Origin of the sequence: Halomicrobium urmianum, from assembly GCF_020217425.1 — an archaeon.
Taxonomy (GTDB): domain Archaea; phylum Halobacteriota; class Halobacteria; order Halobacteriales; family Haloarculaceae; genus Halomicrobium; species Halomicrobium urmianum.
Genome location: NZ_CP084090.1, coordinates 1452646 through 1564558 on the forward strand (window position 1 = coordinate 1452646; position 111913 = coordinate 1564558).

The window sequence follows — 111913 nt, forward strand, 5'->3', positions numbered from 1 at the left end:
GACGAGCAGACGGCGTGACCGGTTGTCGGCGACGGTGGCCCGTCACGAACGTTCGCCGCTGCGACGACCGCTGCCGCGGCAATTTTCGGGCGATAGTGGTAGGTTTTTACGGCTCGGGCCAGTTCGCTAGCGCGATGAGTCTCAGGATCGCCCTGCTGAACGCGGCCCACGACGGGTCGGACAACCGCCGGAACTTCCGGCGGGAACTGGACGCCGACCTCGTCGAGTACGACGTCACCGAACGCGAACTGCCCGAGGCCTTCGCGTTCGACGCCTGCGTCGTCACCGGGTCGCGCGCCTCCGTCTACTGGGAGGAGCCGTGGATCGCGGACCTCGAGGCGTGGGTCCGCGACGCAGTCGAGCGCGACGTGGCGTTCCTGGGCGTCTGTTTCGGACACCAGCTCCTCGCGCACGCGCTGGGCGGGACCGTCGAGCCGATGGACGACTACGAGATCGGTTACCGAACCGTCGAGCACGACGGCGACTCGCCGCTGCTCGCGGGCGTCGACGAGGAGTTCACCGTCTTCACGACGCACTCGGACCGCGTCGCAGAACTGCCGCCGGGCGCCGAGCGGTTCGCGGAGAACGACTACGGCGTCCACGGGTTCCGTGCGGGCGACGTCTTCGCGGTCCAGTTCCACCCCGAGTACGACACCCGGACGGCCCGCGACGTCACGAAGAGCAAGGACGACCAGCTCCCGGAGGAGCGCATCGACGACGTACTCGCGGGCGTCACCGAGGAGAACTACCGGGCGGCCTGCGAGGCCAAGCGGCTGTTCGAGAACTTCACCGAGTACGTCAGGGACCGTTCTGTCGAACCCGGCGTCGGCGACGCCCCCGCGGTCGACGAGACGGCGGCCGGCGAGGGCGCCGCTGCCGACGACTGACCGGCGTTCCGGCAGTCGAGAATCGATTCTGTTCCGTCGCTGATCGCGCACCGACGGGGAACGGCGGGCGGTGCAGGCGCCATCGAGCGACTGCTCCGGGAGAAGTCGACCGTCCTCCGAGAGGGCGGATCGGCGGGCGGCGGCGCGCCCTCAGGTGAAGCGGCCGGTCTCGGCCCCGCAGTCCTCGCAGACCGTGACGAGCGCGTCGCGCTCGTCGGTCATCTCCACGCGGTTCTCGGTCCGGCCGCCGCAGTCGGGACACGACCGGAGCATCTCCGTCTCGCCCATGTCGGCGGGGGCCCCGATCGCCAGCGCGACCACGCGCTCGTCGCCGTCGTTGCGCCCCAGTTGCCACTCGCCGGGCGCGAAGCGGACGGCCTCGTCCGGACCGACGGTCACCTCGCCGCCCTCCGTCTCGAAGGTGGCGGTGCCGGACTGGACGTAGAACACCTCCTCCTGGCGCTCGTGGCGGTGGTAGCCGAACCCGAACGTCTCGCCGGGTTCGAGTTCGTAGTAGTTCAGCGCGACGTTCTCGGCGCCGAGCGCCCCGGAGAGCAGACGCCTGTCGGTCGCCGGCCCCATGCGCGAGTCGACGTCGTCGAGGCTGACGCGTTCCATGTGAGACGATACCGCAGGGAGCGAGAAAAGCCTCAGGTCCGGCGTCGGGGCGGGCGGGAGGGGCGGCCGAGGGCGTCGGGCAAGCCGTCGCCCGTCAGCTCCGAACGCCACCGGCCCGACGCGTGCGGCGGCCGGGACGCAGCGACGGCGGTCGGATCACTCGGTTCGGTCGATGTCGAGTTCGTCCTGGAGCCCGTCGAGCCACTCGGTCTCCTCGAGCTCCTCCAGCTGCTCCCGGAAGTGGGTCTTGCAGACGCCGACCGTGACGCCGTCCTTCTCGACGCCGATGTCGGCCTCGCTGTCGCAGTAGTGACACTGCATATTCCAGGTGAGGGGCCGAGCGGGCTTGAACCCTCCGTTCCGTCGGACGACCGTCATACGGGAAGGCGGTCGCGCACCCGCTCCCACTCGGTCTCGTCGAGGCCGGCCAGCCCGAGTTCCTCGCCGTGAGCGTCGCTGCCGCCCGTGGGAAGGAGGCCGTATGCCTCGATGGCCTCGTCGACGGGTGCCGGGTCGACCGTTCCCTCGTAGGGATAGGACCGCTCGACGGCGTCGAGGGAGTCACACAGCGACAGGGCCGCCTCGGGGTCGGGGTAGCGCAGCGGATGCGCGAGACCCGCGAGGGCACAGGCCTCCATTAGCAGCTCTCGCCCCCGCTCGAAGGAGGGGACGTCGCGGGCCACGTAGCAGGGCCCGTCGTCGCCGATGAACTCGTCGAAGACGTCCTGCACCGTGTACTCGGTGACCTCGGCGACGGCGCGGGCGACGTGCGGGCGACCGACGCCGGGTCCCGGCTCTATCGGCACGGAGACGCCCAGTCGCTCCTCCAGGCACTCGACGATGGCGCGGGCTCGCTCCGTCCGGTCCCGCTGGAGGCTGGCGCACTCCTCGGCCAGCGCGTCCGTCTCGCGGACGCCGTAGCCCAGCAGGTCGACGCGCTGCTCGCCGGCGTCGACACGGAGTTCGATCCCGTGGACCAGCGTCACGTCGCCGCGGCGGGAGATCGGTTCGTCGACCGCGGGGTGGAGGCGGTCGTGGTCGGTCACCGCCACGGCCGCGAGGCCGGCCTCGCGCGCGGCGTCGATCAGTCCGGAGAGCGTCACCGTCCCGTCCGAGTTCGTCGTGTGCGCGTGGAGGTCCGCGACGACCATGTCCGCCACCAGCGTCGCCGCCGAGAAGTCCCTTCCGGTCGCGGTCCTTATACGCACTAAGGGATATATGCATTATTAATAGTGAAGGTTTATTATAAACCATGAGCTTCTCTGGGACGCATGCGACTGCTCGACGACGCGACCGACCTGTACGACGCGCACAGCTATCCGGCGACCACGGCCGACCTGATCGAAGCCTACGGCGACACCGAACTCCGGCTCCCCAACGGGACGGAGACGCTGGCCTCCGTCCTCGGACGGCTCGACGACGAGACGTTCCGGACCTCCGACGAGGCCCGGATGGCGACCTACAGCGCCGTCAGCGACAGCGCCGTCGGCCGCGTCGGCTACTCCGACCGGGACCCCACCTGTCCCGGCGAGGACGGACACACGCACCTCTCACTCTGAGACCACCTTTTACTTCGTCGGGTGTCCTCGCGAGCCTTTAGCTCGCTGCGGGCACCACTCTTTGGAAAAACGTGGTCCTCGCGAGCGAAGCGAACGAGGGCTCGAAAGACGAGCGAAGCGAGTCTTTCGGTGGCGAAAAACTGCCGGCCCTCGCTCCGCTCGGGCCGGTGAACCGCGGCCTTCGGCCGCGGATGCTCACGCCTCCGCAAACGCCACCGCTCACTTCTCCAGGAAGTCCGGCAGGTCCAGCGATCCGGTGCTGTCGACGTCCTGGCGGTCGAGCAGCTCGGTCGGGTCGAGCGCCTCGGGGAGGCCGTCGCGGCCGCCGGTGGGAGCGTCGCCGGGGTCGACGACGATCGTCTCGCCCTCGACGAGGTCGGCCCAGACGGCCGCACCGTCGTCGACCTCCTCGGCGACCGCCGTGGCCTCCCGGCGGCCCTCGCGGTAGGCCAGTTCGACCATGCTCCTGTCGTAGGACGTCTCCACCGCCTCGTAGACGGCCTCCAGTTCCTCGCGGTTGTACTCGCCGAGCTTCTCGGCGACGCCGATGGCGTAGGCCCGCTCGGTCGCCTCGTCGCGGTCGAGGTCGTCCCACGGGCCGTACTCCCGCTCGTAGCGGCTCATGTGTCCACTGTCTCGCCGCTGTGAACCTGCAGTCCCTGGTCGGAGAAGCTGATGCGACGGATGTCGCAGTCGATGGCGGTGCCGCGCATCTTGATGACCTGCAGGCCCCGGGTCATGCTGCCGCCGTCGAGGAAGTTGTGGAAGAAGACGACGCCGTGGGCGAGGTAGTGCTCGTCGCTGTAGGAGGAGGGATCGGTCATCTCCGAGATCAGGATGACGGTGGCGTCGGTCTGTTTCAGCGCCGAGAGAAAGCCAGTGATCTCCTCCGAGGCGTCAGTGAGGAAGTGTTGGAGGAGCATCGTCGAGTCGACGACCACCCGCTCCATGTCGTTTTGCTCGATGAAGGCCACGAGCCGGTTCGTCAGACCGCCTTCCGTCCCGAACTGGGTGATGGTCCGCTTGCCGCTCTCGGTGACGAGGTTGAGAAACTGGATCGCGTCGGACTGCATCGCCCGGTCGAAGCCGAAGTCAAACCCGGACATGTCCTGCATCAGTTCCGCCTTGGTCTCGTGCATCGTCACGTAGAGGCAGTTCTCCCCTTGCTTGGCGCCCTGGGTGATGAACTGCGCGGAGAAGGTCGTCTTGCCGCTCCCCGGGGGTCCGCTGATCGCGTAGAGCCGGTTTTCGAGCAGCCCACCCTCTACGAGCTCGTCGAACCCCGGGACGCCGCTCGAAAGTCGCATACAGGGAGAAGGCCGAACCCGCCTATAGGTGTTTTCGCTCCGTTCTCAGGCCTGATAACCGTCGAGAGCGGTCCGTTCGCGCGGTACCGGGATCGTCCGCGAGCGCGCTACAGCGGGCTCACGCATTCCCGGCAGTAGGCGTAGGTCGCCGCGGTCTCGTTGTAGGCCCCGCAGTTGTCGCAGTAGACGCCGTCGGCCGCCGTCTCCTCGCCGCCCTCGACCGGGGCCGCCCGGGACCGATCCATCCGAGGAGTCGCGTCGGGCGAGGGGTCCTCCCGCTGGAAGTACCGGTACAGCAGGAGCTGTAGCAGGCCGAAGCCGACGACATAGGCGATCAGCCAGCCCAGAGCGTCCATGCCGTGCTATACGTTCCCATAGTACTTGGACGTTCCGACTGGTTCACGAACGTGACAGAGAGCGGCTGGAGCGGCCGATCGCGAGTCGGCGACCGGTTCGGACTGACTGCTGTCGGTCAGCACCGGTACGACTGGTCGTCGTCGGGTGGCCGAGCCGGAAAACAGTGACGACAGTCCGTATCAGGCGTCCGGCGGCGAGCGGTCGCGGCCGAACTCGTCGAACGGCTCGAGGTCCTCGGGGAGGTCGTACTCGATGCGACGCTCCTCCCGGCGGTCGACGTTGGCGTCCTCGGTTGACTCGGCGACGGGCTCCCAGCCGGGCTTGACGGTGATGGACTTCGCCGGCTGGCCGGCGGCGACGTGGTGGGCTGGGACGTCCCGCTGCGCGATGGACTTCGCCGCGAGGATGGAGTTCTCGCCCAGGCGGACGCCCGCTCGCACCATCGAGTCGTAGGTGACGCGGACGTCGTCCTCGACGACGGTGTGATAGAGGTCCACTTCGGTCTGGTCGGCGGCGTCGTGGTCGTGGCTGTACACGTGGGCGTCGTCGGAGATGGAGACGCGGTCGCCGACGGTCAGCTTCCCGCGGTCGTCGAGGTGGACGTCGTCGTGGATGACGACGTTGTCGCCGACGGTGATGTTGTGGCCGTACGTGAAGGTGATTCCCTTGAAGAAGCGGCAATCGTCGCCGCAGTCCTCGAAGAGGTGGCCGGCGAGCATCCGCCGGAAGCGCAGGGCGAACTCAATGTTGTCGGCCATCGGAGTGGCGTCGAACTGGCGCCACAGCCACTGGAGGTGCTTCGAGCGCTCGAAGGCGTCCTCGTCCTTCTCGGCGTAGTACTCGCTCTCCAGGGTCGTGTTACAGGGGTCGTACCCCTGAAGGCGAACCCGCTCGGCCGGCGTGACGTCCCCGCCCGACTGCCACCGCTCGTAGGCCTCACGGTCCCCGTGGAGGTCGACGAGCACGTCTTCGACGACGTCGCAGGTGTCCTCGTCGCTCGAGAGCCGCTCGTCCACCTCCTCGATGAACGCCTGCAGTCCCTCTTCCGCCAGCGGCGGCAGGGAGACGTGGCGCTTGGTCATATCCCCCGCAAAGCGTGCCGTGCGGATATGGGTTTCCGTTATCCGTTCGGCGTGTCGGCGGCCGCGAACGTCGCTCTCGCTGTCGGGTCTCGGGGGACGAACTGACCGACCTATAGTAGCAATTGAAACTATTTACACGTCGAGGGGCACCCGGGGTGTCCCTCGAGTGTGTCACTGCGTTCAATCGCTACTATATAAGACTCCGGCCGCCGACCCGGCCGACATGGTCAGATCGGACTTCCTGACGGAGGCGCGCCGGTGGTTCGTCAACCCGCGCGAGCGGCGACTCCGGGCGGGGTGGCGGCTGGTGCTCGCCGTCGTCTTCCTCGTGCTCGCCAGCGCCGTCGGCGCGGTCGGACGGAACGGGCTCGTCACGACCGCCCGGGCCGGAATCACCGGTGCCGCCGTCGTGCTGGCGGGCTGGTGGCTCTACTACGCCGTCCAGACGGGAGCGGCCGTCGGCCTCGCCTGGTTCCTCGACGACCGCACGCTGCCGGACCTCGGCCTGGGCGGCGACGGGTTCTACCGGAACCTCGCCGTCGGGCTGGCGCTGGGCGTGCTCATGACGACAGTCGTCTTCCTGGTCGAACTCGCGGCCGGGCTGATCGCCGTCAGGGGCGTCCTCGTCGCCCGGACTGGCCTGGGCTTCCCGGGCGGCGTCCCCGCCTGGCTGATGGTGGCGATCATGCTCGTCTACTTCGTCGCCGTCGGCGTCGGCGAGGAGGTGCTGATCCGGGGCTACCTCATGACGAACCTCGCCGAAGGGCTGACCGGTTTCCCCGCCGTCGGCAAGCGGACGGCGATCGCCGCGGCCGCCGTCGCCACCTCCGCCCTGTTCGGGCTGATCCACCTCGGGAACCCGAACGCCTCGCTGCTCTCGGCGCTCAACATCTCCGTCGTCGGCCTCTTTCTCGCCGCCGCCTACGTCGTCACGGAGGACCTCGGAATCCCCATCGGCATCCACGTCACTTGGAACTTCTCGCTGTCGTCCATCTACGGGTTCCCTGTCAGCGGCATCACCGTGCCGGCGACGCTCGTGGACGTCCGCGAAATCGGCCCCGACCTGATCACCGGCGGTCAGTTCGGCCCCGAGGCGGGTCTGGTGGTGTACCTCGCGCTCGCCACCGCCGTCGCAGTCACCTGGTGGTGGGTGGCCCGCGAGGACGGTGCCGTCCGGTTCCGCGAGGGCGTCGCCGTTCCCGACCTGCGTCGCGGCCGAGACGTCAACCACGAGGACTGAGGAGGCGCACCAGCCGACCGGTTGGCCGGTCCGACTAACTGACCTCGGGCGGGACTGGGCGGAGGCGAAGCCTCCGCGAAGGTCGGGAGACGCAAAGCGTCTTCCGGGAACGAAAGGGGGCCGACCGCTCGACTGGCCCCCGGGGACGCAAGCACGCGAGCGGAGCGAGCGCGCGTGGTTCGAGAGACGCCGGGGGCGTCTCTCGTCATCACGAAAGTCTTCGATCTTCGGACGACAGCGACCCGCGGGCCATCGAGCGGTCGGGGGCTTTCAAGCCGTCTGCAGAGCGGTCACGGGTAGTCGCCGTCGTTCAGTTTTCACCTGGCCGGCGAACCGCGGCGGATAAGTGCACTCGTACCCTTAATTCGCGCATGAACTACCGCGAACTGGGCACTTCGGGCGTCGAGGTCTCCGAGGTCGGGTTCGGCGCGTGGGTCGTCGGCACGGACTGGTGGGGCGACCGCTCCCCCGAGCAGGCCGTCGAGATGGTACAGCACGCGCTCGAGGAGGGCGTGACGTTCTTCGACACTGGCGACGTGTACGGCCACGGCGACAGCGAGGAGATCGTCGGCGACGCGCTGGACGAACACCGCGACGAGGTGACCGTCTCCACGAAGGTCGGCTACGACTTCTACAACAACCCGCAGGCCGGCCACGGCGAACTGCCCAAGCGGATGGACGGCGAGTGGGTCCGCGAGGCCTTCGAGCGCTCGCTGGACCGGCTGGACTTCGAGTACGTCGACCTCCTGATGCTGCACAACGCCAACGTCGACGAGGTCGACGCGGACGTCCTCGAGACGCTGGACGAACTCCGCGAGGAGGGGAAAGTCGAGGCCGTCGGCTGGGCGCTGGGCCCCTCGATCGGCTGGCTCGCCGAGGGCGAGGCCGCCGTCGCAGAGGAGTTCGACGCGCTCCAGACCGTGTTCAACGTCTTCGAGCAGACGCCGGGTCGGCACTTCGTCGACGAGATCCGCGAGACCGGCGCGGACACCTCCGTCCTCGCTCGCGTCCCCCACTCCTCGGGCCTGCTGAACGAGCAGGTCACGCCCGACACGGAACTCGGCGAGGGCGACCACCGCTCGCACCGCCCCGAGGAGTGGTACGAGACGGGCTGGGAGAAGCTGGAGTCGATCCGCTTCCTGGAGGACCCCGACCACGCCGAGGGCACGCGCACGATGGGCCAGGCCGCCATCCAGTGGCTGCTCGCTCACGACGAGGTCGCCAGCGTCACGCCCACCTTCCGCACGACCGACGACGTCGACGAGTGGGCCGCCGCGTCCGAGACGCCCCCGCTCAGCGACGACGAGTACGAGCGCGTCCAGGACCTGCACGAGGACAACTTCGGCGTCGACCGCTACGACGGCATGGACTCGCTGCGCTCCTCCGTCGGCGGCGAGGATCTGGACGGGACGGGGAAGAAGTCGGCAGGGGATTGATCAGGTGGAGCGTCGGCGGAGCCCGCAATTCCCTGCCGAAAGCTGGAGATTGACCGCGAGCGCGTTCATCGCGCGACCAGTCGATCTGTAGCGGAAGGCGGGGGACTGACCGGGTGAGCCGACGGGCGAACCCGCGGTCTCCCGTCGAGAGCCGGTGACTGACCGGGCGGAGCGACCGTCCTCTCAGGTCGACGGCCGTCTCGACCCCCCTGTTTCGACTAGAGACCGGACGCAGTCCTGCGGTTCTTCGCCGAGTCATCCACTTCCGCTACGGCGCGTCAGACGTTCGCACGACGGGGGACGGCGGTCGGTTCGACCGGAAACGGAGGGGTTCGAGGGCGGCGTCGGGCCGACGGATCACGCGCCCGGGAGGTCTACCCCTGTGAACTCGAAGCGCGCGCCGCCCGCGTCGCTCTCGGTGACGGCCACGTCCCAGTCGTGGACCTCGGCGACGGTACGCACGATCGACAGTCCCAGCCCGGTTCCATCGTCGTCGGTCGAGTAGCCGGACTCGAACACGTGCTCGCGCTCGTCCTCGGGGATGCCGGGGCCGTCGTCGGCCACGTAGAAGCCGCGACCGTCCCTGAGGCGGCCGACGGTGACGACGACGTCGGGACCGCCGTGTTCCACCGGGTCCTCGTGAGTCTCTGACGGTCGAGGGCTCGTCGAACCGTGTTCGACGGCGTCCTCGCGAGACGCAGTCGAGCGAGGGCTCGACGGGCTTCGCCCGTCGGCGTCCTCCGGAGCCTGCGACGGAGGGTTCGTCGAGCCGTGCTCGACGGCATTGCGGGACAGGTTCTCCAGCAGTTGGCGCAGTCGGCCTGCGTCGGCGAGCACGCGCCCCTCGGCGGGTACCGACAGCGCCGCCTCGCCGGCGTCGATCACGCCCCAGGCCTCGCGCGCGACGGTCTCGATCTCGGTCGGTTCGAGGTCGCTGACGGTCTCGCCCTGCCGAGCGAGGGTCAGGACGTCCTCGATCAGCGAGTCCATCCGCTCCAGCGAGCGCTCGATGGCGTCGAAGTGCTCCGGATCGCCGGTCTCGCGCGCGAATTCGATCCGGCCCAGGGCCACGCCGAGGGGGTTCCGGAGGTCGTGGCTGATGACGCGGGCGAACCGCTCCAGGTGCTCGTTCTGGCGTTCGAGCCGCCGCTCGTAGCGCTTGCGCTCGCTGACGTCGCGCGTGACGCCGACGAGGCCGACAACGCGGCCGTCCTCGTCGTACCAGGGCGCCTTCGAGGTGGCGACGTACGCGCCCTCCGTGGGGCTGCCGTAGGCGTGTTCGATCCGGCCCTCGACGGGCTCTTCGGTCTGGATGACGCGCCGGTCGTCCGCGACGGTGCTCTCGGCGAGGTCGGCGTTGTAGAGGTCGAAGTCGGTCTTACCGTGGATGTCGCCGGGGGCGTGGTGGATCTTGCCCTTCGGGTTCTCCATGTAGGGGTGGTCGATCAGATCCAGCATCTCGTCGCTGACCCGGACGTGTCGGCTCCGACGGTCCTGGAAGTACACCGACAGGGGGATGTTCTCCAGCAGGGAGTCGAGCATCGTCCGCTCGCGCCGGTCGCGGCGGTGGCGATCGATCAGGGGCTCCAGACTCGCGATGGCCGGGACCGGATCGAACGCCTCGCCGGCGTCGACGTATCGGTCGACGTCGAGGTCGGCGACCGCGCCGGGGGCCAGCCCGTCACCGGTCGCGAACTCGACGACGGGGAGCCGGCGGTCCGCCTCGCGGACCCGGTCGGCGACCGCCTCGACGGTCGCTCCGTCGGCGTGACAGACCACGGCGTCGACGGAGCGCTCCTCGACGGTCGTCGTGACCGCGTCGAGGTCGGCGGCGACGAGCTCGAACGGCCGGTCGGCCTCGTGGCTCGCGCCTCGTCCCACTCGCCGCTCGCTCTGATCGAGGTCGCTCGCGTCGCTCGCGACCTCGCGGCTCGCGTGTCGCTCCCTGCGGTCACTCCCGCTCGCTCGTTCGGAGGACTCCCGCTAGTCGTCCTCCTGCCACGCCGCTACTATCCGCTCGGCGTCCGGGCCGACTACCACCACCACCGGGCGATCCACCATGGGGAGACAGTCCCCGCTCGTAGGGCCGGGGAGTAATTCTCAGTGTGTCGCGGTCCGAACTTAAACGTACGGGATACGGTCGCTGGCGTCACGTCGCGGCCGTCGCCGACCGTCTTACGCCGGCGCCGTCCTCCGATGGTTTTACGCTGAACGGGAGACAGCGAGAGGACGTGAACCCCGCGCGCATCTTCGAGGAGTTCCCCGCCGACTCCTACCGGGGCAACCAGGAGTCGGCGCTCGCGGACGTCAGGGACGCCTTCGAGGCGGGCAACGACGTGGTGCTGGTGCGCGCGCCCACCGGGAGCGGGAAGTCGCTGCTGGCGCGGGCCATCGCGGGCTGTGCCCGGACGGCCGGCGAAGCGGGGCCTGAGCAGATCATCGACGCCTACTACACGACGCCGCAGGTCTCCCAGCTGGACGACGTGGCCGAGGACCCGCTGCTCTCCGACCTGAGCGTGATCCGCGGGAAGGGCAACTACGACTGCATCCTGCCCGGCGAGACGGACACGCCGGTCACGCAGGCGCCCTGCACCCGCGAGCGGGAGTTCGACTGCCAGGTCAAGCACCGCTGCCCGTACTTCTCGGACCGCTCCATCGCGGCCAACCGCCGCATCGCCGCGATGACGCTGGCGTACTTCATGCAGACGGCGGGCTCGGACGTGTTCGGGATGCGCGACGTGGTGGTGATCGACGAGGCCCACGGGCTGGGCGACTGGGCCGAGATGTACGCCACCGTCGAGATCGGGCCCGACACGTTCCCGCTGTTCGACGAGGTCGCCCCGCCCGACGTCGGCGACCTGGCGGACGCCGCGGGCTACGCCGAGCGCGTCTCGAAGACCGCCGAGCGCCGCGTGAAGGAGCTACGGAACAACGCCGAGATAGATCCCGAGGAGGCCGCCGAGCGCGACCGGCTCAACGAGCTGCGGCGGGACCTCGACTGGTTCGTCGAGGACTACCGCGACCCCGAGAGCGTCACCACGTGGGTCGTCGACCAGCCCGACGGCGAGGGGACGCCCGTGACGATCAAGCCGATGGCCCCCGAGAAGTACCTCAAGCACACCGTCTGGGACCGGGGCAACCGCTTCGCCCTGCTGTCGGCGACCATCCTCAACAAGGAGGCGTTCTGCGCCAACGTCGGCCTCTCGCCGGACCGCGTCGCCCTCGTCGAAGTCGGCCACACCTTCCCCGTCGAGAACCGGCCGCTGTACGACGTGACCCGCGGGAAGATGACCTACGAGCACCGCGACGAGACGCTGCCGGAGATAGCGCGGACGCTCGTCCGGATCATGCAGCGCCACCCCGACGAGAAGGGGCTCGTCCATTGCCACTCCTACGCGATCCAGGACCGGCTGGAGGCGCTGCTGGCCGACTTCGGCGTGAGCGAGCGCGTCCGCAGCCACGAGTCCGCCGACCGGGACGCCCAGCTGGCCGCCTGGAAGCGCAGCGACGACCCCGGCGTCTTCCTCTCGGTCAAGATGGAGGAGGCGCTGGACCTCGAGGGGGACCTCTGTCGCTGGCAGCTGCTGTGCAAGGCGCCCTATCCGAACACGCGGGACTCCAGAGTCGCCCGCCGGCTGGAGGACGACCAGTGGGGCTGGTACTACCGCGCCGCCCTGCGAACGGTGATCCAGGCCTGCGGCCGCGTCGTCCGCGCCCCGGACGACCACGGCGCGACCTACCTGGGCGACTCCTCGCTGCTGGACCTCTTCGAGCGCGCCCGGGTCGACATGCCCGACTGGTTCGCCGACCAGGTCGACCGGCTGAGCGAGCCCGATCTACCCGCGTTCGACCCCGGTGCGGCGCTGGCCGACGGCGCGGACGACGGGAGCAGCGCGGACCCCGGCTCGTCCCAGTCCGGATCGCGCCGTCGGTCCGGATCACGGCGCCGGTCGGGGTCGCGCTCCTCCGGCGGCTCCAGCCCCATGGCGGACGTCTGGGACACAGAATAGGATCGACAGAGACCGCTGGACTCTACCGCGACTCGGCCATCTCGGCCGCGACGTCGACGGCCTCGACCAGGCTCGCCGCCGAGGCGATTCCCTCGCCGGCGATGTCGAAGGCGGTGCCGTGGTCGACGCTGGTGCGGACGATGGGCAGCCCGATAGTGACGTTGACGCCGCTGACCGCCGTTCCGCCGGAGAAGCCCAGCATCTTGATCGGGATGTGCCCCTGGTCGTGGTACATGGAGACGACGCAGTCGGCGGCGCCGTCGGCCGCCTGCACGTAGACGGTGTCGGGCGACTCGGGGCCGACGGCGTCGACGCCCTCCTCTCTGGCCTGCTCGACCGCGGGCGCGATCTCGGCGTCGTCCTCGTCGCCCAGCAGCCCGGCGTCGCTGGCGTGAGGGTTCAGCCCCGCGACTGCGACGGTCGGATCGTCGATCCCCAGGTCCCGCAGCGCCTCGTCGGTCACCCGGATCGTGTCCAGCACCCGCTCCTCGGTGACCAGGTCGCAGGCCTCCCGGAGGGGGACGTGCGTGGAGACGTGGGTGACCCGGAGCGGCTCCTCGATGAGCATCATCGAGTAGGTCTCAGTGTCGGTGTAGTCAGCGAGCATCCCGGTGTGGCCGGCGTAGTCGCTGCCCGCGAGCTTCGTGGCCTGCTTGTTGATCGGCGCTGTCGTGATGGCGTCGACGGCGCCGTCGGTGGCGAGCTCGATCGCCCGCTCGACGTAGGCCAGGCTGGCCGCCCCGTACGCCTCGTCGACGACGCCCCGCTCCAGCGTGGACGGATCGACGTTGTCGAGATCCAGAACGTCGAGGACGCCCGGATCGCTCGTCGCCTCGGACGGGTCGGCGACGACGTTGACGTCGAGGTCGGCGCCGCAGATCCCCGCCGCCGCCCGGAGGACGGCCGCGTCGCCCACCACGACCGGCCGGGCTCGTTCGGCGATCTCGCGGTACCCCTCGACGACGACCTCCGGCCCGATCCCGGCGGGATCGCCCATCGTGACGGCGACGACGGGTGCGTCTGATGCGTCGCTCATACCACTCCTCGCCGGCCGAGCGAGTAAGGGCTGTCGGCCTTCCTGCCCCGATCAGAACATCGCGATGGCCCCGTAGACGATGGAGGAGCCGATCATCAGGAACGTAAAGATGATGGCGAGTATCTGCTGGCGGTCCATACGGGCCCTTGGTGGCTACCGGTAGTTAGGGGTTTCGCGGTTAGGTAAAGTTGCAGTCGCCTGGACGGACGGCGACGTGAACAGCCAGAAAGTCACCGACCCCTTTCAGGCTATCACACTCTTTGAGGGGAGAGGAAGCAACCGCAAGCGGACCACGGCAGCCTGGCGTTCACTCGATCCGGGCGTCGACGACGACGTGAGCGACGCCCTCGCTGTAGCCCTTGACCTCGCGGGTGTCGAGCACCTCGACGGAGCGGTCTCGGGCGGCCGCGGCCTCGCGGAGCCGTTCGATCGGGCGCTCGAAGACCAGGTCCTCCGGGGTGGCCTCATGGACGTGGAGGACGCCGCCCTCGGCCAGCGCGTCCAGGGCGGGGTCGAGGTAGGTGTAGCCGCCGTCCACGCCGGGCTCCGTGGCGTCGTAGTAGCCCATGACGATGCGATCGGCGGGGGCCTCGTCGGCGAACCCCTCCGTAACCGCCCGGCAGTCCGCGCGGTAGGGGTGGACGCGGTCGTTGACCTCGTTGAGGCGGGCGTTCTCGACGAGGTAGCGAAAGGCCGTCGGGTTTCGCTCGACGGCGGTCACGTCGGCGCCGGCGCGGGCCATCGGGAGCGTGAAGTAGCCGACGCCGGCGAACATGTCCAGCACGCGTTCGCCGTGTTCGACCTGGTCGCCCATCCGCGCCCGCTCGACCTTGTTGCCAGGCGAGAACATTACCTCGGCGAGGTCCAGCGCGTAGGCGGTGCCGTGCTCGCGGTGGACCGTCTCCGTGTCGCCCTCGCCGGCGACCACCTCGACGTCGGGCTCGCGGTGGGCGCCCGTGATCCCCCCGCGGGCGAGGACGGTGTCGGCCTCGCCGTGGACCGCCAGCAGCGCCTCGCCGACCTCCGCGGGGCGGGGGGCGTCGCCCATCGCGACGAGGACGACGCTGCCGACGACGGCCCACGAGGCGGGCGCGCGCTCGATCTCGTCGTCGGTCCAGCCGCGCTCCCGGAGGTGGTCCTCGAGCCCGCGCAGTCGCGGTTCGCCGACCTGTCGGACCACCTCGCGGCAGTCGACCTCAGGCGGTTCGGTGACCGGGATCGCCACGGTCCCGTCGTCCCACTCGGTGACGCTGCGGTCGGAGTCGTACCGGCCGCGGGCCTCCAGGCGGTCGACGACGCGCTGGGCGCGCTCCTTGTCGACGACCGCTGCGAGGCGCTGGTCGTCCTCGCCGCTCGCCTCTTCAGGCATCGTCGTCCTCGCTCTCCTCTGGTAGCACGTGCAGGCCGGCCCGCGACTTCAGCACGGGCACCTCGTCGGCGTCGGGGTCGAGGGAGTCCGGCCGCGGGACGGTCTTTGACTCGTAGGTCTCTGGATCCAGCACCTGGCAGGCGTGCTCGTCCTCGACGGCCACCAGCGTCGTCTGCTCGGCGTCCTCGCGGGTGCCGAGGCGGCGGGCGTCGGGGGCGTCGCCGTCCTCGAAGGAGGCCTCGAAGCCCTCGCCGGTCGCCAGGCGCGTCCCCTTGAGGTTGCCCCGGACCGAGCGTACGAGGATCGGCCCGTCGCCGTCCTCGGGGTCGATCACCTCGCCGGGGCGGTACCGCGGCAGGCGGACGGCGTAGGTGACGCGATAGACCTCCTCGCCGTCCTCGTCCTCGGTCACGAGCGTCTCGTAGTCGGAGAAGCTCCCGCCGAGTTCCTCGGTGATCTGGCGGGCGATCCCCTGGCCCATCTTGGTCGTCGAGATCTTCATGTCCAGGCCCTCCGGGCGCTCGTTCACCTCGGTGATGAAGGCGTCGCGGTCGCCCGTGGCCTCGCGCTCGGCGACGTAGTCCTCGGCGATCTCCCGGGCGCGGGACTGCTCGTCGCCGGTGGGCGTGCGCTCGTCGGCCCGCAGCTGGATCACGGCGGCGTAGGACCCGCCGGCGATCTTGCCACAGCGGGTGCAGGTCTGGCGGGCGATCTTGACCGGCACGACGACCTCCTCGGTGACCGCCGTCCCGCGGACCACGCCGGAGAACTCCGCGTGCATGCGGATGGTGTTCTCGTCGACCTGCTCGGGCGCGACCTGCCAGGCCACCGACTCGGCGTCGACGTGGACGCCCAGCGCCTCCGCCACCTCGTCGACGGCGACGTCGGTGTAGTCCTCCGCGCCGACGTCGACCCAGCGGTTACCCCGGTGGACGGCGCCACATTGGGCGCAGACCCGCACCTCGATGCGCTCGGGCGCGTCCACGAGGTCGAACTCGTCGAAGTAGCAGTCGTCACAGAGCACACGGTCCGGGTCCCGCAGGTCGTCCTCGCGAATCGGCTGGTCGGGCATCTCGTCCCCGCAGCGCGGGCAGAACTCCCCGGATCGACTCATTGGGCCGTGATAGTCGCCAGGGGCGTTTAAGAGGACCGTTCCGGGACGCTCGGTGCCGTGCGCCGCGCCGTTCACCCGTTCAACGCGAAGAACCGATAGTTCAGCAGCGTCGCGAACAGCACCCAGGCGAGGTACGGCACCAGCAGCAGCGCCGCCCGGCGGTCGACGCGGTCGAAGGCGAGGATCGTCGCCGCGACGAGGACGTCGAGGACGACGATGACGGCCAGCCCGGCCAGCAGGTCCTGCGCGGCGAAGAACGTCGGCGTCCAGGTGACGTTGACCGCCATCTGGACGACGAACAGCGCCAGCGCCGTCCGGACGCCCGGCGTCGACAGCCCGCGGCGGGCGACGAGGTACAGGGCGAGGCCCATCAGCGTGAACAGGAGCGTCCAGACGACGCCGAACGCCCAGCCCGGCGGGTAGATGGCGGGCTTCTCGAGAGCGGCGAACCAGGCGGTGTCGGGGCCGGCGAGCAGCGCCGGCGCGGCGCCGACGGCGTTGACCGCGAGGACCGACAGCAGCGCCCACAGCGCGTCGCGGCCGTCGAAGCCACCGCGATCGACCGCGTGTTCCATGGTCGCACTACGCACCGTATCGGGAAAAACGGTCGGCCGGCGGGTGCCGCCTCGCGTCGACGGTCGACCGCCGCCGCCGCTGCCGACGTTCGACGCCCCTACTCCGCGTAGACGGCCGGCCCCTCGACGTCCTCGTCCTCGGCCTCGCGCCAGGAGTGGCTGGGCTCCCAGTCGAGCAGGTCCTGCGCCTTCGCGCTGGACATGGCCGACTCGTCGCCGGTCAGGTCGCAGTCATCGGGCAACTCGCCGAAGAACTCCTCGACGAGGTCGGCGGTCGGGCGGCCGACGTAGTTGTCCGCCGCAGCGATCAGGAACGGCTCGTGGCCGTCGAGGTCGGCGTCCATCGCGGCGACGACGCTGTCGACGATGTCCCGGACGTCGACGTAGCTCCAGAAGTTGCCGTCGCCGGCCTCCATGGGTTCGTTGTCGAGGCACAGGTACTCGCCGGGGTACTGGATCCACGAGGGACGGATGGAGGCCACGTCGATCCCGTCGCGGCGGACGACCATCTCGGCGACGTCCTCGCCGACCACCTTGGAGGTCCCGTAGGGGTCCTCGGGGCGGAACGGATGGTCCTCGTCGACGGGGAGGTAGTCGGGCAGCGGCGTCTCCGCGGCGAACGGGAAGCCGTAGGCGCTCTCGGAGGAGGCCCAGACGACGTCGGCACCGACGCGTCCCGCGGCGTCGAGGACGTTGTACGCGCCCATGACGTTGTTCTCGAAGACGTGGCCGCCGGCGTGGCTGGTCGGGTCCGGAATGGCGCCCCAGTGGACGACGTCGTCGGGCTCGAACTCCAGACAGAGGTCGTAGACGTCGCCGCGGTCGGTCAGGTCGGCCTGGCGGGCGACGACGTCGCCGTGGTCGCTGCGGCCGCGACGCTGGTCGACGGCGACGACCTCGCGGCCCTCACGAGCGAGTCGGTCCACGATCCACCGTCCGGAACCGCCGAACGCGCCGGTGACGAGTACCGTCATGCCCGGTCCTACTGCGCGTCGGTACAAAACGACGGGGGCCACTCGTCAGCGAGGTGTCTGGACGTCGACGGGGGACACGGCGGAACGGGTGGCGACTGGCGCGGGGCGGAACGTGCCGTCGAGGGTCCTACCGTGGCATTCTGTAGCGCACACAGGGAGACTTATACGGCTTTCAGCCCCTAGAGGCGGGTATGCAGTGGAAAACGGACTGGGGACTCCGGGGCCGGATGGCCCTGACCATGTTCCTGCTGTTCGCCCTCTACGTGGTCTTCCTGGGCTTTCTGACCCTGTACTTCGAGAGCATCCTGATGATCGTGCTCGTGTTCGGGGCCTTCTCGTTCGCTCAGTTGTTCTTCAGCGACAAGCTCGCGCTGTACTCGATGGGAGCCCGGAAGGTGGACCCCGACGAGTACCCGGAACTCCACCGGAAGATCGAACGGCTCTCCCAGCAGGCGGACCTGCCCAAGCCGGACGTGGCGGTCGCGGACAGCCGCGTGCCCAACGCCTTCGCCACCGGCCGATCGCAGAAGAGCGCCACCGTCGCCGTGACGACGGGCATCATGGACACCCTCGATGACGAGGAGCTGGAGGGCGTGCTCGCCCACGAGCTCGCCCACGTCAAGAACCGCGACGTGATGGTGATGACCATCGCCTCGTTCCTGTCGACGATCGCCTTCATCGTTGTCCGGTGGGGCTGGCTGTTCGGCGGCGGGCGCGAGCGCGGCGGCGGGGGCGCGCCGGTGATCGTCGCCATCGTCGCGTCGCTGCTGGTGTGGATCGTCTCCTTCCTGCTGATCCGGGCCCTCTCGCGGTACCGCGAGTACGCGGCCGACCGCGGCGGCGCCGTCATCACGGGCCGGCCGTCGGCGCTGGCCACCGCGCTGATGAAGATCGACGGCCGGATGGACAAGGTCCCGAAGGAGGACCTTCGCAGCCAGTCCGAGATGAACGCCTTCTTCATCATCCCGATCAGGTCGGGCTTCGTCGGCAAGCTGTTCAGCACCCACCCGCCGACCGAGAACCGCGTCGAGCGCCTGCGCGATCTAGAGCGCGAACTCGAGGGGTTCTAGACCGACCCACACTCCCTGTAGTAGGAATTGAAATCCGTTACACGTCGAGGGGCACCCCGGGCGTCCCTCGAGTGTGTCAGTGCGTTCAATTCCGGCTGTAGTCGGCGTCGGCCTCGCACGAGGGGGAATCGGGGTCGCTCTCGTTCCCTCGCTCGTCGTCGCCGAGCGACGCCTCCCCGCCGTCGAGGGGCGGATCACCCTCGGCGCCGGGGGACGCGCCACCCCCCTCGGTCGGGGCCGGCAACCTGACCTCGGCGACGGTACCGCGGGGATCGCGGTCGCGGATCGAGAGGGCGCCGCCCATGCGGGTGACGCCCCACCGCACCGCCCACAGCCCCAGCCCGCTGCCGTGTTCGAGCGGGTTCTCGTGACCGCGCTCGATCGCGCGCCGCTCGTTGTCCGGCAGCCCCGGTCCGTCGTCGGCCACCCTGAGCACGACCGGGAGCGACTCGTCGGCGCGTGCGCGTCCGCCGGCGACCTCGACCGTCGGTCGCTCGCGGTCGCTGTGTTCGACGGCGTTGCTGACCAGGTTGTGGACGACGGGTTCGAGGAGCTGCTCGTCGACGCCCGCCTCCAGGTCCGCCGGCACGTCGACGGTCACGTCGGCGTCCGCGCCGTCGGCGACGACGTTCCGGACGACGGGCGCGAGGCGACACCGTGAGTCCATCCGAACGGTCAGCGACAGCATCCGCTCGATCTCGCGAGCGCGCTCGCCCAGTTCGACGAGGTCGTCGGCGGAGTCGGTGATGGCGTCGCCCAGCGCCGACGCGTCGCCGTCGCCCGCGGCGAGCACCTCCGCCCGGCCTCGGATGGTCGTCATCTCGTTGCGGAGGTTGTGCCGGAGGACGCGGTTGAGCACCTGGAGGCGCTGCTGGCGCATCTCCCGGTCGGTCACGTCCCGGAGGACGACCGCGTAGCCGAGTTCGGTGTCGCCGCCGTCGTACATCTCGGAGACGTTCGGCTCGTAGTGGCGCTTGCCGTCCGAGCCGTCGATGTCCAGCGACGCCGCCTCCTGGAGGTCGGCGACGTCCTCGCCGAGCACGCGCTCGATCGGCTCCCCGACGGCGTCGGTCGACGCGTCGAACACGCGGCGGGCGGTCGGGTTCAGCCGGACGATCCGCTCGTCGTGGTCGACGACGATCACCGCTTCGGGGAGGTCGGTGAGCACCCGTCTGGTCCCGATCGTGCCGGCAGCGGGGGCCGCGGCGAACAGGTCGTGACGCTCGCGGACCGTGGCGAACACGACTGCGCTCGCGAGGTAGGCCCCCGAGACGGGGAGGTAGGTCGCCTCCATCGGCAGGCCGGACATCGTCGCGACCATCAAGCCACTCATCTGGACGAGCATGGGGCTCAGCGCGGCCGCCGAGAGCGCGAGGCCGACGCGTGCGCTCGGGTGATCGTGTTTGAACGCCTGACTCAGCAGGACGACCGTCGCGACGAGTCCGAGCCCCATGACGAAGAAGTTCGCCAGATACTATCCCACGCTCAGGCCCTGGGCGACGAGGGCGAACGGACCCGCCATCTCGCCGATGATCACACTGGCCATCGAGCCCTCGTACTCCCACGGATCGATGCCGAGCACGGCGCTGGCGCCGAACGAGAAGCCGTAGTGAGCGCAGATGATGTACGCGCTCGGGAACGCGAGGAGGGCCCGTCGACGACGGGTCTCCGCGGCGTAGCGGCCGGTGTACTCGAACACGAACAGCGCCCACAGCAGCGGCGTCACGTACACCAGCAGCGGCGCCGCCAGCAGGACCGTCGCCTCGGAGAACCACGTCCCCGCAAAGGCCAGCGCGGACGCGCCCAGCGCACCGACCAGGGCGGTGAAGGGCTCGACGGCTCGCTCGCTCCACTGGGACCGCGACTGGTAGGCCGTCCAGAGCAGCGCGACCCCTGCGCTGCCCCACAGGAAGACCGCGGCGAGAGTACCCATCGAACAATCCCCTCGTCGACAACCACGCAAATCATGCTGCCGTATTTCACGGCTTGATAACGCCTGCGTGGCGATTTCGCCACTTTCATACTCGGTCGCAGGGACGGAAATTCCCATACGGGAGGGACCCGTTTCACCCGGTATGGGACTGCTCGACGGACTCAAGAGCGCGCTGGGGATCAAAGCCGAGGCCGACGCCACCCGCGACGCCGATCCGGACGACCTGTTCGGGATGTCGACGGCCTACCTCACGATGGAGGCCGAGCTCGGCTACGCCCCCACCGGCGACGCTGCCCTCTGCTTCGCCGACGTGGACAGCACCGACTTCCGGGACGCCATCGAGGAGGTCGAGGCCATCCTCGAGGCCGGCGAGGTCGAGACCGGCACCACCGCGGAGTTCACCAGCGACGACCACGGCTACCAGTGGGTCGTCCTCCACGACGAGGCGTTCGAGGACCTCGTCACCTCGATCCACTTCGCCGCCGACACGCTCATCGAGGCCCGCTACGGGTCGCGCCTGCTCGCGGCCGTCTTCGCCTTCGAACACGAGCGTGACGGCGGGCTTGTCTACTGGATCTACTCCTTCCGCCGGGGCGCGTTCTACCCGTTCGCGCCCGACGACCGCACGGAACACGAGCGCGACTCCGCGGCCGAGTTCAAACTGGAGTCGAACCTCAACGGCGAACTGACCGTCGAGTCGGACAAGGAGTACTGGTATCCCCTGTGGCCCGACCGGGCGGGCGACCACCCGTGGGAATGAGCCGTCAGGAGTTCGATCTCGGGGTCGGCGACCACCTCCGGCCCGTCGACGTCGACCTGCCCGCGGGCGTGTACCGCGTCGTGGGCACGCCCGGGGACGACATCACGTTGCTCCGCGTCGGCGACGCCGAGGGCCAGCGGGTCTACACGGGCGACGTGCGGCGGGTGCCCCGCGAGCGCCTCGACGGCTTCGATGCCGCCGAGAACCCGGACGAGAACCGGTCAGTCGCGTCGGCGGCTGCGTCCCGGCTGGAGGGGTTCGCCTGGGAGGTCCGGATGATCGGGCAGGCGATGCGCGCGAACCCGCTTCGGGGCGCTGTCGTGGTGACGCTCGTCCTCGTCGGCGTCTTCGGCGAGGGCCGTCTGCCCGGGCCGGAGTGGCTGTTCGCTGCGATGGGCGTCGCCGGCGGCCTGGGCGTCGCGTACGTGGGCTACCGCGGGCCCTGAGGGACGACGTCCGGTGGTCCTCGATGCGCACTCGGACTCGCCCCCGCTTCACTTTCACCTGCCGGTGGCTTCACTTACACTCGCCTGTTTACAGCCGGGCCCGCGTCGACCGTCGCGAGCGGCCCGCACTCGTCCTCGTGGATAAGCCTGCGGACCGGACCGCCGCGTAGCCGCCCCTCGTCGGCCAGTTTCACTTTCACTACCCTGTTAACGGGGGTTTATACCCCAAGAGGAGTAAGGCACGTCCATGTCCGCCAACGAAGACCTCGAGGACCTGCCGGGCGTCGGCCCGGCCACCGCAGACAAGCTCAAGGACAACGGCTTCGACTCCTATCAGGGGATCGCCGTCGCCTCCCCCGGCGAGCTGTCCAACACCGCCGACATCGGCGAGTCCTCCGCCTCCGACATCATCCAGGCCGCCCGCCAGGCCGCCGACATCGGCGGCTTCGAGACCGGTGCGACGGTACTGGAACGGCGCGAACAGATCGGCAAGCTCTCCTGGGGCGTCGACGAGGTCGACGAGCTCCTCGGCGGCGGCGTCGAGACCCAGTCGATCACCGAGGTGTACGGCGAGTTCGGTGCCGGCAAGTCCCAGGTGACCCACCAGCTGTCGGTCAACGTCCAGCTCCCCGCCGAGCACGGCGGGCTGGAGGGCGGCGCCATCTTCGTCGACTCCGAAGACACGTTCCGCCCCGAGCGGATCGAACAGATGGTCAAGGGGCAGGACGAGGAGGTCCTCGAGGACACGATGGTGCTGCACGGCGTCGTCGAGGACGAGGCGGAGGCCGACGCGACCGACGAGGCCCTGCTCGACGACCTCGTCGAGTCCGTCCTCGACAAGATCCACGTCGCCAAGGCGTTCAACTCCAACCACCAGATCCTCCTGGCCGAGAAGGCCCAGGAGCTGGCCAGCGAGTCCCAGGACGACGAGTTCCCCGTCCGCCTGCTCACCGTCGACTCCCTGACCGCCCACTTCCGCGCCGAGTACGTCGGCCGTGGCGAACTCGCCGAGCGCCAGCAGAAGCTCAACAAGCACCTCCACGACCTGATGCGCGTCGGCGACCTCAACAACACTGCCGTCGTCGTCACCAACCAGGTCGCCTCCAACCCCGACTCCTTCTTCGGGGACCCGACCCAGCCCATCGGTGGCAACATCCTGGGCCACACCTCCACGTTCCGCATCTACCTGCGGAAGTCCAAGGGCGACAAGCGCATCGTCAAGCTCGTCGACGCACCGAACCTCCCCGACGGCGAGGCCGTCATGCGCGTCGAGGGCGACGGCCTGATGAACGAGTAGGGCCCGCCGCGGTTCTTAGAACTGATAGCCGGACAGGAGCGGTTTTGCCGCCGGAGGTCGTTTCCGCGAACGAGTGACCACAGAGTACAGCGACGGCGACGCCGCCGACCTCCGCGGACGCGCCTTCGACGCGCTTCCCAACCAGATCGCTGTCCTCGACGCCGAGGGCGTCATCGCGGCGACGAACGCCGCCTGGCGAGCGTTCGCGTCGGAGAACGGCGGTCCACCGGGAAGCATGGTCGGGACGGACTACCTGGCGGTGTGCGACGCCGCGGACGACCCGGACGCCGCGGCGGCCGCCGCCGGGATCCGGGGCGTCCTCGCCGACGGCGAGCGGTTCCGCTACGAGTACCCCTGTCACTCCCCCGGCGAGCGCCGCTGGTTCATCATGGACGTGCGGCCGTTCGAGTGGCGGGGCGAGCAGCAGGTGCTGGTCATCCACACGGACGTCACGGAGCGACGCGAGGCCGAGAACGACGTCGAGCGGAAAAACGAGCGACTCGAGGCCGTCACGGGCGTCCTCTCGCACGACCTCCGCAACCCGCTGACCGTCGCGCTGGGGCGAGCGGAGATGATGGAGGGCGAGCACGCCGAGGCCGTGCGTGACGCGCTCGAGCGGATGGAGACCATCATCGAGGACGCCTGGACGCTGGCCCGCGTCGAGGCCGTCGACGGCGGCGAACCGGTGGCCGTCGGTGACGTCGCCCGGGCCGCCTGGCGGCACGTCGCCACGGAGGACGCCGCCCTGTCGGTGGACGGCGACGTCCGGCTGATCGCCGACGAGAGCCTCCTGACACAGTTCTTCGAGAACCTCCTGCGGAACGCGGTGGACCACGCCGGCGACGGCTGTCAGATCACGGTCGGCCCCCTCCGGGACGGGTTCTACGTCGAGGACGACGGTCCGGGCATCCCCCCGGGGGAGCGCGAGCGGGTCTTCGAGGCCGGAGTCACGACCGGCGGCGGCCAGACGGGCCTCGGGCTCTCGATCGTCAGTCGGATCGCGTCGATGCACGACTGGGCGGTGAGCGTCACGGACGGGACGGACGGCGGCGCGCGCATCGAGGTCACGGGTGTCGAGCGGCCCCCCTGACAGCGCGGGCGGGACGGACGCGGACTTTTGTGCCTCGACCGCCCATCGTCGAACATGGAGGTCGACTGCGAGGGCTGTGCGGGGTGTTGCGTCGACTGGCGACCGCTCACCGACGCGGAGGTCGACCACGAGCGCCGGGGACCGTTCGAGCCGCTGGACGACACGCACAACCTGGTGCCGCTGGAGCGGGACGAGGTGCGATCGTTTATCCGGGCGGGCCACGGTGACGCCCTGCGGCCGCGACTGTTCAGTGCGGACGATCCGGACCGATCGACGACCGTCGACGGCCGGGAGGTGGCGGCCGTCGGGGACCGACCGGTGTTCTTCGTCGGCCTGCGCAAACCCCCGAAGCCCGTTGGTCCGTTCGGGACGGACTCGACGTGGCTGCGCACCTGCGTCTTCCTCGATCCGGTGACGCTGCAGTGTCGGATCCACGACTCGGACCTGTACCCGGACACGTGCGCGACGTATCCTGGCGACAACCTCCAGCTGGACGCGGAGACGGAGTGCGAACGCGTCGAGCGAGTCTACGGCGGCGAGCGGCTGCTCGACGACGAGCCCCCGGAGGGCGACAGCCCGCTGCTCGGGCCGGCGGCGCTGGGTAGCACGGTGTTCGCCCACCCCGAGCCGGGGCGGCTGGACGGGGCCGTCGAGCGGCTGGCGGCCGACGAACCGACGCGCGAGGACCGGGCGGAGTTCGCGGCCGTCGCCGGGGCCTCCGCGCCGGGCACGGGGGCGATCAGCGACGACTGGTACGAGCGCCTGTACGACGAGGCCCTCGACGCCGACGCGTGGACGGGACGGGCCATCGACGCCTGGGAGGCGATGGCCGCCGGCTCGGTCGGCGAGCGGGCGCCCGCGTCGCGGCTCGCCCGCCGCGTGGAGGACGCCGACGGCGCGCCCGGGACGCCGGGCTGGGAGTAGCGGCGAGGCCCGCGGGACCCCGCCCGGGCCGACAGTTAAGGCGCTCGCGTTCCCGGTTGGGGTATGCGCGTGCTGGTGACCGGGGCGGCGGGATTCGTCGGTAGCCACCTCCTCCCGGTACTGGTCGAGCGCGGCCACGAAGCCCGCGCTCTGGTCCGGAACGCCGACGGGTACGAGGCGCCGCCGGGAGTGACCGTCTTCGGCGGGGACCTGCTGGACCGCGGGAGCTTCGAGAGCGCGCTGGCGGACGTCGACGCCGCCTACTACCTGGTCCACTCGATGCGGGCGGGCGACGGCTTCGAGTCGAAGGACCGGCGGGCCGCGCGGAACTTCGCAGCGGCGGCGAGCGAGGCCGGCCTCGACCGGGTGGTCTACCTGGGCGGGCTGGGCGAGGAGAGCGCCGACCTCTCGGCGCACCTGCGCTCCCGCCGGGAGGTCGAGCGGCTGCTCGCGGCCGGTGAGTACGACCTGACGACGCTGCGGGCGGCCATCGTGATCGGCCCGGGGAGTGCCAGCTTCGAGATGATCCGGCAACTGGCCGACCGGCTGCCGGTGATGGTGACGCCGCGGTGGATCGAGACGGACAGCCACCCGATCGCGATCGGCGACGTCGTCGCCTATCTGGCCGGCGTGCTGGAGGTCCCCGCGACGGCGGGCGAGACCTACGAGATCGGCGGCCCGGAGGTGCTGAGCTACGCCGAGATCGTCCGGCGGACCGCCAGCGCGATGGGCAAGCGACCGCCGCGGATCGTCTCGGTGCCGATCCTGACGCCGCGGCTATCCACCTACTGGGTCGAGCTCGTGACCGACGTACCCGCCAGCGTTGCCCGACCGCTGATCCTGGGGCTGAAGAACCCCGTCGTCGCCGACGACGGCCCCCTTCGCGAGCACCTGCCCGTCGCGCTGACGCCGTTCGACGAGGCGGTCGAGCGGGCGCTGGCCGGCCGACCGCCGTCGGACGCGGTCGAGCGACTGGACGCGGCGCTGGCGAGCGACGGCGACGCCAGGGCGGACGGCGGCGGTGCCCGGTCGGGGGGCGAGACGTGAGCGAGCGCCCGCGGTACGGCGAGACCTGGGTGTACGAGAGCATCGTCGGCGCGTTGCCGGGGATCGACCTGCCGGCGTGGGCGGCCGTCGCCATCCAGATCGTCGTCTTCGAGAGCGCGCTGCTGGCGCTGGCGGCGTACTACGGCCTCTGGGAGGCGGCGGTCGCGGGGACGGTCGCGGTGGTCGTCGCGACCGTCGGTAGCGTCGAGATGCTCCGGATCGGGACCCTGGTCCGCCGGGTAGACGTGCCGCAGGATTACCGAGATCTCCTGTTCAGTTCCAGCGTCGAGGTGGTGCTATCGGTGCTGGCCTACGTCGCCCTGGTGACCCACCTGTTCGTGTTCGACCCCGGGCACGGGGACGGGTCGCTGCTGGGGCAACTGTTCGGCTCGCGGCCGCCGGTGCTGGTCGCGTACCTGCTGCTGTTGATCCTGTGGGACGTCTGCTACCGCTTCGGGACGGGCTGGTGGGCGGCCGTGACGGCGCTGTGGCGGTCGGCGCGGTACCGGTTCGATCCGGAGACCGCGGCGGTGCTCCGGCGGGCCGACGCCGAGACCCTCGGGTTCGGACTCCTCCAGCTCGTGCTCGTACCGTTCGTTCTGGAGTATCCGGTGCTGCTCGCTGCCGTTGTCGGACACGTCGCGGCCGTGACGGTCGTCACGACGCTGTCGGTACTGCTGCTGTGGCGACGAGAGCGGGTCAGGAGGACTTGATCTGCTCGAACTGGTCGAGCAGGTCCTCCGTGGAGTCACCGGAGTCGTACTCGACCTCGCCGTGATACACCGTGCGGTCGTCGTCTTCGCTCAGCTCGACCTCGTTGTTCTTCCGCTCACGGCGTTCGTGTTCGTCTTCGTCGTATGCACCCATCGACATTGGTAACCACACTCAACGTAGCGTGTTAGTGCCTATCAATGTAACGGTGAATCGTACCGGTCTGTCACGACGGATTGCTCGTGGTCGGCCGTTCCGAGGCCTCGCGGCTCGCGGGTCGCTCCGTTCCCCCGCTCGCTCGATGTGAGGCCGCGAGCGAAGCGAGCGGCCTCACGCCGCAACCCTCAAACCCACAGCCGGCTAACGGCGAGTGTGGCTGGGCCCCTTCGATTCCGACGTTCGCACGAGCATTGGACCCCTGAGCGGGTCCACGACGAGATATACCAGCCCCTCGACGCGAACCTGGGCGCCGAGACGGACTCCGCCTGGTTCGCCCCGCCGGACGACTACGAGGCCCGCCGGTTCGCGATGGACAACGGCGACACCGCGCTGTTCTGCTGGAGCGACGGCGGCGGCGACGCCTACTGGCTGGGCAACACCGAGACGCCCGAGACGCTGTGGCGCACGGAGAAGTACACCTTCGACGAGACGACCTACCCGATCGCCCGGTGGGCCCAGCGGGAACTGCTGGCCCAGCTGGCGGTCGAGGACCCCTGGCTGGCCGAGTACGACCACGTCTCGTGGTTCTTCCTGCCCGTGTTCTTCTCCAAGGACGGCCGCGACTCGACCCGGAACTTCTTCCGGGAGCACGCCGCCGGCTTCCCCGACGCCGCCCGCGAGGACGGGCTGGCGTTCTACGAGGCGTTCCTCTCGACGGGCGTGCTGGACGACTACCGCTACACGATGGCGAGCAAGCTCGGCACCAGCGCCGGGGTCGACCTGACGCGCATGCAGGCGACGATGGGGGAGTTCAACGTCGCCAAGCTACTCGCGGACGCGGGCCACGACTTCGAGCCCGAGGTCGAGCTCGGCTCCGGGCATGCGCTGGACTTCCAGGTCGACGACGTCCTCGTCGAGGTGACTCGCCCCCAGCCGCCCCGGCGGCGGACGGTGAACTCGCCCATCGCAGCCGTCAAGGCCAGCGGCGACGCCAAGACCCGCGACCAGATCGCCGTCCACGGCAACGCCGTCCTCTTCGTCGACTGCACCTCCTTCCCCGACGACGAGTGGTACCGGATCCGCGGCGAGCGCCCCGACGTGGGCCACGAGCCCGCGGTGGTCTTCCGGACGCGCCCCTCCGGGCACACCGAGGGCTACGTCAAGGGCCGGCTCCCGCTGGACGTCGGTCGCGTCCTCGAACAGCCCGCCTGAGGGCGATAGCCGGGCGTAAGCTCGCGTGATAGCGGCGGTCCGGCGGACGCCGTCCGAGTAACTGCGCTGCATTATCGCTCGCCGATGACAGTCGAACACCGCGCTGTCGGGGGCGTTAACAACGTAATCCGCGCTTATCCCTCACGTGGGTATCGTTCCGGAGCCGGCGGGTCCCGCCGTCGTCGGGCCCGGCTTTCGTCGACTCCCGTAACGACGGCTTTGCGCCGACGCGACTCGCGGCCGACAGACGCGTCGGGAATAGCGCCCGGCTACTGATAGCCGTAGCCCCCTAAGCCGCGCTGTGTCCACCGACCGAGTGCTCGTCTGCAACGCCCACGCGGTCCACGGCCTGGTCGCGGTGCGCTCGCTGGGCCGGCGCGGGCTCGACGTCACCGCCGGGAGCAGGTTCCCCGTCTCCCCGGGGGCGCTCTCGCGGTACGCCGAGCGCAGGCTCACCTATCCCGACCCGGAGAGTAGGCCCGAGGCGTTCGTCCGCGCACTCGAACGCGAACTGGAGGAGCGGGACTACGACGCCCTCCTCCCGATCAACGAGGTCACCGTGGCGACGGTCGCGCGCCACCGCGACCGCATCGACCCCCTGGTGAGCGTCCCGTTCGACTGCTACGACCGCCTGCTCGTCGGGCTGGACAAGTGCCGGACGACGGCCGCCCTCCGGGCGCACGACGTCCCCCGCCCCGAGACGCTGCTGCCCGAGGAGGTCGACGCCGACGCGGTCGCCGACCTCGGGTTCCCCGTCGTGCTGAAGCCCGCCCGGGGGAGCGGCCGCGACGGCGTGGCGGTCTGCGAGTCGCTGGCCGAGTTCGAGACGGAGCACTCCCGCATCCGTGACGAGTACGGCCCGACGCTCGTCCAGGAGTACGTCCCCAACGGCGGCGAGGCCGGCGCGTACGCCCTCTACCACCCGGCCGGCGAGCGGGCGACCCGGGTCGTCCAGCAGCGCATCCGGACGCGCCCGCCGGAGGGCGGGGTCAGCACCTACCGCGAGACGATCGCCGACCCCGAGGTCGACGCGGTGGCCGACGACCTGCTGAGCGGGCTGGACTGGCACGGCGTCGCCATGGTGGAGTTCCGCCGCGACCCGCGAGACGGCGAGCCGAAGGTGCTCGAACTCAACCCCCGGCTGTGGGGGAGTCTGGCGCTGTCGACCTACGCCGGTGCCGACTTCCCGTACCTGCTGTACCAGCTGGCCGTCGGCGAGGAGATCGACCCCGACCCGGGCTACACGGTCGGCGTCCGCGCCCGGTCGGCGTTCGCGGACCTCCTGCACGCCCTGGAGCGACCGGACCGGCTCCGCGCGTTCGCCGAGGTGCTGACGCCCGGCGACGCGCCCGAGCGGTTCGACGTCCTCGCGAGGGAGGACCCGCTCCCCGCCGCCGGCCAGGTCGGGTACTGGCTGACGGTCTACCTCCGGGAGGCGTCCTCCGACGGCGCCGTCCTCGAATCGTCGCCCGTCCCGGACGCGACCGTCCGCCGGCTGATCGAGCGCTGAAACGGCGTCCCGAGTCTGGGGTTCCCGGGCGCAGGTGCAGGGCGAACCGCTACCCGGGCGAGGGCCCATCGATCGACCATGAGTAGCGATCCGTCCGGGCGGCGGTACCGACGCGAGGAATCGGAGCCCGACCGCGAGGCGGCCGGAGAATCGAGCCGTGGCGCGGGAACGCCCGACTACGTCCCGTTCGGGTGGCCGAACCTCTTCGGTCGCGGCGCGCAGGACCGCGACGCCGAGCGCGCCGGGAGCTACGGCGACGAGGTCCCGTCGGCGACCAGCGAGGACGGGAGCGCGGTCCCCGAGGGGCTCGCCGCCGCCGCGGTCGTCGTCGGCGTCTTCCTGTTTCTCGTTCCGGAACCGGTCTCGTCGCTACTGGGCGCGGGGCTCGTCGCCGGCGGCGTGGCCGCCCTGCTCTGGGACGCGACCCGGGGCGGAAAATAGGGCGGACCCGACCGGGTCGTCAGTGACCGTCCGGGTCGGCGAGGACCGGCGGACCGATCCGGCCCAGCCGTCCGTGGATGATGCGGTCGACGATCTCCTGCGGAGTCGGCGCCCGATCGTCGTTCTCGTCCCGTGGGAAGGTCGGGTACTCTGGCATGGGAAACCCTCCCGTGATATCATATGGCACGGCAACGGAAAACCGTTGGCCGACGGTCGACGCCCGCGCGCTGGGACCGCGCGGTCCGTCAGCTCAGGAGTCGCCCCGCTCGACGTGCGTCGCCTCGTAGACGCCCGCCATCTCCGTCTCGACGACCGTGGCCGTGATCTCCTCGCCCTCGCTGGCCACCGTCCCGGAGACAACGGTCACCGCCTCGATCGGTTCGCGCAGGAAGAACATGCGCAGCTTCTCGATCAGCGACGGCGCGCCCCCCTTCCGACAGACGAGGACGTACCGGTCGGTCGCCATCGTCTCGAGTTCCGGTTCGAGGTCGTACTCGTCGATGTCCTCCGGCGGGACGACGTGGACGACCTCGCCGACGAGCTGCTCGCTCATGGGCGTACCAGACCGTGCTGGCGGATGTGTCTTTCCCGGCGTCCGCGCCCGGACTCCGCTCACGGCCGGTCGCGCGCCGCCGCCACGTGCGCCCGCGCCTCGTCGGGCGTCATGCCCCGGACGCCGCAGGCACAGGACAGCAGTTCCGGATCCGCCAGCTCGTCGACCTGCTCCGTGCGAGCGCGCTCCAGCTCGTCCGCGTCGGCGTCGTACTCGTAGTAGCACCGGTAGTTGACCTGCGCTACACCCTCGATCCGGTGGTCCTCGTCGGGGTCGGGGTTCCGGATGGCGTCCTCGTGCTCCGCCCGCATCTCCTCCTTCCACTGCTCCAGGGTCGCCTCCGGGTCGGTCTCGTCGGTCACGGAGGCACTGGCCGCCGGCGAGTGAAAAAGCGCCGGGTCGGACTCGCCGTCTCGAGACGAGGCAGTCGTTCGGTTACGTTTCCGGTTCGCCGTCGGTCGACTCGCCGTCTCCACCGTCCGCCTCGTTGCCCTCGTTCTCGACCTCGTCGTCCGTCGGTCCGCCGCCGAGCTCCTCGTCCTCGACCTCGTCGGAGTCGGGGTTGGCGACGGCGCCCTCGCCGTACCGCTCGGGGGCCTCCGGCGACGTCGGCTCTGGGTCGGTCCCCTCACTGGCCGGGAACGCCTGCTCGTCCTCCGGCTGGGACACCTTGCCGAGCTCGTCCGTCATGTCCGTCTCCGAGAGGCTGACCTCGACGTCGTCGTCCGTCCCCGGCGTCTCCTCGTCGGGGATGCGCGGGTCCTCGTCGTCGCCGCCGAGCGTCGGGCGCGCCTCGACCTCGTCTTCGCTCTGGTCCTCGTCGAACGCGACGTCCTCGACTTCCCTGTCCACCACGCCCTCCGCTTTGGGCTCGCCAGTGGTCCCGCGGGGGTTCGTGTCGGGGCTCGTCATGTCCGTCGCCACGCGGTGGGCGTGGGCCTCGGCAGAGACCTCGTGATCCGCCTCGCCCTCGCCGCCGGAGGTACCGCGCTGGGAGTCACCGCCCGCCGTCGATCCGCCCGACCGCCGCTGTCGGAGGCCCAGGCCGACCAGCGTGCCGCCCAGCAGAGCCAGCAGCCCCGCTCGGAGACGACGCTGCGGGGCCCGCCTGATCGCGCGGGCGACCAGGAGACCGCCGACGGCCGAAGCCGCGGTGCCGTCTTTCGTCCGCCGCGCCGCCGTCGAGAGGAGGCGTCGCGGTCGCGTCTGTCGGGGCTGTCTGCTGGTGTCGCGCGTCCGCTCGGAGTCGTCCGCGTCGGAGATCTGTGTAGACATGGTGTTGTGGGGACCGCGTTCGAACTGTCCGCAAGACTGTACGTTCCCCAGGCGATTGAATCCTCGCCCGTTCGGAAGCGGTTACTGCGCTACGGCAGCGGTAAGCAGGGCTTTAGCGGTGACTTTCGCCACTTGATGGCGGGGTTCGCCGTGATCCAGAGTGGGACTGGAACTGGCGTCAACCTCACTGGGAACGCAAGAGTGCGGCGCGACGAAACGCGCTGCTCGCAGTCGAAATCTGAGAAGAGCCTCGGCCGGGATTTGAACCACGCCGAGACGGTCCTGCTTGCCTCGCTTCGCTCGGCTGCGCGGGCTGCGACTCGTCTACTTCAAATCCCGCTGTCGGCGTCATTCGCCGATAGCGATCGCTCGGCGATGAAACGCCTCGCGGGAGTGAAATCGGCGAAGAAGCCTAGGCCGGGATTTGAACCCGGGCTCTCGTCCTTACCAAGGACGCGCTTTACCTCTAAGCTACCCAGGCACGCACTCGTTCGTAGCCGGGAATCCTCTTTAGGGCTTTCGATTCGAGAGCAGTCGTTCGGACTGTCGTATAGTAGAAATTGAACGCACTGACACACTCGAGGGGCACCCCGGGTGCCACTCGATGTGTAAATAGTTTCAATTTCTACTATAGCCGTGGTCCGATTCGACCGTCCGGCTACGGGCGGTCGTCTCGGTATCGAACGACAACAGTCCGCCTCAGTAGTCCGCCGACGTGGTGACCCCGTCGCTGGTCGAGGCCTCGTCGGCGACCAGCGCGGCGACGGTCTCGCGGATCTCGTCGTCGGTCAGTCGCTCGACCGCAGGGAGGGGGTCAGCGTCGGCCGCGAGGTCGGCGGTGTACTCACGCAGACGCGTGGTCGAGCGGGCACCGCCGGCGGTCACGCCGGCGAGGGCGGCCAGTTCCAGCACGTCGGCCTCGAGGTTGCGGTCCAGCGAGGGATCGTCGGTCTCGCGGCGGACGGTCTGGTCGGTACCGAAGGCGCGGACGACGCCGACGGCGGCGTCTGCGGCCTCGGTGCGGGCCAGCAGGTAGAAGCCCCGGGAGACGAGGATGTCGGCGATCAGGATGTCGAGGTTGGCCTCGTCCCTGGCGTCGGATTCGTCGCCGAGGCCGCTCCAGGGATCCTCGTGGGCCAGCGATCGCGTCAGGCGGAGGCCCTCGTAGATCAGCTGGACGCCGGCGGCGCGGTCGGCGAGGCCGTCGGGGGCGTCCTCGCAAGGCCAGGCCGAGCCAGGGCTCGTCGAGCCACGCTCGACGGCGTCCTCGCAGACGGCGCGGGCGCTGACCAGCGCGTACACCCCGGGTGCCATCGACGCGGCGTCGATGCGAGCCTCGATGCGGTCGCGGAGACGAACCGGCTCGACGTCCTCGACCGCGGCCAGCGCGGCGCGCCGGACCGCAACGGCTTCCTCCATCATCCGAGCGTTAACGACCCGGAAGGCAAAGACCTTTGGAAACGGCCGGCAGCGGCCCGGTCGACATTGAGTCGAGGGAACAGGGGCCGCGTCGCCGTGGGCGCTCTGTCCGAGATTCTCCCCTTCGGTCGCGGCTCGCCGCTCACGGCTCGCGTGTCGCTCACTCCGTTCGCTCCCGCTCGCTCTGGCCGAGGTCGCTCCCTTCGGTCGCGACCTCGTGAGAAGCGCAACGTTCGTCTCACTGGAGTGCACAGCGAGGGACGATGGTCGACTGCGACTACTGTGACGCCGCCTTCGAGGACGAGGACACCTACCTCGCGCACCTCGCAGACGCCCACGAGGGCGAACTGAGCGCCATCGACCGACGCAGGGTCGAGGGCGTCGAGCGCGAGGAGTCCGGCGGCATTCCGACGGGGCCGGCGATCCTCGCCGTCGTGATCCTGGCCTCGCTGGCGCTGATGGTCTACGTGACGCTGATCATGGGCGGCGGTGGCGGCGGGAACGCCGACGCGTCGATTCCGGTTCAGGGCGACGCCGCGGTGATCTCCCAAGTCGAGAACGAGTCGTTCAACCAGACCCGACACGTCTCGGGTGAGATCGACTACGACAGGATGCCGCCGACGGGCGGACTCCACCACGACGGCGAGGTGAGTGCCGGCTTCTACGAGGAGGAACAGCCGCTGGGCGACCTCGTTCACACGCTGGAGCACGGCGCGGTCGTGGTCTACTACGACCCCGCGGCGCTGAACCGGTCCGCCGAGCAGAGCCTGCGGGCGTTCGCGAACCGCCACACCGGCCGCTGGCGGAGCTTCGTCGCCGTACCGAACCCCGCCGAAAGTCCCGACGCGACGTACGTCCTGGCCGCCTGGGGGCACCGGCTGGAGACGAACGAGTATGACAACGAGTCGGTCCGCCAGTTCGCCGGCGAGTACCTGGGTCGCGGACCCGAGAATCCGGTCCGGTAGCCGCCGTTCTGGTATTTGCTACCCCGAAATCCCACCTTACGGTATGATACGGTATCAACTGGTATCAGATGGTGCTGGCGGAACAGGTCAGTGAGGGAAGTCCGTGAGCCGGCCCCGCAGTGGCCGTCGCCGCGTCAGTACAGCGGGTCGGGGCCGGGCGGAACCTGCCGCTTGTGCTGGCTGCGCTCGTACAGTTCGCGGACGCGCTCGACGGCCGCCTCGTCGACGCCGATCTCGCGGGCCGTCGCGGTCTTCGAGACGCCGCCCTTCACGTGGATCGCGAGGACGGAGTCCAGCGTCGGGTAGTCGACCCCCATCTCGGCCTCGTCGGTCTGGCCGATCCACATCTCCGCGCTGGCGGTCTTCTCGGCCAGGTCGTCGGGGACGCCGACGTGCCTGGCCAGCTGGCGGACCTGCGCCTTGTAGAGGTTGGCGATGGGATGGCAGTCGACGGCGCCGTCGCCGTACTTCGTGAAGTAGCCCACCAGCGACTCGCTGCGGTTGCCCGTCCCCAGCACGAGTGCGTCCCGGTGGTTGGCGACCAGGTAGTTGAACACGGCCCGCGAGCGCACCTGGAGGTTCCCCACGGCGAGTTGATCGCCCTCGGCGTCGGGGTACCCCTCGAGGAAGGCGTCGACGATCGGGTTGATCTCGATCACCTCGTAGTCGATGTCCAGCAGTTCGCTGGCGACGCGCTCGGCGTCGCTCATGTTCGCCTCGCTGTTGGCCTCGCTGGGCATCACCAGCCCGAAGACGTTCTCCGCGCCCAGCGCCTCCACGGCCAGGTGCGAGGTGAGCGTGCTGTCGATGCCGCCCGAGAGGCCGATGACGGCCTCGTCGACCCCAGCGGCGTCGGTCACGTCGGCGATGAACGAGGTGATGTGCTCGCGGTGCGCCTCCAGTTCGGCCTCGGAGAGCGTCAGATCCAGCGGCTCGTCGGCCCGGCGGACCGTCGCGGATTCTGCCATCGTGTGCTCTCGTTCGACCCACCGCCACTAATATCCAAGCGATGCCGCGAATACTCGTGGACGTACGTCCACTTCGGCGCGAAGCGCTACGTTCAAGTGCCATCGGACGGTTCTGCTAAGTGAGAGCGCCGTTGGTGAGCGAACGTGGAACGTTCGTGATCCGCGGGCGCGAGGAACGAGCGCGCCGTTGGTCCAGTGGTAGGACAGTGGCTTCCCAAGCCACTAGCCCGGGTTCAATTCCCGGACGGCGCATGCGAGAACCTCGGGTTGCGAGCGGCGACCCGAGGGAGCCGCGAGCCTTCTGCTGCGAGCAAACCGCGGGCAGCGAATGCAACTTCGAGGGAATTGAGCCCTATCAGTCGCAGCCCGGGAAGCGAACGCAGTGAGCGACCCGGAACGTCTGATTCCGGTCGACTCCGACGACCGGCGTTCGCGGGCGAAGCCCGCTCACTCCCGGACGGCGCACTTTTCTACTCTCGTGGAGTTCTGCGCTGAGTGTGTCTCTGGAGTCCTATATAGACCCTCGACAGAGTGTGTGAGCAGCCAGAAAGCCCCGACCGGCTACACCCGGGGGTGCCGATAGACTCACGTCGCTCGTCTATCGAGATCACGCTCGCTCCGCTCGCGTGACGCTCGCTGCGCGCTTCGCTCACGCCGTTCGCTCCAGTGCTTGTGATCTGAAAATCGCCTCCGGCGATTTTCATCATCCCGAAAGAGCTACGCTCTTTCGGGCGACGTCGTCCGCCGTCGTGTAGCCGGCCGCCCCCTTTCAGTCCCGCCCGTAGCCGGCTGGTCAATCCACGCTGGGCGGGACTGAAAGGGGCCGAGCGCTCGACTGGTCCCCGGCGAAGCAAGCACCGCAACGGAGTGAGGAGCGCAGCGAGTCGCGGGCCATCGAGCGCTCGGGGGCTTTCTGGCTCTTTGAACTAGACGTTGCCATCGCTATATCCGCACGATACGTGTTTTCTCTGGACCGGCCAGAGAAGCCAGCCACGAGTCCTCCTACTCCGCGGTCAGGACGAAGATGCCGCGCTCGGGTTCGTCGACGGCCCGCTCGACGACGTCGTACCCCTGCTCGTCGAGGGCGTCGCGCGTCGCTTCCTCGGGCGTGCCGAAGCAGGCGTGGGTCTCCACGACGACCGTTCGGGGTTCGGTGTCGAGGTTCCGGAGGACGTCGGCCTCGGCGCCCTCGCAGTCGAGGACGAGGACGTCGCAGTCGGGGAGGGCGCTCGGGGGGCGGCGGGCGGCGCCGGAGCCGTCGCCGTCGACCTTGACGCCGGGTCCGACGAGGGCGTGGTGGACCGCGACGCGGTCGTCGACGCCGTTGAGGGCAGCCGTCTCCCTGACGTACCGGTACCGGTGGCGCGCGGGCTCGAACGCGGTCACGTCTCCGTCCGGACCAGCGCGGCGGGCGGCGACGACGCTGGAGACGCCCCAGCCGCCGCCGACGACGACGACGTCGTCGCCGTGCTCGACGGCGGACCGGACCGCGTCGATCAGCGTGGCCTCGTACTCCGGGAACTCGTCGGTCAGGTCGAGCAGCGGGATCCGGCGGACGGCGACGTCGTTGAACACGGCGATCTTCTCGGGCAGGTGCGGTCGGACGAACCGGTTGTACGCCCGGCGGACGGCGTCCGGGACGTCGTCACGGCTCGGGAACGTGTTCTCTCGGTGCATCGTCGATCGGTGTGTTGTGGGCCTGCGCGTCGGTCGGTCCGACCGCGTCGTCCGTCACGAGGTCGACTACGCGGGCGGCCGATCGGCCGTCGACGTCGTCGAAGACCGCATCCCGGACGGCCGCCCGGGCGTCGGCGTAGCCGTCGGTTCCGTCCGCGCAGTCGTCGAGGGCGCTCAGTAGCTCGTCGAAGTCGGCGGCGATCGGCCCGGGCGTGGCGGCCTCGTAGTCGAAGTACAGGCCCGCCTCGGCCTCGTAGGAGTCGCGGTCGTACGCGTAGAAGATGACGGGCCGGTCGAGCAGCAGGTAGTCGAAGAACACCGAGGAGTAGTCGGTGACGAGCGCGTCGACGTGCCGGAGCGCGGGGTAGACATCGAAGTCCGGCGGGAGAACGCGGACGCGGTCGAGGTCGGCGGCGTCGACGTCGTGGTCCTCGAACGGGTGGAACTTCACGAGCAGGTGGGCGTCGCGGTCGGCGAGGAAGGCGTCCAGCGCAGCGAAGTCGACGGCGTCGGCGGGCGAACGACCGTCCTCGCGGTAGGTGGGCAGGTAGGCGAACACCGGTCCGTCGAGCGCCGCGACCGCGTCGTGGAGCGCCCGGTCCTGACCGACGTCGAAGCCGGGGACCTCGCGGAACAGCGCGTCGTTTCTGGGGTATCCCGTGACGGAGACCCGGTCCCGATCGATCTCGAACGCCGAGCAGAAGACGTCGACGAAGCGGCGTCCGGTCACCGCGACGCGGTCGAACTGCTGGTAGACGTAGCGGCGCGACAGCCGCTCGAACGGCGAGGCCCGCTCGAACTGCGGCCCGTCGGCGGAGATGCGCTTGAGCGGGACGCCGTGCCAGAGCTGGACGACCTCCGCGCCGCCGGTCGGCCACAGCGGGAGGCCGGTGAAGCCTCCGGTCGTGAAGACGCGGCCGGCGCGGGCCAGCGTGCGGAGCCCCTCGGCCGCGTCGGTGCGGTAGGCCTCGTATCCGCGCTCCCGGAGGGCGGCGACCGTCTCGTCGCTCTCGGAGAGCCACACCGGCCGGACGTCGAGGTCGTCGCGCTCCTCGACGTGGAGGAACAGGTACTTCGCGTTCCCCTCGAAGCGCTCACCGCCGCGGCAGCCGAAGGCCCACAGGTCGTCGTCGCGGGGGACGAGGTGGGCGGCCCGGTGGGCCGCGAGGGAGGTGGCCGCGCCGGCGAGCGTCCGGAGCGCGGTCCGCCCCGGACTCACTCCGCGGTCACCTCGCCGAACAGCCGCCGGCCCGTCCGCAGGTCGTCGTGGTCGTCGATCTCGATCCAGTCGCCGTCGACCGGGACGACGCTCACGTCGACGGCGTCGAAGATGCGGTCGAACGCGGCCTCGTACCACTCGTTCGTCCGGCCGGCGTCGACCAGCGCGTCGAGTTCGTCGACCAGCGCGTCGGCGCCCGCGGGGCTGAACTTGCTCACGCCGATGTACTCGCCGGTCGCCGCCGAGAGGTCCTTCCCGATGGCCACCGCCTCGTCGCCCTCGGTCCTGACCTTCATCTCCTCGTCGCCGAGAGTCTTCTCGGCGTCGACGAGCAGGGCCGAGCCGTCGGTCGCGGCGAGTCGCCGCAGGCTCGCGGCCGGGAACAGCGTGTCGGAGTTGACGAGGGTGAACCCGTCGTCGAGGCGGTCGCGGGCCAGCCACAGCGAGTAGAGGTTGTTGGTCGAGTCGTACGCGTCGCTGTGGACGAAGTCGACGTCGAGGTCGAACCCGGCGGATTCGCAGAACTCGCGCACCTGGTCGGCCTCGAAGCCCGTCACGGCCGTCACACGCTCGTAGCCGGTGCGGTCGAGCGACTCGAAGATGTGACCGAGGATGTGGCGGTCGCCGACCTCGACGAGCGTCTTCGGGGTCGACTCGGTCACTGGTCGCAACCGAGTCCCCATGCCGGCAGCGAGCACGACAGCATGACTACGTTCGTCACACATGCACTCGTGTTAGGACAGTAACATCAAGAAGCCTTCTCGCCGGTTGGTTACCGGGAGGAAAGCGACTGGACACCAGCTACGGTCTATAGTAGAAATTGAAACTATTCACACATCGAGGGGCACCCCGGGTGCCCCTCGAGTGTGTCAGTGCGTTCAATTTCTACTATAGAGGGAGGAGGGTAGACGACGGCGAGGGCGTCGCTCGGCCGCGCTACTCGGGCCCGACGACGGACAGCAGCGTCTCCACGTGGGCCCGCTGGTCGGCCGCCGAGAGCGAGACGAGTTCGGCCTCCTCGTCGTAGGTGACGAGGCCGGCCTCGTCGAGCTTCGGCAGGTGGTTGTGGTGGAGCGAGGCGTAGGTCCGGAGGACCGCCGCCTCGGGGACGTCGGGGAAGGCCACGTCGTGGTCCCGCTCGGCGATCAGCTCGGCGAGGTCCGCGAGGGCCAGGGTCCGGTGGTCGAGCAGCGAGCGGAGGACGAACCGTCGGCAGTCGTGGTCCAGAACGTCGTAGAGACGGTCGATCCGCTCGCGTTCGCTCTCGTCGGCGGCCTCTGGGTGTTTCTCTGACATTGGTAGCGTGCTCCGATCCCGTGGGCGGCGTGTCGTTCGAGAGAATATCATTAATGAAAATAAGTGTTGTGGACGACGGCCGGTCGCGTCCCGTGTTCGGCGTCCCGGACCCGTTCGAAACGTCGACCCCTTTAGTCCCCCGGGCACGTGAGGTCGGACAAGAACATGGCTACAGACGAGACGGGGTACGAGCCGGCCGAGATCGAGCCGGAGTGGCGCCAGCGCTGGGCCGAGCAGGAACGGTACGAGGTCGACCCCTCCGAAGAGGACAGTGAGGCGCAACGCGCCTCAGAACAGTCGAGCGGTGACGGGACGGAACCGCGAGACAAGACGTTCATCACCGTCCCCTATCCCTACCCGTCGGGCGGGATGCACATCGGGCACGCCCGCACGTACACGGTGCCGGACGTCTACGCCCGGTACCGCCGCCAGCAGGGCGACAACGTCCTCTTTCCCATCGGCTGGCACGTCACGGGCACGCCGATCATCGGGGCCGTCGAGCGCCTCAAGAAGGGCGAGGAGAAGCAGCTGTCGGTGCTCCGGGACACCTACAACGTCCCCGAGGACACCCTCGCGGACCTGGAGACGCCGATGGGCTACGCCCGCCACTTCATCGAGGAGCACTACAAGGCGGGGATGAAGCAGCTGGGCCTCTCGATCGACTGGCGCCGCGAGTTCACCACCGAGGACGACCGCTACGAGAAGTTCATCACCTGGCAGTACGAGACCCTCAGGGACCGCGGCCTGCTGGAGAAGGGGCTGCACCCGGTCAACTACTGCACGAACGAGGAGCAGCCGGTCACCACCCACGACCTGCTGGAGGGCGAGGACGAGGAGTTCCAGGAGTACACGCTGATCAAGTTCTCCGCCGACGAGGGCGGCGAGAGCGTCGTCTACCCGATGGCGACGCTGCGGCCCGAGACGGTGCGGGGCGTCACCAACGCCTACGTCGACCCCGACGCGACGTACGTCCGCGCGACGGTCGATGGCGAGACCTGGATCGTCTCCGAGGACGCCGCCGAGAAGTTCGAGCTGCAGGCCCGCGACGTCGAGGTCCACGAGCGGATCGACGGCGCCGATCTGGTCGGCCGCCGCGTCGACAACCCCGTCACGGGCGACGAGATCCCGATTCTGCCCGCGGACTTCGTCGACGTCGACAACGCCACCGGCGTCGTCATGTCCGTCCCGGCTCACTCGCCGGACGACTACGTGGCGCTGCAGGACGCCAAAGAGCGAGCCGACGACCTGACCGAGTACGGCCTCGACCCCGAGGACGTCCGGGCCATCGAACCCGTCCCGATCCTCTCCGTCGAGGGCTACGGCGAGATCCCCGCCCGCGACGCCGTCGAGGAGTACGGCGTCTCCGGCCAGGGCGACCCCGCGCTGGACGATGCGACCCACGAGCTGTACAACGCCGAGTTCCACGGCGGCGAACTGAACGACGACTACGGCGACTTCGCCGGCGCGGTCATCGAGGACGTCCGCGACGAACTGAAGGAGTACTACCAGAGCCAGGGCGACTTCGACGCGATGTACGACTTCGCGGCCGAGGTCGTCTGCCGCTGCGGCGGCGAGGTCGAGGTCGCCGAGCAGGACACCTGGTTCCTGCGATACAACGACGAGGAGTGGACCGCGAAGGTCGAGCGGGCCATCGAGAACCTCGACGCCATCCCGGAAAACACCCGCCAGCAGTACTACAACACCGTCGACTGGCTGGAGGAGTGGCCCTGCATCCGCAACTACGGCCTGGGCACGCCGCTGCCGTGGGATCCCGAGTTCATCATCGAGCCGCTGTCGGACTCGACGATCTACATGGCCTACTACACCATCGCCCACCGGCTGTCGGACGTGCCCGTCGAGGAGCTGGATCGTGACTTCTTCGACGCCCTGTTCTACGGCGAGGAGGCCGTCGAGGACCCCGACCCGACGGCGCTGGAACTGCGCGAGGAGTGGTCCTACTGGTACCCCGTCGACTACCGCTGCTCCGCCGAGGACCTCATCAACAACCACCTCACCTTCTTCCTCTACCACCACGCGGAGCTGTTCGACGAGGACGAGTGGCCCCAGGGGATCACCGGCATGGGCATGGGCCTGCTGGAGGGCCAGAAGATGTCCTCCTCGAAGGGCCACGTGGTCCTGCCCGACGAGGCCATCAGCGAGTACGGCGCCGACACCGTCCGCTTCTTCCTGCTGAACAGTTCCGAGCCCTGGCAGGACTTCGACTGGCGGTCCGACGAGGTCGGCTCCACGCACGACCAGCTGGCGCGGTTCTGGTCGCGGGCCGTCGAGCTGATCGATGGCCCCGAAGGCGACCGCGACGCCCTCGAGGACATCGACCGCTGGCTGCTGGCGAAGCTCCAGGAGACCGTCGAGGCCGTCACAGACAGCCTGGAGCGCTTCGAGACCCGCACCGCCAGCCAGGAAGCGTTCTACCGCTTCGAGGAGCAGCTGCGGTGGTACCGCCGGCGCGCCGACCTCGACCGGCCGGGCGCCCGGTGGACGCTGCGCCACGTACTGGAGACGCGCCTGCGCCTGCTGGCCCCCTTCGTCCCGTTCATGGCCAACGAACTGCACGAGCGCCTGACCGGCACGCCCGCCGAGGACGCCCCGTGGCCCGAGGTCGACGAGGCGTTCCGCGACGAGTCCGCCGTCGCCAGCGAGGCGCTGGTCGAGGACCTCCACGAGGACGTCGCCGACATCCTCGAAGTCACCGGCGAGGACCCCGAGACCATCCGCGTGTACGTCGCCGCCGACTGGAAGCGCGACGTGTTCGCCGCCGTCCGCGAGGCCGGGGCGAACGTCGGCGCGGTGATGAGCGAGGCGATGTCGAACCCGGACCTGCGCGAGAAGGGCGACGCCGTCAACGACCACGCGCAGGAACTGGTCGAGTTCGCCCGCGGCCGCGACGACGGCGAACTGGCGACGCTCGCGGCCCTGGACGAGCGGGCCGTCTACGAGGACGCCGCCGACTTCCTGGCCCGCGAGCACGACGCCGACGTCGAGGTGTACGCGGAAGACGAGGACCCCGAGGACCCCGCGGGCAAGGCCGACCAGGCCGTCCCGTTCCGGCCGGCCATCCACGTCGAGTAACTGCCACCGGGCGACCGTTCGGCCGTGCGCGCCGACCGCCGTTTGGCCCCTCTTTTAAGTCAGGTCGTCCCTAACGAGTGAGGTATGTCGAGCGGAGTGCGCGTGGTGGTCTGCGGGGACGACGAGGGCTGGGTGGCCGAGGCCGCCGCGGAACTGGAGGACGCGGCCGACTGCGAGGTGGGGACGGCGGTCGGTGAGGTCCCCGCGCAGGCGGGAGACGCCGACTGCCTGGTGACCGACGGCGCGAGCGTCGAGCGCGTCCGGCGCGCGGCGCCGGAGACGCCGGTGATCTGTCTCGTCGACGACGCGGCCGCCGTCGACGCGGCGCTGGCGGACGGCGCGACCGACGTCGTCCGGCGGGGCGACGGCAGCGAGCGCGTCCTCGCCCACCGGATCCGGACGGTCGTCGACGGCGAGGGGGACGCCAGGGGACGGAACGCGGGCGCGGGACGGACAGCGAGCATGCGGGAAGCGGGCGAGGTGGTCGAGGCGCTGGACGCCGGCGTCGCCGTCCTGGACGACGGCGGCCGATTCGACGACGCGAACGACGCGTTGGCCGCGCTGACCGGCCGCGACCGGAGCGAGCTACTGGGCGAGCACGTCGCTCTCGTCGCCGGCGAGGACGCGGGCGAGCGCGTCGACCGGGCGCTGGACCGACTGGAATCGACGGGGGACGGCGCGACGGTCGAGCTGGAGCTCCGGCCGGAGCGGGGGGAGCCGACGCCCTTCGAGGTCGACCTGGCGGCGCTGGACGGGGCCGGCGCGGTGGCCGCGTTCCGGGACGTCTCCCGCCGGAAGCGCCGCCGGGACCTGATCTCGCAGCTCCAGGAGACCTCGCGGGCGCTGATGCAGGCGCCCAGCCGCGAGTCGATCGCCGAGATCGCGGCCGACGCCGCCGAGTCGCTGCTGGGGTTCGAGTTCAACATCGTCCGGCTGTACGACGCCGACTACCGGGTGCTCCGGCCCGTCGCCCGGACCGACGCCGTCGACCAGCGGATGAGCGAACGGCCGGTCTACGACCTCGACGAGGGCCAGCCCGGGAAGGTGTTCGCCTCCGGCGAGCCCGCCGTGGTCCAGGACCTCCGGGCGCTTTCCGACGGCTTCGACCGCGAGCCCGCTCGGTCGGCCATGTACTTCCCCATCGGCGTCCACGGGACGCTGACCGTCTCGACGGCGACGGTCGACGCGATCGACGAGGTGGACCGCCGGGTGGCGGAGCTGCTGGCGACCAACGCCGCCGCGGCCTGCAACCGCGCCAAGCGCGAGCGGGAGGTCCGACAGGCCCGCGAGCGCATCGCGACCATCCTGGAGCGGATCAACGGGCTCGTCGAGGACACCGTCGAGGTGCTCGTCGAGGCGACCACCCGCGAGGAGGTCGAGGCCGGCGTCCCCGAGCAGCTGGCCTCGGCCGACCCCTACGTCTTCGCCTGGCTGGGGCGCCCGGACGTTCGCGCCGAGACCATCGCCGCCCGCGAGTGGAGCGGCGCGGCCGACCTCGACGTGAGCGACGTCGAGGTGCCGATGGACGGGGACGACCCCGGCGCCCGGGCCCTCGCGGCCGGCGAGTCCCGCGTCCTCGACGGGGACGACCTGGCCGGCGCCGCCGGGTGGCTCGCCGACGCCGCCGAGGCCGGCGTCGCGTCGGTGATGGCCGTTCCGCTCTCCTACACCGACACGAACTACGGTGTGCTGTACGTCTGCGCCGACAGGCCCGACGCCTTCGACGAGCGCGAGCGCGTCGTGCTGGACGCGCTGGGCCAGGCCGTGGCCAACGCCATAAACGCCATCGAGAGCGGACGCATCCTCAGCGCCAACAAGGTCATCGAACTGGAGTTCACCGTCGACGACTCCGACCTCCTGTTCTGCCGGCTGACCGGCCGCACCGACGCCGCGATCGAATCGGCCGGCACCGTCACCCAGGAGGAGGGGTCGCTGCGCCTGTACCTGACCGCCGAGGGCGACGACGCGGGCGCGGTCCTCGACGCGCTGCGGGCGGACGACGCCGTCACCGAGGCCCGCTGCGTCGCCGAGCACGACGGCGAGGCGCTGTTCGACGCCACCGTCACCGAGTCGCTCGTTGCCACGCTGGTCGACCACGGCGCCGTTCCGAAGGCCATCGAGAGCGAGAACGGCGTGACCCGCTACGGCGTCGAGCTCCCCTACGAGGCCGAGGCCCGCGAGGTGTTCGGCCTCGTTCAGGACAACTACGTGAACACGGACCTCGTGGGCTATCACGAGCACGAGCGTCCCGTCCGAACCCAGCAGGAGTTCCGCTCGGCGCTGGCCGACCGGTTCACCGGCCGCCAAGAGACGGCGCTGCGGACGGCCTACCTCGGCGGGTTCTTCGAGTGGCCCCGCGAGGTCGACGGCGACGAACTGGCGGAGGGCATGGACATCTCCCGACCCACGTATCACCAGCACCTGCGGGCCGCCCAGCGGAAGGTCTTCGAGGAGCTGTTCGAGGGCGAGACGACCGCGCGCAGGTAGAGCGAAGGAGAGTGACTAGACGGGAGAGCGACGGAGAGCGCTACTCGACGAGCCGCTCGATCTCGGTCACGAGGACGTCGCTGGCGCCGACGGCCTTCAGTTCGGTGATCGTCTCGAACACCTCGCCTTCGTCGACGACGGCGTGGACGGCGACGTCGTCGGAGCCGGCCACGTCCATCACCGTCGGCCCGCCCATGCCCGGGAGGACCTCCTTCACGTCGTCCAGGGCGTCCGCGGGGGCGTTCATCATGAGGTAGCGCTTGCCCTCGGCGTCGACCACCGAACTCAGCGCCGTCGCGACCTGGCGGACCTTCTCGTCGTCGGCCACCTCCTCGCGGGCGAACAGCCGCACGGACGATTGCAGCACCTCGTCGACCACCTCCAGCCTGTTCATCCGCAGGGTCGTGCCCGTCGAGGAGATGTCGACGATGCCGTCGGCGATGTCGACGTGCGGCGTCAGCTCCGTCGCGCCGGAGACCTCGGTGATGTCGACGTCGACGTCCATCTCCTCGAAGTAGTCGCGGGTGACGTTCGGGAACTCCGTGGCGACGCGGCCACCCTCGAAGTCGTAGACGGTCTCGACGTCGCCGTCCTCCGGCGCCGCCAGCACCAGGCGGCACTTCCCGAAGTCCAGGTCTCGCAGTTCCACCAGGTCGACCGGAGCCTCGCAGACCTGATCGTAGCCCGTGATTCCCACGTCGGCGGCGCCGTCGGCGACGTACTCCGGGATGTCCGCGGCGCGGGCGTAGAGGATGGTGACGTCGGGATCGACCGTCTCGGCGTACAGCTGGCGGTCGGCCCCGTCGACGACGTGCAGCCCCGCCCGCTCCAGCAGGTCGACCGACGGCTCGTGCAAGCGCCCCTTGTTGGGCACGGCGATGCGCATACCCCCACTGGCAGCGCGGCGGGCAACTGTCTTTCCCCTCGCGGCGGCGTGGGGCCCGGAGAGCGTGCGAGAGTCTATCGCCGAACGGCAGACTGACGGAGGGGGCCGTCCAACCTCGGGCCATGAGCGAACTCCTCGTGACCGGCGGGCAGGTGCTCCGGCCGGACCGCACGGTCGAAGACGCGGACGTGCTCGTCGATCAGGTCAACGGCGAGATTCTGGCGGTGGACGACCCGGGCGCGCTCGGCCCGGCGGACGACGAGCTCGACGCCGAAGGCGGGCTGGTGATGCCCGGGCTCGTCAACGCGCACACGCACGTGGCGATGACGCTGCTGCGGGGCTACGCCGACGACAAGCCGCTGGACGAGTGGCTGCAGGAGGACATCTGGCCAGTCGAGGCCGAACTGACGGCAGACGACGTCCGGGTCGGGGCCGAACTGGGCCTGCTGGAGCTGATCAAGTCCGGCTCGATCGCCATCTCCGACATGTACTTCCACGTCGACGAGATCGCCGAGGCGGTCGAGCGGGCGGGGATCCGTGCGAAGCTCGGACACACGGCGATCACCGTCGGCAAGGACGAGGAGGGGGCGCGGGAAGATATGCGGCAGAGCCTCGACGTGGCGAGGGAGCTGGACGGCGCCACTGACGGGCGGATCACCACGACGTTCCAGCCCCACAGCCTCACGACGGTGGGCGAGGAGTACCTCCGCGAGTTCGTGCCGGAGGCGCGGGACGCGGGGCTGGCGATCCACTTCCACGCCAACGAGACCGAGAACGAGGTCGATCCCATCGTCAAGGAGCACGGCGAGCGGCCCATGGAATACGCCGACGACTGCGGGCTGTTGACCGAGCGTGACTTCCTGGCTCACGGCGTTCACGTCGACGAGACCGAGATCGACCTGCTGGCCGAGCGCGGGACGGGGGTCGTCCACTGCCCGGCCTCGAACATGAAGCTCGCCAGCGGGATGGCGCCGGTCCAGGACCTGCTGGACGCCGGCGTCCCGGTCGGCCTGGGTACCGACGGCCCGGCCTCGAACAACGACCTCGACCTGTTCGACGAGATGCGCGACGCCGCGATGCTCGGGAAGCTGGCGGCCGACGACGCCGGCGCGATGGCGGCCGGTACGGTCGTCGACGTCGCGACGGCGGGCGGCGCGGGCCTGCTGGGCATCGACTCGGGGCGGGTCGCCGCGGGCGCCAACGCCGACCTGATCGTGCTCGACCTGGACGCGCCCCGCCTCACGCCCGCCCACGACCTGGTGAGTCACCTCGCCTACGCCGCCAGCGGGAGCGACGTGCGTCACACCGTCTGCGACGGTCGCGTGCTCATGCGCGACCGCGAGGTGCTGACCCTGGACGAGACCGCGGTGAAGGAGCGCGCCCGGGAGCGCGCAGCCGACCTGATCGAACGGGCCGAGGCGAACTGACCACCTGGCAGGTCAGATCGACCGCTCGTCGATCGAACGTAGCGTCGAGTCCGACGCCGGCCCGGTCGCGACGGCGACCCGCCGCCGTCGCCGCCACCGGATCGGACGATCGCCGTCAGGGCGGCGGCCGCCGCCTTTGTTTCAGCATATTCGAGGTGCTTTTATGGTCGCATTCCGCCAACTGCTGGGCACGTCGTCCGGTGAAGACCCTTCCGTGAACCGGTACCTCGTCGCGCTCGCCGGAGTCGTCGCCGTCGGCGGGGCCATCGTCGCGGCCCCCGTCCGGGACGCCGGACCGGTCGCGTCGGTCGCGGACTGGGCCGTAGCCGGCGGACTGGTGGCGCTGATCGTGCTAGGCGGGGGCGCGCTCGTCCGCTCGTACAGGCGCGCAGTCGACGGTGGCGGTACCCGCGACGCTGGTGCGGCCGAGTCGCAGGCCGCGAACGGGGGATCGATCCGATCCGTCCGCTCGGCCTCAGCTCGGACACCTGGAAGCTCTCGCCGGTCTGGGTCATCATCGCGGTCGCTCCGCTGGCCATCGAGACCGGCCCAGTGCCGTGGTTCGTCTTCCCTGCCGCCGGGGCCGTCGGACTGTACCTCACGCACCGGCTGTGCGAGGGACCGCTCGCTGTCCCGTGACCGGTCGGGCGTGCTCCCGACGGATCCGGGCCCGACGACGCCGGCCGGAGAGGGGAGACAGCCCATTTTATGCACTATTTATACTAGAAATAAATATCTAGAATTGTTTGTAAACGAAACGAGATGCTCTCGACGGGTTTCGAACCGGCCGAACGCACCTGAACCGGATTCGGGGTTTATTGGTAGGCAACCGAACGAATCTGGTAGCATGAATCGGAAACTGCTTGCACTGATCGTCGCTGTCGCGGTCGTCGGGGCCGCCGTGAGCCCCGCGATCGGGACGGCGGCAGCGGACACGGGCACGGAGACCGCGAACGACGGCGATGAGACGACAGTCGACGACAACGAGACCGACGTCGACGACAACGAGACCGACGTTGAAGACGACGAGACGGAGACCGACGACGGTGGGATGGCCGTCGGGAACGCGCCCGACGCGTTCGGACTCCAGGTGTCCAGCTTCGTCGAGAGCCTGCACGAGGACAACGTGACGGGCATCGGTCCGCAAGTCGCCGATTTCGTGACCGAGAACAACCCCGGCAACGCGCCGGACTACGCCGGCCCGCCGGATCACGCTGGACCGGACGGTGACGACGACGAGACCGACGACAACGAGTCCGAGCGCGGACCGCCCGAGCACGCCGGTCCCGGCGGTGACGGCGACAACGAATCCGAACAGGGCCCGCCGGACCACGCCGGTCCCGGCGGTGACGACGAGACCGACGACAACGAGTCCGAACAGGGCCCGCCGGACCACGCCGGTCCCGGCGGTGACGACGAGACCGACGACGGCGACGACAGCGACGACGGCGCTGAGAGCGACGACGAGGAGAGGGACGACAGCGACGAGAGCGACGACGCCGAGAGCGGCGACAGCGACGAGAACGACGCCGAGAGCGGCGACAGCGACGAGGACGACGGCGGAAACAACGGTAACGGCGGCGGTCCGCCCGAGCACGCCGGTCCCAACTGAAGCGACACAGCCGTCACTGCTTCTCCCGGAGGGCGGATCGAACCCGGCCCCGGATCAATCGCGATCGCCAGTAGCAGCTCCCGACCCGGAACAGTCACCCAGACGTTCCACCGATTTGGAGATGGTCCCCGGCTGTGGATCGATATTTGAACTCTGAGATTGTAGTTTGAACGTTCTCGCGACACCTCAGACAGTCTCACGGACCGTTTTAGCAGCGTTAAAAAGGGCGAACCGAGTCTAATTTTTAATCTCAGCAGCCTCGACTGAACGGCTGCGATGCGCGATGCACTGATCGCGCTGCTGCTGGTGGGGGTGCTCACGGCCGCGGGGCCGGGGGTCGCCACCGCCGGAGCAGCGCCGGCTGCTGCACCGATCGATGGAAACGCTGGCAACGCGCCGGCGGACGCGGGGCCGAGCTGTGACGGCGGCCAGCCGGGTACCGGGAGCGCCGCGCCCGGGGAGGGCGTGATCGAACTGCCCGACAACGCGACCGTCAGCCCGTCCGCGAACGCGAGCGTCTACCTGAACGAGGACGGCGACCTCGTGCTGCCGGACCGCGCTGGTCCCGCACACCGCGGCCCGCCCGCGTGGGCCGGTAGCGACGATGGCGCCAACGAGACTGAGGCACGCGACGGCGGCGGCCCGCCCGCCCACGCCGGGCCCAAGTGATGCGACCCGGTCGCGACTGACCGACGTCGCGATTCTTTCTTTCGACGGCACCGTCGGTTCCGGGTCGAACGCGAGAACCCGCTTAGCGGCTGCTCGACGGTCAGAACTCGTCGACGACGGGGATGCCGACCGTCCCGTAGTCGGTCATCGCGTCGAGCTTCTCGGAGACGTCCTCGAGCGCGATGGTCTCCGAGACGACGGCGGCGGGGTCGAGCTTGCCCGCCGCCACCATCCGGAAGATCTCGTCGTAGCGCTCCGGGGGCATCCCCAGCGCGCCGAGGAAGTCGATCTCGCTGGTGACCATCTCGTCGGTCGGCAGGGAGAGGTTGCCGCCGGCCTCCTCCGTGGTGAGGCCGACCTGGACGTGCTGGCCGGTCTTGCCGAGGCTCCTGACGGCGTTGCGGGCGGTGGTCTCGATCCCCAGCGCGTCCATCGACACGTGGGCGCCGCCGTCGGTGAGGTCCAGCACCGCCTCGGCGGGGTCGTCGACGTCGCTGGCGTTGACGGTCGCCTCGGCGCCCAGTTCCTCGGCGAGCTCGAGCTTGTCGTCGGTCAGGTCCACGCCGATGGGGTTGGCCCCCAGCGCGCTCGCGACGTGGATGGCCGAGAGGCCCACGCCACCGCAGCCGTGGATCGCCACCCAGTCGCCGGCGCCCAGGTCAGCCCGGTGGGCCAGCCCGTGAAAGGCAGTCATGAACCGACAGCCCAGCCCGGCCATCTCGACGGAGGAGACGCCCTCCGGCAGGTGGACGAGGTTGTGGTCCGCGTGGGGGACCGGCAGTTGCTCGGCGAACGCGCCGGGCGCTTCCGGCTGGAGCCCCAGCGCCTGCCGGTTCTCACAGATGTTGGAGTGGCCGGTCTGGCAGAGCCGACACTGGCCGTCGCCGAGGTTGAACGGCACGGTGACGTGGTCGCCCTCGCTGACGCTCTCGACCTCCTCGCCGATCGCCACGACGCGGCCGGCGGGTTCGTGACCCAGGATGTGCCCCGGCACGGGGTCCAGCCCACGCCAGTCCCAGTCGCCCTGCCAGGCGTGCCAGTCGCTCCGGCAGACGCCGCAGGCCTCGACGGCCACGACCGCGCCGTGTGGCTCCGGTTCCGGGTCCTCGACCTCGCGGACCTCCAGCGGTTCCCCGTAGTCCGTGAACACTGCTGCGCGCATGAGAGCGACCACGGGGCGGTCCCCCTAATACGCTTGCCCGGCTAGGTGTTGCGAATCGGGAAGAAACAGCGGACGATACGTCCGCGAACATTGACCTCCTCCCGCGCCTGAAGACGCGGGAATCCCACCATGGGATTTCAGGCCGAGTGTGGCCCTGTGGTTTCAAGACGCATACGTTCCACGCGTCTCTTGCTGGGTTGCACCATCGGCGTGGCTGTCTTGTGGCGCGGTCAAACACGCCCCATCCTCAGCCGAGTCATCGTCGATCTCGTGTTCTCTGGACCGACTCTCTCCGCTGAGGTAGCGGTCCGCGATGTTTATCGCCCCGTTCACGTCTGCCTGGTATTCGCCCATCCAGCAGCCGTCGTTCGTGCATTTGAACGTCGCCTGCTTCGGACGATACCCCACTTCACCACACGCGTGGCACTCTTTCGAGGTGTTGCGCGGATTCACCGTCTCGACGGGAATTCCCGTCTCGACAGCCTTGTACCGTATCTGCGCGTGGAGTTTGGCGAACGCCCAGCCGTGAAGACGGCGATTCATATACTCACCGTAGTCCATCGACTCCCGAATGTAGGTCAGGTCTTCCAGAACCAGCACTTGGTTCGGGACAGACTCGGCGTGCTCGACGACGTCGCGGGTGACACAGTGGAACACGTCGTCGATGTGGTTCCACAGGGCGTCGCCGAACGACTCGGCGATACGGTCGCTGCCGCGTTCTTGGAGCCGTCGCGTGGCGGTGAAGTAGGTTTTGCGGAGCCGACGAACGGTCTTGCCCTCGTCGGCCCACAGCTCGGGACGGGTCGGAGAACCGCCCTCGTCGCGGTGACACACCGTGGCGAGTGACGCTTCCCCGATATCGACTCCGATCGGCGTTCGTTCGTCAGCGGCCACCCCGGAACAGTCCTCCACGCCGCGGGTGGCGGTGACGTGGAGATACCACGTCTCATCCCGCTGGAAGAGCCGACGCTCACCCATCTCCGCGTCACCAGCGTTCACGGCTTCTAACCACTCCCGTTGGTCGGGGTTCGGTTGTGCTGGCAGCCAGAGGTGGTAGTCCTCGTGGTGCGGAATTTTGACGTACCACTCGATAGCGTTCTGGGGGTTGTGATCGAGCCGGAGCCCCTCGTTTGTGAACCGAACTGGGTGGTCGTCGTGTAGCTCATCTGCATTGTACGTCGTCGTCAACTGCGGGACGTACTTCTTGAGGGCGTTTTTCGCGTACCCTGATAGGTCGTAGTTGACCACCACGTCGTTCGCTTCAGTTTGAGTGGTGCAACCAGCGTCGAACGCATCGGCGAGGGCCTGCTGGTAGGCGTCGCGCGTCTCTTGGAGTTTCCGCCGTTTGTGCGCGTTCGGGTCGACCAGCTTCAACTCCAGCGTCTTGGTGAGCTCGGTCATTGCTCGCCCTCTTCGTGACGCTGGATGTAGTCCTGAACCGTCTCACTGGACACGTGGCCCGCCGTCCCTGCGTAGTAGCCCCGCGCCCAGCGAATCTTTTCGTCTTCGGTGTCGGCGTAGCGGTGGTTGTACTTCCGTGAGGGAATCCCCTTGAACCAGTTGGCGAGAAGCGATGGGGCGTGTTTCGGCGGGCTGCTGACGAACAGGTGAACGTGGTCGGGTCGAACGGTCAGGTCGAGTATCTCTACACCCTTGTCGTCGGCGATCTCGTGGAGGATGTCTCGCACACGGTCTGCGACCTCCCCGGAGAGTACCGAGTTGCGGTACTTCGGCAACCACACTATGTGGTAGTTGAGAGTGTAGGTCGCGTGCCGTGTGGTCTTCATCCGTGTTGTGCACTATTGGACTTGAGACCTTAATTCCACCAGTAGAACCGTTGGAAATCCAGTCGTGACGTCGTCGATAGAAGTAGAGGCTGTTGTCCGCTTGACCCCCGCCTAAAGACGGGGTATGTGCTCGCTACTGTATCACGGAAGAGCAGAGCTCTCTCGGACGACGTCGTCGGGGTTCGCGTAGCCAGCCACCCCTTTCAGTCCCGCCCAGCGCCGGTTGAACAGCCGGCTACGGGCGGGACTGAAAGGGGCGCCCTGCTCGACGAAGGCAGGCGAAGCAAGCACCGCAGGGAGGAACGACCGAGGAGCACAGCGAGCCTCCCGAGTCGAGCAGGGCGGGGCTTTCTGGTTGTTCTCACCATTCGAACCAACACTTCCAGAACTCTCAGTTACTCCTAGCCGTCGCGTCGATGGCAGGGGGTTTTTGACGGGGCTGCCCGTCGATAGAGGCATGACCGAACCCATCACCGAGCAGCTATCGGATCCGGAATCGGCCCGCGAGGAGGGTCGGCGGAAGATGGACTGGGCGAGCCAGCACATGCCCATCCTCGAATCGCTGCGCGAGACCTTCGAGGACGAGCGGCCCTTCGAGGGCGAGCGCATCGGCATGGCGATGCACGTCGAGGCCAAGACCGCAGTACTGGCGGAGACGCTCGCGGCGGCCGGCGCGGAAGTCGCCATCACGGGCTGTAACCCCCTCTCCACGCACGACGACGTCAGCGCGGCGCTGGACGCGGTGGCGGGCGTCACTTCCTACGCCCGCCGCGGCGTCGGCGACGAGGAGTACTACGAAGCCATCGAGTCCGTCATCGCCCACGAGCCGACGATCACCGTCGACGACGGGATGGATCTGGTGGCGGCGATCCACGAGGACTACCCCGAACTGATCGACACCATCGTCGGCGGGGCCGAGGAGACCACCACGGGCGTCCACCGCCTGCGCGCGATGGACGAGGACGGCGAACTCGACTACCCCGTCTTCGCCGTCAACGACACGCCGATGAAGCGGCTGTTCGACAACGTCCACGGCACCGGCGAGTCCTCCCTCGCGTCGATCGCCATGACGACGAACCTCTCGTGGGCCGGCAAGACCGTCGTGGTGGCGGGCTACGGCTACTGCGGCAAGGGCGTCGCCAGGAAGGCCGCCGGCCAGAACGCCGACGTCGTCGTCACCGAGGTCGAGCCCCGCCGCGCGCTGGAGGCCCACATGGAGGGGTACGAGGTCATGCCGATGGCCGAGGCCGCCGAGGAGGGCGACGTGTTCATCACGACGACGGGCAATCGAGACGTCATCGTCGAGGAGCACTTCGAGCGGATGGACGACGGCGTCCTGCTGGCCAACGCCGGCCACTTCGACGTCGAGATCGACCTCGACGCGCTGGGAGACCTCGCGGTCGACACCTACGAGGCACGCGACGGCGTGCAGGCCTACGAGCTGGACGACGGCCGCCGCCTGAACGTACTCGCGGAGGGGCGGCTGGTGAATCTGGCCACACCCGTCGCGCTGGGCCACCCGGTCGAGGTCATGGACCAGAGCTTCGGCGTCCAGGCCGTCGTGGTGCGGGAACTGGTCGAGAACGGCGACGCCTACGAGGCCGGCGTCCACGAGGTCCCCGACGAACTGGACGAGGAGGTCGCCGAGATCAAGCTCGCCGCTGAAGGCGTCGAGTTCGACGAACTGACCGACACGCAGGCGGAGTACATGGACTCCTGGCAGCACGGGACGTAGGAAGTGTCAATCGAACTATGGGCCTCCCGACGCCAGCGCGGCCGGGAGCGGCCTCCGTGCCGCGACCCGGGGAAGGGCAGGGCTGCAGTCCTGGCGGACGAAAGGGCGAGGCGCGGTCGCGGGATGTGCGCGGGCACTGTCCGAGCGCAGCGAGGATATCCCGCACAGATCCCGCGAGCGGGCCGAGGGCTTTCTGTGCGTTCGCTGCTGTAGTGGTTCCAGCGAGCGGGCCGAGGGCTTGCTGAACTGACACAGTTCTCACAGCGACTCCAGAACAGACAGACACTCCTAGCCGTTATCGCGGCTGATAAGCGCCGGCCAATCGTTATAACCACGAGTCGTGATGACAGGGTAAATGCGTTCCCACACCCACCAGTCACGGGCCGGCGCCGACGTCGAGATGGCGCACTTCTGGCAGGAGGGCGGCGGCAAGCGGATGATCGAGGAGCTGTTCGCCGACTTCCGGTCCCGGAATCCGGGCGTCGAGGTGACCGAGCAGGCCAACACCATCGACGACCACGGGATGTTGATCAAGAGCCAGATCCTCCAGGAGTCGCCGCCCCCGGTGTTCGTCGAATGGCCGGGCCAGAACATGATCCCGTACCGCGACGCGGGCGCGGTCCGGGACGTCACGGACCTGTGGGAGGACAACGACTGGGCGTAGGCGTTCATCGAGGGACCGCGCGAGCGCGTCCGGATGGACGGAGCGTACTACGGCGTCCCCATCGACATCCACCGGATGAACAACCTGTTCTACCACGTCGACATGGTCGAGGAGCGCGGCGTCGATCCGGCGCACGTCGACAGCCCCAGCGAGTTCCTGGAGGTGCTCCGGCAGTGCGAGGACGGTGACGTCATCGGGATGGAACAGCCGATGAAGAACCCCTCGGACGTCCTCCAGCTGTTCGCCAACATCGTCATCGGGGAGTTCGGCGCGGAGACGTACCGGGGGATCACGCAGGGGGAGACGCGCAGTTACGAGAGCGAGCTCCGCGGGTCGGTGGAGCTGCTCGACGCCTACGCCGACCTGGCTCGCGACGACGCCACGTTCGTCGACATGGTGCAGGCGAACGGACGGTTCATGGACCGCGAGTCGGTGTTCTTCCACCAGGGCGACTGGATGGCCGGCTCCTACGAGGACCGGGCCGGCTTCGAGTACGGGACCGACTGGGACCACGCGGTCTTCCCGGGGACCGAGGGCGTGTTCATGCTGTCGACCGACGCGCTGGTCGCCACCGAGGGGGCCGACTTCGACGAGGACGCGCGTGCGTTCCTGGAGTTCATGGCCTCGCCGGGGGCCCAGAAGACGCTGAACCGGATCAAGGGGTCGATCCCGCCGCGGTCCGACGTCGACCTCGGCGACTACCCCGAGATCCTCCGGGAGCAGTTCCGCGACTTCAGGGCGGCCGACCACTTCCCGGGCGGTCACGCCCTCCAGATCACGCCGGACGCGTTCGTCGAGGCGAAGGTCGCCGCCGCGGAGTTCGTCACGACCCGCGACGTCAAGCGGACGACGCAGGCGCTCCTCGACGCTTACGGACACTGACGCGCGGTCCGTCACCGAACCGCACACTGGCGTAAATTTCAACTCATCTGCCAGCGAATCTATCGGTCGTGGCTAGAAGCAACGACTGGGACGCCGACGCCTACGACGCCGACCACGACTTCGTCTACGAGTACGGCGAGAGCCTGATCGACCTGCTGGACCCGAGACCGGGGGAGCGGGTGCTCGACCTCGGGTGCGGGACGGGACACCTCACGGCCGACCTGGCCGAGGCCGTCGGCGAGGGCGACGTCGTCGGAATCGACCAGTCCGACGAAATGGTCGCCGGGGCGCGGGAGACCCATCCCGACCTCCGCTTCGAGTGCGTCGACGCGACCGAGTACGAGGCCGACGAGCCATTCGACGCCGTCTTCTCGAACGCGGCGCTGCACTGGATAGCCAATCAGCGGGCCGTCGCCGAGCGCGTCCGGGCGGCGCTGCGTCCGGGCGGCCGCTTCGTCGCCGAGATGGGCGGCAGCGGCAACGTCGCCGCCGTCGTCGACGCGACGCTCGGCGAACTGGGCGAGCGGGGGTACGACGTCGACCACCCCTGGCGCTTCCCGACGGTCGGCGAGCAGGCGAGCTTGCTGGAGTCGACCGGCTTCGAGGTGCGACTGGCGCGGCTGTTCGACAGGCCCACCGACCTCGACGGGCCGGACGGACTGCGCAACTGGCTGGAGCTGTTCGGCGACTCGCTGTTCGCCGACCCGACGGACGCCGAACGAGCGGCAGTCGTCGAGCGCGTCGAGGACCGCCTCCGACCGGACCTGTACGACCCCGAGACGGAGACGTGGACGGCCGGTTACCGGCGGCTGCGGTTCGTGGCCGTCCGGTCGGCGTGACGGAGCAGACGGGCGGAGAAACGGATCGGTGGGTTGAGAGAAGATCGGGGAGAGAAGAGGAGGAGACGAGAGGAGAGAGAAGAAGGGAGAGAGAAGAGGAGGAGACCAGGCGACGGAATGTCAGTTCCGGGTCGACTGCGTCCCGCACTGCACGATGAACACCAGGCTGCCGTCGTCGAGTTCGGCGATGCGCGTCCGCGTGGTGAAGGTCTCGCCGTCCGCGCGGCGGCCCTCGCAGGCGCCGACCCAGTGCCACCCGTCCCCGAGGCTGGGGAAGGCGTCGGACTCGAGCCGGTCGATCTCCGCGTCGGTGAACAGGTCGCGCCAGTCGGAGCCGGGGAGGGCGTCGGAAGCGACGCCGAACTGGCGGGCGAACGCCGGATCGGCGAACGCGACCGTCCCGTCCGGCGCCGCGATAGCGGTGCCGTCGGGCACGAGTTCCAGCGCGGCGAGCGCCCGGCCGGCCAGGGTGGCGTCGCGCTCGTGGTCGACGAGGCGCCGGACGCAGTCGACGACGCCGCCGGGACCGGTCCTCGGGACGTGCTCGCTCCAGTCGTCCTCGCGGACGGCGGCCCGGCGGTCGTCGGTGGGGTCCGCCGCGACGAGGACGACGGGCACCCGCGGCGCCCGCTCTCGGACGGCGGCCAGCAGGTCGCGTCCGTCGACCAGCGTCGCGTCGGCGGCGACGACGCAGTCCGCCTCGTCGACGGCGGACAGCGCCTCGGTCGACTGCGGTCGGGACCGGACGTCGACGCCGTCGGCCGACCGGAGACGCGACTCGACCGCGTCGATCGACTCGGCGTCGCCGCCGACGTACAGGACTTCGACGCTATCGTCGAGTTCGTCGGCGTCGGGCAGGGACGGCGGCGACGCGTCGTCAGACGGCGTCGACATCGTCACGGCCTCCATGACGGGTCGTGACTCCAGTCATTGGATCACTCGCTCGACGACCGTCGACTGGATCCAGGCGTTGCCGTTCTCCGGGTCGGCGATCATCCCCACCGTCGCGTCCCCGACGGCGAACTCCTCGTAGGTCTCCCTGATCGCGCCCGGGGACGCGGTCGCGTCCGTCGCGCCGGCCATCACTCCGCCTCCGCCATCTCGGCTTCGCTCTCGCCCGTCACCGTAACGGAGCCGTCGCCCTCGACGACGACCGTGTGCCCGTGATAGTCGAACGACACGCTGACCTCCTCGCCGCTGCCGACGATCGCCTCGATGGCGTCGACGTCGACGGCGTCGTAGAGGGGGTCCATCTCGAGCGGGTCCGCGCCCGTTCGTTCGGCGATGCGGGTGACGATTTCCGAGCAGAGGTCGGTGGTGTCGACCGTGGTGGATTTCATCGTGTTCCTAGAGATGCACCAGCCGACCATGTCCCTGACTTCAATATGCGTTGGCCAGCGGCCGTAGCGGGGGTTACATGTATAGTGTCTAGCGGCCAGATGCGTGACACAGCGGCTCTCCCGGCCGGTTCGAACTCGTCATCGGAATCTTCCGCGCCGTCGGTGCGCTCGTTCGGTAAACACTTCTGGACGAGGGCAATACATATAGCTATGTCTACACGACGGCTCGTCCGGGCGGACAGGCGTCGCTGGTCGGTCGCGGGTCAGTCGCTCGCTCCCGGCGTCGCGGTGGTCGTCGCGGCCGCCGCGACCGCGCTCGCCTGGACGCTCCTCGACGGGGGGTCCCCTGCGGGCCCGTGGCTGGTCGGTCTCCCGGGACTCGCCGCCGGCGACGACGCGCCGATCGAGGACCTGACGGCGAAGGTCAGGCGACTCGCGGCGGGCGAGTGCGACGTCGAGTTCCCCACCGAGCGCGACGACGCGCTCGGGGGACTGGCCGACGCGCTGGCCGACCTGGCGGCGTCGATAGAAGCGCGCGAGCGGGACGCGGGAGCGGCCGAGCGGTCCACGGGAGACGACGCGGCCGACTGGGAGGCCGCGTCGACGACCGAGCGTCAACTGGAGGCCATCGTCCAGAACACGGAGAGCGCCATCTACATCAAGGACGCCGACGGGGTCTACCGGTTCGTCAACGAGGCGACCGCTGACTTCCTCGGGCTGGACCGCGAGTCGATCGTCGGCAGGGACGACGAGGAGCTGTTCGACGCCGAGACGGCGGCCGACGCCCACGCGGACGACGAGCACGTCATGGAGACTGGCGAATCGATCTCGCGGGAAGCGACGCGCCCGATCGACGGCGGGGAGCACGTCTTCCTCGACAACAAGTACCCCTATCGCGACGAGGACGGCGAGGTGATCGGCGTCATGGGCGTCAGCCGCGACGTCACCGATCGAAAGCGGGCCGAGCGCGAGTTGCGCGAGACCAAAGACAGGCTGGAGCGGTTCATCGAGCGGGCGCCGGTGGGGGTCACGGCCCTGGAGGCGGACGGGACCGTCACGCTCTGGAACGACGCCATGGAGCGGATCTTCGGCTGGTCGGCGGGCGAAGTGGTCGGCAACCAGTACCCGGCGGTGCCGGAGGGGAAGAGGGACCAGTTCGAGTCGCTCCGGAATCGGACCTGGTCGGGGGAGTCGCTCTCGCAGGTCGAGGTCAGGCGCCGGACGAGAAGCGGACAGACGATCGACGTGAGCGTGTCGACGGCGCCGATCTACGGCGACGGCGGCGAGGTCTCCGAGGTCGTCTCCTTCGTGGAGGACGTCACGGAGCGCAAGGAGCGGGAGCGAGAGCTCCGCGAGACGAAGCGTCGGCTCGAACTGGTGCTAGAAGGGACGAACACCGGACTCTGGGAGTGGCGGCTGGAGACCGACGAGGTGATCTGGAACGAGACGATGGCGCGGCTGGTCGGAATGGAGCCGGGCGAGTTCGAGGGGACGCTCGAAGCGTTCACCGAGCGCGTCCACCCGGACGACCGGGAGCGGCTACGGAGCGAACTGACGGCGGCCATCGAGGCAGACGACGTGCTCAACTCGGAGTTCAGGCTGTTCCACGAGAGCGGCGACGTGATCTGGGTCAGCGTCCGTGGCCGGGTCCTGTCCGACGACGGGGACGATCGGCGCATGGTCGGGATCAACAACGACGTCACCGAGCGCAAGGCGGCCGAGCGGGAGTTGCGCGAGCGCGAGGAAGAACTCCGGGAGTACCGGGACTACACTGAGGACATCCTGGACGCCATCGACGACGTGTTCTACGTCACCGACGAGGACGGCGAGGTGTTGCGCTGGAACGAGAGTCTCGTCGAGACGACGGGGTACTCGGACGCGGAGATCGAGGGGATGCACGCGACGGAGTTCTTCCGCGAGGAGGACCGCAGGGAGGCCCGGGCCGGGATCGACGCGGCGCTCCGGGCCGGAAAGAGCCGTGGCCAGCGGCCCTTCGTGACCAGCGACGGCGGCGAGATCCCCCACGAGTTCGTGGCGACGGGGCTGACCGATCCGGACGGGAACCCGGTCGTCGTCGGCATCGGCCGCGACGTCACCGAGCGGATCGAGACGGAGCGAGAGCTGTCGCGGCTGATCAGCAACGTTCCGGGGTGCGTCTACCGGGTCGCGAACGACTCGGAGTGGTCGATCGAGTTCGTCAGCGAAGGGGTCCGGGAGATCGCCGGCTACGACCCCGAGACGATCGAGAGCGGCGAGGTGAACTGGATCGAGGACGTCGAACTCGACGGACCGGACTGGACGGAGATTCACGAGGCCGCCGAGGCGGGCGAGGCCTACGACCTGACCTACTCGATCGAGACCGCCGACGGCGAGGTGCGGTGGATCAGGGACCAGGGACGGGCCGCCCGCGGGCCTGACGGGACCGTCGAGGCCGTCGAGGGCGTCGTCCTCGACGTCACGGAGCGCATCGAGTACGAGCGCGAGCTGGAGCGGACGCGCGACCTCCTCCAGCACGCCCAGCGCATCGGCGGCATCGGCGGCTGGGAGATCGACCTGCGCTCCGACCCGAACGAGCTGTTCTGGACGGACGAGGTCTACCGGATCCACGGGCTCGAACCCGACGCGGACGTCGACCTCGAGGACGGGATCGACTACTACCACCCCGACGACCGGGAGCGCATCCGCGAGGCCGTCCGGCGGGCGATCGAGGAGGGGGAACCGTACGACGTCGAGGCCCGACTGATCACGGCCGACGGGGAGCAGCGGTGGGTCCGATCGATCGGCGAGCCAGCCCGCGAGGACGGCGGCGACGCCATGATCCGCGGTTCGATCCAGGAGATCACCCGGCGGAAGGAGCGCGAGCAGGAGCTAGAGCGGTCCCGGCACCTGCTCCAGCAGGCCCAGCGCCTGTCGGCGTTCGCCGCGTGGTCGGTCGACCTCACCGGGGACGGGCCCCACTACTTCGAGTGGAGCGAGGAGATGTTCGAGCTGTTCGAACTGCCCGACAAGGGCATGACCATCGAGGACGTGGTCGAACGGTACCACCCGGAGGACCGCGAGGGGATGGCGCGGGCCTACCGGCGCGCTGTCGAGGACGGCGAGGGATGGGACCGGGTCGACCGGACGCGCCCGCCGAGCGGCGAGCAGCGCTGGACGCGGACCATCTGCCAGCCCGTGGTCGAGGACGGCGAGGTCGTTCAGCTGATCGGATCGGCTCAGGACGTCACCGACCAGAAGGAGCGCGAGCGGACGCTCCGATCGCTCCACGAGACCGCCCGCGACCTGCTGGCGACCGAGAGCGACGCCGAGGTGGCCGAACTGGCCGTCGAGACGGCCCGGTCCGTGCTGGACGTCGCGAGCGTGTGCGCCTACCTCGTCGACGAGGGGAGCAACCGGCTGGTCCCCGCAGCGGCCACCGGGGCGTTCGGAGACGACGGCGGGCCGCCCCCGGTCGACGTCGGCGCCGACGACGCCGTCTGGGAGTGCTTCGCGACCGGATCACCCATGGTCGTCGACGCCAGTGACGACGAGGGCCGGTCGGTGGCGCTGGGCGACGGCACCGACGGCGGCCTGCTGGTACCGATCGGCGAGCACGGCGTGTTCGTCGTCGCCGCGGGCGCCGACCGGATCGACGACGAGGTCCGCCGGCTGGCCGGTACGCTCGTGGCGACGACCGAGGCCGCGCTGGACCGCCTCGCCAGCGAGGCGGAACTGCGCGCTCGCGACGAGGAACTGGCGGCGCGAAACGAGCGGCTCCGCCGACAGATGGGGATCACCGACATCATCAGGCGGGTCGACCAGTCCCTGATCGCCGCCGAGAGCCGCGAGGACGTCGAGCGGACCGTCTGCGAGCGGCTGGTCGAGTCCGACGACGTCGCCTTCGCCTGGATCGGCCGGCCCGACGAGGGCGAACAGCGGCTCGTCCCGCAGGCCTGGGCGGGCGACGGCGAGGCCTACCTCGACGACCGCTCGCTGTCGTTCGGATCGGCCGAGCCGGCGTCCGTCGCCGCCCGGACGGGGGAGACGACGGTCGTCTCGAACGTCGTCGACCGGCTCCAGTCCGAGGACTGGCGCCAGGGAGCGGTCTCGAACGGCTTCCACTCCGTCGTCGCCGTCCCGCTGTCCGTCGACGAGTACTCCCACGGCGTCCTGGCGGTGTACGCCGGCGAACCGGACGCCTTCGGCGACCTGGAGCGGACCGTGTTCGCCGAGCTCGGACGGACCATCGCCAACGCCGTCGACGCCGTGATGACGCGGACGGCGCTGCACGCCGACACGCTGGTCGAGCTGACCCTGGAACTGGACGACGCCGACGAGTTCCTCTCGCGGGTCGCCCGCGAGGCCGACTGCGAGGCGACGTACGAGGGCATCGCCACGCACTCGGCCGACGAGACGCGGCTGTTCTTCGCGACGACCGGCGCGACCGGCGACGCCGTCGCCGCTGTTCTCGCGGACAGCTACGCCGTCGACGCGTTCCGCCTGATCGACGAGAGCTGCGAGGACGACGAGGACGGCGAGCGGCGGTGTCTGTTCGAAGCGACCGTCACCGGCCCCGTACTGGCGTCGACGCTGGTGCGCCGCGGCGTCCGCCCGCGGTCGATCCGGGCCACGCCCGGGGGAACCGAGGCGGTCGTGGACGCGTCGGCCGCGACCGACGTCCGCGAGTTCGTCGAGGCGCTGGCCGAGACCTACCCCTCCGTCGAACTCGTCAAGCGCCAGACCGTCGAGCGGGACATGGCGACGCGCCAGGAGCTGGTCTCCTCGCTGCTCGACGGCCTGACCGACCGGCAGCGCGAGGTGCTCCGGACCGCCTACTACGCCGGCTTCTTCGACTGGCCGCGCACGTCCACCGGCGAGGACGTCGCCGAGATGCTCGACGTGACCCAGCCGACGGTCAACCGCCACCTGCGGCTCGGCCAGCAGCGCCTGCTGGCCCAGCTGTTCGACGAGGAGACGGGCGGCGTGGTGGCGGCGTAGTCCGGCACAGCCGCCCAATCCGGCAGGTGCTGGCGGAACCGCCGGGCTCACAGCGGATTCGCGTCGGCGCTGACTGACTCGTACCGCTCGCGGGCCCACTCGGTGACCGGGTGGTCGGAGCGCGCGTGGACGACGGCGATCGGGCGCATCCCGTCGTCGTACGCCCCGAGGTAGGCCTCGCCGTCCAGGAGCGCGACGCCGTACGCCGGGACCGAGTCTGTCGACAGCAGCGTGACGTCGGCCTCGGACCGGAGGCGGTCGAGCGCTTCGGCGTGGTCCCGGCCGAGCGTCTCGGCGGCGGTCGGGGCGACTACTAGGTCCACGGAGAGGCTATCGAGGTGGTCCAGGACCGCCCTGAGGTACACCGGATGCACCACGGGAACGAACCCGCGGGCGCGGTCGGCGGCGGCAAGTTTCTCGCGGACGCGGGCGACCGGCGCGTGGGGTCGATCGTCGGTCGCCACCTCGACCGACAGCACGTCCACGTCCGCCGGTTCGATCGGGGGATCGGCCGGGAACTGCCTGAGGAAGGTCCCGACCCCGGTCGCCCCCGCGAGGGCGTCCGTGGCTTCCGCCATCGCGGCCCGCGCGCGCTCCCCGGCGGCCGTAAGCGCGTACTCGTCGGCCGCAGGGTCGCGCTCGATCAGTCCCCGCTCCTCGAGGGCCGCGATGTTCCGGTGGAGCGTGGTCCGGGGGACGTCGGCGGCCTCGCGGAGCGCCGCCCGCGAGCGCGGGCCATCCGCGAGCGCGTCGAGGGCGCACACCCGGACCGGCGTGCCGGCGAGGAAGGCCACCGCGTCGAGGCCGCGGGTCGCGTCGGGGTCCATGCCGGCCACGCGGAGCGGCACGACATAAAACGTCGCGGACCGGAATCCGTCGTTGAGGGAGAGTCCCTGCCCACACCGTGACCGCGACCACGGCGTGCACGTTCCCGGGGCATGTGCGCGGGAACGGCGCGGACACGTCCACCGCGCAGTCACGCTCATGGGACAACCTGATGGTCGACGCCGTCGCAGGAGCGGACGTGTACGAGGCAGTGGTGTTCGACAACGACGGCGTGCTGGTGGAACCGCCCAGTCGGGAAGCGCTCGTGTCGGCGACGCGGTCGGCGCTCGAAGACGTCGGACTCGACGCCGATCCGCGGGCGGTCTGCCGGGACCTGTCCGAGGGGGACGTCGAGTCGCTCGCGGGCCGCTGTCGCCGCGAGGCCGTCGAGTTCGCCTCGTTCTGCCAGCGCGCCGCGTCGGCCGCCTTCGAGGCCCAGCGGCGGGAACTGGAACGGGGCCGGCGCGCCGTCTACGACGACGTGGCCGCGCTGCGCGAGTTCGACGCCTCGCTGGGCCTCGTCAGCGACAACCACCCGCAGTTCGTCGACTACCTGCTGCGCCGGGCGGGGCTGGACGACCTGTTCGAGACGGTCCGCTGCCGGTCGATGACGCCGCGGGCGCTCGAGCGCTGCAAGCCCGACCCGCGCAACGTCAGGGCGGCGCTTTCGGACCTCGGGACCGAGGACGCGCTCCTCGTCGGCGACAGGACGGCGGACGTCGTGGCGGCCGAGCGGGCCGGCATCGACAGCGCGCTGATCGAGCGCCCGGACGCCGGCGACGGCACCGTCGGCTCGGTGCCGGACGCCGACGTCGATCCCGACTACCGGGTCCAGAGCATCGCGGAGTTGCGGGCCGTGATCGGGTAGCCTAGTCGGCGGCCGTCGCGGGGGCCGCATCCTCCTCGTCCTCGATGACGTTGTCCGTCCAGGAGCCCCGGAAGAACCACGCGAGCACGATCAGGGCGCTGCCGACGTGCATGCCGGCGATGCCGATCCACGCGCCCGTCGTGCCCATGTCGAAGGTCGTCACGAGGACGTAGGCGGGGACGACCTGCAGGCCCCACACGGAGGCGACGGACATGAGCATCGCCGCGCGGGTGCTGCCGGCACCGTTGAAACACCCCTTCACGACGTGGAACACGCCCATCATCGCGAAGGTGGGGGCGACGATGTACATGTACTCGGCCCCGATGTCGACGACGCGGTCGGCGCCCTCACCGACGATGAAGACGCCGACGATCTCACGCGCCCAGACGACGCCGGCCGCGCTGACGGCGACGTAGGCGGTGACGAGCATCCCGACGGCCATGTAGACGACCCGCCTGGCCCGCTCCTGGCGGTCGGCGCCGAGGTTCTGCCCGACCGCGGTCTCGACGCCCATCCCCAGCCCGACGGCCGGGAGGAAGACGAAGGAGGTGAGCCGCGCGGTGATGCCGAAGGCGGCGACGGCGGTCGATCCCACGAGGGCGACGACGGCCGTCATCGCGGTGTACGAGAGGGCCCCTGAGCTCTGCTCGATGCTCGCGGGGTAGCCGACCGAGAGGATCTTCTTCACCGTCGCCGCGTCGAGGACGAGGTCGGAGAGGGACAGCGAGAGCCCGAGGCGGCCGGTGAACAACAGGGCGACGCCGGGGACGGTCGCGAGCGCGCGCGAGAGGATGGTGGCGATGGCGGCGCCGCGCACGCCGTAGCCGGTGAAGCCGGTCGCGGAAAGCAGCGTCGCCTCCAGCCCCTCAAGGCCGAGCATCGCGAACAGCGGGTTGTCGCGGAAGCCCATGATGAACACGGGGTCGACGACGACGTTGACGGCCACGCTGACCGCCATCAGGTACATCGGCGTCTTCGTGTCGCCCCAGCCGCGCAGCAGCGACTGGAAGACGAAGAAACCGAACATGAACCAGACGCCGGTGAAGATGACGCGCATGTAGTCGACGGAGTAGTCGAAGACGGTCGTCCCGGGTTCGGCCCCGATGAGGCGGAGGAACGTCGGCGCCATGACGTAGCCGACGGCCCCCAGCGCAAGCGAGAACAGCGAGACGAACGCCAGCGTCTGGCCGGCCACCTCCTCGACGCGCTCGAAGTTCTCCGCGCCCTTGTGCTGGGCGACGAGGACGCTGCCGGCCAGCGTCAGCCCGCCGCCGAGGCTGATCAGCACGAACACCGGCGGCCAGGAGAAGGACAGCGCCGAGACGGCGTCCTGTCCCAGTCGGCCGACCCAGAAGGTGTCCACCAGGTTGTACAGCACCTGCAGCAGCTGTGTGAATACGATGGGCGCCGACAGCGCCAGAAGCGGTCGCAGCAGCGATCCCTCGGTGAGGTCCCGGTCGGCAGTCGCCGGCACGGGTCAGTCCTCCAGGTCGACGCCCTCGGCCAGCAGGTCGCGCACGAGCAACCGCTCGATGCCGGCCAGCGCGTCCTCCGTCGGGGCGGCCTCGCCCAGGATCACGTCGTGCGACTGCGCGCCCTCGATGGCCGACCGGAACGTCGCGGCGAACGCCTCCGGGTCGACCTCGCGGAACCGTCCCCGCTCGATCCCCTCGCGGACGACGTCGGCGATCTCCTCGCGGATGGCCGCGTCGTTGCGAACCAGCTGCTCGCGAATCGACTCGTTGTACGGCGCCTGGGCCCGCAGCTCCAGCAGGACGGTGTGGAGGTCCGACGCCGCGTCGTCCTCCCTCGTCACGACCAGCTCGGCGATCCACAGTAGCCGCTGGGCGGGGTCCATCTCCGGACAGTCCTCGATGTCCGCGATGAACGCCTCCAGCAGGTGCTCCAGAAAGGAGACGAGCAAGTCCTCCTTCGATTCGAAGTGGTAGTGCAACAGCGACTTGCTCTTCTCGAACTCGTCGGCGATCGACTGCATCGTCAGGTCCGCGTAGCCGCGCTCGCACAGCGCCGCGAACGTGGCGTCCATGATCTGCTCTCGCGTGTCCCCCGCCATCGTACTGGCTGGACGGCCAGTCAATATATAAGGGCGTGGGTTCGCTCCCACCACGCGACGGCCCGCGGTGCGAGCGTCCGGGGCAAGGCTAAAGGGGAAGTACCGGGGATGTAGATGGAACACGGACGATGACGGGGAACGACGGCGAGTCGAGCGAGCGGCCGCGGCCCGACGGCGACCGCCGCTCGCTGTAGGGCAGGGGAGTGCGTGCGGCGCTGCCGGGACCGATCAGGCGCAGCTACGCCGCGAAGTTCGCCCTCGCCATCGTACTCGTCGTCCTGCTGATCGTCGGCGTGGGGACGCTCAGCTACGTCCAGATCCAGGGGATCATCGAGGAGGACGCGGAGAACTCGCTGCGATCGACCGCCACTGTGCAGGCCGACTCGGTCAGCGAGTGGATCGCCGGGATGCAGTCGCAGGCCGGCGGGATAGCGGCCGCCGACGTGTACGCGACGGACGATCGCGTGCGGATCGGACGGCACCTCCGCGACTCGCTCCGGTGGACCAGTTCGGACGTCGCCGCCGTCCACTACGTGGACCCCGAGAGCGACGAGGTCGTCGCGAGCACGGGGAGGGACTACGTCGGTCGTCAGGTCACGTCGGTGGCGCCGGCCTGGCAAGAGCCCATCGCGGAGGCGGTCGGCGACGGCAACGAGAGCATCGGGATGTCCGACAGCGCCTACGAGCGGAACGGACGCCTGTTGATGGCGTTCGCGCGTGAGAGCCGGGTCGGCGGCGGCGTCGTGGTCGTCGTCGGCGACGCCAGGCAGGACTTCGAGCAGCTCCACGAGTCCCAGCCGGTCGTGACGACGCGCCTGCTGAACGCCCGGGGTCACGACGTGTTCTCGTCGCGAGGGATCCGGTCGAGCAGCCTCGCCGGGACCGAGGCCTTCGAGTCGGCGCAGGCCGGTGACACCGCCATCCACGAGCGCGACGACGACGTCGTCGCCGTCGCCCCGGTCGAGAGCACGAACTGGGTCGTCGTCACCGCGGCGCCGAAGTCCCGCCTCTACCAGGCCAGCGAGACCGTCGGCCGGAACGTCGCCGTGCTCATCACCTCCGGGGTGGCCATCCTCGGCGTGGTCGGGTTCGGGCTCGGGCTGGGGACCGTCCGGTCGCTGCGGCGCCTGCGGGAGCGCACCCGGGAGATGGAGGACGGGAACCTCGACGTCGACCTCTCGACGACCCGCGAGGACGAGCTGGGTCGGCTGTTCGTGGCCTTCGGGCACATGCGTGACGCGCTGCGGGATCAGGTCCGCGAGGCCGAGGCGGCGCGGGAGCGCGCGGAGGCCTCCCGCCGGGAGCTGGCCCGGCAGAACGAGCGCCTCGACCAGTTCGCGAGCACCGTCAGCCACGACCTCCGGAACCCGCTGAACGTGGCCGACGGCCAGCGGGAACTGCTCGCGACCAAGATCGAGAGCGCCGAGTCGGTCGCCGCCGGGCAGGTCCGGTCCCACCTCGATAAGATCGGCGACGCTCACGGGCGCATGGCGGCGATCATCGACGACGTCCTCGCGCTGGCCCGGGAGGGCGCGTCCGTCGACGACACCGAGATCGTCGACCTCGAGTCGGTGGCGAACGACGCCTGGGAGAACGTCGAGGCCGACGAGGCCTGGCTCTGGACGAACGACACCCGGCGGATCGAGGCCGACCGGGCGCGCCTGCTCCGGGCCTTCGAGAACCTGATTCGCAACGCCGTGGAACACGCCGGCCCGGACGTGACCGTCGAGGTCGGCACCACCGACGACGGCTTCTACATCGCCGACGACGGCCCCGGGATCCCGCCGGCGGAGGTCGCGGACGTCTTCGAGTACGGCCACACCACGGAGGAGGACGGCACCGGGTTCGGGCTGGCCATCGTCGAGACAGTCGTCACGGCTGGGAGATCGACGTCGACGAGTCCCACGACGGGGCGAGGTTCGTCGTCAGCGGCGTCGGCGCGGCCGAGGAGGCCGCTGCCGGCGTCGCCGAGGGCGAGTAGGACGCCGACGGCGTCCCGCTCGCGGGGTCGGCGGCCCACCGCCGCGACGCGGAGACGACGGGACGGCAGACGCTCACACCGCATCTCACGGACGATAACCCGACCACCAACGTTTTAATGCGATACGACAGATCCACAGTGAAAATGGACAGGCGGCAGTTCCTGGCCGGAACGGCGGCCGGAGCAGCGGGCGCGCTGGCCGGCTGTTCGGACCGGAGCGAGTCCGCAAGCGCGTCTCGCCCGCCGCGGCTGAGCGTAGAGGGACGATGGCTGACCGATCCTGACGGGCATCGGGTCGTCCTCAGGGGGGTCAACGTCGTCGACCCCCGGTGGGGCGTCCGGAACGAGGACGAGCGCGGCAAGGGCTACCGGGACACGTTGCGGCTGGCGACCGACGCCGACGCCGGCTGGCACGCGCGAGTCCTCCGGGTCCCGGTCACGCCCGCTTCCGTGCGGGCCGCGAGGCTGGGAACGCTCCTCGAGGACTACCTCGACCGGGTCGTCGAACTGGCGGCAGAGCAGGGCGTGTACGTCCTCATCGACTACCACGCCATCGAGCGGTACGACACCTCCGAGATCGACACCAGGCTCCGGGAGTTCTGGGACCGCGTGGCGCCGCGGTACGCCGACGAGGCCCACGTCCTCTACGAGCTGTTCAACGAACCGACCGAGCCGGCCGGGAACGGAATCGAGAGCTGGCGGGCCTGGCGCGAGACGGCCCAGCCGTGGGTCGACCTGATCCGCGACCGGGCGCCGGAGACGCCGGTCCTCGTCGGGTCGCCGCAGTGGACGTCGATGACCCGCTTCGCGCCGGAGGCCCCCTTCGACGGGGAGGACCTGCTGTACACGGTCCACCTGTTCCCCTCCTGGGAGCGGGACACCTGGGAGGCGAACTTCGGCGATCCGGCCCTCGACGTGCCCGTCTTCGTCACCGAGTGGGGGTACGCCAACGCCGACGGCGAGCGATACGAACCGCACATGGTCGGCACGACCGAGGACTGGGGCCGGCCGTTCCGGCGGTGGACGGAGACGCACCCGGACGTCAACTGGTGCGCCTGGACGTTCGACTCCCACTGGGCCCCCAACATGTTCGACCACGACTGGAACCTGCTGGGCGGCGACGACTACATGGGCCAGTTCACGAAGGAGTGGCTCCGGGACGCCCGCGACGAGCACCCCGTGTCCGGCGACGCCACGTCGACTATCGCCGAGGGCGCCCCGGCGCCGCCGGCGGCGTGCGCGTCGAGAAGGTGGTGCCGACCCGGGTCGACCTCGCCTGGGACGGAGCCGACGGCGTCGCCCAGTACCGCGTGGCCGTCGACGACCGGGTCGAGATACTGCCCGGCACCGCCACCGGTGCGTCGATCGGCGACCTCACTCCCGGCGAGACATACCGGTTCGCCCTCGTCGCCGTCGGCAGCGACGGGGCCACCTCCGACTCGACGGCGGTCACCGCCACCCCGCCGAAGCCGACCGAGCCCGCCGCGACGATTCCCCGGACCCCGACCGTCCCCGAGATCGACGGCGCGGTCGACGACGCCTGGTCTGACGTCCCGAGCCACGCCATCGACCGGACGGTGGTGTCCACCGACGTCGAGACCGACCTGGTCGCCTCCTGGCGGGCGCTGTGGGACGAGACGGCGCTGTACGTCCTCGTCGACGTGACCGACGGCGACGCCTGGACCGACTCCACCAAGAGCTGGAACGACGACTCCGTCGAGGTGTACCTCGACCCCGACGACAGCCGCGAGGACGAGTACGACGGGGAGAACGACCGCCAGTTGATCGTCCCGCGCGATTGGGAGCGGATCCTGTCCGGCGCCAACTCCGCCGGCGACACCGAGGCGATCGAGTTCGCCCGGACCGAAACCGACGACGGCTACCGCGTCGAACTCGCCGTCCCCTGGGACGTGCAGGGGTCGACCCCACACTCGGCCATCGGATGGGCATGGACGTCCACGTCATCGAGGACCACGACGGCGGCGAACGCGACGAGAAGCGGGCCTGGTACGCCACCGACGACACCGCGTGGGAGAACCCCCAGACGTTCGCCGTCGTGCGGCTGGGTGAGTAGCGGTGGGCTTCGTATCGACGGAAGATACGAACAGCCGGACAGCCCCGGCCTTTTCAGGCCAGCCCAGCGCCGGTCGATCAGCCGACCTGGGCGGGACCGAAAGGGTCAGTCGCTCGGCGGAGACGGACGACGCAAGCACCGCAGGAGCGAACGGAGTGAGCGACGAGGAGCGCGGCGAGTGCATCGAGCCGAACGACTGGGGACTTGCTGGCCGTTCACACGCTCTTCCACGGTACGAAAAGCAGCTAGTGGTCGTCCCGTCAGAGCTTTCACCGCCCACCGTTCAGCACCCACAGGAATGGCGAACTCGAACGCGAAAGGGGACAGACGCGAGCGCGAACTGGTCAACGCGCTCGACCAGGCCGGCTTCGCGGTGATGCGCGCGCCCGCCAGCGGGTCGGCGACCGAGCGGGAACTGCCAGACGTGCTCGCCGGCGACGGCAACCGCTTCTACGCCGTCGAGGCCAAGTCCAGCGCCGGCGACCCCATCTATCTGGACGGCGAGGAGGTCGAGGCGCTGCTCTTTTTTGCCCGGAACTTCGGCGCCAAGCCCCGCATCGGCGTCCGCTTCGACCGCGAGGACTGGTTCTTCTTCCACCCCGGCGACCTCCACGTCACCGACGGAGGCAACTACCGCGTCAAGAGGGAGACGGCGCTGTCCGAGGGCACCGACTTCGAGGAGTTCGTCGGCCACTCCGAGAAGGTGACCCTCGCGGAGGTCGGCGACGCCGGGCCCGACCAGGCGACGCTCGACGTCCTCTCGGCGTTCGAGCGCGGCGACCTCTCGAAGGAGGAGGCCGCGGAGATGCTGGAATAGCGTGGTCTGAGCGAAGCGAAGACCACGTTGAAGCCGAACGGCGACGGAGGAGCCGTGAGGCAGCGAGGGACCGACCGCAGGGAGGGCCCTCGAACATGCGAGCGGGAGCCGAACGGAGTGAGCGCCACATTACGCGAGCGGGAGCCGAACGGAGTGAGTGACGCGCGAGCAGCGCGGTTCCGGCCCCGCCCGGACCACGACGTGGGCGAGTCGACGGACAGTCGAACCGCCCGACGGCACTACATACTTCGGCCCGAGGCTCCTACCGACGGGTAGTGACGACCGACCGCGTGGCCGAGTCCTGGACCGAGGCGCAGGAGCTGCTGTACGCGGAGTCGTGGAACGAGGAGATCAATCGGTATCGGCCGGGCTACGCCTACCGGGGCGTGCCGGACGCGGAAAACGACCTCCGGACGTCGCTGCAGCGGCTGGGCGGGGACGACGAGTACGGTGCGACCGTCGAGCGGGACCTGCTGCGGAACTTCACCAAGTACGCGCAGGCCGAGGACGGGACGGCCGACGGGGGCGTCTGGCACCGGCTGGCGCTCGCCAAGCACCACGGCCTCCCGACCCGGCTGCTGGACTGGACGTTCTCGCCGCTGGTGGCGCTGCACTTCGCGACGGCGGAGCTCGACCGGCTGGACCGGGACGGCGTCGTCTGGCTGGTCGACCTCCAGGCGGTGGAAGCGCGGCTACCGCCGGAGCTGTCGGAGCCGCTGGCCTCCGCCGACGTCTACACGGCCGACGGGCTCGCCGAGCAGGCCGGGACGCTGTCGGACTTCGAGACGCTGTTCGACGACCACGAGCCGGCCCCGGTGTTCTTCGAGCCGCCGGCCGTGGACGACCGGATCGTCAACCAGTACGCGCTGTTCTCGGTGTTCCCCGATCCGACCGCGCGGCTCGACGAATGGCTGGCCGACAACCCCGACTGCTATCGCCGCGTCGTGATCGACAGCGACGCCAAGATGGAGATTCGGGACAAGCTCGACGCCGCGAACGTCAACGAGCGCCTGCTGTTCCCGGGGCTGGACGGGCTGGCCGACTGGCTGGAGCGGTACTACACGCCGATCGACGCGGCCGACGCCGGGCCACCGGAGTGAGGCCGGGGTAGAAGCCGATCACTCCAGGTCGGGGTCGAACAGGTCCTCGATGGAGCAGTCGAAGTGATCGGCGAGCGCGAAGGCGAGTTCGAGCGACGGATCGTACCGGTCGCGCTCGATGGCGTTGATAGTCTGGCGAGTGACGCCGACCGCCTCGGCGAGGTCCGCCTGGCTCAGCCCGTCGCGGTCGCGGAGTTCCGGGAGCCGGTTTTTCATTGCCGTCGACGCCCGACGAGGAGGAGGGCGCCGTACGTCCCGTACACGACGGGAACAGTCAGGGCGATGGGCACCAGCCACTCGGGCCAGGTCGCGTACCCGAGCGCGACCAGGGCGGTGAGGGTCGGGAAGAAGACCGCACACGCCCAGCCGAACAGCGCGAGCGTCCGCCCGGCGGCCCGCTGGTGGATCCGCCGGTCCCGTTCGTCGAACAGCGCGCCGGGATAGGTGACCTGTAGGTACCCCGCCGCGCCGAGCAGGAGCGCGAAGCCGGCGACGCCCGCGAGCGGTCGGCCCGCAGCGACGAGCAGCCCGAGCGCGAGTCCCGAGAGTCCCGACAGCGCGCCGTACGTGAGCCGATACGTCCGTTCTGATCGGGCGTGTGTCGACATCGTAGTGGCCTCCGTGTAAAGGAGACGTTCCGTAAAGCCTCCTTTACAGTAAAGCATGCTTTACACACCAGCATAAAACCAGGGGGTCGGCGTACAGACCGGTCGTGTCGCCGCCAACAGCCGCGAGCGCCGTCAGGCCACGAGGGCGGCGTCGTCAGCCTCGGCCAGCCGCGAGAGGGGGAAGGAGTACGTGCGCTGGCGATCGCGGCCGAGGTCCGAGAGGTAGCTCACCTCGATCACGAGGTCGTCGGCCGGGTAGTCCCGGTTGGTGGCGTACTCGGCGACGGTGCAGTCGGCGGCGTCGATCCGGACGTCGTCGGCCCGCTCGTCCGTGACGCGCTGGACGACCAGCCTGTCGCCCGTCTCGCGGTCCTGGACGACGTCGCCGGGCTCGACGTAGCAGGCGTCACAGAGGTGCGGCCGGTCGGCGTCCTCGTCGACGAACGTCTCCGTGCCGCAGGCGTCGCAGACGGCCCGCACGTGCCCCGGTGGCGGCACGCGACGGGAGGTGATCTCGAGGGCGACCCGCCGGAGGTGCTTGCACTGCTGGTGGCGGATCTCGTGGTCCGGACAGGTGCAGGTGCGCTCGGACAGGTCCACGACGTAGGTCGCGCCGCTCTCGGAGTCGACGGCGTATTCGGCCCCACCGAGATGCCGGACGGCCATCCGCTCCGTCCAGGCGCGCGCCGACCGCTCGTCGAGCCGTCGGAGGTCCGGTGCGAGTGCGGTCCGCGTGTCGTCGTCGGGAGTGTCGATGAGCATTGTCAGTCCCGGACGCGGTCGTTTTCCCGCTTGCGTCCACTCGAAACGTAGGTGCTGGAACTGGGTAAACCCCTCGCCCGGAGACGACATGCCCGTCGGGCGGCCCGGTGCTTCGAAGCGCTTTTGCCGGGGCCGGGGATACGGCCGAGCATGGATATCGAGCGGGAGACGGTCATGCAGATCTTCCTGTCCCTCGTCGCGGTCGGGATCTTCATCGCCGCCGCCGTGTTCGTGAGCGCGAACTACGGGACGAACGGCAACCTGAGCGCTCAGGGCGGACAGTTCCTGGTCGGGGTGATCGGGCTGTTCGTCGTGCTGATGGTGGCGGCCGGCCTGTGGCTGGAGCGCCAGGAGTTCTGAGAACGGCGGCGCTGGCGGACAGTCAACTGTTCTACGAGAATCCGGAAGACGGCCGAGCAGCGGCCCAGTCAGGCGTCCTGGGCCTCGCGCCAGTCCTCGAGTTCGTCGTCGTCAGCGTCGTCGATGGCCTGTTCGTAGTAGGCCATGGGATGGGAGATGCGCTCGCAGCGGTCGTCCATGTTGACGCAGTCGCCGTACGACTGCATCGTCGCGCAGGCGGGCGTGGAGTACTCCGTCGGCGAGGTGTCGCCGCGGATGTGGTTCACCTGGTAGCGGGTGGCCTCCTCGCCGAAGCCGGGGTTGACCTGGAACAGTTCGACGATCTCGTCGGTGGTCATGCCGATGCCGGCGAGGAAGGCGGCGATGGCGAACCGCGAGTGGTGTTCGAGGTGCTCGCCCTTCTGGACCCGGTCGAGCAGCGACTTCATGCAGGGCGGGAACAGGTCCGGGACGACGGTGTCGATGTCCCGCGTGAGGTCCAGTTCGGCCAGCACCTCGTGGATGCGAGCGACCTCGTCGTCCAGTTCCGCGGCGATGGCCTCCGGGACGGGGAATGGGAGACCGTCCTCGATGCGATGCCGGACGGCCTGCTTGAGCAGGGTGTGGAGCTCGTCGGCGGTCACCGGCACCTCTCCGTCGGTCAACTGGCGGTTGACGAGGCGCCACTCGTCGCCCCACTGGTCGGCCGCGAGGTCGAGGTACGAGCCCACGTCGACGCGGTAGCCGTCGGGCGTCTCGCGGACGGCGTCGACGAGGCTGAACTCGGACAGGAGCGTCCGCAGGTCGAGCGATTCGCTGTCGCCGTAGCTCAGGTCGTCCGTGACGGTGAACTCCTCGGTGAACCGCTCGCGGGCCGTCGCGGCCTCCGCCTGGGCGTACTTCCGGGTGCAGATGTGCTGGTCGACCAGCGAGACGAGCACCCGCGCGACGGGGTAGGAGAGGAGTTCGACGCGGGTGCGCCTGTGGGACTCGCCGACGCTGTCCTCGGTGATCGCCCCCTCGACGCGCTCCACGGCGCGCGCGACGACCGCGTCGTTCGTGGCCACGACCTCCCCGAGATCGACGTCTGCGGCCTCGACGGCCTCCCTGGCCGACTGGAGGAACGGGTAGCGCGCGTGGAGGGGCTTCATCGCCCACCCGTTGCGTGCGGGCGCGAATAAATTCGGTGGTCGGACGCGGCCCTCCGCGATCAGTTGACAGGATCCGTCGGGTCCCCCGCGGTCCTCGCGGCGATGCGCCGACGCCCCCGGGCGAACACATATCCGTCGGACGGCCATACGTGTGTGGAGATGGCCGAGGACCACGGCGAGCCGGTCTACTACGTCGTCAGTGACCTGCACATCGGCGGCGACGAGCAGCTCGAACACGTCGAGTTCCTCGACGAACTGCTCGCCTTCCTGCAGCGGCTGGAAGCGACCGACGAGGACGCGGAGCTGATCATCAACGGCGACGCCTTCGGCCTCTGGGAGTTCACGGGGCTGGAGGGACTGGCAAAGTTCGACGCGCTGGAAGCGACGTACCCGGAGCTGTTCGAGCAGTTCCGCGCGACCGGCGAGACCGTCCCGATCACCCTGCTGCCCGGCAACCACGACCACGAGCTGGCCGCCTACGACGCGTACGTCGACCGGTTCGCCAAGTACAACGTCGAGCTCGTGCCCGAGCAGTCGCTCACGCGCACGGTCGGCGACCGGGCGATCCACTTCGAGCACGGCCACCAGCGGGACCCCAACAACCGGATCGAGGACTGGGGGAGCCCCCACGCGACGCCGCTGGGGTACTACTACAACACCCTCGTGACCAGCCGCGCCGGCCAGCTCTCGAACCGCGGCCGCTACAACTGGCTGAAGGACGTCCAGGCCGTGACGCCGACCGAGCGGATGCCCGCATGGCTCATCTCGAAGTACTTCTACCGCGAGATGCACCCGCTGCTGCGGTACGCGCTAGTCCCCTTCCTCCTGCTGTTCAACGTCAGCGCGCTGCTGGCGGTGCTGGTGGGGCTAGACCTCGCCGGCGTCTGGTCGATGCCGCTGGCCCAGACCGAGGCCTTCCTCGGCCAGTTCGGCACGGCCGGCGCCGCGCTGTGGTTCCTGCTCGCGGTCAACGTCGCCGTCGCGGGGCTGCTGGTGCTGGTCGGGATCCCGCTGTACTTCATCCGCCGGGACGTCCGGCGGACGATCCAGCGCTTCGGCGTCTTCGAGACGGCGCTGACCGTCGACGCCGAGGCTCCCTACGAGGCGGCCGCCCGCGAGGTCTTCGACGAGCAGCGGGAGACGGCGATCTTCTGCTACGGCCACACCCACCGTCCGACCCTGCAGGCGATCGACGGCGGCCTGCTGGTCAACACCGGGACCTGGCTGAAGCGGCTGCACCGCCGCGACGGCGTCATCGGGATCCTCCCGCCGGTCTTCTACCCCACCTACCACATCCCCGTCGTCCGCATCGCCGCCGAGGAGGAGGGCGTCGCCGTCGAGTTCGAGGAGATAGAGAAGTCCAACCCCGGGCCGGAGGAACTCACGCTCACCGAGCGCCTGCTCACCGTGGGCCGAGTGCCCGACCCCGACCTCCCCGGCCGCGCGGTCGTCGCGGGAGAGCAGATCGCGGCGGCGCCCGCCGTCGACGACTGAAGCGGCGCACGGTCGCGGTCACAGGCCCCGTTCCTCGAAGTCCGCCAGCGTGACCGCGTAGCCGCCCTCGCCGAGGTCGTGGGTCGCGTCGGTCGTCGGATAGCACCCGTCCCGCGGGTAGAATCCGCTTTCGCGTCCGGGCCGCATCGACCGTTGCGGTAACCCCGACGTGTGACCGTCAAACGCGTCTATTGAGCGCACAAACGTCGCGTTTCCCCGCGTTCCGAGACGGGCCACCAGAACGGATCGCCTCCGGAAATCGCTCCCGCTCGCATTGAAGGACGTTCCTCGCTACGCTCGGATCACCCTACTCCTCGAACTTCTCCTCTAGCTCCTGAATGACCTGCTCAGTGTTCCCGCCGTCGCCGCGGACCGCCTGCTGGTACTGGCGGTACTGGTCCCGCGGGACTTCGACGGTCTTCGTCTCGCCCTGGCGGGTCAGCTCCAGTTGCACCGTCCCGCCGGGCGTGTTCCGCAGGCGATAGCTCGCTATGGCAGTGAACACGAACCAGAAGGCCACCGAGCCGCCAAGGAAGTACGTCAGTGCCGTGGGGAAGGCCAGCGACTGGCCCGTGCCGGTCCACCTCGTCGGGTAGGCGCGAGCGAACAGGGCGACACCGGCGAGACAGCCCACGGTGCCGACGAGGACGCCGAGGCGCTGGCGGCGGCTGGCGGGCAGCACGACCACGACGCCGGCCATCGACGCCGGGACGCCCAGGCCGGCGAGGACGCCGGCGAGCCACTGGGCCTCGGTGGTCGTCTCGGCACCGGCTACGGCCGAGAGCGACGTCGTCACGACGAGGATGCCGGCGACGACGGCAAGCAGGCCGAGGGCGAACAGCGCCCCGCCCGCTGCGACGCGCCGGGGGTCCCGTCCCTCCCAGCGGCTGCCGGCGTAGGCCTCCCCGAGACTCTCCATGTGTGCGCCGTCGGTGCCCGCGTACAAAACGATACGTCAGACGCGCGTCCGACGGCGGGCGTCGAGCGCGGAGAAAGAGGGACGGCGTCGAGGTCGAGACCGGCGACGGGGTCGCTACTCGCTCTGGATGCGCGGCGCCAGCATGTAGGTGACCGATCCCTGACCCTCGGCGAAGTCGAAGTGGAGCTTCACGGGGAACTCCTGACCCAGTTCCATCCGGACTTCGGCGTCCTTCGGGATCGCCTTGTTCATGTTCTGCAGGTAGTCCAGCGAGAACAGAGAGTGGGCGTCGCCGGCGGTGAGGTCGATCAGGTCGTCCCGGTCGAGTTCGAGGTGGACGTCGTCGGTGTCGCCCTCGGCGTCGACGTAGAACAGTTCGGCGTCGGGGTCGACGCCCAGCGCGATGTGGTCGGAGACCATGTCCGCCGCGGTGACGGAGCGGTCGATGTCCCGGCCCTCGATGACGATGTGCGAGGAGAGGTCCAGATCGGGGAGGTCGGGCTCCTGACGGATGGAGTCGGGGTCGATGAGCGCCAGGGTGTACTCCAGACCGTCGATGGCGATGTGTAGCTTGCGGGTCTCCTCGTCGAGGTCGAGGTGGACGAGCTGGCCGGCGTCGGCCATGCCGGCGATGTCCTCGAGCCGGGAGAGGTTGACGCCGATCAGCCCGCCGTCGGTCTCGTAGGACTCGAAGGCGGCGGCGTCGAGCGTGAGATCCACCATCCCCACGTTGGCGGGGTCGACCGCCCGGATCTCGAGGCCCTCGTCCTCGAGGTGGATCTTGCACTCGTCGACCAGCACGCTCACCGAGTCGAGCGCGGCCTGGAGCGTGTCGGCGCTCACGATGGCGTTGAACATGTTGCTCCGGTATAGGCCCCGATCCTTTAAAAAGTCACTTCATTGCGCGCGCGCAGTATCAACGCTGGAGACGGCCGGAAGCGACGTGCAAGGGAATCGCTGACGCGGTTTCGATCCGGAGCCGAGGTTCGCTTTCGGGCCGGCTTGTCCCCAGCCGAATCGGCTTCTATTCCAGTCGAGCCACTCCTTTCCCGCCGTTGACCCTACAGACGGGTACATGACTGGACCGCCTCGCGGCCAGCGGACGCCCACGCGTCGATCCGTCCTCCGAACCTGTGCCGCCGGCCTCGGACTCGCCGCCGGCGCGACCTCCGTCGCCAGCGCCCAGGAGGACGACGCCCTGCAGGACGCCGTGATCCCCGCGCAGGAGCAGCAGTTCGACCAGAACCTCGTGGGCTTCTGGATCCACATCGGGGCGACGGTCGATCCGCTGGAGGCGAGCATCAGCGACCGGTGTGACTTCGTCGACTGGGGCGACGACGACACGCTGGCCTACGACGCGCAGTTGATCGACAAGACCGCCGACCCGGAGCAGTCGTCGATCACGCTCTACCTCAACCAGAAGGTGGACATCTCCCCGGGGACGCTGTTCATCATCAACGAGAACGTCGAGTGCGAGTCGGGGTACATGGGCGTCCGACTGGAGCGGGTCGGCATGGACCTCCAGGACGTCCGCGCCGCGGAGCCGGCGAGTCCGACCGAGACGGTCGACGACGGCGAGGGCGGGGGCGCCGAGGGGCCGGTCGACGGGGCGGGCCCCGGCTTCGGCGTCGCCGGCGCGCTGGCGGGCCTGACCGGTGCCGGCTGGCTCCTGCGGAAGCGAGACGGGGAATAGGAAACGACCGACCGCGGCTCAGGGCTCGGGGTCGAAGATGTCGGGCTGTGCCTCGCCCTCGGCCGTGATGACCGCCATCATGCCCTTCCGGGCGACCCGGGAGAGCGCGTGGTCGACCAGCTTCACCGGCCCGGGGACGTCGAACGACAGCGTGGCCATGGTACAGGACCCGGGCAGCACGGGCGTGGTCTGGATGTTCCGATTGGGCTCGCTGCCGATCCCGCCCTGGGGCCAGACCTCGTCCCAGACGGACCCGATCGGGTGGAAGTTCGACTGGAGGTTCGGGCCACCGGTGGCCATGAACACCCGGGCGGTGTCGCCGACGTCGACCGTCGGCGCGCCGTAGCCGTCGGGCGTGATGGCGTACTTCTCGCCGTTCATGAGGACGTAGGTCGGGTCCTCGGCGGCCATCGCGTCCATGTCGAAGTCGTGGTGGCCCTCCTCGCCGGCCTCGCCGGTGGTGTACAGCTCGTGCTGGCCGAAGTAGAACTCGTGGTCCACCTCGGGCAGCCCCTCCGGCGGCTCGACGAGGATGGCCCCGAACATCCCGCTGGAGATGTGGTAGTCCAGGTTCGGGACGGCGCAGTGGTAGATGAACAGGCCGGGGTAGGTCGCCTTGAACCGGAACTCCGCCGTCTCGCCGGGGGAGACCATCGACGCCTCCGCGCCGCCGCCCGGACCGCGGACGGCGTGGAGGTCGATGTTGTGCGGCATCGAGTTGCTCCCGTCGTTGGTGATGGTCATGTGGACCGTATCCCCCTGCCGGACCCGTATCATCGGCCCCGGAATCCGGTTCTCGAAGGTCATGTACGTGTACGTGACTCCCGGCTCGACCTCCGCGACGACCTCCGTGGTCGTCATCTCGATCTCGACTGTCCTGGGCGAACTCCGATCGATCGGACCGGGGACGTCAGTCGGATCGGCGGCGATGCGGTCGACGTCTGGCTCCTGTGGCTGGTTCATGGCTGGCTCCGTCGGCGTCTCGCTGGCTGCCGATTCCTGCTCGGTGCTGCCCGGAGCGCTCGCACAGCCGGCGACCGCTGCGGTCCCGGCCGCGCCCAGCGCCTTGAGCACTCGACGTCTCGTCGAGCGTGGGATAGTGGTCATGGATCCTACCTCCTCACATGCGAAGATGTGTGATGCTGCCCCATATACAGGGACGCGCGTTCTCAGCCGCCGGCAAGCGCTCTCGGCGCGCGAGAAGCGGTCCCGGGGTTCGGGAAGGCGATCGAACTCGTTCGGCTGTCGAACGACCTCACAGAACCGATCAGCCGACGGCGGCGAGAACGACACGTCTAACCGGGTCGACCGACTATCCGCTGGAAATGAGCGGCAAGGACAAGTACTACAACAAGGCCAAGCAGGAGGGGTATCGCGCCCGTTCGGCCTACAAGCTCAAGCAGCTCGACGAGACGACCGGCCTGCTGGGGCAGGGCCGGACCGTCGTCGACCTGGGCGCGGCGCCCGGCGGGTGGCTCCAGGTGGCCGCCGAGGCGGTCGGCCCCGAGGGCACCGTCGTCGGCGTCGACCGCCAGCGCATCGACGACCTCGAGGACCCCGACGCCACCGTCGAGTACGTCCGCGGGGACATGACCGACGAGTCCACCAAAGAGGAGATCCGCGAGCGCGTCGGTGCCGACGGCGAGGAGCGGCCGGTCGACGCCGTCGTCTCGGACATGGCGCCGAACATGACCGGTGAGTACGACCTCGACCACGCCCGCTCGGTCCACCTCGCGCGCCAGGCGTTCGACGTCGCGCTGGACGTGCTGGGCGCCGGCGGCGACTTCGCCGTCAAGGTGTTCGACGGCCGCGACCTCGACGACCTCGAGGAGGAAGTCGACGAGGAGTTCGAGTACGTCCGCCGGGTACGCCCCGACGCCTCCCGGGACTCCTCCTCGGAGCTGTACCTCGTCGCCAAGGGCCGGCTCACCGCGCCCGTCCGCGAGGGCGACGAACTGGAAGTGACGATCGAGGACGTCGGCAGCGAGGGCGACGGCGTCGCCAAGGTCGACGGATTCACCCTCTTCGTCGACGGCGTCGACGAGGGCGAGACCGTCGAGGTGCGCGTCGGCGACGTCAAGCCCAACTTCGCGTTCGCGGAGCCCGCGGAGTAGTCTTTCTCTTTCTCGAACGCGGGTCGAGTCAGTCGGCTCGCACGGCCTGCGGTTCGGCGCTCCGGCGCCGCGCGGCACCGACGACGGCGTAGACGAAGGGCGTGTCGAGGACGGCGATCCCGAGCTTGAAGAGGTACTGCCCGGCGACGAGGGCGACCGCCGTCTCCGGCGTCGTCGAGCCCAGCAGGACGAACCCGACGCCGACGAAGATGACGGTGTCGAGCAGCTGGCTGGTCGCCGTCGATCCGACGTTGCGCAGCCAGAGGTGGTCGCCGTCGGTCGCGTCGCGGAGCCAGTGAAAGGCGAACACGTCCCAGTTCTGGCTGACGACGTACGCCGCGAGGCTGGCGACGACGATGCTCGTGCTGGAGCCCAGCACCGAGCGGAACGCGGCGAGGTCGATCTGGCCGGGCGCCAACTGGGGGAGCGCGGGCGCCTCGATGGTGCTCCAGACGAGCGCCAGCAGCACGAAGTTCATCACGAACCCGACGTTCACGACGACCGTCGCTGCGCGGCGGCCGTACAGTTCGGCGTAGCAGTCGGAGGCGAAGAACGTCAGCGCGTACGCCAGCGCAGCGCCCGGGAGGACGAGCGACGCCCCGACGGCCGGCAGTTCGAAGGGAAGGCCGAACGCGAGCAACTTCGCGGCGGTCACCTGGGCGGCGACCAGCGCGGTCACGAACAGCCCGACGAGGGCGACCTGCGCGATCGACGGCGCGGCCCTGCCGCGCTCGTCACTCGCGCTCGTCATCCAGTCGTCCCTCCCGCTGGTCGATGTCGTCGAGCAGGTCCAGCGTCTTGCGGATCGACGCCCGGATCGCCTCGCTGCGGTTGACGAACTTGCCCTCCTCTCCGACGTGGCTGTCGAGGTCCTCGAGCAGTTCCTCGGGCACCTCGACGCTGATCTTCGGCATAATCGTGCGATAATCGCATGAGAATATAAGCTACGGGGTTCGTCGGGAGAGCGAGCGAGTGCATCAGCTATCGGCGGTGTCGCGTGAACGGGAACGAGCGCGAACCCGGATCAGTCGGCGGGTTCGCGCTCGGGCTTGGGCTCCCGGCGTCCGCCCAGCGTGTACAGCCACAGCAGTCCGAGGCCGATCAGGAAGAACACGGTCACCGGGATAGCGATGATGAACATCGTCCAGACGTCGTCCGGGGAAAACAGAACGCTGGCGACGAACACGCCCAGCGTGACGGTGCGCCACCGCTCCTGGATCGTCTGGAAGGTGACGATGCCGCCGCGGTGGAACAGCAACATAGTGATGGGAATCTCCACCAGCAGTCCGATCCCGACGGTCAGGAACAGGACGAGCCAGCCGAACTTGGCGACCCGGTAGGAGATGATCATGAAGGAGTTGAGCACGTCGTAGGCCAGCCAGGAGATGATCGTCGGCGCGACGTAGAGGAAACCGCCGACGGTGCCGCCGATCAGCGTGGCGATCACCGTGAACCCCCAGATACCGAGCATATTGCGGTCGCCGCGGACCCAGCCCCGTTCGAGCAGGGCCGGCCACGCGAAGTAGACCAGCAGTGGGAGGGCCGAGACGACGCCCAGTATCGTCGAGAACTTGACGATGAACACCAGGTGCTCGACGGGGTGGAGCGTGATGAACTGGACGTCGGCCTGCATCGTCGCCGGCAGGTTGGCGACGAAGATGCGCTTGATCCGGCCGATGCCGCCGGAGTAGAGGAAGACGAACGCCGAGCCGGCCACGAGCATGAACGTGCCGACCAGCCAGATGGCCTTCGAGGTCAGCGAGTCGAGGATGAAGGCGATGTCGTAGTAGTAGCCGCCGATGTCCTCCTCGGTGGTCTCCTCCTCGGTGAAGGAGTCGACCACGCCAGCGGTGGTCGAGGCGAGGACGCCGGTCTCGTCGTCCTCGCCCTCGGCCGCGTCGCCGTCGTCCTCGTTAGCGGTGTCCCAGCGGTCGAGGATCAGTTCGGCCTTCTCGGGGTCGTCGTCGCTCATCGCGTCGTCGGCGAGCTGGAGCGCCTCGGCCTCGCTGAGCTCCTTGAAGGCCTCGCGCGGGGCGCTGCGGACGGCGCCGGCCGACAGCTCACCGAGGTCGATGGCGGTCGGGTCGCCGAAGTTGCCGGCCTCGGCCGCCGCGACGTCCAGCTCCTTGACCATGTAGTAATAGAGGACCAGCAGCGCCGCGCCCAGGCCGACGAGGGCGGCGATCAGCGCCGTGGTCTCGGTCGACGAGAGCCCGAACCACGCGGGGCGAGCGAGGGTGTCGTAGTTGCTCGAAACCGTCGTCACGCCCGTCTCGATGTACTGGAAGAGCGCGCTGGCGATGACGTAGTACGTGACGCCGCCTGCGAGGACGGCCGCCGCGGCGAGCTTGTTCCAGCGGGCGCGCGCGACGTCGGTGGCGTCGACCACCTCGCCGGCCCGTTTCGTCAACACGAGCAGCTTCGAGATGCCGAGGCTGATGGCGTACAGGCCGACGAGCGGGGTCGCCCACATGACCTGCGTGAACGGGTCCGGCGGGGAGAACAGCGCCCCGAAGCCGAAGATGATGACGACTGCCCACTTCCAGTTGTCCCGGAACGTCTCGTAGGGGACGATGCCGGAGTAGCTCAGCGTGCTCATCACGAGCGGGAGCTGAGCGGCCAGGCCGAAGGATAGCGCCAGCAGCGCGACGAAGCCGACCCACTTGACGATGGAGTAGTGGGGCTGGAAGTCGGCCTGTCGGGCGTTGCCGGCTAGGAAGTCGAACATCAGGGGGAAGAACAGGTCGTACGCGTAGAGGATACCACCGGCGAACAGCCCGAGCGAGATCGTCACTATCGAGCCGACCTGCCACGTGGGGAGTTTCTCGCTGGGCCACTTGTCGCGTTCGCGGAGCGCGTCGCGACTGTAGTAGATCAGCAGCGGGAGGGCGACGATGATCCCGACCACCGCCCCGATCTTGAACTGCAACAGTATCACGTCGAAGGGCGTGACGGCGATGATCTCGGTCTCGTCGATCAGCGCCGAATCCATCTTCTCGTAGAGGAGGTCCTGGCGCAACCGGTCCCACAGGAAGTTCTGCAGGAGCATGATCGTCGCCAGGAGCACGAACACCCAGACGAGAAACACCTTCTGGAGGTGCGACTGTGCGGCCCCGAGCATCGACCCCAACGTGTCGCGACCGCTCTGGAGCGTTCGGACAGTGTCCTCGTCGAGACCGGCAGCCATGTCATCGACTCTAACCGACTCGCTGTTATCAATTTATTCATTGAATCGGGCGACGAGCGACGGCGCGAGAAGAAAGTTTACAATAGCCACCGGCCAAACCCGGGGCAGATGGGCGAGCGCGACGGCACCGACGACGCCGACGACGAGCCGACGCCGCCCCCCGAGGACGACGTCGGGGACGACGAGCCCGACGGCGGCGGGGGCGACGGCGGTGGGAGCGGGACCGCAGGGAGCGGTCCCGGGACGGCGAGCGGCGACGCCGAAAATGACGACAGCGGCGGCCCCAACCTCCCCGAGCGGAGCGACGGCGATGACGACGGGTACGACCTGTACGATCCGCCGACGACCGACGACTCCTGGGGATCGACCGATGACGTCCTCTCGGCCGCCGACGAATCGGGCGACGACGGTGACGGGAGCGATAGCGGCGGGAGTGAAGACGACGCTGACGCGCGCGAGCCCGACGACGAGGACGGGAACGACGCAGCGAGCGACGACGTCGTGACCGATCCCGGGCCGACGGGCGAGGACCTCGACATCAATCCCGCGGCCGAGGCGGACTACACGGGTGCTGCCGAGGAATCCGAGTCGGAGTCGGTTCCGAACCCCGAACGCAGCATGAGCAAACCGACCGACGGCGGGACGGTCCGCGGTGGCGACGGCGTCGGGGGGACCGGCTTCGACGAGACGGCTCCCGACGACGAGGAGATGCCGCTGGCAGACCACGTCGAGGAGATGGCGCTGCGTCTGCTGGCGGTGGGGCTCGTGATGTTCGGCGTCGCGGGCATCGTCCTCTTCTACTCGGACGAGCTGATCAACTTCCTGTGGTACTCGTTCATCGGCCCCGAGTACGGCGCCGTCTGTCCCGGACCGGAGTGTCCGCGCGACGTCCGGCCGCGCGTCTACCACCCGCTGGCGCTAGTGCTGGCGCGCCTGAAGGTGTCGACGATGGTCGGGTTCGTGCTGGCGCTGCCGGTCGCGGTCTACCAGACCTACCGGTTCATGCGGCCCGGCCTCTACCCCAACGAGCGCCGCTACTACCTCGCGGCGGTTCCGACGAGCCTCGTGCTCGCGGCCACGGGCATCGCGATGGCCTACTTCGCCGTGCTGCCGTCGCTGTTCTCCTACTTCCGGACCTACTCCGAGGAGGCCGCCGTCATCGCCTTCGGCCTCACGGAGACGTTCAACCTCATCGTCATCATGCTGGGCTTTTTCGCCCTGATCTTCCAGATCCCGCTGCTGGTGATGCTGGCGATCATGATGGGCGTCACCACCCGGGAGTGGATGCAGGACCGGCGGCTGTACTTCTGGGGTGGGTTCGCCGCGGTCGCCTTCGTGTTCAGCCCGGACCCGACCGGGATGGCGCCGCTGATCGTCGCCGTGACGATGATCGGCCTCTTCGAGGGGACGCTGACGCTGCTGCGGTGGGTCGGCGAGGGGAGCATCGTGCCCACCCCCGACGGCATGGCCGCGCGCCGGCCGCTGGCCTACCTCGCGGCCGCACTGGGCGGCTACCTGGTCAGTGCCGCGCCCGTGCCGACCGGCTACTACGGCCAGCTACCCGGTGTCGTCCGCGAGACGCTCGCCTACAACGGCCTGACGATCTACACGCCGCTGCTCATCGCCGGCGCACTGATCGCGCTGTTCGAGGGCGGCGCCTTCCTCCTGCGCCGGTTCGGTCACACGCGACGCGCGCTCAAGGCGCGGCTGGCCGTGGACAGCGCCCGCCGGCCCGTCTGGCTGGTCGCCATCGTCGTCGGGTACTTCGGCAGCCCGAACCCGCTGTTGCTCGAGGTCGTCGACGACGTCTCGCTGGCGCCGGTCTACGCGGCCGGGGTCGCCGTGGGCCTGATCGCCCTCTACGAACTGGCGATCGTGGTCCTGCGCTGGCGCGAGAACCGCGCGGCGGCCGAGGCCTGAGCATAGGGGGCCTCGACCGGTTTTCTAGGTCGACGCACCGTCCGGGAAGGGCGCCGTTATTTCGCTGTCGTCCGACTGCCGCGCGTCGAACCCGTCGCGCGTTCAGCCGACGTTAACTCCCATCGCGTCACCGGGGCGTCGGAGCGTCAGTTCGGACGTCTCGTCTGGCGGTCGCGACGGGTCGATAGTTCGACCATTGGTAACAAATAACACGTCATACGTTACTGATAACAAAGCGGGCGGGGGCCGACGTACGCTCTATGTCGGAGAAACGACCGACGCGACTGGGTTCGTACAGGCGCGACCTGATGAAGGCCCTCGGAGCGGGGGCCGGCGTGGCGGCGCTCGGCGGCGTCGCGACAGCACAGAGCGGCGACGACGACGGCGGGGTGGAGGCCGCCGACGACGGCGGCAACGCCGTCCACGAGGTCCTGACGTTGATCGGCCCCCCGACCCACCCGGAGCGCCCGGCGGACTTCTACTACCAGCCCACGGGCCTGCACGTCCAGCCGGGCGACGTCGTCCGCTTCCGGTTCGTGACGCCGGACCACAACGTTGTCTCGATGCACCCCGCGTACGGAATGCGGCGACGGGTGCCGACGGGCGTCGACGCCTTCTCGTCGCCGCTCCTGGGGTTCGAGTCGATTCCCGACGATCAGGTCGAGCCGCCGGAGCTACCGATGGAGGGCAGCGAGTCGGCTGGCGGTGACGAGGGCGGCACACAGGAAGCGGACGACGGCGAGAGCGAGGACGGGCCCGACCCGGCGACCTGGCTGCGCGCGTTCGAGACGCCGGGCGTGTACGACCTCATCTGCTCGCCCCACGAGGCGTTCGGAATGGCGATGCGGGTCGTCGTCGGCGACGAGACCGACGCGGCGTTCGAGACGTCGGACCCCGAGGCGCTCCCCGAACCGCGGGCCGGCCCGGTCGGACTGGCCCGGGTGACGCTGACCGATCCGGCGCTGGAACCGGAGACCGTCGTCGAGCAGGGGGCGGTCGCGTGGGAAGACCTCGAAGCGTGGAGCGACGCGGCGGCGGAAGAGGAGACGCCCGCCGGGACGCCGGCGGAGACGCCCGCGGCGGGCGACAACGAGACGGATGGAAACCTGACCAGCGGTACGCTGACGGACGAAAACCCGGCCGGCGGCAACGGGAGCGGCGGCTCCTGACGCCTACTCGTCGGCGACCGGATAGTCGGTGTCGAACACGTCGGCGACGACGGGTTCGTCGTCCTCGGCGTCGTCTTCGCCCTCCGGACTGACGCTCCCGGTCTGGTACCCGTGGAGGTCCAGCGTCACGTGGTCGAACCCGAGGTCGCCGACGTGGTCCCGCGCCGCGCGGACGAAGTCGGGGTCCAGCGCCACGTCCAGTTCCTCCTCGGCGACCTCGATGCGCGCGAGGCCGTCGTGGTCGCGAACGCGGAACTGCTCGAAGCCCCAGGTCCGCAGCAGGCGCTCGGCCTTCTCGACGCGTGAGAGGCGGTCCTCGGTCACCTCGAGTCCGGTCGGGATCCGCGAGGAGAGGCAGGCCATCGAGGGCTTGTCGGCGACCGAGAGGTCGTACTCGCGGGCGATCTCCCGGACCTCCTCCTTGGTGATGTCGTGCTCCAGCAGCGGCGAGTAGGCGTTCAGTTCCTCGACGGCGCGCAGCCCGGGTCGGTGACCCTCGCCGGGGTCGGAGGCGTTGGTGCCGTCGCAGACGATGTCGATGTCCAGCTCCCGGGCCCTGTCGTACATCGCCGAGAGGCGCATCGACCGGCAGTGATAGCACCGCTCCTCGTCGTTCTGGACGAAGGCCTCGCTGTCGAGCTCGCTGAACTCGACGATTTCGTGACGGATGCCGATCTCGTCGGCCACCCGGTTGGCGTCGACCAGTTCGGCCTCCGGGAGCGTCTCGCTCTTGGCGGTGCAGGCGACGGCGTCCTCGCCCAGCGCGTCGTGGGCGATCGCCGCCACCACCGACGAGTCCACGCCGCCGGAGAAGGCGATCAGCACGCCCTCGCGGTCGGCGAGATCCGAGCGAGCGGCCTCGAGCTTGGCCTCCACGGCTGTCATGCACCTTCGTTCGTCGCCCACGGCCAAAAGCCCGTTGCGTCGCCCGTTCGGGTGTCAACCGCCCGACTCGACCGGGCCCGCCGGCGGCCCCCGATATCGCGTTTGGCAATATTTTTCACCGTCTTTCCACAGCAACTAGCCGGGATGGGGAGTCGAAGCTACGCGATCGCAGGGGGGAAAGGAGGGGTCGGCAAGACGACGACCACCGTCAACGTGGTCGCGGCGCTGGGGGCGTCGGGTCACTCCGTGGGCGTCGTCGGCGCCGACCTCGCGATGCCGAACCTCGGTGCGGTCCTCGGCGTCGAGGCCGACGCGACGCTGCACGACGTGCTCGCCGGCGCGGCCGACCTGGAGGCGGCTCTCGCCCGCGTCGACGGGCTCGCCGTCGTCCCGGGAGACCCGCGGCTGGACCGCTACCGGCGGGCCGATCCGGCGGGACTGCGCGACGTGATCCGGCGGCTCGCCACCGCCGTCGACGTCGTCCTGGTCGACACCGGCGCCGGGCTGACCCACGAGTCGCTCGTCCCGTTCGGGGCCTGCGACGGCGTCGTCCTCGTGACCACGCCCGACCGCGCGGCGGTCGACGACGCGGCCAAGACGGCAGAGCTGGTCGCCGAGGTCGACGGCACCGTCGCGGGCGTCGTCGCTGCCCGGGCGGACGAGGCGGGCGCCGAGCGCGTCGACGCCGACGTCCCGGGGTCGCTTCTGGGTCGCGTCCCCGACGCCCCGGACCTCGCCGGGGACGAACCGGTCGTCGAGACGGCACCGGACAGCACCCTCGCCGACGCACACCGCGAGGTCGCCGACGCGCTCGCCCCGCAGCCGGACGGGGGTGCCGCCGCGACGGCCAGCGACGGGTGAGAAGCGTCGCTGCTGGCCGCGTGTCACACGGCGATGCGACCGAGGGCGACGTCACTCGGCGTCGCTCTCGTTGTCCTCGGGCAGATCGAGTTCGACCTCGGTGCCGGGACCGACGCCGGTCTCGTTGGCGAACCCGCGCTCCATCTCGACGACGTACTGCGCGTCCCCGTCGCTGTAGTAGGACTTCAGCTCGCCCGCGCTGGCGTTGGGCTGGGTGCGGGCGTGTTCGACGTTCAGCACGGTCCCGTTGGGCGCGACGAAGATCATGTCCAGCGGGATCAGCGTGTTCTTCATCCAGAAGCCCCGCTGGGCGGCCCCGTCGTAGACGAACACCATCCCGTGGCGCTCGGGCAGGTGCGTCCGGTTCATCAGCCCCTCGCTGCGCTCCGTCCTGTTGTCGGCCACCTCCAGCGTGACGGTGACGTTCCCGTCGTCGGTCAGGAACGTCCCCGTGGCGTTCCCGCGTTCGAGGTCGATCGTCGGGGTCGACGCCGGAGTCTCTGTGGGCGTCGCCGTCGCGGTCGGGGCCGGCGTGTCAGTCTCGGTCGGCGTCCCGGTGCTCGTCGCCGTCGTCGACCCCGCGTCGAACTGCGCGCACCCCGCCAGCGCGACGAGGAGGACGAGCCCGACGACCGACAGTGAACGTGCTCGCGTCATTGATTCCGGATATGGACCGGCCGTTGAAAAGTTCCGCTGGTGCAGCACCGGTCCGCCCGACGGCGGGCCCGTGGTCGGCCTCGCCCCCCACCGCGGGCCTTAATCGCGTGGCAGCCCAGAGACGGGTATGGACGTGGCGCTGCTGACCGTGGGTGACGAACTGCTGTCGGGCGACACCGAGAACACGAACGCGACGTGGCTGGCGCGGGAGTTGACCGGCCGGGGCGCGAGCGTCCGGCGGGTCCTCACCGTGCCGGACGACCGCGAGGTCATCGCCGACTACGTCCGCGAGTGGCGCGACCGGTTCGACGCGGTGATCGTCACCGGCGGGCTGGGCGACACGCCGGACGACGTGACGGTCGAGGCGGTCGCAGACGCCTTCGACCGCGAGCTGGAGGTCCGCGAGGACGTCCGCGAGCGCGTCGAGGAGAAGGCCCGGCAGTACCGCGAGGAGAACCCGGAGCGCTTCGAGGAGTACGAGTTCGACATCGACTTCGACGAGACGGCGGCGCTCCCCGCGGGCGCGCGGCCGCTCCAGACGGAGGAGAGCTTCAACCCGGGCTGCGTCGTCGAGAACGTCTACGTCTTCCCGGGGTTCCCCGAGGAACTGCGGACGATGTTCGGGGCCGTCGCGGAGGAGTTCGGCGGCGACGTCGTCACCGAGTCGGTGGCGACGGTGACCCCCGAGGGCGCGCTGAAGGACGTGCTGGACGGCGTCCGCAAGCAGTTCGACGTGGCCGTCGGGAGCTACCCCGTCCGCGACGACCGGCCCGGGCGAGTGAAAGTCAGCGGGACGGACAGCGAGGAAGTCGAGAGTGCCGCGGCGTGGGTGCGCGAGCGCGTACGGACGCCCGAGGAGTGATCAGATCGGAAGCAGATCCAGCAGCCCCCACTCGAAGGCGTAGTGGGCGGCCAGCGCGAGCCACGACTCGAATGCGAGCGTGCCCAGCGCCGACAGGAGGGCGAACTCCCGGACGTCCATGTCGGCGATGCCCGCCGGGACCGTGAGCATGCCACGCGTGAACAGCAGCGCGTTGCTGATCGGGACGGCGGGGCGACCCCAGCGGTCGAACCAGCCCTCGAAGCGGGCCAGACTGGACTCGTCGACGCGGAACCAGGGCTTGTCCAGGAGCCACTCGCGGCCGCCGCGTTTGGCGAGCACGAACAGCGCGGTCTGGCCGGCGGTGGCACCGACCACCGCGACGGTCAGGATAGCGGCGACGACGCCGACGTCGTAACCGCCGTCGGTCGTCGCCAGCACGCCGATGGAGATCGGGACGAGCGCCTCGCTCGGGGCGAAGTACAGCAACATTGCGCCCTCCAGCACGAAGATCGCCAGCAGCGCGAACAGTCCGTACCGGTCGATGAGCTGGCGGGCGTACTGCTCGTCGCCGATCAGGAACAGGGCGACGCCGGCGACGGCGAGGAGGACGAACGTCCCAGCGACGACCAGCAGGCCGTAGTCCTCGGCGAACGTGCGGAGGGAGCTACGCGAGGGCTCCAGGGAAGCCATTCGGGCGAAGCAACGCCCGTCCCGGGCAAAGGTCTTGTTATCGCGGTACCGGCCAGTGGAAAGGCGCTTTAGCGCCGGCCGACAAGGGCCGGGCATGAACCCCACGCGTCGCCCGCGGCGGCTCCGGACGGACGGGGTCCGCCCGCTGGTCAGCGAGACGGAGCTGTCGGCGTCGGACCTGATCGCCCCGGTGTTCGTCGACGCCACGACGGACGAGCGGGTGCCCATCGAGTCGATGCCCGGCCACGAGCGCGTGCCCGTCGAGGCGGCCGTCGACCGCGTCGAGGAGGTCCTGGCGACGGGCGTCGAGGCGGTCATCGTCTTCGGCATCCCCGAAGCCAAGGACGAGCGGGGCTCCCGCGCCTGGGCCGAGGACGGCGTCGTCCAGCGGGCGGTCCGCGACGTCACCGCCGAGACGGACGCCTACGTGATCACGGACGTCTGCCTCTGCGAGTACACCGAGCACGGCCACTGCGGTATCCTGGAGCCAGACGCCGACGAGGACCCGACGCTGACGGTCCGCAACGACGAGACGCTGGACCTGCTCGCGGAGACGGCCGTCTCCCACGCCCGTGCTGGCGCCGACATGGTCGCGCCGTCCGCCTCGATGGACGGGATGGTGGGGGCCATCCGCGAGGCGCTCGACGGCGAGGGGTACGACGACGTGCCGATCATGAGCTACGCGGCCAAGTACGAGTCGGCCTTCTACGGGCCCTTCCGGGACGCCGCCGACGGGGCACCGGCCTTCGGCGACCGCCGGCACTACCAGATGGACCCCGCGAACGCGCGCGAGGCCATGCGCGAGGTGGCGCTCGACGTCGAGGAGGGCGCCGACGTGCTGATGGTCAAGCCCGCGCTGCCCTACCTCGACGTCGTGAGTGCGATCCGGCGGGAGCACGACCACCCCGTCGCCGCCTACAACGTCTCCGGGGAGTACGCCATGCTCCACGCCGCCGCCGAGAAGGGCTGGCTGGACCTGGAGGAAGTCGCCTACGAGTCGCTGCTGTCCATCAAGCGCGCCGGCGCGGACCTGATCCTGACCTACTTCGCCGAGGACGTCGCCGAGCGGCTGTGAGGTGCGGGGTTCCGAGCGCTAGCGAGGACCCTCGGAACGAGCGAGCGGGAGTGAGCAGAACGGAATGACCCGCGAGCCGCGAAGCCGAACGAAGCGAGGCTCGATTAGCGCGGCGCGCGCGAGCTATAGCGGCGCTGAACGGGGTCGCCGGTCTCGTTTCCGGTTGACGAACGTCCGAAATATGGGCCGACGAACGCCCTGTTTCTGAACGGAATACAACCTTATATCCATAATACCATGGTATAATCTGGACAGTTGTCTATTCATACGACCAAATATTCAGAATCATCAAGCCAATCCTTATGTAGTGGTGATCCGAGTGCATCTCCCGTGAGTGAGATGACGAAATTGGTCGAATACGAGGGAAAGTTGGACATCTAACCACAGTAGCGATACAGAAGGATACGAGTGAACATACACATGCTGTACGAACCACTACAGGTCAGCGCGGACGCGCTCAACTACACGTGGATACTGGTGGCATCGTTCCTGATCTTCTTCATGCACGCCGGCTTCGCCATGCTCGAGGCGGGGCAGGTGCGATCGAAGAACGTGGCGAACCAGCTGACGAAGAACCTCCTGACCTGGTCGGTCGGGGTGACGATGTTCTTCCTGGTCGGCGCGGGCATCTCTGGCCTGGTCGGCGGCAGCGACTTCGCCGCCGGCTTCACGACCAGCGGAACGGGCTGGATCGACTGGCTGTACGGCGCCGTCTTCGCGATGACGGCGGCGACGATCGTCTCCGGGGCCGTCGCCGGCCGCGCGAAGCTCCGGGCCTACGTCGGCTACACGTTCCTGCTGGCCGCCGTGATCTACCCCGTCGTCACCGGCCTGACGTGGGCCGGGAGCCACATCTCGTTCGGCGGCGCGGTCTTCACCGACTTCGCCGGCGGGATGATCGTCCACGGCATGGGCGGCGTCGCCGGCCTCACCGCAGCGTGGGTGCTCGGCCCGCGCATGGATCGGTACAACGACGACGGCACGGCTAACGTCATCCCGGGTCACTCGATGACCTTCGCCGTGCTCGGCACGCTGATACTGGCCTTCGGCTGGTACGGGTTCAACGTCGGTACGTCGGCGATCATCGGCGAGGAGTTCCTCGGCGCCCAGCTCGGCCGCGTCGCGATGACGACGACGATCTCCATGGCGTGCGGTGCCATGGGCGCCGGGCTCGTCGCCTGGTTCAAGACCGGGAAGGTCGACACCCTGTACGTCGCCAACGGCCTGCTGGCCGGTCTGGTCGGCATCACGGCGATCCCACACACGACGACCTGGTGGGGGGCCTTCGTCGTCGGCGGCCTCGCCGGCGCGCAGCTGCCCGTCGTCTTCGGCTTCGTCGAGAACACGCTGAAGATCGACGACGTCTGCGCCGTCTTCCCCGTCCACGGGAGCGCGGGCGTGCTCGGCACGCTGCTGTTCCCGTTCGTCGCGGCCCCCCAGTTCGTCGATTCCGTGGTCGACGCTTTTGTCGCCCAGGTGATCGGCGTCGCCGTCATCACGGCCTGGACGGTCGTCGCGACCGGCGTCGTCTGGGGCGCGTTCAAGGCGACGGGGCAGGCCCGGGTCACGCCCCAGCACGAGCGCGACGGCCTCGACGTCAGCGAGCACGGCGTCGAGACCTACCCCGAATTCGGCGAGGACGAGGGCGTCGTCGCGGACGGTGGTCTGGTCGGAGACCAGACCTCGTCGGAGCGCCGGTCCGGCGGCGGCACCGTCGTGACGAACGAGAACGTTGCGGCCCAGAGAGGTGACGACGAATGAGCGACACTGACACCGACGAGGACGAGCGCGAGATCAAACTGGTGATGGCGATGATTCGTCCCGACAAGCTCGGCGACGTCAAGGAGGCGCTGGCGGAGGTCGGCGCCCCCTCGCTGACGGTGACGAACGTCTCCGGCCGCGGCAGCCAGCCCGCCAAGACGGGCCAGTGGCGCGGCGAGGAGTACGTCGTCGACCTCCACCAGAAGGTCAAGATCGAGTGCGTCGTGGCGGACATCCCCGCCGAGGACGTCGTCGAGGCCATCCAGCAGGGCGCCCAGACGGGCGAGCCCGGCGACGGCAAGGTCTTCGTCCTCCCCGTGGAGGACGCGGTCCAGATCCGAACGGGCGAGCGCGGACCCGACGCAGTGTAGATGGAGCCCGACGAGACGGACCGAACGGTGATCAACGCACTGCTCGCGGACGGGCGGGCCAGCGCCCGGGAGATCGCCTCCGAGACGGGCCTGCCCGCGCCGACGGTGGCCAAGCGGCTCGACGCCCTCGAGGCGGCCGACGTCGTCGAGGGGTACGAGCCCCGCGTCGACTACGAGCAGCTGGGGTACGACGTCGGCGCGGTCTTCCAGCTGTCCGTCGACGGCGACGGGCTGACGGACCTGACCGACCGGTTGCGCGACCACGAGCGGATGATCGCCGTCTACGAGGTGACCGGCGGCCACGACGTGGTCGCCATCGGGAAGTTCCGGGACACCGCCACGCTGGACGAGGAGATCAAGACGCTGCTGACCGACCCCGCGGTCGAGGACGCCACCACGGCCATCGTCCTCGACACCGTCCGCGAGTTCGAACAGTTCTCCGTCGACGCCGGCTGACGCCGCGGTCGCGGGCACGCGCCCGAAACCGGCGTTCGACGGCGCAGTGAGTCGCGCCGACGGTCGGGCGGCGCTCGGCCGTTCCGATCCCATCGGGCAGTTTTCCGGGAGCGGCCGGGGGAGAATCAGCCGGTCAGTCCGAGTGCGTAGTGTCCGCTATCGCTCGTCAACGCGGAGCGAACGCACTGGCAGTCTCCGCACTGGTCGCGTGCCAGAGCTCACTGGCCACGCGCCAGAGCTTATTTATACCGTACGTCCGTGACAGACGGTAGTTCCCATGAGCGCCGTGCTCTAGCGGGGCCCGATGCACGCGGGCCCACGATCGGTCGCTCCGACCGAAAGCGACGGCTCTCGGTGACCGATCCTCGCCTCTGACGTCTCTCCTCCGTGGTATCCCGCGTTTTCACGGTCTGTAGCGAACCGTTCGCCGACCACGTAGTATCGAGACACACCGGAATTTCACATGCTCAGATTGCAACGCAGCCGGTCCAGCAGACCGCCGCTCTCGCCGCGAGAGCGAGCACCGCGCAGTCGAACGACTCGATCGCTCGATCGACGCGAACGTCGAGTCGGGAGGGACAGATGACGGATACCTCGACTGACCAGTCCGATCAATTCACGCGGGGATCTATCGTTCGGCCGCTACTGGTGCTCGCCGGCCCCCTCACCGCGACTCAATTGCTGCAGGTGGCGTACAACCTCACCGACACGTTCTGGGTCGGACGGCTGGGTGCCGGGGCAGTGAGTGCGCTCTCCTTCTCCTGGCCGCTCATCTTCCTGCTGATAAGCGTCGGTGCGGGGATGACCAATGCCGGAACGATCCTCATCTCGCAGAACGTCGGTGCGGGCAACGACGACCGACTCGGGCACGTCGCAGGGCAGACGATCGCGTTCGTCGGCCTGCTCTCGATCGGCGTGGCGGCACTCGGGGCAGCGTTCGCTCCGCAGTTGCTTCAGGCGATCGGCGCTCCCGCGGGCACGACGGTCCACGACCTCGCCGTCGCGTACACGCGAGTGATCGTCCTCGGGATGCCCTTCACGTTCGGATTCTACGTGTTCATGGCGCTCCTTCGCGGCTGGGGCGACACGAAGACGCCGATGTACCTGATGGCGCTCAGCGTCGGTCTCAACGTCGCCCTCGATCCGTTCCTCGTCCTCGGATTCGCCGGCAATCCGCTGTTCGGCTGGGTGGGTCTCGGCGGCCTCCAGGACGCGCTGTTCACCGCGACCGGGTTCACCGGCTTCGGCGTCACAGGCGCTGCGGCGGCGACTGTCTTCTCACGCGCCGTGGCTGCAGTCGTCGGCCTGTGGCTGCTGTTCGGTGGACGCGTCGGCCTCCGGCTCGGACTGGACGACCTCCTGTTGCAGTTCGAAACGGTCGCGAAGATCGTCCGACTCGGGGGCCCCGGAGCCGTCGATCAGAGCACCGAATCCGTCGCGGCCATCGTCACGACGGCGCTGGTCGCCACCGTCGGTACTGATGCCGTCGCTGCGTACGGAATCGGCAACCGGTTCGTTTCGCTCGTCTGGCTCCCCACTGTGGCGATGGGTATGTCCGTCGAGACGGTGGTGGGACAGAACCTCGGTAGCGGTCGTCGCGATCGCGCTCGACGCACGGTGTACGTCGCCGTCGCGATCCTCGCGACGGCCTTTCTCGTCGCCGGTGCGTTCACCGTCCGGCTCGCCCGACCGATAGTGGAAGTGTTCATCGCCGGTCCCGACGCGGGCCCGATCATCAGCCACGGTGCGGCGTTCCTCCGGATCGTCGCGCCGACGTGGGTCGTCATGGCCGCCTATCACATGATGAACGGGGCGTTCTACGGGTCCGGGTCGACCCGGATGGCGATGGGCATCGGCGTGACGTCGCTGTGGGGCGTCCGTGCCCTCGCCGCAGTCCTGCTCGTACTCGTGGCAGGTCTCGGTGCGAGCGGGGCGTGGTACGCCATCGCCCTCTCCAACGTCACTGCGGCCATCGCAGGAGCGATCTTCTTCTTCCGTGGCGACTGGCTGGGGGACGTCCTCGCAGTCGATTCGACGCCGGAAGCGACTGACGATGCGGACGCGGGGACGACTGACTGATCCCGCGTGGGTCACGTTCTGACCGATTCCGGCACCGCGATCGGCGTCTCGCTCGTTCGTACTGACTGTAGTTTCAATTTCTACTATAGCGCGGGCGGGCTCAGTCAATCGGAGGGAATCGCAACGGGGACGGCCGTCCCGTTTTCGCGACTGAGACTCCCGGCAGAGGCGTTATACCGCTCGAAGCGGATGCGCTCGTATGGCGCTGGAAGTCGACGTCAGGAAGCTCGACATCTTCAACGGGATGGCCAGGGAGGGGTCGGGGACGGTCGCCGATCACCTCGGACAGCTGACGGGGCGCGACGCCGCCGTCCGGACCTCGCAGATCAACTTCCTCGACATCGAGGACGTCAAGACCCACATCGGCGCTGATCGGCGCGTCGGCATCTACGTGGAGTTGAACGAGCCGCCCTACGGCTACGTCCTGTTCATGCTCGAACCGGCCGACAGCAAGCAACTGGCCGGCGCGATGACGGGCGGGATGGGCGGGGAGAGCGACGAGTCGGGATTCAGCGAGATGGAGCGGTCGGCCATGCAGGAGATCGGCAACATCATGACCAGCGCCTTCATCGACGGGTGGGCCAACGTCCTCGAGACGACGATCGACATGGGGACGCCGAACTTCGTGCTCGGACCCGCAGACGGCATCGTCGACGAGATGGGCGGCTGGCCGGAGTCGGAACTCGTCTTCGTCGTCGACTCCCGGATCACGGTCGAGGGGGGCGACCTCGGGATGACCGTCTACACCTTCCCCGAACTCGAGTCGCTCGTCGGACTGATCCAGAACATCGACCTCGACACCGACGTCGAGGCTGACGTGGCGGCCGACGAACTGTTCTAGCCGAGAGGGCCGGTGGACCGACGGGCCCGGACACGTGGGGAGAACAGGACTGGTTTGCCGGTCGGCCTCGAGTCCCAGCGATGGTAACGCCGGAGTGGCTCCAGCGCAATCAGGTGGCCGTCTACGCGCTCGCGGTCGCCGTCGCCGTCGCGGTCGGCGAGCGGCCGCGAGTGGCAGGGGCGGACGGCGTGGCTCCCGGTGCCGATGACGGGCGCGACGCTGCTATAATAGAAATCGAAACTATTTATACATCGAGGGGTACCCGGGGTGCCCCTCGAGTGTATCATTGCGTTCAATTTCTACTAGAGTCGTGATCGGCTCACAGCTCCCCCGCGTCCGGGCGTCGATCGACCAGATAGCCGCCGTCGTCGTGTCTCTCGTCAGTGAAGTCCCATCGTTGACCGGTAGCGAGGGCTTGAAGCGGCAGACGCGCCGACCAGGGGACGTGGTGAAGAAGCCCGTCGCCGGTCGCCGGCCGAGCCGATCGATCGCTGGACGCCCCGCCGGAGTCGTCCGACCATGACGGGCGACGGGAAGCCGGCGGGCCGAACCGGCGTGTTCCTCACGATCTGTGCGTTCTCCTTCATGGTGAACTTCGGGCGCGTCGCGTTCGCGCCGCTGGTCGATCACTTCATCAGCACGGGCGTCGCTCCGGCGACCGCCGGTCTCGCGGCGACGGCAGTGTGGGTCGGCAGCGCGCTCCCCCGCCTGCCGACGGGCTACCTCCTGACGTTCGTCCGCCGGCACCGGATCATCCTCGGGATGGGCCTGTTCCTGTCCGTCGCGGCGGCGCTGACGGCGCTGTCGCCGGGCATCCGGTTCACGGTGGCGGGCGCGCTGCTGATCGGGCTGGCGACGGGCGTGTTCTTCATCGCCGCCAACCCGCTCGTCAGCGAGCTCTACCCGCAGCACGTCGGCCTGGCGGTCGGACTGCGGGGGATGTCGTCGCAGATCGCCGCCGTCGCCGCGCCCTTCCTCGTCGCCACGGCCATCGGGCTCGGCTCCTGGCGGTTCGGGTTCTGGGGGCTGGCAGGCGCGGCGCTGCTCACGACGCTCGCGTTCGCGCTCGCGGTCCGGCGGGCGGAGCTCCCGACCGCCGGCCGGGAGGACCGGAACCTGCTGGGAGCGATCCGCGACCAGTGGCACCTCGTGGCCGCGGGCATCGTCTTCGTCGGCTTCACCGGCTTCGTCTGGCAAGGCGTGTTCAACTTCTACGTCACCTACCTCGGCGCGGCGAAGGGCCTCGACTCGGGGGCGGCCAACACGCTGCTGACGATCACCTTCGCCGCCGGCGTCCCCTCGTTCGTCGTCGCCGGCCGCCTGGCCGACCGCTTCTCGTACCTCTCGCTTCTGGTGACCATCCTCGGCGGCTTCGTGGTCACCCTGCTGGCGTTCACGGTCGTCAAGGGGTTCCTGGCCATCGCCGCCGTCTCGGTCGTCATGAGCCTGATCGTCCACGGCCTGTTCCCGGCGGCCGACGCCTACATGCTGGACACGCTCCCGGACGAGCAGCGCGCCAGCGCCTACTCGGGGTTCAGCGCGACGATGATGCTCATCCAGGCGCCCGGCAGCGTCGCGGTCGGCCTGCTGGCCCAGTACGGGGTCGCCTACACGGACGTCTTCCGCGGGTACGCGGTGCTGGTCGCCGCCATCGCCGTCGGCATGGGCCTACTGGCGCGTGCCGGGCGGCTCCCCAGGGGCGGCTAGACTGTCGGGAAAGCGGAACGAACGGACGCGAGAGCGGCGGACGAAGGAAGTGGACACGAGCAACCGGACGGGTCCACCGGAGGACTCACTGCGTTCGTCCTCCGAGCCCGGTCTCACGTGGTTCGACCGGACGCCGAGCCGTCCGAAAACCGCCGTCGACCGCGCACAACGGGACGCCCCGTCAGTCGTCGGCGGAGATGGGCTGACCCTCCGCGTCGGTGGACGCGGGGCTCTCGCCGTCCGCGAACGGGTACCAGGACTGCTTGGCGTCGTTCAGACAGGGGTCCTCGTACCCGTCGACCTCCTCGGGTTCGGCCAGTTCGACGATGGTCTCGTGGCCGGTGGCGTCGACCCACTCGGAGAGGGTCTGGCCGTCCTCTCGGAGCGCGGCGTAGGCCTCCAGGAGGTTGGCGATCATGCCGGGCACCTCGTCGGCGGGGACGCGCTGGCGGACCCACTCGATGAAGGAGGGATCCTCGCCGACGCCGCCGCCGACGCCGACGTCCATCGCCTCGACCATCTCGCCGTCCTTGCGGGCGCGCATCCCCTGCATGCCGATGTCGGCGGTCATCGCCTGGCCGCAGTCGGCGGTGCAGCCGGAGTAGTGCAGCTTGATCCGGTCGACGTCGTCTGGCAGTTCGACGTTGTCGCCCAGCCACCGGAGCAGCCGCGCCGTCCGCGTCTTCGTCTCGGTGAGCGCGATGGAGCAGAACTCCGTGCCGGTGCAGGCCATCGCGCCCTGGACGAAGGGGTTGGGCTCCGGCTTGTACTCCTCCAGCAGGTCCTCGTTGAGCAGGTTCGCCAGCTCCCCGTCGGGGACGTCCATGAGCAGCGGGTTCTGCCGCCTGGTGAGCCGGACCTCGCCGGAGCCGTAGGCGTCGGCCAGTTCGACGGCGTCCTCGGCGGGCATCCGGCCGACGGGGACCGACAGGCCGACGTAGTTCCGCCCGTCTTTCTGGTCGTAGACGCCGACGTGGTCGTGCGCGCCGTGCTCGCTGGGCTCGCCGGCGTTGTAGGTGTACTCGCCGCGGAAGTCCGTGCCGGCCGTCTCGAACTCGAACTCCAGCCGCTCGTCCAGGGCCTCGCGGATCTCGTCGGTGCCCCACTCGTCGACGAAGAAGCGGGCGCGGTTCTTCGAGCGGTTCTCCCGGTCGCCCTCCTCGTGGTACAGCTCGACGAACGCCCGGACCGTCTCCGTGGCGTGCTCGGGGCGGACGAACAGGTCGAGCGGGCGGGCCGCCCGGGGCTCGCGGCCGCCGAGGCCGCCGCCGACGCGGACGTTGAAGCCCCTGACTGCTTCGCCGTCCACGAGCTTCCGGGCCGGCTCCAGGCCGACGTCGTTGATCGAGTCCTGGGCACAGCCCTGCCGACACCCCGTGACGGAGATGTTGAACTTCCGGGGCAGATTACAGAGGGCGTCGTCGTCCCGAATCTCGGCCTGAATCTCGTCCAGTAGCTCGCGAGTCTCGACGTACTCCTCGGCCTTGCCGGCGACGGGACAGCCGGTGACGTTCCGCATCGTGTCCCCGCCGGCTGACCGCGAGGAGACGCCGACCGACTCGAGTTTCTCCCAGATCTCCGGGATGTCCTCGAGTTTGAGCCAGTGGAGCTGGATCGACTGGCGGGTCGTGAAGTCGATCCAGCCGTTGCCGAACTCCGGGTTCTCGGCGGGCCCTCTCGCGTAGTCGCGAGCGACCTCGCCGATGGCCCGCAACTGGCCGGGCTCGAGGACGCCCCCGCAGTTGGTCAGCCGCAGCATGAAGTACGACTCCTGACCGGAGCGCTGGTGGAAGATTCCCCAGAACTTGAAGCGCGTGAACCACTCCTCGCGCTCGTCTTCGGGGATGGACTCCCAGCCTTTCGCGGCGAACTCCTCCAGCTTCTCGCGGACCTCGTCGCCGTACAGTTCGTCCTTGACCTCCTCCTTCTTGTGTGGCATAGTCGTTTACTCCAAGCTTGTGATTATTTTCGGCAGATATCGTGACGTTCGTCCCGCAATCTACATGTATTCTAGCCGTTCGCTTCGTCTATAATGGTTAGAGTTGAAATCACCAACCAGGTGGCTGTAGATCCGGACGAACGGTCGGTGTTGAAGGTCTCGATACGGGTACTACGCTGTCGGTCAAATCGACGAAGTCCCGCCCCTCGGCCGCTGATAGCGCCAGCCGTGGCCGGCAGGTCCTCGACGGCGTCGTCGACCGCGAGGGGTCGTCGTCGACGGTGTCCCGGAGTCCCGGTGAACCGCTAGTCGCCGCCGGTGGGGGTCTCGGGGTTGCCGCCGTCGACGATCCAGCCGTCGTCGGTCGCGCGCTCGGCGACGTGGGGCCAGAACACCCACGCGGTCAGGGCGACGATGGGGAGCATCAGCACCGCGACCACGGAGTAGCCCGTGTGGAGGTTCGGCAGCAGCGGCGCGGCGTAGATCAGCGGGAAGACGATGCCGCCGACCGTGCCGACGCCGCCGACGACGCCGGCCACCGCGCCGGAGCTGTCCGGGAACATGGCGGGCACCTGCGCGAAGATCGACCCCTCGGCCATGGCGCAGGCCGTCCCGACGACGAAGCCGGCGGCCACGGCCAGCAGGACGCGGCCGGACAGGCCAGCCAGCGTCATGCCGAACATCGAGACGACGACGAAGCAAAGCGTGACGAACGTCCACTGTTCGCGATAGCGACCGGGGAAGAGCGGGACGATATCCGTCTCCGTCCGGGCGACGTAGTCGCTGACATAGCCGCCGATGGGTCGCAGCAGGCCCGCCGCTACGGAGAAGGTGGCCGCGAACGTGCTCGCCAGCACGAGGTCGTCCGTCGCGAAGCCCTCGCGGTAGTAGGTCGCCAGCCAGCCGTTCATCGACAGCTCCAACCCGAAGCTCATCACGTACGCCAGCGCGAGCACGACCGTGCCGTAGCGGGTGGCGGTGTAGAGCCAGCCCCTGAAGCTCGCGCTCTCCTTCGTGGCCCGGCGCTTCTCCTTGCTCCGGGCCGCCTCGCCGAGCGCGTAGTAGACGACCGCCAGCAGGATCGAGACGGCCCCAGTGTAGAAGAACGCCGCCCGCCAGTTCGACTCGAAGAGGGGGCCGCTCCAGTCGGGGCCGAAGACGCGCGGCAGGATCAGCGCGCCCCCCGCGGCGCCCGCGTTACCGACCCCGGCGTAGATCCCCTCGGCCAGCCCGAGGTTGTCCTCCTCGAACCACTCCGAGACGTGCTGGATGCCGATGACGAACGTGATGCCGGCCGTCGCCACGATCAGGCGCTCGACGAAGAACACGGCGTAGTCCTGCGCGAACGCCGACGCCATCGAGAACACCCCGACGTACGTCAGCACGATGGCGAACACTGCCGGCGCGCCGAACTTATCCGACAGCCAGCCGGTCAGGATCCGACCGAACGGCGCCAGCCAGATGGCCGCGCTGGCCAGGATCCCGATCTCCGACAGCGACAGGCCGAACTCCGCCGCCATCGGCCCCGTGAAGGGGGCGAAGGAGAACCAGATCAGGAACGAGAAGTTGAACCCGATCGTCGCCAGTACGAGCGTCCGCCACCTGGTCATCCTGATCAGACCCATGCTGGCACCTCCCTAGCGGTGTCGGGCTCAGTCGCCGGGCCACTCGTGCGACGGTCGAACCCTTCCGTACGTCCACAGATTTCACCAATGTATCGTAGCACGCCCACCATTAGTGCATTAGACGAGACGAATGCTCGATATATGAAGCTAGTCGTTAAAATATTCTACGTTTAAGGGCAGTGGGCTGGACGGCCGACCACTATGGAAGTGAGTATTATCGATAAAAGGTTGTTCGTCGTCTACCTGCGCGGGTCGAATCTCGACGGACGTCCAGAGATTCGGGTCTGCAACGATCGATAATAACTGTCTTCGCGGTCGGACGAGCGCGTCGTCGCTCCACGATTCGCGGCCCAGGACTGTGCCACGCGCGAGGAAAGGCCTCCGCGGTCAGAACAGCTCAGCTCGCGTGTCGCTCCTGACGTCGCTCCCGCTCGCTATTCGAGGCCGCGAGCGAAGCGAGCGGCCTCGCATCAGTCGTCGGCGGTCACGACCCCAGACGCCTCGGCCTCACGGGCTTCTGGAGCGACCAGCCGGACGGCGCACTGCTTGAAGTTCGGCTCCTTGGACTGGGGGTCCAGCGCGTCGACGGTCAGCCGGTTCGTGTCGGGGTGGTGGATGGGCAGCCAGACGAGCCCCTCGGGGACGGCTGGGTCGGGGTCGACCGCAGCCCGGACGGTCCCGCGGCGGGACTCGATCACCGTCTCGCCGTCCTCGACGGAGTCGGCGTCGTCGACCGTCTCGGGGTTCACCCGGGCGACGACCGGATCGGGGTTCTCGACCGCACGCGAGCGGACGCCCGTGTTGTACCCGTCGGACTCCCGGGCGGTCGTCAGCGTGAGCGGGTACGTCTCGTCGGTCGGTTCCGGCAGGTCACCCTGGCGGCCGGTGGAGAAGCGCGCGCGGCCCGTGGCCGTCGGGAACGACCAGGACTCGTCTGGGTCGTCAACCTCGCCGCCCCCTGGGCCCTCGTAGTAGCGGTAGCCGCCGTGGCTCTCCTCGTCGGGAGCCGGCCAGCGCACCGCCTTCTCCTCGTCGAGCCGGTCGTAAGTGATGCCGGACACGTCGGCGACGGTGCCCGCCGTGAGCCCGGCGAACTCGTCGAACAGCGCCTCAGGGGAGGGGTCCGGGTCCGGGAACAGCTCCGGGAACAGCTTGGCCCCGATCGTGGCGACGATCCGCAGGTCCGTCCGGACGCCGCTGGGGACGTCGGTCGCGGGCCGGACACGGGAGACGGTCCGCTCCATGTTCGTCGTCGTCCCGGCCGACTCGCCCCACGTGGCCGCGGGTAGCACGACGTCGGCTAGCTCAGTCGTCTCCGTCTCGAAGGCGTCCTGGGCGACGAGGAAGGTATCCTCCAGCGCCTCTTCGACCGGGCCGGCGTCGGGCATCCCGGCGACGGGGTTCGTCGCGACCGTCCAGACGGCCTGGACCTCCTCACCGACCGCGTCGACCAGTCCGACGGGGCCGGGGCCGGCGTCGTCGGGCAGGCGCTCGACGGGGACGCCCCACTCGTCGGCGACGACGCGGCGCTCGTCGGGGGCCTCGAAGTCGCGCTGGCCGGGCCAGGTGCCCTTCGACGAGCAGACGCGCGTCCCCATGGAGTTGGCCTGGCCAGTCAGCGAGAAGGGGCCGCTGCCGGGCCGGAGGTTGCCCGTCGCCAGGCAGAGGTCGATCAGGGCGCGGGAGAGGTCGGTCCCCTGGACGTGCTGGTTGACGCCCATGCCCCAGTAACACAGCGCCTTGCGGTCGAAGGCGGTCGCCAGGCGATCCACCGCCGCGACGGAGACGCCCGCCTCGGCGGCCACGGACTCGCTGTCGGGCAGCACGTCCAGCAGGTCAGCGAAGCCCTCCGTGGCCTCGTCGACGAACTCGCGGTCGATCCGGTCGGACTCGACGAGGCGGGCCAGCACCGCCCGCGCGAGCGCGAGGTCCGTCCCGGCGTCGGGCGCGACGTGGACGTCGGCCTGCGCCGCCGTCTCGGTCTCGACGGGGTCGACCACGACCATGTCGACGCCGTCCTCGTCCGCCGCCTGCCGAATCCACCGGAACATCACGGGGTGGGCGGCCGCCGGGTTCGCGCCCCAGATCACGTGGCTCTCGGCCGCCGGGATGTCGTCGTACGTGCACGGCGGCGCGTCGCTACCGAACGCCCGATAGTAGGCCGTCACGGCGCTGGCCATGCACAGCGTGGTGTTGGCGTCGTAGTACCGCGTGCCGAACCCGCCGCGGGCGAGTTTCCCGAGTGCGTAGGCGGCCTCGTTGGTCTGCTGGCCGCTCCCCAGGATCCCGACCTCGCCCGCCTCCTGCGCGCGCCGGAGGCCAGTGACGGCCTCGGAGAGCGCGACGCCCCACGTCGTCGGCACCAGTTCGCCGTTGCGCCGGACCTGCGGCCGTGTCAGCCATGGCCCCTCCGGGTCCTGACTCTCCTCGATCCCACGCTCGCAGGCCAGTCCCTGGTTGACCGGATGGGCGTCGTCCCCGCGCACCACGTCGATGCCCGCCCCCAGGTCCGCACTCCGATGCAGGTGCCCGCAACCGACGGCGCACCGCATGCACGTCGTCGGCACCCAGTCGCTCACGGCGCACCACCCGCGCGACGCCTGGACTCGCCACGAACGGTAGTTCGACGAACTGCGAACATACTCTGTCAGTGTCAAACGAATTGCCGAACTAAAACAGTATCCGTTCGTGTTCGTCTACTATATAGTCATGATTTCGTACGAGTGGGCAAAACTAGACGTTCGTGGACCAGCGTGGTGTCGGCCGGCTGGTCAACCGGACCCTGGTGGATAAAAGGGCGATTCGAGGGCTTTCGGGCTGTCAGTAGCAGTTGCTATCGCTGTTCAGGGCGGATCAGAGAATCGCAGTCCTAGGGCCGGTCGTGGGCCCAGAACTCGTCCTCGACGGTGACCTCCTTCTTGAACAGCGGGACCTCCTCCTTCAGGCGGTCGATCCCGTCCTCGACCGCCGCGAAGGCCTCGCCGCGGTGGCCGGCGAGGATCACGACGAAGACGATGTCCTCGCCGGCCTCGACGACGCCGGTGCGGTGGTGGAGCGCGGCCTCGTGGACGCCGTCGCGGTCGAGCAGGTCCGCGCGGATGGCCTCGAGGCGCTGCTCGGCGACGCCGTCGTACTTCTCGAACTCCAGGAACTCGGTGGGGTCGTCGTCGGAACCGTCGCGCTCTCGCACGCGCCCGGTGAAGGTGGCGATGGCGCCCGCCAGGTCAGCGTCGGCCGACTCCTTCACGCGAGCCACGAGCGAGCCGAGCGTCTCGTAGGGCTCGCGGTCGTGGAGGGCACTGACGATCTCGTCGAGGTCCGCGTCCGCGCCGCGTTCGGCCGCTGCGATCCGCTCTCCCTCGTGGTCGGCCCCGGCGAGCGCGACGGTCGGGATGTCCGCGCCGGAATAGCCCTCCACGAGCGCGTAGTCGTAGTCGGGCGCGAGGTCGGCGAGCGTCTCGTCCAGCGTCCGGGACTCGCCCGTCGCGAACCAGCCCGCGTCGTCTGTGATGCCGTAGGTGACCGCTGCTCCGGCGGCGCGGTGGCGCGCGGTGTCCTTGCCCTCCGTGTCGAGGTCGGGTTCGTGGGTGAGGCGCTTGACCGTCGCGACCGCGCCGCGCTCGTCGAGGCGGGCGGCCAGGCGCTCGACCAGCGTGGTCTTGCCGGCGTCGGAGTGGCCGGCGATGCCGAGGACGTACACGTGCGAACCGCGGACCCGGACGTACGTATATTTTCCCTCCCGCACAGACCCGATGTCACGCGCAAGGGGTTAGTGGCTGCCGAGGGACGGTCCAACATGGACGAGTTCAGTCACGTCGACGACGACCGGGTGCAGATGGTCGACGTCGGCGACAAGGCGACCGTGGATCGGCGGGCGGTGGCGACCGGGCGGATGGCCGTCCAGCCGGAGACGGCGGACGCCGTCGAGCGCGAGGACGTGCCGAAGGGCGACGTGCTCGCGACGGCCCGTGTCGCGGCCGTCCAGGCGGTCAAACGGACCTGGGACGACATTCCGATGTGCCACCAGATTCCCGTCGACGGCGTCACCGTCGAGTTCGAGGTGGGCGACGAGTACGTCGAGAGCACCGTCGAGGTGACCTCCACGGGGAAGACCGGCGTCGAGATGGAGGCACTCAACGGGGTCACCCGCGCCCTGCTGACGGTGTGGGACATGGTCAAGTCCGCCGAGAAGGACGGCGATGGCCAGTACCCCGAGGCCGCCATCGAGGACGTCCGCGTCGTTGAGAAGGTCAAGGAGGACGCCTGAGGCGATGAGCGAGTTCACCGACTACGCGCCGGTCGCGGACGCGCAGGCGGCGGTCCGCGACCTCGTCGATCCGGTGACGGAGACCGAGCGACTGCCCCTCGCAGCGGCGGACGGGCGCGTGCTCGCGGAGGAGGTCGCGGCTCCGCGGGCCGTCCCGCACTACGAGCGGGCAGCGATGGACGGCTACGCGGTCCGGGCCGAGGACGTCGTCGACGCGAGCGACCGCTCGCCGGTCCGCCTCTCGGTCGGCGACGAGGTGGGAGCGGGCCGCGCCGTCCGCGTCGACACCGGCGAGCCGGTCCCCGAGGGAGCCGATAGCGTGCTGGTCGTCGAGGCGACCGAGCGCGTCGAGGGCGAACTGACGGCTTTCGAGTCCGTCGCGCCCGGCGAGAACGTCGCGCCCGTCGGCGAGGACGTCGAGGCCGGGACGACGCTGTTCGAGGCCGGCCACCGCCTCCGGCCCGCCGACCTCGGCCTGCTGAAGGCCGTCGGAGCGGCCCATGCGGCCGTCTACCGCCGGCCCGAGGTGGTCCTGATACCGACCGGCGAGGAGATCGTCGAGTCCGATCCCGACCCCGGCCAGGTGATCGCGACGAACGGGCTGACCGTGAGCCGCTACGTCGAGCGCTGGGGCGGGGACGCCGCCGTCGCGGACATCGTGCCCGACGAGGACGACGAGCTCGAAGGAGCCCTCTCGGACGCCGTCGCGGAGGCGGACGTCGTCGCGACGCTCGGCGGCACCGCCGTCGGCGAGCGCGACCGCGTCCCCGGCGTCATCGGGGACCTCGGCGAGGTCAGTTTCCACGGCGTCGGCCTGCGGCCCGGCCACCCCGTCGGCGCCGCCGAGGTCGACGGGACGCCGGTGCTCATGCTCCCGGGCTACCCCGTCGGCTGCCTCGTCGGCGCGATGGCCCTGCTGCGGCCCGCCGTGGCCGCGGCCGGCCGCCTGCCCGAGACGAATCCACCGACCACGGAGGCCGAGCTGACCCGGAAGATCGCCAGCGAGCCCGGGATGCGGACCTACGCTCGCGTCTCCCTCGACGGCGGTGAGGGGAGCGACGCGAGCCGGTCCTCGTCGGAACGCCGTTCCGACGGCGACACTGCGACCCCGACGCGGTCCCGCGGCTCGGGCGTTCTCTCCAGCGTCACCGAGGCCGACGGCTGGGTCGTCGTCCCCGAGTCCGTGGAGGGGGTTCCGGCCGGCGAGACGGTTCCCGTGGAACACTGGGACGGCTGGCCGCAGGCGGAGTACGGAGGTGAGGATCCGTGAGCGACGCGCGGTCCGGAGGACCGCGGAGCGCGCGAACGGTGAGGAGGCGGCGGCGAGCGCCGCGAGTCGTCGCCGGAGATCCGAGCGGCGGGGCCGCGAGGAGGGTCGAGCCGTGAGCGACCGCACCGAGTTCCTCGACCTGACCGACCCCGACGTGGCGAAGGAAGCCATCGCCGACTTCAACCTCGCCGGCGAGCCGGACACGGTCCCGCTATCGGAGGCGGACGGCCGCGTCCTGGCCGAGCGGGTCGACGCGTCGATGGACGTCCCCGGGTTCGACCGGGCGAGCATGGACGGCTACGCCGTCAGGTCCCGGGACACCGTCGGGGCGGGTGAGGCGGACCCGGTGACCCTCGACGTCGTCGGCGCCGTCCACGCCGGCGAGGAACCGGACACCGCGGTCGAGGCGGGAACCGCCGTCGAGGTGTCGACGGGCGCGGTCATGCCGCCCGGCGCGGATGCGGTGGTGAAGGTCGAGCGCACGGAGCGGCGCGGCGACGCGGTCGACGTCCGGACCGCCGCCACGCCGGGCGAGAACGCCATGCCCGCGGGCGACGACGTGGCCGCGGGCGAGCGGGCCTTCGGCCCCGGGACGGTGCTGACCTCCCGGGAGGTCGGCCTGCTGGCGGCGCTCGGTCGGGAGGCAGTGCCAGTCCGCCCGCGGCCGCGCGTGGCGGTCGTCTCCACGGGCGAGGAGCTGGTCGCGCCCGGCGAGGAGCTGAACCCCGATGCCGGCCAGATCTACGACGTCAACGGCCGGGCCATCGCGGCGGCGGTCCGGGACGCGGGCGGCGAGCCCGTCGTCGCGCCGCAGGTCCCCGACGACCGGGACGCACTGGTCGCGGCGCTGGCGGAGTACGCCGAGACGTGCGACCTGGTGCTCACGTCGGGGTCGACCAGCGCCGGCGCGGTGGACGTCCTCGGCGACGTCGTGGCCGACCTGGGCGAGGTCCACCACCACGGCGTCGCGATCAAGCCCGGCAAGCCGACGCTGATCGGGCGCGTCGACGGGACGCCGTACGTCGGCCTCCCGGGCTATCCCGTCTCCGCGCAGTCGGTCTTCCGGGCGTTCGTCGCGCCGGCGATCCGGGACGCGGCGGGCCGCCCGCCGCTGGAGACCCCCGAGCGCGCGGCGACGATGGGCACCCGCCTGCGCTACGACGAGGGCCGGGACCGCCTGCTGCCGGTCGGCCTCGTGACCGACGGCGACGGGAACGCGCTGGCCTACCCCGTCGACAAGGGCAGCGGCGCGACGACGAGCCTCGCCCACGCCGACGGCGTGATCGAGGTGGCCGCTGAGACGGTCCTGCTGGAGGCCGGCGACGCCGTCGACGTCCGGCTGTTCGGGACCGAGGTCCGCCCGCCGCGCCTGCTCGGCGTCGGCGAGGACGACCCGACGCTGTGGCGCCTGCTGGACGCCGTCGACCGGACGCGTTACCTCTCGGTCGGCAGCGCCGAGGGCGCCCGCCGCCTCGACGGGGGCGTCCCCGACGTCGCCGTCGTCACCGGCGACGACCCGCCCGCAGGCGAGCGACTCGGCGGGTGGACCCGCGAGTGGGGGCTCGTCGTGGCTCCGGACGCCGGCGTGGACTCGCTGGTCGACCTCGTGGACGGCGACGCGACGCTCGTCAATCGCTCGGCGTCGGGGCTGCGGGACGCGCTGGACGACGCCGTCGGTGCCCTCGCGGACGAGCGCGGGGAGACTCGGGCGGCCATCACCGACGCCATCGCGGGCTACGACCGCGTCACGCGCGGCCACGAGGGGCCGGCCAGGCGCGTGGCCGGCGGCGACGCGGACGCGGGGCTCGGCCTGCGCTCGACGGCCGAGCGGCTGGACCTTGCGTTCGTCTCCCTCGGCGACCAGCCGGTCCACGTCGTCGCGAGCGCGGACCGAGTCGAGAAGCGGGGCGTCCGCGACCTGGCGGGCGCGCTGGAGCGAGCGCCCGAGACGGTGGCGACGCTGCCGGGCGTCTCGTGGAACGAATAGGTCGAACCGCGAGCGAGCGCCTCAGTCCGCGACGCCGGGCTGGTCGGCCTCGCCGGCGTCGTCGGGCGCGTCGCCCGGCGCGTCCTCGCCGTCCACGTCGTCGAGGTACTCCTCGTTGACCACCCACTCGCCGTCCTCCTCGACCATGTACTCGCCGTAGTAGGGGACGCGGTTTGCGACGGTCTCGCGGTACGTCTCCCGGATCTCCGCCGTCGTCATCTCGCCCATCGATCGGAGGTCGTCCGTGCGGTTGAGACAGCCCTTGAGCTTCCCGTCGTGGGTGACCCGCACGCGGTGGCAGTTGGCGCAGAAGGACTCGTTCTCGACGGGGTCGACGACTTCGACCATCCCCCCTGTCTCGTCGTCGGGGCCGCCGATCCAGTAGCGCCGGCGGCCGTGCATCTCTCGCCGCTCGACGCGGTCGGCGCGCT

At 69.7% G+C, this 111913-nt stretch carries 107 protein-coding genes, 2 tRNA genes and 2 pseudogenes (2 of these 111 running past the window's edge); 55 read left to right on the forward strand and 56 right to left on the reverse strand.

Annotated elements, in window-relative coordinates; translation table 11 throughout:
• Both LCY71_RS07010 and LCY71_RS07015 read left to right on the forward strand, forming a co-directional pair.
• On the forward strand, window positions 1–18 hold the end of the coding sequence (locus LCY71_RS07010; protein WP_225335648.1) for an alpha/beta fold hydrolase. The gene continues 756 nt to the left of window position 1, outside the view; only the last 18 of its 774 coding nucleotides appear in the window; its start codon lies beyond the left edge, outside the window; it ends in the stop codon at window positions 16–18.
• Window positions 19–134: 116 nt separating this feature from the next.
• Window positions 135–887 (forward strand): type 1 glutamine amidotransferase, encoded by a 753-nt coding sequence (locus tag LCY71_RS07015; RefSeq protein WP_225335649.1) that lies wholly within the window; start codon window positions 135–137, stop codon window positions 885–887.
• A gap of 150 nt (window positions 888–1037) precedes the next feature.
• Here the strand turns inward: LCY71_RS07015 and LCY71_RS07020 are convergent, their stop codons facing one another.
• The 3 genes from LCY71_RS07020 to LCY71_RS07030 form a co-directional block, all read right to left on the reverse strand.
• Entirely contained in the window at window positions 1038–1505 is a 468-nt protein-coding gene (locus LCY71_RS07020; RefSeq protein WP_225335650.1) for a cupin domain-containing protein, read from the reverse strand.
• A 156-nt stretch (window positions 1506–1661) separates the two neighbouring features.
• Window positions 1662–1826 carry a DUF6757 family protein gene (locus LCY71_RS07025; protein ID WP_225335651.1) on the reverse strand — a complete coding sequence of 55 codons (165 nt, stop codon included), beginning with the start codon at window positions 1824–1826 and terminating at the stop codon, window positions 1662–1664.
• A 53-nt stretch (window positions 1827–1879) separates the two neighbouring features.
• Window positions 1880–2656, reverse strand: a complete 777-nt coding sequence (locus tag LCY71_RS07030; RefSeq protein WP_225335652.1) for a PHP domain-containing protein — start codon at window positions 2654–2656, stop codon at window positions 1880–1882.
• Between the two features lie 120 nt (window positions 2657–2776).
• On the opposite strand from LCY71_RS07030, the gene LCY71_RS07035 reads away from it, so the two are divergent.
• Window positions 2777–3064, forward strand: coding sequence for a DUF5789 family protein (locus tag LCY71_RS07035; RefSeq protein ID WP_225335653.1), 288 nt, complete (start codon window positions 2777–2779; stop codon window positions 3062–3064).
• Between the two features lie 219 nt (window positions 3065–3283).
• Here the strand turns inward: LCY71_RS07035 and LCY71_RS07040 are convergent, their stop codons facing one another.
• The 4 genes from LCY71_RS07040 to LCY71_RS07055 form a co-directional block, all read right to left on the reverse strand.
• On the reverse strand, window positions 3284–3688 hold the full coding sequence (locus LCY71_RS07040; RefSeq protein WP_225335654.1) for a DUF8057 family protein: 405 nt from the start codon (window positions 3686–3688) through the stop codon (window positions 3284–3286).
• Window positions 3685–4371, reverse strand: a complete 687-nt coding sequence (locus LCY71_RS07045; protein WP_225335655.1) for an RAD55 family ATPase — start codon at window positions 4369–4371, stop codon at window positions 3685–3687. The genes LCY71_RS07040 and LCY71_RS07045 overlap by 4 nt, the downstream gene beginning before the upstream one ends.
• A 107-nt stretch (window positions 4372–4478) precedes the next feature.
• A complete protein-coding gene (locus LCY71_RS07050) occupies window positions 4479–4727 on the reverse strand; it encodes a DUF7577 domain-containing protein (protein WP_225335656.1) in 249 nt (82 codons plus the stop codon).
• 180 nt (window positions 4728–4907) lie between these two features.
• Window positions 4908–5810 (reverse strand): acyltransferase, encoded by a 903-nt coding sequence (locus tag LCY71_RS07055; protein ID WP_225335657.1) that lies wholly within the window; start codon window positions 5808–5810, stop codon window positions 4908–4910.
• 223 nt (window positions 5811–6033) lie between these two features.
• On the opposite strand from LCY71_RS07055, the gene LCY71_RS07060 reads away from it, so the two are divergent.
• Both LCY71_RS07060 and LCY71_RS07065 read left to right on the forward strand, forming a co-directional pair.
• Window positions 6034–7050 (forward strand): CPBP family intramembrane glutamic endopeptidase, encoded by a 1017-nt coding sequence (locus LCY71_RS07060; protein ID WP_225335658.1) that lies wholly within the window; start codon window positions 6034–6036, stop codon window positions 7048–7050.
• A gap of 371 nt (window positions 7051–7421) precedes the next feature.
• Window positions 7422–8486 (forward strand): aldo/keto reductase, encoded by a 1065-nt coding sequence (locus LCY71_RS07065; RefSeq protein WP_225335659.1) that lies wholly within the window; start codon window positions 7422–7424, stop codon window positions 8484–8486.
• Between the two features lie 357 nt (window positions 8487–8843).
• Here the strand turns inward: LCY71_RS07065 and LCY71_RS07070 are convergent, their stop codons facing one another.
• Window positions 8844–10367: an ATP-binding protein gene (locus LCY71_RS07070; protein ID WP_225335660.1), complete on the reverse strand. Its 1524-nt coding sequence runs from the start codon at window positions 10365–10367 to the stop codon at window positions 8844–8846.
• Window positions 10368–10717: 350 nt separating this feature from the next.
• On the opposite strand from LCY71_RS07070, the gene LCY71_RS07075 reads away from it, so the two are divergent.
• A complete protein-coding gene (locus LCY71_RS07075) occupies window positions 10718–12496 on the forward strand; it encodes an ATP-dependent DNA helicase (RefSeq protein WP_225335661.1) in 1779 nt (592 codons plus the stop codon).
• A 22-nt stretch (window positions 12497–12518) separates the two neighbouring features.
• On the opposite strand, the gene pdxA is transcribed toward LCY71_RS07075, so the two are convergent.
• The 5 genes from pdxA to LCY71_RS07100 all read right to left on the reverse strand — a co-directional run bounded on the left by pdxA (window position 12519) and on the right by LCY71_RS07100 (window position 17564).
• The gene (pdxA, locus tag LCY71_RS07080) at window positions 12519–13532 is read right to left on the reverse strand and encodes a 4-hydroxythreonine-4-phosphate dehydrogenase PdxA (protein WP_225335662.1); all 1014 of its coding nucleotides are present in this window, start codon (window positions 13530–13532) and stop codon (window positions 12519–12521) included.
• A gap of 307 nt (window positions 13533–13839) precedes the next feature.
• Window positions 13840–14901, reverse strand: a complete 1062-nt coding sequence (locus LCY71_RS07085) for a class I SAM-dependent methyltransferase (protein ID WP_225335663.1) — start codon at window positions 14899–14901, stop codon at window positions 13840–13842.
• Window positions 14894–16015 carry a 60S ribosomal export protein NMD3 gene (locus tag LCY71_RS07090; RefSeq protein ID WP_225335664.1) on the reverse strand — a complete coding sequence of 374 codons (1122 nt, stop codon included), beginning with the start codon at window positions 16013–16015 and terminating at the stop codon, window positions 14894–14896. The genes LCY71_RS07085 and LCY71_RS07090 overlap by 8 nt, the downstream gene beginning before the upstream one ends.
• 71 nt (window positions 16016–16086) lie before the next feature.
• Window positions 16087–16590, reverse strand: coding sequence for a TspO/MBR family protein (locus tag LCY71_RS07095; RefSeq protein ID WP_225335665.1), 504 nt, complete (start codon window positions 16588–16590; stop codon window positions 16087–16089).
• Between the two features lie 98 nt (window positions 16591–16688).
• The gene (locus tag LCY71_RS07100) at window positions 16689–17564 is read right to left on the reverse strand and encodes an NAD-dependent epimerase/dehydratase family protein (RefSeq protein WP_225335666.1); all 876 of its coding nucleotides are present in this window, start codon (window positions 17562–17564) and stop codon (window positions 16689–16691) included.
• A 191-nt stretch (window positions 17565–17755) separates the two neighbouring features.
• Between LCY71_RS07100 and htpX the strand changes: the two genes are divergently transcribed.
• A complete protein-coding gene (gene htpX, locus LCY71_RS07105) occupies window positions 17756–18634 on the forward strand; it encodes a zinc metalloprotease HtpX (protein ID WP_225335667.1) in 879 nt (292 codons plus the stop codon).
• A gap of 85 nt (window positions 18635–18719) precedes the next feature.
• On the opposite strand, the gene LCY71_RS07110 is transcribed toward htpX, so the two are convergent.
• Both LCY71_RS07110 and LCY71_RS07115 read right to left on the reverse strand, forming a co-directional pair.
• Window positions 18720–20087, reverse strand: coding sequence for a sensor histidine kinase (locus tag LCY71_RS07110; protein WP_225335668.1), 1368 nt, complete (start codon window positions 20085–20087; stop codon window positions 18720–18722).
• A gap of 21 nt (window positions 20088–20108) precedes the next feature.
• Window positions 20109–20567, reverse strand: a complete 459-nt coding sequence (locus LCY71_RS07115; protein ID WP_225335669.1) for a hypothetical protein — start codon at window positions 20565–20567, stop codon at window positions 20109–20111.
• Between the two features lie 142 nt (window positions 20568–20709).
• Between LCY71_RS07115 and pspAB the strand changes: the two genes are divergently transcribed.
• The 7 genes from pspAB to LCY71_RS07150 all read left to right on the forward strand — a co-directional run bounded on the left by pspAB (window position 20710) and on the right by LCY71_RS07150 (window position 26844).
• Window positions 20710–21327 carry a PspA-associated protein PspAB gene (gene pspAB, locus LCY71_RS07120; RefSeq protein ID WP_225335670.1) on the forward strand — a complete coding sequence of 206 codons (618 nt, stop codon included), beginning with the start codon at window positions 20710–20712 and terminating at the stop codon, window positions 21325–21327.
• Entirely contained in the window at window positions 21324–21773 is a 450-nt protein-coding gene (locus tag LCY71_RS07125; protein ID WP_225335671.1) for a hypothetical protein, read from the forward strand. Before pspAB ends, LCY71_RS07125 begins: the two co-directional genes overlap by 4 nt.
• 247 nt (window positions 21774–22020) lie before the next feature.
• A complete protein-coding gene (gene radA, locus LCY71_RS07130) occupies window positions 22021–23070 on the forward strand; it encodes a DNA repair and recombination protein RadA (RefSeq protein WP_225335672.1) in 1050 nt (349 codons plus the stop codon).
• 73 nt (window positions 23071–23143) lie between these two features.
• Window positions 23144–24160, forward strand: a complete 1017-nt coding sequence (locus LCY71_RS07135) for a PAS domain-containing sensor histidine kinase (protein WP_225335673.1) — start codon at window positions 23144–23146, stop codon at window positions 24158–24160.
• Window positions 24161–24214: 54 nt separating this feature from the next.
• Window positions 24215–25084, forward strand: coding sequence for a YkgJ family cysteine cluster protein (locus tag LCY71_RS07140; protein WP_225335674.1), 870 nt, complete (start codon window positions 24215–24217; stop codon window positions 25082–25084).
• 63 nt (window positions 25085–25147) lie between these two features.
• A complete protein-coding gene (locus tag LCY71_RS07145; RefSeq protein WP_225335675.1) occupies window positions 25148–26131 on the forward strand; it encodes an NAD(P)H-binding protein in 984 nt (327 codons plus the stop codon).
• Window positions 26128–26844: a DUF7530 family protein gene (locus LCY71_RS07150; RefSeq protein WP_225335676.1), complete on the forward strand. Its 717-nt coding sequence runs from the start codon at window positions 26128–26130 to the stop codon at window positions 26842–26844. Before LCY71_RS07145 ends, LCY71_RS07150 begins: the two co-directional genes overlap by 4 nt.
• Here the strand turns inward: LCY71_RS07150 and LCY71_RS07155 are convergent.
• Window positions 26831–27004, reverse strand: coding sequence for a DUF5786 family protein (locus tag LCY71_RS07155; RefSeq protein ID WP_225335677.1), 174 nt, complete (start codon window positions 27002–27004; stop codon window positions 26831–26833). The genes LCY71_RS07150 and LCY71_RS07155 overlap by 14 nt on opposite strands.
• Window positions 27005–27214: 210 nt before the next feature.
• Between LCY71_RS07155 and LCY71_RS07160 the strand changes: the two genes are divergently transcribed.
• The 3 genes from LCY71_RS07160 to LCY71_RS07170 all read left to right on the forward strand — a co-directional run bounded on the left by LCY71_RS07160 (window position 27215) and on the right by LCY71_RS07170 (window position 30164).
• Window positions 27215–28213: a DUF5784 family protein gene (locus LCY71_RS07160; RefSeq protein WP_225335678.1), complete on the forward strand. Its 999-nt coding sequence runs from the start codon at window positions 27215–27217 to the stop codon at window positions 28211–28213.
• Between the two features lie 301 nt (window positions 28214–28514).
• On the forward strand, window positions 28515–29723 hold the full coding sequence (locus LCY71_RS07165; protein WP_225335679.1) for a carboxylate--amine ligase: 1209 nt from the start codon (window positions 28515–28517) through the stop codon (window positions 29721–29723).
• Between the two features lie 78 nt (window positions 29724–29801).
• Window positions 29802–30164 (forward strand): hypothetical protein, encoded by a 363-nt coding sequence (locus LCY71_RS07170; protein ID WP_225335680.1) that lies wholly within the window; start codon window positions 29802–29804, stop codon window positions 30162–30164.
• Window positions 30165–30183: 19 nt separating this feature from the next.
• Here the strand turns inward: LCY71_RS07170 and LCY71_RS07175 are convergent, their stop codons facing one another.
• The 6 genes from LCY71_RS07175 to LCY71_RS07200 all read right to left on the reverse strand — a co-directional run bounded on the left by LCY71_RS07175 (window position 30184) and on the right by LCY71_RS07200 (window position 33411).
• On the reverse strand, window positions 30184–30321 hold the full coding sequence (locus tag LCY71_RS07175; RefSeq protein WP_225335681.1) for a hypothetical protein: 138 nt from the start codon (window positions 30319–30321) through the stop codon (window positions 30184–30186).
• A 93-nt stretch (window positions 30322–30414) separates the two neighbouring features.
• Window positions 30415–30717 (reverse strand): DUF7526 family protein, encoded by a 303-nt coding sequence (locus LCY71_RS07180; RefSeq protein ID WP_225335682.1) that lies wholly within the window; start codon window positions 30715–30717, stop codon window positions 30415–30417.
• 59 nt (window positions 30718–30776) lie between these two features.
• On the reverse strand, window positions 30777–31079 hold the full coding sequence (locus LCY71_RS07185) for a hypothetical protein (protein WP_225335683.1): 303 nt from the start codon (window positions 31077–31079) through the stop codon (window positions 30777–30779).
• A 73-nt stretch (window positions 31080–31152) separates the two neighbouring features.
• Window positions 31153–31992 carry a hypothetical protein gene (locus LCY71_RS07190; RefSeq protein ID WP_225335684.1) on the reverse strand — a complete coding sequence of 280 codons (840 nt, stop codon included), beginning with the start codon at window positions 31990–31992 and terminating at the stop codon, window positions 31153–31155.
• A gap of 409 nt (window positions 31993–32401) precedes the next feature.
• Window positions 32402–32473, reverse strand: a tRNA-Thr gene (locus LCY71_RS07195).
• A gap of 218 nt (window positions 32474–32691) precedes the next feature.
• Window positions 32692–33411: a DUF7114 family protein gene (locus tag LCY71_RS07200; RefSeq protein WP_308444701.1), complete on the reverse strand. Its 720-nt coding sequence runs from the start codon at window positions 33409–33411 to the stop codon at window positions 32692–32694.
• Window positions 33412–33674: 263 nt separating this feature from the next.
• On the opposite strand from LCY71_RS07200, the gene LCY71_RS07205 reads away from it, so the two are divergent.
• On the forward strand, window positions 33675–34376 hold the full coding sequence (locus tag LCY71_RS07205; RefSeq protein ID WP_225335686.1) for a thioredoxin-like domain-containing protein: 702 nt from the start codon (window positions 33675–33677) through the stop codon (window positions 34374–34376).
• A gap of 134 nt (window positions 34377–34510) precedes the next feature.
• On the opposite strand, the gene LCY71_RS07210 is transcribed toward LCY71_RS07205, so the two are convergent.
• Complete coding sequence (locus tag LCY71_RS07210) at window positions 34511–35344, reverse strand: NAD+ synthase (RefSeq protein WP_225335687.1); 834 nt, start codon at window positions 35342–35344, stop codon at window positions 34511–34513.
• A gap of 181 nt (window positions 35345–35525) precedes the next feature.
• Here LCY71_RS07210 and LCY71_RS07215 point away from each other — a divergent pair.
• Window positions 35526–35596: transfer RNA gene (locus LCY71_RS07215), tRNA-Gly, on the forward strand.
• A gap of 750 nt (window positions 35597–36346) precedes the next feature.
• Here LCY71_RS07215 and LCY71_RS07220 read toward each other — a convergent pair.
• From LCY71_RS07220 to LCY71_RS07235, 4 genes are all read right to left on the reverse strand, one after another.
• Entirely contained in the window at window positions 36347–37021 is a 675-nt protein-coding gene (locus tag LCY71_RS07220) for a class I SAM-dependent methyltransferase (protein ID WP_225335688.1), read from the reverse strand.
• Window positions 36990–38240 carry a CDP-glycerol glycerophosphotransferase family protein gene (locus LCY71_RS07225; protein ID WP_225335689.1) on the reverse strand — a complete coding sequence of 417 codons (1251 nt, stop codon included), beginning with the start codon at window positions 38238–38240 and terminating at the stop codon, window positions 36990–36992. The genes LCY71_RS07220 and LCY71_RS07225 overlap by 32 nt, the downstream gene beginning before the upstream one ends.
• Window positions 38237–38965 (reverse strand): phosphocholine cytidylyltransferase family protein, encoded by a 729-nt coding sequence (locus LCY71_RS07230; RefSeq protein ID WP_225335690.1) that lies wholly within the window; start codon window positions 38963–38965, stop codon window positions 38237–38239. The genes LCY71_RS07225 and LCY71_RS07230 overlap by 4 nt, the downstream gene beginning before the upstream one ends.
• Window positions 38966–39176: 211 nt before the next feature.
• Window positions 39177–39536 carry a DUF7344 domain-containing protein gene (locus LCY71_RS07235; RefSeq protein ID WP_225335691.1) on the reverse strand — a complete coding sequence of 120 codons (360 nt, stop codon included), beginning with the start codon at window positions 39534–39536 and terminating at the stop codon, window positions 39177–39179.
• 165 nt (window positions 39537–39701) lie between these two features.
• Here LCY71_RS07235 and leuS point away from each other — a divergent pair, with 165 nt between their 5' ends.
• Both leuS and LCY71_RS07245 read left to right on the forward strand, forming a co-directional pair.
• Window positions 39702–42626 (forward strand): leucine--tRNA ligase, encoded by a 2925-nt coding sequence (gene leuS / locus LCY71_RS07240; RefSeq protein ID WP_225335692.1) that lies wholly within the window; start codon window positions 39702–39704, stop codon window positions 42624–42626.
• Window positions 42627–42710: 84 nt separating this feature from the next.
• Window positions 42711–45113: a bacterio-opsin activator domain-containing protein gene (locus tag LCY71_RS07245; protein ID WP_225335693.1), complete on the forward strand. Its 2403-nt coding sequence runs from the start codon at window positions 42711–42713 to the stop codon at window positions 45111–45113.
• A gap of 40 nt (window positions 45114–45153) precedes the next feature.
• On the opposite strand, the gene hisG is transcribed toward LCY71_RS07245, so the two are convergent.
• Window positions 45154–45999: an ATP phosphoribosyltransferase gene (gene hisG, locus LCY71_RS07250; RefSeq protein WP_225335694.1), complete on the reverse strand. Its 846-nt coding sequence runs from the start codon at window positions 45997–45999 to the stop codon at window positions 45154–45156.
• Between the two features lie 122 nt (window positions 46000–46121).
• Here hisG and LCY71_RS07255 point away from each other — a divergent pair, with 122 nt between their 5' ends.
• The 3 genes from LCY71_RS07255 (at window position 46122) to LCY71_RS07265 (ending at window position 49707) form a co-directional block, all read left to right on the forward strand.
• Complete coding sequence (locus LCY71_RS07255) at window positions 46122–47426, forward strand: amidohydrolase (RefSeq protein ID WP_225335695.1); 1305 nt, start codon at window positions 46122–46124, stop codon at window positions 47424–47426.
• An 847-nt stretch (window positions 47427–48273) separates the two neighbouring features.
• Complete coding sequence (locus LCY71_RS07260) at window positions 48274–49038, forward strand: hypothetical protein (protein WP_225335696.1); 765 nt, start codon at window positions 48274–48276, stop codon at window positions 49036–49038.
• Between the two features lie 276 nt (window positions 49039–49314).
• Window positions 49315–49707, forward strand: coding sequence for a hypothetical protein (locus LCY71_RS07265; RefSeq protein ID WP_225335697.1), 393 nt, complete (start codon window positions 49315–49317; stop codon window positions 49705–49707).
• Between the two features lie 100 nt (window positions 49708–49807).
• On the opposite strand, the gene LCY71_RS07270 is transcribed toward LCY71_RS07265, so the two are convergent.
• The 3 genes from LCY71_RS07270 to tnpA all read right to left on the reverse strand — a co-directional run bounded on the left by LCY71_RS07270 (window position 49808) and on the right by tnpA (window position 52656).
• The gene (locus LCY71_RS07270) at window positions 49808–50869 is read right to left on the reverse strand and encodes a zinc-dependent alcohol dehydrogenase family protein (protein ID WP_225335698.1); all 1062 of its coding nucleotides are present in this window, start codon (window positions 50867–50869) and stop codon (window positions 49808–49810) included.
• 162 nt (window positions 50870–51031) lie between these two features.
• Complete coding sequence (locus LCY71_RS07275) at window positions 51032–52270, reverse strand: RNA-guided endonuclease InsQ/TnpB family protein (protein WP_225335699.1); 1239 nt, start codon at window positions 52268–52270, stop codon at window positions 51032–51034.
• Window positions 52267–52656 carry an IS200/IS605 family transposase gene (gene tnpA, locus LCY71_RS07280; RefSeq protein ID WP_225335700.1) on the reverse strand — a complete coding sequence of 130 codons (390 nt, stop codon included), beginning with the start codon at window positions 52654–52656 and terminating at the stop codon, window positions 52267–52269. Before tnpA ends, LCY71_RS07275 begins: the two co-directional genes overlap by 4 nt.
• A gap of 457 nt (window positions 52657–53113) precedes the next feature.
• On the opposite strand from tnpA, the gene LCY71_RS07285 reads away from it, so the two are divergent.
• From LCY71_RS07285 to LCY71_RS07300, 4 genes are all read left to right on the forward strand, one after another.
• On the forward strand, window positions 53114–54391 hold the full coding sequence (locus LCY71_RS07285; RefSeq protein WP_225335701.1) for an adenosylhomocysteinase: 1278 nt from the start codon (window positions 53114–53116) through the stop codon (window positions 54389–54391).
• Window positions 54392–54746: 355 nt separating this feature from the next.
• On the forward strand, window positions 54747–55055 hold the full coding sequence (locus LCY71_RS07290) for a type 2 periplasmic-binding domain-containing protein (RefSeq protein WP_225335702.1): 309 nt from the start codon (window positions 54747–54749) through the stop codon (window positions 55053–55055).
• A gap of 33 nt (window positions 55056–55088) precedes the next feature.
• Window positions 55089–55937, forward strand: a complete 849-nt coding sequence (locus tag LCY71_RS07295; RefSeq protein WP_225335703.1) for an ABC transporter substrate-binding protein — start codon at window positions 55089–55091, stop codon at window positions 55935–55937.
• Window positions 55938–56005: 68 nt separating this feature from the next.
• Window positions 56006–56776: a class I SAM-dependent methyltransferase gene (locus tag LCY71_RS07300; protein ID WP_225335704.1), complete on the forward strand. Its 771-nt coding sequence runs from the start codon at window positions 56006–56008 to the stop codon at window positions 56774–56776.
• Between the two features lie 120 nt (window positions 56777–56896).
• On the opposite strand, the gene LCY71_RS07305 is transcribed toward LCY71_RS07300, so the two are convergent.
• The 3 genes from LCY71_RS07305 to LCY71_RS07315 are packed head-to-tail and all read right to left on the reverse strand — an operon-like array spanning window position 56897 to window position 58116.
• On the reverse strand, window positions 56897–57685 hold the full coding sequence (locus tag LCY71_RS07305; protein ID WP_225335705.1) for a PAS domain S-box protein: 789 nt from the start codon (window positions 57683–57685) through the stop codon (window positions 56897–56899).
• A gap of 18 nt (window positions 57686–57703) precedes the next feature.
• Window positions 57704–57859, reverse strand: a complete 156-nt coding sequence (locus LCY71_RS07310; protein WP_225335706.1) for a hypothetical protein — start codon at window positions 57857–57859, stop codon at window positions 57704–57706.
• The gene (locus tag LCY71_RS07315; protein ID WP_225335707.1) at window positions 57859–58116 is read right to left on the reverse strand and encodes a HalOD1 output domain-containing protein; all 258 of its coding nucleotides are present in this window, start codon (window positions 58114–58116) and stop codon (window positions 57859–57861) included. The genes LCY71_RS07310 and LCY71_RS07315 overlap by 1 nt, the downstream gene beginning before the upstream one ends.
• A gap of 210 nt (window positions 58117–58326) precedes the next feature.
• On the opposite strand from LCY71_RS07315, the gene LCY71_RS07320 reads away from it, so the two are divergent.
• A complete protein-coding gene (locus LCY71_RS07320) occupies window positions 58327–63093 on the forward strand; it encodes a PAS domain S-box protein (protein WP_225335708.1) in 4767 nt (1588 codons plus the stop codon).
• Window positions 63094–63140: 47 nt separating this feature from the next.
• Here LCY71_RS07320 and LCY71_RS07325 read toward each other — a convergent pair whose 3' ends face one another.
• On the reverse strand, window positions 63141–63920 hold the full coding sequence (locus tag LCY71_RS07325; protein ID WP_225335709.1) for a helix-turn-helix transcriptional regulator: 780 nt from the start codon (window positions 63918–63920) through the stop codon (window positions 63141–63143).
• A gap of 170 nt (window positions 63921–64090) precedes the next feature.
• Here LCY71_RS07325 and LCY71_RS07330 point away from each other — a divergent pair, with 170 nt between their 5' ends.
• On the forward strand, window positions 64091–64786 hold the full coding sequence (locus tag LCY71_RS07330; RefSeq protein WP_225335710.1) for an HAD family hydrolase: 696 nt from the start codon (window positions 64091–64093) through the stop codon (window positions 64784–64786).
• A gap of 1 nt (window position 64787) precedes the next feature.
• On the opposite strand, the gene LCY71_RS07335 is transcribed toward LCY71_RS07330, so the two are convergent.
• Together LCY71_RS07335 and LCY71_RS07340 are read right to left on the reverse strand one after the other, a co-directional pair.
• Window positions 64788–66260, reverse strand: coding sequence for an MATE family efflux transporter (locus tag LCY71_RS07335; protein ID WP_225335711.1), 1473 nt, complete (start codon window positions 66258–66260; stop codon window positions 64788–64790).
• Window positions 66261–66263: 3 nt separating this feature from the next.
• On the reverse strand, window positions 66264–66860 hold the full coding sequence (locus tag LCY71_RS07340; protein ID WP_225335712.1) for a TetR/AcrR family transcriptional regulator: 597 nt from the start codon (window positions 66858–66860) through the stop codon (window positions 66264–66266).
• 203 nt (window positions 66861–67063) lie between these two features.
• On the opposite strand from LCY71_RS07340, the gene LCY71_RS07345 reads away from it, so the two are divergent.
• The 6 genes and pseudogenes from LCY71_RS07345 (at window position 67064) to LCY71_RS07365 (ending at window position 72832) form a co-directional block, all read left to right on the forward strand.
• Complete coding sequence (locus LCY71_RS07345; protein ID WP_225335713.1) at window positions 67064–68959, forward strand: sensor histidine kinase; 1896 nt, start codon at window positions 67064–67066, stop codon at window positions 68957–68959.
• A 26-nt stretch (window positions 68960–68985) separates the two neighbouring features.
• Window positions 68986–69849, forward strand: a pseudogene (locus tag LCY71_RS21665) (glycoside hydrolase family 5 protein); the annotation flags it as partial.
• A gap of 245 nt (window positions 69850–70094) precedes the next feature.
• A pseudogene (locus LCY71_RS21670) lies at window positions 70095–70697 on the forward strand (sugar-binding protein); the annotation flags it as partial.
• Window positions 70698–70789: 92 nt separating this feature from the next.
• Window positions 70790–70915 carry a sugar-binding protein gene (locus LCY71_RS21675; RefSeq protein ID WP_373325160.1) on the forward strand — a complete coding sequence of 42 codons (126 nt, stop codon included), beginning with the start codon at window positions 70790–70792 and terminating at the stop codon, window positions 70913–70915.
• A 298-nt stretch (window positions 70916–71213) separates the two neighbouring features.
• Window positions 71214–71732 carry a Holliday junction resolvase Hjc gene (hjc, locus tag LCY71_RS07360; RefSeq protein WP_225335715.1) on the forward strand — a complete coding sequence of 173 codons (519 nt, stop codon included), beginning with the start codon at window positions 71214–71216 and terminating at the stop codon, window positions 71730–71732.
• Window positions 71733–72007: 275 nt separating this feature from the next.
• Window positions 72008–72832: an FRG domain-containing protein gene (locus LCY71_RS07365; RefSeq protein WP_225335716.1), complete on the forward strand. Its 825-nt coding sequence runs from the start codon at window positions 72008–72010 to the stop codon at window positions 72830–72832.
• 18 nt (window positions 72833–72850) lie between these two features.
• On the opposite strand, the gene LCY71_RS07370 is transcribed toward LCY71_RS07365, so the two are convergent.
• The 3 genes from LCY71_RS07370 to LCY71_RS07380 all read right to left on the reverse strand — a co-directional run bounded on the left by LCY71_RS07370 (window position 72851) and on the right by LCY71_RS07380 (window position 74202).
• Window positions 72851–73048 carry a helix-turn-helix transcriptional regulator gene (locus tag LCY71_RS07370; RefSeq protein ID WP_225335717.1) on the reverse strand — a complete coding sequence of 66 codons (198 nt, stop codon included), beginning with the start codon at window positions 73046–73048 and terminating at the stop codon, window positions 72851–72853.
• Window positions 73045–73440 (reverse strand): DUF2178 domain-containing protein, encoded by a 396-nt coding sequence (locus LCY71_RS07375; RefSeq protein ID WP_225335718.1) that lies wholly within the window; start codon window positions 73438–73440, stop codon window positions 73045–73047. Before LCY71_RS07375 ends, LCY71_RS07370 begins: the two co-directional genes overlap by 4 nt.
• Before the next feature lie 132 nt (window positions 73441–73572).
• The gene (locus LCY71_RS07380) at window positions 73573–74202 is read right to left on the reverse strand and encodes an SWIM zinc finger family protein (protein WP_225335719.1); all 630 of its coding nucleotides are present in this window, start codon (window positions 74200–74202) and stop codon (window positions 73573–73575) included.
• 150 nt (window positions 74203–74352) lie between these two features.
• On the opposite strand from LCY71_RS07380, the gene LCY71_RS07385 reads away from it, so the two are divergent.
• The gene (locus LCY71_RS07385) at window positions 74353–74562 is read left to right on the forward strand and encodes a DUF7472 family protein (RefSeq protein ID WP_225335720.1); all 210 of its coding nucleotides are present in this window, start codon (window positions 74353–74355) and stop codon (window positions 74560–74562) included.
• 68 nt (window positions 74563–74630) lie between these two features.
• Here the strand turns inward: LCY71_RS07385 and priL are convergent, their stop codons facing one another.
• Window positions 74631–75692 carry a DNA primase regulatory subunit PriL gene (gene priL / locus LCY71_RS07390; RefSeq protein ID WP_225335721.1) on the reverse strand — a complete coding sequence of 354 codons (1062 nt, stop codon included), beginning with the start codon at window positions 75690–75692 and terminating at the stop codon, window positions 74631–74633.
• A gap of 159 nt (window positions 75693–75851) precedes the next feature.
• Between priL and LCY71_RS07395 the strand changes: the two genes are divergently transcribed.
• On the forward strand, window positions 75852–77186 hold the full coding sequence (locus tag LCY71_RS07395; RefSeq protein WP_225335722.1) for a metallophosphoesterase: 1335 nt from the start codon (window positions 75852–75854) through the stop codon (window positions 77184–77186).
• Between the two features lie 18 nt (window positions 77187–77204).
• On the opposite strand, the gene LCY71_RS21400 is transcribed toward LCY71_RS07395, so the two are convergent.
• From LCY71_RS21400 to LCY71_RS07405, 3 genes are all read right to left on the reverse strand, one after another.
• Window positions 77205–77333 carry a hypothetical protein gene (locus LCY71_RS21400; protein WP_263654243.1) on the reverse strand — a complete coding sequence of 43 codons (129 nt, stop codon included), beginning with the start codon at window positions 77331–77333 and terminating at the stop codon, window positions 77205–77207.
• 160 nt (window positions 77334–77493) lie between these two features.
• On the reverse strand, window positions 77494–78105 hold the full coding sequence (locus LCY71_RS07400) for a cell division protein CdpA domain-containing protein (protein ID WP_225335723.1): 612 nt from the start codon (window positions 78103–78105) through the stop codon (window positions 77494–77496).
• A gap of 114 nt (window positions 78106–78219) precedes the next feature.
• Window positions 78220–78963, reverse strand: coding sequence for a DNA polymerase sliding clamp (locus LCY71_RS07405; RefSeq protein ID WP_225335724.1), 744 nt, complete (start codon window positions 78961–78963; stop codon window positions 78220–78222).
• A gap of 217 nt (window positions 78964–79180) precedes the next feature.
• Here LCY71_RS07405 and LCY71_RS07410 point away from each other — a divergent pair, with 217 nt between their 5' ends.
• Window positions 79181–79798, forward strand: coding sequence for a PGF-CTERM sorting domain-containing protein (locus tag LCY71_RS07410; protein WP_225335725.1), 618 nt, complete (start codon window positions 79181–79183; stop codon window positions 79796–79798).
• A gap of 18 nt (window positions 79799–79816) precedes the next feature.
• Here LCY71_RS07410 and nirK read toward each other — a convergent pair whose 3' ends face one another.
• Window positions 79817–80905: a copper-containing nitrite reductase gene (gene nirK / locus LCY71_RS07415; RefSeq protein WP_225335726.1), complete on the reverse strand. Its 1089-nt coding sequence runs from the start codon at window positions 80903–80905 to the stop codon at window positions 79817–79819.
• Window positions 80906–81123: 218 nt separating this feature from the next.
• Between nirK and LCY71_RS07420 the strand changes: the two genes are divergently transcribed.
• A complete protein-coding gene (locus tag LCY71_RS07420) occupies window positions 81124–81912 on the forward strand; it encodes a 23S rRNA (uridine(2552)-2'-O)-methyltransferase (RefSeq protein ID WP_225335727.1) in 789 nt (262 codons plus the stop codon).
• A 28-nt stretch (window positions 81913–81940) separates the two neighbouring features.
• Here the strand turns inward: LCY71_RS07420 and LCY71_RS07425 are convergent, their stop codons facing one another.
• The 3 genes from LCY71_RS07425 to LCY71_RS07435 form a co-directional block, all read right to left on the reverse strand.
• Window positions 81941–82663: a queuosine precursor transporter gene (locus LCY71_RS07425; RefSeq protein ID WP_225335728.1), complete on the reverse strand. Its 723-nt coding sequence runs from the start codon at window positions 82661–82663 to the stop codon at window positions 81941–81943.
• The gene (locus tag LCY71_RS07430) at window positions 82647–82826 is read right to left on the reverse strand and encodes a ribbon-helix-helix domain-containing protein (RefSeq protein WP_225335729.1); all 180 of its coding nucleotides are present in this window, start codon (window positions 82824–82826) and stop codon (window positions 82647–82649) included. Before LCY71_RS07430 ends, LCY71_RS07425 begins: the two co-directional genes overlap by 17 nt.
• Before the next feature lie 110 nt (window positions 82827–82936).
• Window positions 82937–85099: a twin-arginine translocase subunit TatC gene (locus LCY71_RS07435; protein WP_225335730.1), complete on the reverse strand. Its 2163-nt coding sequence runs from the start codon at window positions 85097–85099 to the stop codon at window positions 82937–82939.
• A gap of 108 nt (window positions 85100–85207) precedes the next feature.
• Between LCY71_RS07435 and tatC the strand changes: the two genes are divergently transcribed.
• Complete coding sequence (tatC, locus tag LCY71_RS07440; RefSeq protein WP_225335731.1) at window positions 85208–87019, forward strand: twin-arginine translocase subunit TatC; 1812 nt, start codon at window positions 85208–85210, stop codon at window positions 87017–87019.
• Window positions 87020–87279: 260 nt separating this feature from the next.
• Complete coding sequence (locus LCY71_RS07445) at window positions 87280–88188, forward strand: cupredoxin domain-containing protein (RefSeq protein WP_225335732.1); 909 nt, start codon at window positions 87280–87282, stop codon at window positions 88186–88188.
• 3 nt (window positions 88189–88191) lie between these two features.
• Here LCY71_RS07445 and larE read toward each other — a convergent pair whose 3' ends face one another.
• Entirely contained in the window at window positions 88192–89073 is an 882-nt protein-coding gene (gene larE / locus LCY71_RS07450; RefSeq protein ID WP_225335733.1) for an ATP-dependent sacrificial sulfur transferase LarE, read from the reverse strand.
• Window positions 89074–89217: 144 nt separating this feature from the next.
• On the opposite strand from larE, the gene LCY71_RS07455 reads away from it, so the two are divergent.
• The gene (locus tag LCY71_RS07455; protein ID WP_225335734.1) at window positions 89218–89934 is read left to right on the forward strand and encodes a MinD/ParA family ATP-binding protein; all 717 of its coding nucleotides are present in this window, start codon (window positions 89218–89220) and stop codon (window positions 89932–89934) included.
• A 51-nt stretch (window positions 89935–89985) separates the two neighbouring features.
• On the opposite strand, the gene LCY71_RS07460 is transcribed toward LCY71_RS07455, so the two are convergent.
• Window positions 89986–90591 carry a DUF192 domain-containing protein gene (locus LCY71_RS07460; RefSeq protein WP_225335735.1) on the reverse strand — a complete coding sequence of 202 codons (606 nt, stop codon included), beginning with the start codon at window positions 90589–90591 and terminating at the stop codon, window positions 89986–89988.
• Between the two features lie 127 nt (window positions 90592–90718).
• Here LCY71_RS07460 and LCY71_RS07465 point away from each other — a divergent pair, with 127 nt between their 5' ends.
• A complete protein-coding gene (locus LCY71_RS07465; protein WP_225335736.1) occupies window positions 90719–91453 on the forward strand; it encodes a competence/damage-inducible protein A in 735 nt (244 codons plus the stop codon).
• Here LCY71_RS07465 and LCY71_RS07470 read toward each other — a convergent pair whose 3' ends face one another.
• Window positions 91454–92104: a DedA family protein gene (locus LCY71_RS07470; protein WP_225335737.1), complete on the reverse strand. Its 651-nt coding sequence runs from the start codon at window positions 92102–92104 to the stop codon at window positions 91454–91456.
• Between the two features lie 94 nt (window positions 92105–92198).
• On the opposite strand from LCY71_RS07470, the gene hemB reads away from it, so the two are divergent.
• From hemB to LCY71_RS07510, 8 genes are all read left to right on the forward strand, one after another.
• The gene (gene hemB / locus LCY71_RS07475; RefSeq protein ID WP_225335738.1) at window positions 92199–93179 is read left to right on the forward strand and encodes a porphobilinogen synthase; all 981 of its coding nucleotides are present in this window, start codon (window positions 92199–92201) and stop codon (window positions 93177–93179) included.
• Between the two features lie 420 nt (window positions 93180–93599).
• On the forward strand, window positions 93600–94940 hold the full coding sequence (locus LCY71_RS07480; protein ID WP_225335739.1) for an ammonium transporter: 1341 nt from the start codon (window positions 93600–93602) through the stop codon (window positions 94938–94940).
• Window positions 94937–95311, forward strand: a complete 375-nt coding sequence (gene glnK1 / locus LCY71_RS07485; RefSeq protein ID WP_308444695.1) for a nitrogen regulatory protein GlnK1 — start codon at window positions 94937–94939, stop codon at window positions 95309–95311. Before LCY71_RS07480 ends, glnK1 begins: the two co-directional genes overlap by 4 nt.
• The gene (locus LCY71_RS07490) at window positions 95312–95767 is read left to right on the forward strand and encodes an Lrp/AsnC family transcriptional regulator (RefSeq protein WP_225335740.1); all 456 of its coding nucleotides are present in this window, start codon (window positions 95312–95314) and stop codon (window positions 95765–95767) included.
• Window positions 95768–96349: 582 nt separating this feature from the next.
• Window positions 96350–97846 (forward strand): MATE family efflux transporter, encoded by a 1497-nt coding sequence (locus LCY71_RS07495; RefSeq protein WP_225335741.1) that lies wholly within the window; start codon window positions 96350–96352, stop codon window positions 97844–97846.
• A 199-nt stretch (window positions 97847–98045) separates the two neighbouring features.
• Window positions 98046–98687, forward strand: a complete 642-nt coding sequence (locus LCY71_RS07500) for a chemotaxis protein CheC (protein ID WP_225335742.1) — start codon at window positions 98046–98048, stop codon at window positions 98685–98687.
• Window positions 98688–98767: 80 nt separating this feature from the next.
• A complete protein-coding gene (locus LCY71_RS07505; RefSeq protein WP_225335743.1) occupies window positions 98768–99001 on the forward strand; it encodes a hypothetical protein in 234 nt (77 codons plus the stop codon).
• A gap of 205 nt (window positions 99002–99206) precedes the next feature.
• Window positions 99207–100394 carry an MFS transporter gene (locus LCY71_RS07510; RefSeq protein WP_225335744.1) on the forward strand — a complete coding sequence of 396 codons (1188 nt, stop codon included), beginning with the start codon at window positions 99207–99209 and terminating at the stop codon, window positions 100392–100394.
• Window positions 100395–100575: 181 nt separating this feature from the next.
• Here the strand turns inward: LCY71_RS07510 and LCY71_RS07515 are convergent, their stop codons facing one another.
• The 4 genes from LCY71_RS07515 to LCY71_RS07530 all read right to left on the reverse strand — a co-directional run bounded on the left by LCY71_RS07515 (window position 100576) and on the right by LCY71_RS07530 (window position 107658).
• Window positions 100576–102333, reverse strand: coding sequence for a nitrite/sulfite reductase (locus LCY71_RS07515; protein WP_225335745.1), 1758 nt, complete (start codon window positions 102331–102333; stop codon window positions 100576–100578).
• A gap of 305 nt (window positions 102334–102638) precedes the next feature.
• Window positions 102639–103943, reverse strand: a complete 1305-nt coding sequence (locus LCY71_RS07520) for an MFS transporter (RefSeq protein WP_373325161.1) — start codon at window positions 103941–103943, stop codon at window positions 102639–102641.
• A 485-nt stretch (window positions 103944–104428) separates the two neighbouring features.
• Complete coding sequence (nasA, locus tag LCY71_RS07525) at window positions 104429–106537, reverse strand: assimilatory nitrate reductase NasA (protein WP_225335747.1); 2109 nt, start codon at window positions 106535–106537, stop codon at window positions 104429–104431.
• A gap of 290 nt (window positions 106538–106827) precedes the next feature.
• Window positions 106828–107658: a molybdopterin synthase gene (locus LCY71_RS07530; RefSeq protein WP_225335748.1), complete on the reverse strand. Its 831-nt coding sequence runs from the start codon at window positions 107656–107658 to the stop codon at window positions 106828–106830.
• A gap of 96 nt (window positions 107659–107754) precedes the next feature.
• Between LCY71_RS07530 and moaC the strand changes: the two genes are divergently transcribed.
• The 3 genes from moaC (at window position 107755) to LCY71_RS07545 (ending at window position 111482) form a co-directional block, all read left to right on the forward strand.
• Window positions 107755–108225 (forward strand): cyclic pyranopterin monophosphate synthase MoaC, encoded by a 471-nt coding sequence (gene moaC / locus LCY71_RS07535; RefSeq protein ID WP_225335749.1) that lies wholly within the window; start codon window positions 107755–107757, stop codon window positions 108223–108225.
• Between the two features lie 4 nt (window positions 108226–108229).
• Window positions 108230–109495: a molybdopterin molybdotransferase MoeA gene (locus LCY71_RS07540; protein WP_225335750.1), complete on the forward strand. Its 1266-nt coding sequence runs from the start codon at window positions 108230–108232 to the stop codon at window positions 109493–109495.
• Between the two features lie 112 nt (window positions 109496–109607).
• On the forward strand, window positions 109608–111482 hold the full coding sequence (locus LCY71_RS07545) for a molybdopterin biosynthesis protein (protein WP_225335751.1): 1875 nt from the start codon (window positions 109608–109610) through the stop codon (window positions 111480–111482).
• A gap of 21 nt (window positions 111483–111503) precedes the next feature.
• On the opposite strand, the gene moaA is transcribed toward LCY71_RS07545, so the two are convergent.
• Window positions 111504–111913 carry the final stretch of a GTP 3',8-cyclase MoaA gene (gene moaA, locus LCY71_RS07550; protein ID WP_225335752.1) on the reverse strand. It continues 637 nt past the right edge of the window, so 410 of the gene's 1047 nt are visible here — the last part of the coding sequence; its start codon lies off the right edge, out of view; it ends in the stop codon at window positions 111504–111506.

Bases quoted from the DNA above. Each gene is read 5' to 3' on its own strand.
- LCY71_RS07340 (WP_225335712.1), bottom strand. From the start codon at position 66,860: ATGGCGGGGGACACGCGAGAGCAGATCATGGACGCCACGTTCGCGGCG.
- LCY71_RS07435 (WP_225335730.1), bottom strand. From the start codon at position 85,099: ATGGCTGCCGGTCTCGACGAGGACACTGTCCGAACGCTCCAGAGCGGT.
- LCY71_RS07375 (WP_225335718.1), bottom strand. From the start codon at position 73,440: ATGTCGACACACGCCCGATCAGAACGGACGTATCGGCTCACGTACGGC.
- LCY71_RS07115 (WP_225335669.1), bottom strand. From the start codon at position 20,567: ATGGGTACTCTCGCCGCGGTCTTCCTGTGGGGCAGCGCAGGGGTCGCG.
- LCY71_RS07520 (WP_373325161.1), bottom strand. From the start codon at position 103,943: ATGACCAGGTGGCGGACGCTCGTACTGGCGACGATCGGGTTCAACTTC.
- htpX (WP_225335667.1), top strand. From the start codon at position 17,756: ATGCAGTGGAAAACGGACTGGGGACTCCGGGGCCGGATGGCCCTGACC.
- pdxA (WP_225335662.1), bottom strand. From the start codon at position 13,532: ATGAGCGACGCATCAGACGCACCCGTCGTCGCCGTCACGATGGGCGAT.
- LCY71_RS07505 (WP_225335743.1), top strand. From the start codon at position 98,768: ATGGTAACGCCGGAGTGGCTCCAGCGCAATCAGGTGGCCGTCTACGCG.
- LCY71_RS07025 (WP_225335651.1), bottom strand. From the start codon at position 1,826: ATGCAGTGTCACTACTGCGACAGCGAGGCCGACATCGGCGTCGAGAAG.
- LCY71_RS07395 (WP_225335722.1), top strand. From the start codon at position 75,852: ATGGCCGAGGACCACGGCGAGCCGGTCTACTACGTCGTCAGTGACCTG.
- LCY71_RS07045 (WP_225335655.1), bottom strand. From the start codon at position 4,371: ATGCGACTTTCGAGCGGCGTCCCGGGGTTCGACGAGCTCGTAGAGGGT.
- LCY71_RS07320 (WP_225335708.1), top strand. From the start codon at position 58,327: ATGTCTACACGACGGCTCGTCCGGGCGGACAGGCGTCGCTGGTCGGTC.
- LCY71_RS07040 (WP_225335654.1), bottom strand. From the start codon at position 3,688: ATGAGCCGCTACGAGCGGGAGTACGGCCCGTGGGACGACCTCGACCGC.
- LCY71_RS07190 (WP_225335684.1), bottom strand. From the start codon at position 31,992: ATGTCTACACAGATCTCCGACGCGGACGACTCCGAGCGGACGCGCGAC.
- LCY71_RS07470 (WP_225335737.1), bottom strand. From the start codon at position 92,104: ATGGCTTCCCTGGAGCCCTCGCGTAGCTCCCTCCGCACGTTCGCCGAG.
- LCY71_RS07210 (WP_225335687.1), bottom strand. From the start codon at position 35,344: ATGGCAGAATCCGCGACGGTCCGCCGGGCCGACGAGCCGCTGGATCTG.
- LCY71_RS07540 (WP_225335750.1), top strand. From the start codon at position 108,230: ATGAGCGAGTTCACCGACTACGCGCCGGTCGCGGACGCGCAGGCGGCG.
- LCY71_RS07430 (WP_225335729.1), bottom strand. From the start codon at position 82,826: ATGCCGAAGATCAGCGTCGAGGTGCCCGAGGAACTGCTCGAGGACCTC.
- LCY71_RS07495 (WP_225335741.1), top strand. From the start codon at position 96,350: ATGACGGATACCTCGACTGACCAGTCCGATCAATTCACGCGGGGATCT.
- LCY71_RS07480 (WP_225335739.1), top strand. From the start codon at position 93,600: ATGCTGTACGAACCACTACAGGTCAGCGCGGACGCGCTCAACTACACG.
- LCY71_RS07175 (WP_225335681.1), bottom strand. From the start codon at position 30,321: ATGCCAGAGTACCCGACCTTCCCACGGGACGAGAACGACGATCGGGCG.
- LCY71_RS07060 (WP_225335658.1), top strand. From the start codon at position 6,034: ATGGTCAGATCGGACTTCCTGACGGAGGCGCGCCGGTGGTTCGTCAAC.
- LCY71_RS07310 (WP_225335706.1), bottom strand. From the start codon at position 57,859: ATGGCCGGCGCGACGGACGCGACCGCGTCCCCGGGCGCGATCAGGGAG.
- LCY71_RS07400 (WP_225335723.1), bottom strand. From the start codon at position 78,105: ATGGAGAGTCTCGGGGAGGCCTACGCCGGCAGCCGCTGGGAGGGACGG.
- LCY71_RS07465 (WP_225335736.1), top strand. From the start codon at position 90,719: ATGGACGTGGCGCTGCTGACCGTGGGTGACGAACTGCTGTCGGGCGAC.
- LCY71_RS07510 (WP_225335744.1), top strand. From the start codon at position 99,207: ATGACGGGCGACGGGAAGCCGGCGGGCCGAACCGGCGTGTTCCTCACG.
- LCY71_RS07020 (WP_225335650.1), bottom strand. From the start codon at position 1,505: ATGGAACGCGTCAGCCTCGACGACGTCGACTCGCGCATGGGGCCGGCG.
- LCY71_RS07385 (WP_225335720.1), top strand. From the start codon at position 74,353: ATGGATATCGAGCGGGAGACGGTCATGCAGATCTTCCTGTCCCTCGTC.
- LCY71_RS07275 (WP_225335699.1), bottom strand. From the start codon at position 52,270: ATGACCGAGCTCACCAAGACGCTGGAGTTGAAGCTGGTCGACCCGAAC.
- LCY71_RS07110 (WP_225335668.1), bottom strand. From the start codon at position 20,087: ATGGGGCTCGGACTCGTCGCGACGGTCGTCCTGCTGAGTCAGGCGTTC.
- LCY71_RS07125 (WP_225335671.1), top strand. From the start codon at position 21,324: ATGAGCCGTCAGGAGTTCGATCTCGGGGTCGGCGACCACCTCCGGCCC.
- LCY71_RS07380 (WP_225335719.1), bottom strand. From the start codon at position 74,202: ATGCTCATCGACACTCCCGACGACGACACGCGGACCGCACTCGCACCG.
- LCY71_RS07295 (WP_225335703.1), top strand. From the start codon at position 55,089: ATGGACGGAGCGTACTACGGCGTCCCCATCGACATCCACCGGATGAAC.
- LCY71_RS07255 (WP_225335695.1), top strand. From the start codon at position 46,122: ATGAGCGAACTCCTCGTGACCGGCGGGCAGGTGCTCCGGCCGGACCGC.
- tnpA (WP_225335700.1), bottom strand. From the start codon at position 52,656: ATGAAGACCACACGGCACGCGACCTACACTCTCAACTACCACATAGTG.
- LCY71_RS07100 (WP_225335666.1), bottom strand. From the start codon at position 17,564: ATGACGGTACTCGTCACCGGCGCGTTCGGCGGTTCCGGACGGTGGATC.
- moaC (WP_225335749.1), top strand. From the start codon at position 107,755: ATGGACGAGTTCAGTCACGTCGACGACGACCGGGTGCAGATGGTCGAC.
- hemB (WP_225335738.1), top strand. From the start codon at position 92,199: ATGAACCCCACGCGTCGCCCGCGGCGGCTCCGGACGGACGGGGTCCGC.
- LCY71_RS07325 (WP_225335709.1), bottom strand. From the start codon at position 63,920: ATGGACCCCGACGCGACCCGCGGCCTCGACGCGGTGGCCTTCCTCGCC.
- tatC (WP_225335731.1), top strand. From the start codon at position 85,208: ATGGGCGAGCGCGACGGCACCGACGACGCCGACGACGAGCCGACGCCG.
- LCY71_RS07265 (WP_225335697.1), top strand. From the start codon at position 49,315: ATGCGCGATGCACTGATCGCGCTGCTGCTGGTGGGGGTGCTCACGGCC.
- LCY71_RS07305 (WP_225335705.1), bottom strand. From the start codon at position 57,685: ATGGAGGCCGTGACGATGTCGACGCCGTCTGACGACGCGTCGCCGCCG.
- LCY71_RS07090 (WP_225335664.1), bottom strand. From the start codon at position 16,015: ATGAGTCGATCCGGGGAGTTCTGCCCGCGCTGCGGGGACGAGATGCCC.
- LCY71_RS07095 (WP_225335665.1), bottom strand. From the start codon at position 16,590: ATGGAACACGCGGTCGATCGCGGTGGCTTCGACGGCCGCGACGCGCTG.
- LCY71_RS07330 (WP_225335710.1), top strand. From the start codon at position 64,091: ATGGTCGACGCCGTCGCAGGAGCGGACGTGTACGAGGCAGTGGTGTTC.
- LCY71_RS07445 (WP_225335732.1), top strand. From the start codon at position 87,280: ATGTCGGAGAAACGACCGACGCGACTGGGTTCGTACAGGCGCGACCTG.
- glnK1 (WP_308444695.1), top strand. From the start codon at position 94,937: ATGAGCGACACTGACACCGACGAGGACGAGCGCGAGATCAAACTGGTG.
- LCY71_RS07035 (WP_225335653.1), top strand. From the start codon at position 2,777: ATGCGACTGCTCGACGACGCGACCGACCTGTACGACGCGCACAGCTAT.
- LCY71_RS07410 (WP_225335725.1), top strand. From the start codon at position 79,181: ATGACTGGACCGCCTCGCGGCCAGCGGACGCCCACGCGTCGATCCGTC.
- nirK (WP_225335726.1), bottom strand. From the start codon at position 80,905: ATGACCACTATCCCACGCTCGACGAGACGTCGAGTGCTCAAGGCGCTG.
- LCY71_RS07145 (WP_225335675.1), top strand. From the start codon at position 25,148: ATGCGCGTGCTGGTGACCGGGGCGGCGGGATTCGTCGGTAGCCACCTC.
- LCY71_RS07155 (WP_225335677.1), bottom strand. From the start codon at position 27,004: ATGTCGATGGGTGCATACGACGAAGACGAACACGAACGCCGTGAGCGG.
- leuS (WP_225335692.1), top strand. From the start codon at position 39,702: ATGGCTACAGACGAGACGGGGTACGAGCCGGCCGAGATCGAGCCGGAG.
- LCY71_RS07180 (WP_225335682.1), bottom strand. From the start codon at position 30,717: ATGAGCGAGCAGCTCGTCGGCGAGGTCGTCCACGTCGTCCCGCCGGAG.
- LCY71_RS07065 (WP_225335659.1), top strand. From the start codon at position 7,422: ATGAACTACCGCGAACTGGGCACTTCGGGCGTCGAGGTCTCCGAGGTC.
- LCY71_RS07015 (WP_225335649.1), top strand. From the start codon at position 135: ATGAGTCTCAGGATCGCCCTGCTGAACGCGGCCCACGACGGGTCGGAC.
- LCY71_RS07455 (WP_225335734.1), top strand. From the start codon at position 89,218: ATGGGGAGTCGAAGCTACGCGATCGCAGGGGGGAAAGGAGGGGTCGGC.
- radA (WP_225335672.1), top strand. From the start codon at position 22,021: ATGTCCGCCAACGAAGACCTCGAGGACCTGCCGGGCGTCGGCCCGGCC.
- LCY71_RS07490 (WP_225335740.1), top strand. From the start codon at position 95,312: ATGGAGCCCGACGAGACGGACCGAACGGTGATCAACGCACTGCTCGCG.
- LCY71_RS07270 (WP_225335698.1), bottom strand. From the start codon at position 50,869: ATGCGCGCAGCAGTGTTCACGGACTACGGGGAACCGCTGGAGGTCCGC.
- LCY71_RS07290 (WP_225335702.1), top strand. From the start codon at position 54,747: ATGCGTTCCCACACCCACCAGTCACGGGCCGGCGCCGACGTCGAGATG.
- LCY71_RS07315 (WP_225335707.1), bottom strand. From the start codon at position 58,116: ATGAAATCCACCACGGTCGACACCACCGACCTCTGCTCGGAAATCGTC.
- LCY71_RS07230 (WP_225335690.1), bottom strand. From the start codon at position 38,965: ATGTGTGACGAACGTAGTCATGCTGTCGTGCTCGCTGCCGGCATGGGG.
- LCY71_RS07205 (WP_225335686.1), top strand. From the start codon at position 33,675: ATGGTCGACTGCGACTACTGTGACGCCGCCTTCGAGGACGAGGACACC.
- LCY71_RS07260 (WP_225335696.1), top strand. From the start codon at position 48,274: ATGAATCGGAAACTGCTTGCACTGATCGTCGCTGTCGCGGTCGTCGGG.
- LCY71_RS07425 (WP_225335728.1), bottom strand. From the start codon at position 82,663: ATGACGAGCGCGAGTGACGAGCGCGGCAGGGCCGCGCCGTCGATCGCG.
- LCY71_RS07235 (WP_225335691.1), bottom strand. From the start codon at position 39,536: ATGTCAGAGAAACACCCAGAGGCCGCCGACGAGAGCGAACGCGAGCGG.
- LCY71_RS07085 (WP_225335663.1), bottom strand. From the start codon at position 14,901: ATGCCTGAAGAGGCGAGCGGCGAGGACGACCAGCGCCTCGCAGCGGTC.
- LCY71_RS07220 (WP_225335688.1), bottom strand. From the start codon at position 37,021: ATGCACCGAGAGAACACGTTCCCGAGCCGTGACGACGTCCCGGACGCC.
- LCY71_RS07055 (WP_225335657.1), bottom strand. From the start codon at position 5,810: ATGACCAAGCGCCACGTCTCCCTGCCGCCGCTGGCGGAAGAGGGACTG.
- LCY71_RS07050 (WP_225335656.1), bottom strand. From the start codon at position 4,727: ATGGACGCTCTGGGCTGGCTGATCGCCTATGTCGTCGGCTTCGGCCTG.
- LCY71_RS07170 (WP_225335680.1), top strand. From the start codon at position 29,802: ATGAGTAGCGATCCGTCCGGGCGGCGGTACCGACGCGAGGAATCGGAG.
- LCY71_RS07460 (WP_225335735.1), bottom strand. From the start codon at position 90,591: ATGACGCGAGCACGTTCACTGTCGGTCGTCGGGCTCGTCCTCCTCGTC.
- hisG (WP_225335694.1), bottom strand. From the start codon at position 45,999: ATGCGCATCGCCGTGCCCAACAAGGGGCGCTTGCACGAGCCGTCGGTC.
- LCY71_RS07245 (WP_225335693.1), top strand. From the start codon at position 42,711: ATGTCGAGCGGAGTGCGCGTGGTGGTCTGCGGGGACGACGAGGGCTGG.
- LCY71_RS07200 (WP_308444701.1), bottom strand. From the start codon at position 33,411: ATGGAGGAAGCCGTTGCGGTCCGGCGCGCCGCGCTGGCCGCGGTCGAG.
- LCY71_RS07285 (WP_225335701.1), top strand. From the start codon at position 53,114: ATGACCGAACCCATCACCGAGCAGCTATCGGATCCGGAATCGGCCCGC.
- priL (WP_225335721.1), bottom strand. From the start codon at position 75,692: ATGAAGCCCCTCCACGCGCGCTACCCGTTCCTCCAGTCGGCCAGGGAG.
- LCY71_RS07420 (WP_225335727.1), top strand. From the start codon at position 81,124: ATGAGCGGCAAGGACAAGTACTACAACAAGGCCAAGCAGGAGGGGTAT.
- LCY71_RS07370 (WP_225335717.1), bottom strand. From the start codon at position 73,048: ATGAAAAACCGGCTCCCGGAACTCCGCGACCGCGACGGGCTGAGCCAG.
- pspAB (WP_225335670.1), top strand. From the start codon at position 20,710: ATGGGACTGCTCGACGGACTCAAGAGCGCGCTGGGGATCAAAGCCGAG.
- LCY71_RS07515 (WP_225335745.1), bottom strand. From the start codon at position 102,333: ATGCCACACAAGAAGGAGGAGGTCAAGGACGAACTGTACGGCGACGAG.
- LCY71_RS07500 (WP_225335742.1), top strand. From the start codon at position 98,046: ATGGCGCTGGAAGTCGACGTCAGGAAGCTCGACATCTTCAACGGGATG.
- larE (WP_225335733.1), bottom strand. From the start codon at position 89,073: ATGACAGCCGTGGAGGCCAAGCTCGAGGCCGCTCGCTCGGATCTCGCC.
- LCY71_RS07140 (WP_225335674.1), top strand. From the start codon at position 24,215: ATGGAGGTCGACTGCGAGGGCTGTGCGGGGTGTTGCGTCGACTGGCGA.
- LCY71_RS07405 (WP_225335724.1), bottom strand. From the start codon at position 78,963: ATGTTCAACGCCATCGTGAGCGCCGACACGCTCCAGGCCGCGCTCGAC.
- LCY71_RS07030 (WP_225335652.1), bottom strand. From the start codon at position 2,656: ATGGTCGTCGCGGACCTCCACGCGCACACGACGAACTCGGACGGGACG.
- hjc (WP_225335715.1), top strand. From the start codon at position 71,214: ATGGCGAACTCGAACGCGAAAGGGGACAGACGCGAGCGCGAACTGGTC.
- LCY71_RS21675 (WP_373325160.1), top strand. From the start codon at position 70,790: ATGGACGTCCACGTCATCGAGGACCACGACGGCGGCGAACGCGACGAG.
- LCY71_RS21400 (WP_263654243.1), bottom strand. From the start codon at position 77,333: ATGCGGCCCGGACGCGAAAGCGGATTCTACCCGCGGGACGGGTGCTAT.